The following is a 113,796-nucleotide window of genomic DNA, read 5'->3' on the forward strand; positions in this document are numbered from 1 at the left end:
GCCGGGCCTCCGCCGAGGAGGACGAGGGTGGCCAGCGGGACGAGGACGGCGGGCAGCCGGCGCACGGGAGGACCTCCGGGTTCGGGTGCGGCGACCCTACCCGCGCCGGGCGGTCTGAGCCGTCGCTCCCGCGGGTAGGGCCCAGGGCCCGAGACCGCTGGAGGACGCATGACCGAGCCCGACCGGATCCCCGCCGCCGACCTGCCGCCGGGAGCGGTCCGCCGCGTCGGCGACTGGGCCGTCGGCAACCGGGACGGCCGGTACTTCGCCGTCTCCCGACGCTGCCGCCACCAGCTCGCCGACCTCTCCGAGGGCAGCATCGACGCCGAGGGCTGCCTGGTCTGCCCGTGGCACCAGAGCCGCTACGACGTCCGGACCGGCGAGATGGTCGAGGGCCCGCACGGCTTCCTCGGCTACCACGGTCCGACGCCCGGCTACACGCAGTTCGTCCGCGCCTACGCCCGGGTCCTGCGGCTGCGGGTCCGCCGGGCGCTGCGCCGAGGGGACGACGTCGTCCTCGATTGACGGACCCCGTCCTCCCGGACCGGCCACGCCTGGCTCAGGCGTCGCGGAGCTGCTGCCAGGTCTCCCGGCGGCGGGCCTGCTCCTCGGGATCGGGAACCGGCAGCGAGGCCAGCAGCCGCTGCGTGTAGGGGTGCCGGGGCGCGCCGAGCACCTCGGCACCGGTCCCCTCCTCGACGAGCCGGCCGCGGTAGAGCACCGCGATCCGGTCGGCGAGCAGGTCGACGACGGCGAGGTCGTGGCTGATGAACAGGCAGGCGAACCCGAGCTCGCGCTGCAACTCGGCGAAGAGCTCGAGCACCCGCGCCTGCACCGACACGTCGAGGGCCGACGTCGGCTCGTCGGCGATGAGCAGCTCGGGGTCCAGCGCCAGCGACCGGGCGAGGCTGGCCCGCTGCCGCTGCCCGCCGGAGAGCTCGTGCGGGAAGCGGTCGCCGAAGCTCTTCGGCAGCTGGACGGCCTCGAGCAGTTCGTCGACCCGCCCGCGCGCGGCGCGCGGGTCGTCGGCCCGGCCGTTGACCACCAGCGGCTCGGCGACCGCCTCGGCGATGGTGAGCAGCGGGTTGAAGCTCGACGCCGGGTCCTGGAAGACGAAGCCGATCCGCCGGCGCACCGGCCGGAACGCCTTCTCCCTGACCCCGTTCATCTCGGTGCCCAGGACCTGCAGCGAACCACCGGTGACCTTCGTCAGACCGGCGATGGCGCGCCCGATCGTGGTCTTGCCGCTGCCGCTCTCCCCGACCAGCCCGAGGACCTCCCCCGGCCGGATCGCGAAGCTGACGCCGTCGACGGCGACGAAGTCCGGACGCCGCAGCCGCCCCGGGTAGACGATCCGCAGGTCGCGGGCTTCGACGACCGGCGCCGCGTCGGCCCAGCCGGCCGGCCGCCGGGCCGCCCGCTCCTCGGCGCGGGCCCGGCCCTCCCCGAGGCGCGGCACCGAGGCCAGCAACTGCCGGGTGTAGGGCTCCTGCGGCGCCGAGAACAGCGTCCGGACGTCGGCCTGCTCGACGACCCGCCCCTGGTACATGACCGCGACCCGGTCGGCCAGGTCGGCCACCACACCCATGTTGTGGGTGATCAGCACGATCGCGGCGCCGAACTCGTCGCGGCAGCGGCGCAGCAGGTCGAGGATCTCGGCCTGCACGGTGACGTCGAGGGCGGTGGTCGGCTCGTCGGCGATGATCACACCGGGGTCGAGCACGAGCGCCTGGGCGATGACGATGCGCTGCTTCTGCCCGCCGGAGAACTGGTGCGGGTAGTGGTCGACCCGCTCCTCGGGGTCGGGGATGCCCACCCGCCGCAGGACGTCGATCGCCTCGGCGCGGGCCTCCTTGCGCGAGTACCTCCCGTGCGCGCGCAGCCCCTCGGCGATCTGCCAGCCCACCGGGTACACCGGGTTCAGCGCGGTGGAGGGCTCCTGGAACACCATCGCGGCGTCCCGGCCCCGCACCTCGCCCAGTTGGCGGCGCGAGAGCGTCACGACGTCGTGCTCCTCGGCGCCGTCCCTGCTGCGCAGCAGCACGGCCCCGCGGGTGGTCGCGGTCTCGGGCAGCAGGCCGAGGATGCTGCGCGCGGTCACCGTCTTGCCGCTGCCGCTCTCCCCCACGACGGCGAGCACCTCGCCGGCGGCGACCGACAGGCTCACCCCCTGGACGGCGGCGATGCTGCCGGCGTCGGTGGCGAACGAGACCGACAGGTCGTCGATGGCGACGACGTCCTCGCGTGCGGTGGTCATCGGTGGGTCTCCTCGATCCCGTCCAGGCCGCCCGGCCCCGCGTCCAGCGCCCCGCCGGGCACGACCGGGGTCTCGGCGGCCTCCCCGGCGGTCACCGCGCGGCGGCTGCGCAGCCGCGGGTCGGCCAGGTCGTTGAGGCTCTCCCCGACCAGGGTCAGCCCGAGCACGACCAGCACGATCGCCAGGCCGGGGAAGATCGACGTCCACCAGATGCCGCTGGTGACGTCGGACAGGGCGGCGTTGAGGTCGTAGCCCCACTCCGCGGCTGCGGTCGGCTCGATGCCGAAGCCGAGGAAGCCCAGGCCGGCGAGGGTGAGGATCGCCTCGGAGGCGTTGAGCGTGAGGATCAGTGGCAGCGTGCGGGTGGCGTTGCGCAGCACGTGCCGGGTCATGATCCGCCAGTGCCCGGCCCCGACGACGCGGGCGGACTCGACGTAGGCCTCGTTCTTGATCCGCACCGTCTCGGCACGGACGACGCGGAAGTACTGCGGGATGAACACCACGGTGATCGAGATCGCCGCGGCCAGGATGCCCCCGAACAGGCTGGACTGCCCGCCGCTGATGACGATCGCCATGACGATGGCCAGCAGCAGCGACGGGAAGGCGTAGACCGCGTCGCAGACCACGACGAGCACGCGGTCCAGCCAGCCGCCGAAGTAGCCCGACACCAGGCCGAGCAGCACGCCGGCGAACAGCGAGAGCACGATCGCGACGACGATCACCAGGATCGCGGTGCGCGAGCCGTGGACCACCCGGGAGAACACGTCGTAGCCGCCGACGGTGGTGCCGAGCCAGTGCTCGGCCGACGGCGGCTGCTGGGCACCGAACGGTCCGTCGGCGTCGCGCAGCTGGGCGTGCCCGTAGGGCGCCAGCAGCGGGGCGAACAGCGCGGTCAGCAGGAACAGGGCGGTGAGCAGCAGGCCGGCGACGAGCATGCCGCGCTGCAGCCCGACGCTCTGCCGCAGCTGGTGGACGACGGGCAGCCGGCGCCACCCCCGACGCGACGGGTGGGTGCCAGGCGCGTCCTCGGGCGGAGCGGTCACGGAGGTGGCCATCAGTACCTCACCCGGGGGTCGATGAAGGCGGCGATGACGTCGACGACGAAGTTGGTGACCGCGACGATGACCGCGAGCAGCGCGACGATGCCCTGCACGGCCACGAAGTCGCGGGCCTGCAGGTACTGCGCCAGCTGGAACCCCAGCCCCTTCCACTCGAAGGTCGTCTCGGTGAGCACCGCGCCGCCCATGAGCAGCGCGACCTGCAGGCCGATCACCGTGATGATCGGGATGAGCGCGGGGCGGTAGGCGTGCTTGCGCAGCAGGCGGCGCTCGGCGACCCCGCGGGAGCGGGCGGCCTCGACGTAGCCCGTGCCGAGCGTGCCGATGACGTTGGTGCGCACCAGCCGCAGGAACACCCCGGCGGTGAGCAGGCCGAGCGCGACGGCCGGCAGCACCGCGTGCTCCAGGACGTCGCGCACGACCTCGCCGTCGCCGAGGCGCAGGGCGTCGACGAGGTAGATGCCGGTGGGGTCGTCGAGGAACTGCAGTTCGATCTCGGCGCGGGTCGAGGCCCGGCCGGCGACCGGCAGCCAGCCCAGCCCACTGGCGAAGACGAGCTTGAGCACCAGACCGGCGAAGAAGACCGGGGTGGCGTAGCAGAGGATCGCGAAGACCCGCAGGACGGCGTCGGGCCACCGGTCGCGGGCGTAGGCGGCCAGCCGGCCGAGCGGGATGCCGACGACGAAGGCCACGATCAGCGCGTAGACGGCCAGCTCGAGGGTCGCCGTCCCGAAGGTGGTGAGCACCTGGGTGACCGGGCGCCGGTCGGACAGCGTCGTCCCGAAGTCGCCGGTGAACACGTTCCCGAGGTACTCGAGGTACTGCACGAACAGCGGCCGGTCGTAACCGGCCTCGCTCACCCGCTGGGCGAGCTCCTCGGCGGTCAGCCGCCCGCCCAGCGCCGCGGTGATCGGGTCGCCGGTCGAGCGCATCAGGAAGAAGACCGTGGTCACAAGGATGAACACGGTGGGGATGATCAGCAGGAAGCGGACGAGGACGTAGCTCCCCAGTCCCCCGCTGCCGCGGCGGCTGCGGGCCGCCGGTACGTCCACCTGGGCCGGGTCGCCGGCCGCGAGCTCGGTCGCTGCTGTGGTCATGCCATCACTTCCGCGCATGGAGGCCCCGGGTGGCCCCGCCGTGGCGGCGGGGTCACCCGGGGCCGGTGTCGCTACCTTCTCAGGCCGGTCCGGTCAGCCCTGGCTCAGGGCCCCGTAGCGGAACTTGAAGGACGGGTCCAGCGTGTCCGCCGCACCCTCCACCCCGGTCCGGACGACGGCGACCTGGGCACCCTGCAGGTAGGGCAGCGTGGACAGGTCCTGCGCCTCGAGCTGCTGGATCTGCTCGATGAGGGCCTGGCGCGCGGCCGGGTCCGGCGTCGTCGCCTGCTGCAGGATCAGGTCGTTGACCTGCTGGTTGCTGTAGTGGTTGCTCAGGAAGTTCTCCGTCAGGAAGAACGGCGTCAGGTAGTTGTCGGCGTCGGAGTAGTCCGGGAACCAGCCGAGCTGGTAGGCCGGGTAGACGTCGGCGACGCGGTCCTCGGAGTACTGCACCCACTCGGTGGTCTGCAGGTCGACCGTGAACAGGCCGCTGGACTCCAGCTGGTCCTTGATCAGGGCGTACTCGTCACCGGAGGACGGCCCGTAGTGGTCGTTGGAGTACTGCAGGGACAGCTGCACCGGGGTCTGCACGCCCGCGGCCTGCAGCACCTGGGTGGCCTTGTCCGCGTCCGGGCCACCGTTGCCGTCGCCGTAGAGGTCCTGCAGCGGCGTGATCGCGCCGGTGAGGCCGTCGGGCACGTGCGAGTACAGCGGGGTGTAGGTGCCCCGGTAGACCTGGTCGGCGATCTCCTGGCGGTCGATCAGGTGCGCCATCGCCTGGCGGACCGCCTGCGCCTTGGCCGGGTCGGCCTCAGGCGTGGTGGCGCCGAAGGGCTGGGTGTTGAAGTTGAAGACGATGTAGCGGATCTCGCCGCCGGGGCCGTCCACCACCTCGACCTGGTCGTTGCCGCGCAGGTCGTCGATGTCGGTCGCCGACAGGCTGCGGAAGGCGACGTCGATGTTGCCCTCCTCGATGTCGAGCTTCAGGTTCGAGGAGTCGGCGTAGTAGCGGACGTTGACCTGCGCGGTCTTCGGCGCCCCCAGCAGCCCCTGGTACTCGGGGTTGGCCTCGTACGAGATCAGGTTGTTCTGGTCGTAGTTGGTGATCGTGTACGGCCCGGCGAAGGCGTTGCCGTCGACGATCTCCTGGTCCGGGGTCAGCTCGGTCGCCGAGAAGACCTCCTCGTCGACGATCGGGCCGGCCGGGCTGGACAGGATCTGCGGGAACGTCTGGTCGTTGCCGCTGACCAGGTTGAACACGACCGTGGTGTCGTCCGGGGCGTCGACACCGGCGAGGTTGGCCAGCAGCGCGGCGGGACCGTTCGGGTCGTTGATGGCGACCATCCGGTCGAACGTGAACTTCACGTCCGACGAGGTCAGCTCGTTGCCGTTGGCGAAGGTCAGGCCCGGCTTCAGGGTGACCGTGTACTGGGTCGGCGAGGTGAACTCGGCCGACTGGGCGATGTCCGGCTCGACGTCCGGGCTGCCGTAGTTGGTGTTCATCAGGAACGGGAACACCTGGTTCATCACGGCGAACGAGCCGTTGTCGTACGAACCCGCGGGGTCGATGGTGGTGATCTTGTCGCTGGTGCCGATCGTCAGCGCGTCCCCGCCACCGCCGCCGCCGGAACCGCCGCCCTCGTCGCCACCGCCGCCGCACGCGGCCAGGGCCAGCGCGGTCACCGCGAGGCCCGCCGTGGCGACGCGCGCGCGTCGCCCACCCGTCGAAACGGAAGTCATCCGCCTACCTTCACTTCTTCCTGAGGACCCGCCTGCACGCCGAACAGAACGGGCGTCACACCGGGCCGTGGGTGTCGATCACCCATGGGTAGCACGGGCGCTGCGCGTTCCCGAAGGGTCAGCGGCGACCGTTACCCGCTCGTGACTGCCGCACCGGAGCTCGGGGAGGGCGGCCCCCTGCAGGGCCCTGCTGTGGCCCCGTCCCGGGTCCCGCCCCTGAGCCTGCCAAGGGTGGTGAGGACGGGGTCCCTCAGGCGTCGATGCGGCGGCGACCCTCGAACGCCCGGCCCAGCGTGACCTCGTCGGCGTACTCGAGGTCGCCGCCCACGGGCAGGCCACTGGCCAGCCGGGAGACCGCCAGCCCCAGCGGGCCGACCAGGCGGGCCAGGTAGGCGGCGGTCGCCTCGCCCTCGAGGTTGGGGTCGGTGGCGATGATCAGCTCGGTCACCGTGCCGCTCATCAGCCGGGTCATGAGCTCCTTGACCCGCAGGTCGTCGGGGCCGACGCCCTCGATCGGGCTGATCGCGCCACCGAGCACGTGGTAGCGGCCGCGGAACTCGCGGGTGCGCTCGATCGCGACGACGTCCTTGGGCTCCTCGACGACGCAGATGACGTCGTCGACCCGCCGCGGGTCGCGGCAGATGCGGCACTGCTCGCCCTCGGCGACGTTGTAGCAGGTGCTGCAGAACCGGACCTCGGCCTGCACCCGCTGCAGCGCCGCGACCAGCCGGTCGACGTCGGCCGACTCGGCCGCCAGCAGGTGGAACGCGATGCGCTGGGCGCTCTTCGGCCCGACGCCGGGCAGCCGGCCGAGCTCGTCGATGAGGTCCTGGACGGCCCCCTCGTACACGGTGTCCCTCTCGTCAGGGGGGTCCGCCGCGGCTCAGAGGCCGGGCAACCCCAGGCCGCCACCGAGGCCGCCGGCGAGCGGCCCCATGCGACTGGCGGTGAGTTCGTTGACGGCGCGGGAGGCGTCGCGGAAGGCCGCGACGACGAGGTCCTGCAGGCTCTCCACGTCGTCGGGGTCGACGGCGGCGGGCGCGATCGTCACCGCGGTGACCTCGCCCTGGCCGGTCATCGTGACGCTGACCAGGCCGCCACCGGCCGTGCCGGTGACCTCCTCCTGCGCCAGCTGCTCCTGCGCGGCAGCCAGCTGCTGCTGCATCTGCTGCGCCTGCTCGAGCAGGCGTGCCATGTCGGGCTGGCCTCCGGGGAACATGACCCGAGAGTAGGCCGAGGGACCGACACGTGCGGGGACGTCGGCGTCCTCAACCGGCTGGTTGACAACGCCGCCGGACGGGTCCACGCTCGTCCTCAACCGGACGGTTGCGGAAGGGAGGACACCCGATGGCCGCCGATCCGCTCTCCCGGGTCTTCGCGGCCCTGGCCGACCCCACCCGGCGCGACATGGTCGCCCGGCTGGCGGTGGCCGACGCCACCGTCGGCGAGCTCGCCGAGCCCTACGACGTGAGCGTCCAGGCCGTCTCCAAGCACCTGCGGGTGCTCGAGGACGCCGGCCTGGTCAGCCGCAGCCGCGACGCCCAGCGGCGTCCGGTGCACCTCGAGGCCGAGGTCCTCGACCTCATGACGACGTGGATCGAGCGCTACCGGCAGCAGGCCGAGGAGCGCTACCGCCGTCTCGACGACGTCCTGGCCTCCATGCCGGACGACGTCTCCCCCGCAGATCCGACCCAGGAGAGGAACCCGTCATGACCGCCAACACCCACGAGACGCAGATCGCCGCGGACCCTGACGTCCCGCTCATCCGCATCACCCGCGAGTTCGACGCCCCGACGAGCAAGGTGTTCCGGGCCCACACCGACCCCGAGCTGGTGGTCCGTTGGATGGGGCCGCGCGGCCTGGAGATGTCGATCGACCACTACGACTGCCGCACCGGCGGCTCCTACCGCTACGTGCACCGGCAGGACGGCGAGGAGTACGGCTTCCACGGCTGTTTCCACGAGGTCCGGCCGGACGAGCTGATCGTGCAGACCTTCACCTTCGAGGGCATGCCCGACGGCGTCGCGCTGGAGAAGGTGGTGCTCGAGGACCTCGGCGACGGCCGCACCCGGCTCACCTCGACCTCGCTGTGCGACTCCTTCGCCGACCGCGACGCGATGATCGCCAGCGGCATGGAGGTCGGCGTCCGGGAGGGCTACGAGCGCCTCGACGAGGTCCTGGCCCGCGGCTGAGGCAGCGCCCTCAGCCGTCGATCGGGCGCGCGCCGAGGTGGGTGCGCAGCAGCAACAGCGCCGCCTGCTCGGGGTCGACCGCCGGTTCCGGTTCCCCGTCGCCCCCGGCACCCTCGGCGGCCCGCTCGGCCATGAGCTCGCTCGCCTCGGCCGCCTCCGCGGCCCGCGCCGCCTCGCGGGCGGCCTCCGGGGACGCGGTGCGGCCGGACGCGGGCTGGCCGGCGCCCGCGACCACCACCTGCACCTTCCAGCGCACGCCGAGCAGCTCCTGCAGCGCCTGCCGGACGATGTCCCTGTTCAGGTCGTCGCCGAGCATCTTGGCCAGCGCCGGCGACGTGGCCGCGAGGGTGAGCACCCCGTTGGTGAGGTCCTGCACCTGGGCGCTCCTGAGCAGTGCCTCGGTCGTGCGCTTCTGACCCCGCACGGTCTTCAGCAGCTCCGGCCACACCCGGCGGACGTCACCGGCGTCCAGCTCGCCGTCACCGGCCGCCTCGGGCGGGTTGGCCGTGACCACCGGCATCGGCTCGCTGCCGCGGGGCGCCGGCGAGGACTCCGCGGCGGCCCGCGGCGTCGACGTCGCGGCCGGGCGGGGCTGCCCGACCCGCGCCGCCGCGGCCGCGGCGGCGGCCGGCTGGGCCGGGTGCGGCCAGTCCTCGTCGTCGGTCGGCTCCGGCGGCAGCGGGATGTCCGGCTCCCCGCCGGCGACCCGGGGCGGCCGCTCCTCGGCCGCGGTCGGCGCGGGGGCCGGAGCGCCCGGTTGGGACGGCGCGCCCGAGCCGGGCGGGGTGGTCTGCGGCCAGCCGTCCTCGGCCGGGACGGCCGGACGCGCGGGGGCGCCCGATCCCGGCTTGGTGGTCTCCGGCCAGCCGTCGTCGGCCGGCGGGCGAGCCGCGACCGGCTCGGGCGGAGCGGGCTCGGTGCGCGCCTGCCCGGTCGGCTCCGGCTGGGCGCCGGAGAGCTCGGCGTGGGTGGGCTCCGGGCGGGCGGGCTCGGCGCGGGTGGGCTCGGGAGCGGGGCGCGGCGCCGGCTGTGCGGGCGCGCTCGGCGCCGGGGCGGCGACCTGCGATCTGCGCACGAACTCGCGGACCGGGCGGGCGGGCTGCTCGGGTGCGGTGTCGGCGGGCTCCGGCCGCGCCTCGCGGACCGGCGCGGCGGGACCGGTGGGCTCGGCCCCCGGCCGGCCGGCGTGCTCGCCGGCGATGGACATCCGCCGCTCGAGGCGCTCCAGCCGCTGCAGGGTGGCCGCACCCGAGTCGTCGGTGGCCGGCAGCAGCATCCGGGCGCACACCAGCTCGAGCAGCAGGCGCGGGGCCGTCGTCCCCCGCATCTCGGTCAGGCCGGCGTGCACGGTGTCGGCCATCCGCGACAGCGTGGCCGAGCCCAGCGCCCGGGCCTGCGAGCTCATCAGGTCCAGCCGGTCGGGCGGGCAGTCGAGCAGGCCGTTGCCCCCGGCGTCCGGGACGGCGTCGAGCACGATCAGGTCGCGCAGCCGGTCGAGCAGGTCGGTGGCGAAGCGGCGCGGGTCGTGCCCGGCCTCCACGACCCGGTCGACCGCGCGGAAGACACCCGGCGCGTCGTGCGCGGCGAGGGCGTCGATCGTCTCGTCGAGCAGCGCGTCGTCGGTGACGCCGAGCAGGCCGACGGCCTCCTTGTAGGTGACGCCGTCGGAGCCGGCACCCGCGAGCAACTGGTCGAGGATGGACAGCGAGTCGCGGACCGAGCCGCCGCCGGCGCGCACCACCAGCGGGAAGACGGTCGGCTCGACCTGCACGCCCTCGGCGGCGCAGGTCTTCTCCAGCAGGCCGCGCAGCGTCGTCGGCGGCACCAGGCGGAACGGGTAGTGGTGCGTGCGCGAGCGGATGGTGGGCAGCACCTTGTCCGGCTCGGTGGTCGCGAAGACGAAGACGAGGAACTCCGGCGGCTCCTCCACCACCTTGAGCAGGGCGTTGAAGCCCTGCGTGGTGACCATGTGCGCCTCGTCGACGATGTAGACCTTGTAGCGGCTGTTCACCGGCGCGAAGAAGGCCCGCTCGCGCAGGTCGCGGGCGTCGTCGACACCGCCGTGGCTGGCCGCGTCGATCTCGATGACGTCGATCGAGCCGGGGCCGTCGGGTGCCAGCGACACGCAGGACGTGCACACGCCGCAGGGGGTGGACGTCGGCCCCTGCTCGCAGTTCAGCGACCGGGCGAGGATGCGCGCCGAGGAGGTCTTGCCGCACCCGCGCGGGCCGCTGAACAGGTAGGCGTGGTTGATCCGCCCACCGTCGACGGCGTTGACCAGCGGGGCGGTCACGTGCTCCTGCCCGACCACCTCGGCGAAGGTCGCCGGGCGGTACTTCCGGTAGAGCGCCAGAGCCACGGCAGCAGGTTACGTGGAGGAGGCGACGGATCGGCGAACGCCGTTGTGGACCGGTCGCAGGGGCCCGGAGGGTCTCCCGACAGGGACACGGGCAGCGGCACCACCCAGGCGGGACGGCACCCGGCCGCGGTGTCGGCCGGTGGGCCGACAGAAAGAAAGGGACCCCCCGCGCACCCGCCAGAGCCCGCTTATCCTTGCTGCCTTCCGGCCCTGGGGAGGTTCACAGGGTGACGCCACACGAGGGGTCTGCACCCACTGTAGAGGAAACCGCGTGAGAGCCGGGCGCCCCCTCGCTACCCTCACTGCCATGACGCCCCGGCACGCCCTCGTGCTGCCCCCGCCGCGCTCCTGACCCGGAGCACCGCGGGCTGACCTGATCCCGGCACCAGCTGCCGGGCCTCTGCGCCGTGCTCCGGACCGCCTCTCCCCGATCCGGACCCGCCCAGGAGCGTCATGCCCACCCCCTCGACCACCTCTGCCGTGTCGCGCGGCTTCCCGCTCGTCGTCCTCGCTGCCCTCTGCTGGGGCACCTCGGGCGTCAGCGCCCGCATCGTGACCGACCGCACCGACCTCGGCCCGCTCGACATCGCCTGGCACCGCATGGCCGTCGGCGCCGCCGTCCTGCTCGCCGGGTACCTGCTCACCCGGCACCGGCGGCCGTCGTCCGCCGTCCCGCTGACCCGACCGCTCGCCGTCCGGCTCGGCCTGGTCGGCGCCGGGCTGGCCGCCTACCAGCTGGCCTTCTTCGCCGCCGTCGAGGAGGCCGGGGTGAGCGTCTCGACCCTGGTCGCACTCGGCCTGGCCCCGTTGCTCATCGCGCTCGGCGCGGCGGCGCTCGGGCACGGCCGGCCGGACCGCGCCACGCTCGTGACCCTCGCCGTCGCGCTCGTCGGCCTGGGGCTGCTGGTCGGGCTCACCGCCGGGGCCTCGGCCGGGACGGCGGTGCTGCTGGGCGCGTTGCTGGCCAGCGGCTCGGCCCTCGGGTACGCCGTCGTCACGCTGGCCGGTGGCGGCGTCCCCGCCGGCGTCCCGGTGACGCTGACCGGCTTCGTGGGTGGCGCACTGCTGCTGACGCCGGTGGCCCTGGCCGCCGGCCTGCGCCTGACCACCGAGCCGGTCGCGCTGGCGACGCTGCTCTACCTGGGTGTGGTGCCGAGCGCCGCGGCCTACGCGCTGTTCTTCCGCGGACTGCAGACGGTGCCCGGCGCGGTCGCCGGCATCGTCACGCTGCTGGAGCCGGTGACGGCGACGGCGCTGGCCACGGTCGTCCTCGGCGAGCGGCTGCCGCTCGGGGCGCTGGCCGGCGGGGTGCTGGTGCTGGCCGCAGTGGCCGGGCTCTACCTGCGGCGTCCGGCCGTGGCCGAGCACGAGGCCCTGGCAGAGCACGAGGCCCCGGCAGAGCACGAGGCCGTGGCGGAGCCGCACGGCTGAACCGCCCGGAGACGACGGAGGCCGGACCCCGAGGGCCCGGCCTCCCCGGCGGGGTGCTCACCGTTGCTCCGACCGCGGCGCAGCGGTCTCCCCAGCAGAGTCCTGACACGTCCAGGACCGGGTTCTGGCACCCCCGCGCGACGCGGGCTGGTGGCGGCCCGTGCCGCACGGACGGGCGCCTCGATCCCGCCGGGCGAAACGGCCCGTCGCCGTGCCGGCTCTCGTGGTCGCCAGACGCGGCTGCGGCAGGGCGGGGACGGGGCCGGCGCAGGGGTCGGCGGCGGATACTGTCCCCGCCGCATCCGGGATCCGGATCGCGGATCCGGGCGGCGCCGACCCGGGAGGTCGACATGACCGAGGTTCCGCAGTGGCGCCTGGTGGGCGACTGGTTCGACGTCTGCAGCTGCACCGTTCCCTGCCCCTGCACCTTCGCTCAGCCGCCCACGAACAACCACTGCCAGGGGGTGCTGGCCTGGCACATCCGCGATGGCCGCTTCGGTGACGTGCGGCTGGACGGGCTCAACGTGCTCGGCGTCGTGGAGTTCGAGGGCAACGTCTGGGTCGAGGCGGACGTGGCGATGGGCATGTTCGTCGACGACCGCGCCGACGAGGCCCAGCAGCGTGCGCTGCAGGCCGTCTTCGGTGGCGAGGCAGGCGGCTGGCCGGCGACGTTCGCGCAGCTGGTCGACGACGTCCGGGGCGTGACGCTGGCGCCGATCACCGTCGAGGTGGCCGGGGACCTGGGCACCTTCCGCGCCGAGGTGCCCGGGCGCGTGCTGGCCGCGGCCGAGGCGCTCACCGGCCCGACCACCCCACCGAGGGCGCGCGTGCAGCTGCACAACGCGCCCGGCGCCGAGGTCGGCCCCGGGCAGGTCGCCACCTGGGCGGTCGGGACGAGCGAACGGGTGGCCGTCCCCGACTTCGGGTTCACCTGGGAGTGGGGAGGCCGGTCGTCGAAGCACTTCCCGTTCGACTGGCACGGACCGGACGAGTGACCGTCCGCGCCGGGGTCATCGCCATGGCCGTCGACATGCGGCTGACGTAGACCTCCACCGCCCGGTCCGCGGCCGCAGACACCTCCGGACACGCGAGAGGCCCCGCCGACACCCTCGATGGGAGCGGCCGGGGCCTCTCGTGCTGCAGCCGGTCACCAACGGTCAGCACCGGCCGGCGGAGGATGGGAGATTCGAACTCCCGAGGGGTTGCCCCCAACCCGCTTTCCAAGCGAGCGCCATAGGCCACTAGGCGAATCCTCCAACTGCGCCCGCCAGGATACCGGTCCCCGCACGGCCGGTCGCCCGCGGCACCCGGCGTGGCGCGCCCACCGGGCGGGACCAGGGTGGTTATGCCTGCGCCAGGTGGGGCACGCTGCACCGGACGTCGAACCACCGGCGCGCGACGACAGGAGCAGCCCCCATGGACGAGACCGACCGGCTCCGGCCCGACGTCGTGGAGGCGATCGTCGCGGTCCTCAAGGGAGCCGACCCCTCCGAGCTGCCGGCCTCGGCGACCAAGGAGGAGAAGGACGCCGCCAAGGACCGGTACCTCTCGGAGTTCGTCGCCGAGCGCAGCAAACGCGACCGGCAGACGCGCGCCTGGGAGTTGCTGCTGACCCGCAGCTACGACGAGCCGCCGACCTGGCAGCGCCTCTTCGACGACCTGTCCGCCGACGTGGTCGAGGAGCTCGGCGAGCTCTACGACGTCCTGCCCGCGGGTGCCCAGGAGGAGTACGCCCGCCGGTACGGCGTCCCGACCGGCGTCTGACCGCGGCTCCGGTGCCGGCGGCGGACGAGGGGGACACACCGTGAGCAGACCCGGCCACCTGGTGGCCGGGCGATACCGCCTGCTCGAACGCATCGGCGGGGGCGGCATGGGGGCCGTCTGGCTGGCCTCCGACGAGCTGCTCGGGCGCCAGGTCGCGGTCAAGCAGGTGCTCCCGCCCCCGACCGCCGACGAGACCGCCGTCGCCCAGCAGCGCCAGCGGGCGCTGCGCGAGGGCCGGATCGCCGCACGGCTGTCCCACCCGCACGCCGTCGCCGTCTACGACGTCGCCCTCGAGGACGGCGCGCCGTGGTTGGTGATGGAGTACCTGCCCTCCCGCAGCCTGGCCGAGGTGCTGCACGAGGACGGCGTCCTGCCGGTCGACCAGGTGGCGCAGGTCGGCGCCCAGTTGGCCGACGCGCTGGCCGCCACGCACGCCGCCGGCATCGTGCACCGCGACGTGAAGCCGGCCAACGTGCTCATCGGGCGCGGACCGCGGGTCGAGGGCCTGGTCAAGATCACCGACTTCGGCATCTCGCACGCCAGCGACGACGTGACCCTCACCCAGACCGGCCAGATCACCGGCACGCCCGCCTTCCTCGCCCCCGAGGTCGCGCGCGGCGGCGAGGTGACGCCGGAGAGCGACGTCTTCTCGCTCGGTGCGACGCTCTACACCTGCCTGGAGGGCCACCCGCCGTTCGGGATGGACGACAACGCCCTGCGGCTGCTGCACCGCGTCGCCGGCGGCGAGGTGATCCCGCCGCGCCGCGCCGGCTCGATGAGCGGCACGCTCACCCGGATGCTGGCCGCCGACCCGGCCGACCGGCCGACGACGACGGAGGTCCGCGACGAGCTCGCCCGCCTCGCGGTCGGCCGGGACGGCGACCCCACCACGGTCCTGCTGGCGCGCACGAAGCTGCGGTCCTCGACCAACCGGTCGCGGACGGAGGAGCTGGGCACCGGGGCGCTGCCGGCCGCCGGTGCGGGCGCTGCCGCCGCGGCCGTCGTCGGCGACCCCGGTACCGCCGTCCAGGACGTGCCCGCGGGGCCGCCCACCCCGTCCCCGCCGGCGGCGCCAGCAGACGCGGAGCGCCCACGACAGCCGGAGCGGCGGCGCGGGCCGGTGCTGGCCGCGCTCCTGCTGCTCGCCGTCCTGCTGGCCGGCGGCGGCGCGCTCTGGCTGACCAGCCGCGGCGACACCGGGACCAGCGCCGACGCCGGGACCGTGACCGACGCCCCCGCCCCGTCGTCCGCGCCCGCCGACGACAGCAGCCCCCCGGCGGAGGAACCCTCGCCCACGCCGGAGCCCTCCGCGGCGGAACCGACGCCGTCGGCCACCGAGGAGGGCCCGACGAGCCAGCCGTCGTCCGACGACCCGGAACAGGTCGTCGAGCAGACCCTGGACCGGTACTACGGCCTGCTCCCCGACGACCCCGACGCCGCCTACGACCTGACCGGCCCGTTCCTGCGGTCCCAGGCGGGCCCCGGCTACTACCGCGACTTCTGGGAGCCCTGGGCAGAGGTGGAGCTGCGCGACGTGAGCGGGGTGCGGCAGGACGAGGCCGGCGTGATCACCGCGACCACCGAGGTCCGGTTCACCGGGGACGACGGCCGCGAGCAGACCGAGCGGCACCAGGTCCGCCTCGTGCAGGACGACGGCGACTGGCTGGTCGACCTGGACCTGCTCGCCTGATGGAGGACCCCGTCCCCCCGCCCCTCGCAGGCTCGGGGCGGCGCCCTGGACGGAGCCAGAACCACGACGGCGGCGCCCCGGAATCGGGGCGCCGCCGTCGATCTGCGGTGGCGGTGGGATTTGAACCCACGGAGGCTTGCACCTCACACGCTTTCGAGGCGTGCTCCTTCGGCCGCTCGGACACGCCACCGTCGAACAGACTACAGGCCCCGCTGACGACGGAAGAACGCGCGTAGCAGCGTGGCGGACTCCTCGGCCCGGAGCCCGCCGGTGACCTGCGGTCGGTGGTTGAGCCGGCGGTCGCGGACGACGTCCCACAGCGACCCGGCCGCGCCCGCCTTGGGGTCGTCCGCGCCGTACACGATGCGCTCGACCCGGGCCAGCACGCTGGCGCCGGCGCACATGGTGCAGGGCTCGAGGGTGACCACGAGCGTCGTCCCCGTCAGCCGCCAGCCGTCGCCGTGCACCCGCGCGGCGGCGCGCAGTGCGAGGACCTCGGCGTGGGCGGTCGGGTCGCCCCGCTTCTCCCGCTCGTTGGCAGCCTCGGCGAGCACGGTGCCGTCCGGCCCGAGGACGACGGCGCCGATCGGCGTGTCGCCCCACTCGACGGCGGCCGCTGCCAGCCCGAGCGCGCGGCCCATCGCGGCGTCGAGGTCTCCGCTCACCGGACTCTCCCTGGAGGGACGGCCACCGACGTGGTCCCGGGAGAGTCAGGCCCTGCTTCCCCCTGTAAGCAGCGCCCGACTCTCCGGGGAGGGACCTGTACCGGGGACTGGGTCACGAGGCGGTGCCGTCCCGCAGCTCGATGCCGACCAGCGCCGACAGCTCGTCGAGCGCGACGGTCGGGTCGACGACCTTGATCGTGTGCATGCCCATCGCCCGGGCGGGCTTGAGGTTGATGCCGAGATCGTCGAGGTAGGCGCAGTCCGGGGGGGCGAGGTCCCGGCCGACCGCCTCCGACAGCCGGGCCAGAGCACGGCGGTAGATCTCCGGCTCGGGCTTGCGCACGCCCTCCACCGAGGACTCCACCACCGCGTCGAACAGCTCCAGCAGCTCCCCCAGCCGGCCGGTGCGCTCCATCGGGGCCACGTTGTTCGACAGCAGCGCCAGCGGCACACCCGCCGCCCGCAGCCGCCGCACCGCCTCGACCATCTGCGGGCGCAGCTCGCCGGCCAGCGCGGCCAGCACGCGCCGGGCGTCGAGCCGGTGTCCCGCGGCCAGCGCCTCGGCCTCGAAGGCGTCGGTGAAGCCGGCGGCGTCGAGCTCGTTGCGCTCGAAGCGGGCCCAGGCGTTGGTGTCGGGGTCGGTGCTGTTGAGCCGCACGATCAGGCCCTCGGGCAGCCCGGCCTCGGCCTCGTAGGCGGTGAAGGCGGTCATCGGGCTCTCGGTGATCACCCCGCCGAGGTCGAAGACCACCGCGGTCGCCGTGGCGGTCACGGGCGCACCGCCGCGGCCAGCTCGTCGGCGAAGCCCAGCCGGCCGGCGATCGCGGCGACCATCTCGTCGGCCCACAGGTCGTCGGCGGTGACGATCGGCCGCAGCTCGTCGGCCGGCAGCCCGTCGTCGGCGAAGACGTCGAGGTCCCCGCCGGGCCAGCCGGTCTCGTCGTCGTCGAAGGCGCCCTCGGCGTCGACCCCGATGCCGTAGCGCTCCACCACCTCGGCGGCGAGCAGCCACTCCTGCATGGTGGCGTCGGAGATCAGCGCCCGCACCAGCCCGCCGGGGCCGTGCCGGAGGACGACGAAGTACAGCCGCGAGTCGACGACCACGACGAACGGCCCGGGCCAGTCCTCGGCACCCGGGTCGCCCAGCGCCCGCTCCAGCGCCGGCAGCTCGTCCGCGGCGTCCGCGGCGAGCAGCTCCACCCGCCAGCCCCCGCCGGGACGGCTCACCCGCACCGCCCAGCTGGCCGGCGTCCCCGGTGCGCTCATCGGCGCCGCAGCATCGTCAGGCCGTCGGACAGCGGCAGCAGCACGGTCTCCCACCGGGGGTCGGCGGCCAGCGCGGCGTTGAGCTCGACGAGCGCCCGGTCGTCGTCGTCCTGCGGGTCGAGCACGCGGCCGTTGCGCAGCGTGTTGTCCAGCAGCACGACGCCGTTGTCGGTCATGCGCGGGTGCAGCTGGTCGACGTAGTCGGCGTAGCCGGCCTTGTCCGCGTCGACGAAGGCCAGGCCGAAGGTCTCGGCGGCCGGTAGCGCCCGCAGCGACTCGTGCGCGTCACCCAGCCGCAGCTCGATCCGGTCGGCCAGCCCCGCGCGGGTCCAGTACCGCCGGGCCACCGCCGTCCACTCCTCGCTGGTGTCCAGGCACAGCAGCGAGCCGTCGTCGGAGAGCCCACGGGCCACGCAGAGCGCGGAGTAGCCGGTGAAGGTGCCGATCTCGATCGCCCGGCGGACGCCGAGGGCCCGGGTGAGCAGCTGCATGAAGGTGCCCTGCTCGGGCGCGATCTGGAAGGTCGGTGGCACCTCGCCGCGGTCGGCCATCGCGGCGGTCTCGGCGAGCAGGTCGGCGGCGACGTCGTCCGGCCGCTCGGAGTTGGCCCGGACGTAGTCGGCGAGTTCGGGCGTGAGGAGGAACGACCGCGGCGTCATGGCGTGGAGCCGCTGGTCGACGAGGGGGCCGTCATAGCCTCCGATCATGGCCGATCCCGCTCCGGACGACGGAGCCGACGTCGCCCCCGCGCTGTTCACCCGGCTGGCCGCCGACCCGTTGGCCGAGCTGCTGGGGATCCGGCTGGAGCAGGTGCGGCCCGGCTACGCCCGCGCGGCGATGACGGTGGGCCCGCAGCTGCTCAACGCGGTCGGCACCGCGCACGGCGGCGCCACGATGGCCCTGCTCGACGTCGTCCACGCGGCGGTCAGCAACAGCCACGGCACGGTCGCGGTGGCCCAGGACGTACACACCGAGTTCCTCGCTCCCGGCCGGCCGGGCGACCGGTTGGTCGCCGAGGGCACCGAGGTGCACCGCAGCCGCCGCACCGCCGTCTACCGCATCGAGGCCCGCGCCCAGGACGGCCGGCTGGTGGCCACCGCGCTGGCCCGGGTGTTCCGGACCGAGACCGCCTGGGAGGACCGGTGACCTCCTTCCCGGTGCCGACGATGCCCGCTCCCCCGGTCGGCGTCGTCGGGCTGGGCCAGCTGGGCGGGTCGCTGGCCGCCGCCCTCGCCACGGCCGGCCGGGAGGTGACCGGCTGGGACGTCGACCCCGCCGCCCGAGAGGCCGCCGCCGCGCGCGGGGTGCGGATCGCCCGCGAGCTGCGTGGCGTCGTCGTCCTGGCCGTCCCGCTGCGGTCGATGGCCGCGGCGCTGGACGGCCTCGACGTCGCCCTGGACGCCACCGTCACCGACCTCGGGTCGGTCAAGGCACCGGTGCTCGCCGAGCTGGGGCCGACGCTGGGCGGGCGCTACGTCGGCGGGCACCCGATGTGCGGGACCGAGCGCTCCGGGCACGAGGCGACCGACCCGGGCCTGTTCACCGGTGCCCGCTGGGCGCTGTGCCTGGAGCCGGGGACCGAGCTGCCGCGCTGGCTGCGGGTGGCCGAGGTGGCGCTGGCCGTCGGCGCCGAGGTGGTGCCGGCGACGGCGGCCGAGCACGACGACGCCGTCGCCGCGGTCAGCCACGTGCCGCACCTGCTGGCGGCGGCCCTGGCCGCCGCCGCCGGGGAGGCCGGCCCGCTGGCGCTGGCGCTGGCCGCCGGCAGCTTCCGGGACGGCACCCGGGTGATCGGCAGCGACCCGGACTTCGTCACCGCGATGGTGCAGGGCAACACCGGCCCGACGGCGGCCGCGCTGGCCCGGGTGCTGGAGCAGCTGGGGCGCCCGTGGCCGGAGCTCGTGGCCGCGGGGCACGCCGTGCGCGCGGGTGGTCCGACGGGACGGCGTCCGGTGCGGGTGCCGCTGGAGCGGGCTGCACTGCTGTCGCTGGGGCGGGCCGGCGGCGCCGTCACCCGGCGGCTGGCGGCATTCGTGGAGGGCTACGTCCCGGAACGCTGACCGTTTCGCCCGCGCGGCGGCGGGCAGGGAGCGTCCATGGACGACAGCGAGATCCGCAGCCGCATCGAGGAGCTGGTCGAGGAGGAGCGCCGACTGCGGGACAGCGGCGAGCACACCGACGAGCAGCGCGCCCGCCTCCGGCAAATCGAGGAGGACCGCGACCAGCTCTGGGACCTGCTGCGCCAGCGGGACGCCAAGCGTCAGTACGGCGAGGACCCCGACGAGGCCAAGCCCCGGTCCGAGCAGCAGGTCGAGGGCTACCTGCAGTAGCGAACCCCCTTGCCCCCACCGCTCGTAGAAGGACCCGGGACCGTGTAGGGACACCATGCGTAGCGCCTCAGATACTTAGACGCCGAAGTGTGCGGCGGTGATCTTCGGGTAGGAGCCGCCGCGGCGCGCACGATCGCGCGTCCGGTGCGGAGGGAGCAGGCATGGTGCGTGCGGCGCGGACGATCCGACGGGCGGTGGTGACCGGGGGTGCCGGTTTCCTCGGCTCCCACCTGTGCGAGCACCTGCTCGATCGCGGCGTCGAGGTCGTCTGCCTCGACAACTTCCTCACCGGCTCGCCGCAGAACGTCGTCCACCTGATGGAGCACCCGGGCTTCCGGCTGGTCCGCTGCGACGTCACCGACTTCGTGCACGTGCCCGGCGAGGTCGACCTGGTCCTGCACTTCGCCTCGCCGGCCAGCCCGCTGGACTACCTGAGGATGCCGATCGAGACGCTCAAGGTCGGCAGCCTGGGCACGCTGCACACCCTGGGCCTGGCGCACGAGAAGGGCGCCCGGTACGTGCTGGCCTCCACCTCCGAGGTCTACGGCGACCCGCTGGTGCACCCGCAGAGCGAGGAGTACTGGGGCAACGTCAACCCGGTCGGCCCGCGCGGCGTGTACGACGAGGCCAAGCGCTTCAGCGAGGCGATGACGACGGCCTACCGGACGTCGAAGGGCACCGACACCGGCATCGTCCGGATCTTCAACACCTACGGGCCGCGGATGCGCCCGGACGACGGCCGCGCCATCCCGGCCTTCGTCGGGCAGGCGCTCTCCGGCCGGCCGCTGACCGTCGCCGGCGACGGCTCGCAGACCCGGTCCATCTGCTACGTCGACGACACCGTGCGCGGCATCCTCGCGATGGCCTTCTCGCACCACACCGGCCCGGTCAACATCGGCAACCCCGACGAGCTGTCGATGCTGCGGCTGGCCGAGTGGATCGTCGAGCTGACCGGCTCGTCGTCGGAGATCTCCTTCATCGACCTCCCGGTGGACGACCCCAAGGTCCGCCGTCCCGACACCACCCGCGCCGAGCAGCTGCTGGGCTGGCGGCCGACGGTGCCCTCGGAGGAGGGGCTGCGGCGCACGATGGCCTGGTTCGCCGAGCAGCTGCAAGCCGCCGACGTCCGCGTCGGGTGATCCACAGCGGGTCAGCGATCGCATCTACTGTGTAGTGGGCGGTCGCGGGGGTCGCCGGGGACGCTGACCACCTGGACGGGGGAGCTGCACGATGGGCCGCCACGCCGCCACCTCAGCCGCGCGCCGGTCGGCGCCGCTCACGCCGCAGGTCCTGATCGCCGTGGCCGTGGCCGCGGTGGTGCTGCTCGCCGGCGGCCTCACGTGGTGGGCCGTCGGCGCCGCGAGCGGCGACTGCGAGGACCCCGCGGTGGTGCGGGTCGCGGTCGCCCCCGAGCTCGCCCCCGTCGCCGAGCAGCTGCTGGACGACGCCGAGGGACTGCGGCCCGAGGACTGCGCGTCCGCCGAGGTGACCGCCCAGCAGCCGGTGCAGACCGTCGGCGACCTCGGCGCACTGGACGCCGGGGACCTCCCGCACCTGTGGGTGCCCGACTCCTCGCTGTGGGCGGCCCGCGCAGGGGACGCCACCCTGGAGACCGTCGGGTCGGTCGCCTCCTCCCCCGTGGTGCTGGCCACCAGCCGGGCCGCGGTCGACGCGCTGGGCTGGGCCGACGGGGCGCCGGCCTGGGCCACGGCGCTGGCCAGCGAGCAGGGCATCGCCGTCCCGGACCTCGCGACCAGCGCCGAGGCCCTGGCCGCGCTGAGCGCCGTCCGGACCGCGCTGGGCGGCGGCGAGGACGCCGACAACGCCGTGGTGCAGACCGTGCTCGCCGCCGAGCGCGGCCCGTCGGTCTCGCCGGCCGACGCGCTGACCGCCGGCGCTGAGGGTGCGCCCGACGCGCCGCTGGTGCCGGTCAGCGAGCAGGAGGTGTGGGCGGCCAACGCCGACGCCGAGGACCCGCAGCTGGTCGCCGTCTACCCGGAGGAGGGCTCGCCGGGGCTGGACTACCCGCTGGTCCGGGTCGGCACCGCCTCGACTCCGGACGCTGCCGCGGTGGACGCCGTCGTGAGGGCGCTGACCTCGGACGCCGCCCGCACGGCCGCGCTGGCGGCCGGCTTCCGCGGCACGGACGGCACCCCGCCGGCCGGCGCCGGGGCAGCGGGCATCCAGGAGGCGGCCCCGCGGGCGCTGCAGCTCGACCCCGGCCAGGTGCAGGCGCTGCTCGCCCAGCTGTCGGAGCTGGCTGCGCCGTCCCGGATCCTCACCGTCTTCGACATCTCCACCTCCATGGAGGCCCCGGCCGGCGACGGCACCCGCGCCACGCTCGCCCGCGACGCCGCCAAGAGCACGCTGACGCTGGTGCCGGGCAACTTCGCGCTCGGCCTGTGGTTCTTCGCCGCCGAGCTGGAGGGGGACCGGGACTGGACCGAGGCGGTGCCGACCCGGGCGCTCGAGACGGAGGTCGAGGGCACCGTCCAGCGGGAGCTGCTAGACGAGGAGCTCGACACCATCCCCGACCGGCTGAGCCCCGGCGGCACCGGCCTGTACGACACCACCCTGGACGCGGTCCGGGCGGCGCGCTCGGACTTCGACCCCACCGCCGTGAACAGCGTGCTGGTGGTCACCGACGGGACCAACGAGGACTCCCAGGGCGTCGAGCTCGACGAGCTGCTGGACACGCTGCGCAGCGAGGCCGACCCCGTGCGGCCGATCAAGGTCATCGGTGTCGCGCTCGGCCCGGACGCCGACCTGGGCGCGCTCGAGCAGATCGCCGACGCGACCGGCGGCGCGGCCTACTCCGCGGTCGACCCGACCGACCTGCAGACCGTCCTGTTCGACGCGCTGCGGCAGCGGTGACACCGCGGTCCCCGGACCGCACCCGTCCCCGACTGCCGCTGCCCCCTGCCGTGACCCCACGACCTGCACTCGCCAACCTCTTCCCCTGCTCCGCTCTGTAAGCAGCGGGGGAGGTGCGGCAGGGACAGCTCAGGTGCGAGCGTGGGGCAGGTCAGGTGCGGGCCAGCAGGTCGTCGAGCGCCGCGGTGACCTCCTCGACGGTCACCTCCCCCAGCGCCGGGTCGAGCTCGGTGCCCCACGGGTCGCCGGTGCCGTCGCCGTGCCAGAGGACGACGTGCAGTGCCCCCTGCTTCGCGGCCCTGGCCGGTGGCCCCCACAGCGCCGGCGACACCGGCCCGAACAGCACCACCGAGGGACGGCGGTAGGCGGTCGCCAGGTGCGCCATGCCCGTGTCGCCGCTGACCACGACCCGCGCGCCGGCGACGACCGCGGCCAGCTCGAGCGTCGTCGTCCGCCCGGCGAGCACGGCGCCCTCCCCCAGCCCGGCACCCTCGGCGACCTCCCGGGCGAGGGGCACCTCGTCCGGGCCACCGGTGACCCGGACGTCGAGCCCCGCGGCGGCCAGGTGCCGGGCGACGGCGGCGAACCGGTCGGCCGGCCAGCGCCGGCCGGGGAACGCCGCGCCCGGGTGCACCAGCGCGACGCCCGCCGGCGCCGGGGAGGGCACCGGGGGGACGGCGAGGTCGAGCGCGTCGGGGTCGGCGTCCACCCCCAGGCCCTCCGCCACGAGCCGGCACCAGCGCCGCACCTCGTGCTCGTCGGGGTACCAGGTCGGCCCGGGGTAGCCGGGGCTGTCGAACGTGAGCAGCCGGTCCGGGCGCAGGTCGGCGACCACGACGTGCGAGGCCGGCCCCTTGCCGTGCAGGTCGGCGGCGAGCTCCGGCGGCGGACCGGACCAGTCCAGCGGCTCCAGCTCGCGGGCGGGCAGCACCTCGTCGACCGCGTCGATCAACGAGGCCAGCGGTTGGAGCGCCGTGGTCGTGGCCAGCACCAGCCGGTGGCCGGGCACCGCGGCGCGCACCGCCCTGATCGCGGGCACGCCGGTCAGCAGGTCCCCCAGCCCGAGCGGCCGCAACACCACCGCAGCGGGTCGCTGACCCGGACCGCTCAAGGCCCCGTTCCGGGTCCCGCGCTGAGCTCGCGAAGCGTGGGGAGAACGGGGTCCTTCTGCCGGGAGCGCTCGACCAGGGCCGTCGTGGAATGCCCGTCGAGGTAGGGCAGCACGACCGCCTGGCCGCCCCAGCGCCGCAGCACCGCGGCCTCGGGCAGGTCGGCGCCGGCGTAGTCCCCGCCCTTGGCCCAGACGTCCGGCCGCAGCCGGCCGATCACCTCGGCCGGGGTGTCCTCGTCGAACACGACGACCGCGTCGACGAACTCCAGCGCCTCCAGTACGCGTGCTCGGTCGGCGGCGGTCACCAGCGGCCGGGACGGGCCCTTGAGCCGGCGCACCGAGTCGTCGGAGTTGATGCACACCAGCAGGCAGTCGCCCAGCCCGCGGGCGGCCCGCAGCGTCGCGACGTGACCGGGGTGCAGCAGGTCGAAGCAGCCGCCGGTGGCGACCACCGTCCCGCCCGCCGCCCGGACCCGGGCGATGACGCCGTCGGCCCCGGGCTCGGCGACGACGTCCGGCTCGGCAGCCGCCTCGACGTCCCAGGCCGACGCACCGCCGCGGGCCACGAACGCCCCGGCGGAGGCGACCGCCGCCGCCACCGCCTCGCCGGTCACCGCCCCGTCGGCCAGCGCGAGCGCGGCGGCGGCGGCGAACGAGTCGCCGGCGCCGCACGGGTCGCCGCCGGTCACCGGCGTCGCGGGCACGACCATCGGCGCACCCTCGCCGTAGGAGAGCAGCGCGCCGCGGGCACCGAGGGTCACGGCCACCGCGCCGACGCCCCAGTGCCGGATCAGCGCTTCGGCCCGCGCCCCGACCGCGGCCAGCCCGTCGCCCTCGGCGGCCACCCCGGCCAACGAGGCCACGCGGGCGGCCTCGACGCCGTTGGGCGTGACCAGCCGGGTGTGCGGGACGGGGTCCGCGCCGCGCGGGTGCGGGTCCCAGACGATCGGTCCGCCGGCCTCGGCGAGTACCGCCCGGACGGCGGGGTCGGCCGTCGTCCCCCGGCCGTAGTCGGCGACCAGCACCGCGGCGGCCTGCCGCACGACCCGGACCGCCTCCGCGGGCAGCTCGCCCAGCCCGGCCACCGGGGCGCCGCTGTCGATGCGCGCCACCGAGTGGTCGCCCACCCGCACGCGGCGCTTCACCGCCGTGCCGCCGGTCGCCGGGATCTCGACGAGCCGCACCCGGCCGGCCAGCAGCGCGCGCAGCCGGTCGGCGTCCTCGTCGTCGGCCATGGGGGTGACCAGCACGACCTCCCGGTGGGTGCCCTGGGCCGCGACCACCGCGGCCAGGGCCGCACCACCCGGGCGCTCGCGGGTCTCGACGTCCTCGACGACCGGCACCGGCGCGTCGGGGGTGAGCCGCGAGGCCGTCCCGACCAGGTCGACGTCGAGCAGCGCGTCGCCGACGACGACGAGCGGCTTCACTGCGCGACCCCGAGCCGGGTCTCCGGCACGCGGGCGGGCTCGGCGAGCACCGCCGCGTCGAAGGCGGCGCACACCAGGTGCAGTGCGACCAGGTGGCACTCCTGGACGGTCGCCGTCCACGGGGAGTCGATGCAGACCGCGTCGTCGCACGCCGCGGCCAGCGGGTTGGGCGCCGGTCCGGTCATCGCCAGCACGGTGATGCCGCACTCCCGGGCCCGGCGGGCGGCGGCGACGGCGTTGGGGCTGCGGCCGGAGGTCGACAGCAGCACCAGCACGTCCCCGGCCCGCCCGTGCGCCTCGACCTGCCGGGCGAACAGCTCGTCGGCCGGGTAGTCGTTGGCGATCGCGGTGAGCGACGAGGTCTCCGCGGTCAGGCAGATCGCCGAGAACGGCGGCCGGTCGGCCCGGTAGCGGCCGACCAGCTCCGCGGTCAGGTGCTGCGCCTGCGCGGCGCTGCCGCCGTTGCCCGCCGCGAGCAGTCGGCCGCGGTGCTCGCCGCACAGCACGTCGGCGAGCAGCCGCCCCCAGCGGTCCAGGGTGTCGAGCTGGCCGTCCAGCGACCGCAGCGCGGTGGTCAGCGAGGCGACGTGGTCGGCGCCGGTCAGGTGGGTGCAGGTGTCCGGCGAGACGACCTCGCTGGCGGAGTGCGGGGCCTCGGACAGCGGGTTCATCGGGCGACCTCCACGGGGCTGTTGTCGCTGCCATCGGTGCGTACGGGGCCGTCCAGGACCTGCCGGTAGACGGTGTCGGTGTCGGCGACCACGCGGGCCCACCGGTAGCGGTTGCGGGCGCGCCGCACCCCGGCCGCGCCGTAGGCGGCACGCCGGGCGTCGTCGGCCAGCAGCGCGGCGAGCACCGCGCCGAGCCGGGCCGGGTCCCTGGCCGGGACCAGGTCGCCGGTGACCCCGTCGGCGACGGAGTCCTGCAGCCCGCCGACCGCGGTGGCGACCACCGGGCGGCCACAGGCCATGGCCTCCAGCGGGGTGATGCCGAAGGGCTCGTACCAGGGCACGGCCAGCACGACGTCGGCCGAGCGGATCCACGCCGGGACGTCGGCGCGCGCCACGGCGCCGGTGAACACCAGCCGGTCGGCGACGCCCAGCGAGGCCGCGACCGCGCGGAGCCGGCGCACCTCCGAGTCGCCGTCCAGCTCCGCGGCCGGCGGCCCGCCGACGACGACGAGCTCGGCGTCCGGGACGGCGGCGAGGGCCCGGACGGCGTCCTCCTGCCCCTTGCGCTCGACCAGGCGCCCCAGGACCAGCAGCCGCTTCCGCTCACCGCGGGCGGCGGCCGGGTCGTGGGGAGAGGAGGGCGTGCGCGGAGCAACCGGGCCGCGCGGGGTGAAGACGCTCGTGTCCACCCCGCAGGGCACGACCGAGACCCGGTCGCTGTCGAGGCCCAGCCGGCGCAGCTCGAAGACCTCGTCGGAGCAGGTGGCGACGACGTGGCTGACGTTCCGGCACAGCGAGCGCTCCAGCTCGATGCGCTGCGGCGGCGAGGTGTCGGCCGCACCCTGGTGGCGGCGCTTGACCGAGCCGAGGGCGTGGAAGGTCTGCACGACCGGCACGGCGCCCGCGGCGGCGACCGAGGCCAGCCCGCTCATCCAGAAGTGCGCGTGCACCAGGTCCGGCGGCCGCTGCGCCCACTCCCGGCGCAGCCCCGCGGCGAACTCGGGCATGTGCCGCAGCAGGTCGTCCTTGGGCAGCACCGCGGCCGGCCCGGCGGTCACGTGCGCCACGTCGTAGCCGTCGGCCGTGGTGACGCGGTCGGGCTGGTCGGGGTCCTCCCGCCGGGTGTGCACGGTCACCGCGTGCCCGCGGCGGGCCAGGCCCGCGGCGAGCGCCGCGACGTGCACGTTCTGCCCGCCGGCGTCCACGCCGCCGATCGCGGCGAGCGGGCTGGCGTGTTCGCTGACCAGGTCGATCCTCACCGGGTCACCTCCTCGAGTAGGGCATCCCAATCGGAGAGGAACCGGGGAAGGCCGTACCGCTCCAGCGCGGCGGCGCGTGCCGCCTTGCCGGCCAGTCGGGCGGCGTCCTCATCGTGCAGGTAGGTGCGGACGGCGTCCCACAGGACGTCGGGACGGGTGGAGAGCACGCCGGCCTCGGCCGGCACCGCCTCCACCACCTCGGTGGTGGCCAGGGCGACCACCGGCAGGCCCAGGTGCATCGCCTCGAGCAGCGAGAGCCCGAGGGAGGTCCACCGGACCGGGTGCACGTAGACCCGGCGGCGGGCCAGCTCGGCGTGCATCGCGGCCTGCGGCGGGTCGTCGTACAGCGCGACGCGGTCGGGGTCGAGGCCGTAGCGCTGGTGCAGGCCCGTGAGCCCCATGCCGAAGACGTCGACCGGGGCGACCGCGGCCAGCCCGGGCAGCAGGTCGGCGCCCACGGTCCGGCCGCGGCGCACCGGCTCGTTGGTGACGACGGCGGCCCGCGCCAGCTCGCCGGTCCAGCGCTCGCCGGGGTCGACGATGCCGTGCTCGATGACCGTCGTCGGCGCCCGGCCGTTGTCGTAGAAGAGCTGGTTGAAGTGCGTGACGTGCGCGATCGGGATGTCGCCGCGGTCGGCCAGCGGGTGCCTGGTGTGCGGGACCGGCCCGTCCCCCGGCTCCAGGCCCGGCGCGTTGTGCTCGAGGAAGACCGCGGGCAGGTCGCGGCCCGGCTCGCGGCCCAGCCAGTCCCGGACCAGCTCCAGGTCGCGGGTGCGCTGCAGCACGACGACGTCGACGTCCTCCTCGCGCAGCCGCTCCGGGGTCACCTCGCGGGCCGACGCCGGCCACTCCCAGGTGCGCGCCCGGCCGAGGCCGTCCGGGCCGCGGTCCGGGGTGACGGGGAGCAGGTACTCGTGGCGGCCCTGGACGAACGCCGTCGTCCACGAACCGTGCACGTGCCAGAGCAGGACCCTCACGAGCTCACCAACTTCTCCACAGCCGCGACGACGTCGTCCGCGGTCACCGACGCGAGGCAGGGGTGGCCGGGCACCGGGCACTCGCGGGCCCGGGTCAGCCGGCAGGGGGCGTCCTGGTCGCCGAGCAGCACGGTGGGGACGCCGTAGGGCGCCCAGCGCGCGGCGGGCACGACCGGGGAGAACAGCGAGACCACCGGGGTCCCGGCGGCGGCGGCCAGGTGCGCCGGGCCGGTGTTGCCGACGACGACCGCGGCGGCGCCGTCGAGCAGCGCCGCCAGCTCGGCCAGGCTCAGCGCACCGCCCAGGTCGACGCCGCGGGTACCGGCGACGGCCGCGGTGAGCGCCCGCTCGCCCGGCCCGCCGGTGACCAGCACCCGGTGGCCGGCGTCGGCGAGCGCCGCCACCGCCTCGGCGCAGCGCTGGGCCGGCCAGACGCGCGCGGGGACGCTCGCCCCGGGGTGGACGACGACGTAGCCGGGCTCGTGCGCCACCGGGGGCAGGGGCCGGCGCAGGGCGAGCCGGCCGCCGTCGCCGGCCGGCAGGTCGAAGCCCGCGGCGCGGGCCAGGGACAGGGCCCGCTCGGGCTCGGGCAGGTCGTCGTCGACCCGGTGACGGACGTCGAGCAGCGACCCGGGGTAGTCGACGCTGATCGCCGAGATCCGCGGCACGCCGGCGGTGCGCAGCACCAGCGCCAGCGGCAGGGGCGACTGGTGGAAGGACGTCGAGACCAGCGCCTCGTCCGGGGCCAGGGCCCGGACCCGGTCGGTGAGCGCACCGAGGTCGTCCGCGTCGACCGGCGGCGGGTCGCCGAGGATCCAGGGGCAGGCCCAGGTCCAGACCTCGTCGACGCCGGGCAGCAGCCGGGCCGCCTCGGCACCGGCGGGGCCGGCGAGGAACACGACGCGGTCGGCGCCGGCGGCCACGGCCCGCACCAGCGGCCCCTGGACCAGGACGTCGCCGACCGAGTCCAGCCGCGCGACCAGGACCGTGCGGGTCACGCGTCCTCCTCGCTGGCGCTCGTCGGCCGCGTTCCCCGGGGTGCTGTGCTCATGGGTGAGCTCGCCAGCTCGCTCACCACTCACCCGCCAGGACCTGCGCGACCGCCTCGGGGATCGTGGCGGCGCGACGAGGGGCCGCCTCGACCTCGGCCCGCCGCGTCACCGGCGTGGGGACGAGCATCCCGGAGGCCCCGGCGGCGGCCGCGGCCTCGACGTCGGCCCCGATGTCGCCGACGACGACGCATCGGGCCGGGTCGACGTCGAGCTCGGCGCAGGCGGCCTTGACCATCCCGGGCGCGGGCTTGCGGCAGGTGCACCCGTCGTCCGGCCCGTGCGGGCAGACCTGGACGGTGTCGAACGGGCCGAGCAGCTCGTCGAGCCGGGCCATGCAGGCGTCGACCTGCGCGCGGGTGATCAGCCCGCGGGCCACACCGGACTGGTTGCTCACCACGCCGACCCGGACCCCGCGGGCGCGCAGCGCGTCGACGGCCTCCCGCGCGCCGGGCACGGGCGTCACCAGCGCCGGGTCGCCGTTGTACGGGTAGTCGCGCACGAGGGTGCCGTCGCGGTCGAACAGCACCAGGTCGGGCAGGCCGCGCCACGGCCGCACCCGGCGGTGCTGCACGGCGCCGCGCAGGAAGTGCCAGGTGGCCAGCGGCGGGATCAGGGCGCTGGTGGCGAGCATGGTGCCGACCTCGGCGCGGTCGCGCGGGCCGGGGGCGATCCGCGCCCAGGCGAACTCACCCGTGCCGACGGCCCAGGCCGCGGCGGCGACGAGCGCGGCGCGCGGCCGGCGGGCGGCGGCCAGCCCGACGGCGGCCAGCCCGGCGGCGGTGACGGCCAGGTGCCGCGGCCGGCGGCCCAGCGGCGCGTCGGCGCGCTCGCGCCAGTCGGGGCCGTGCAGCCGCCGCATGAGGACGTCGTCGGCGTTGCCGGCCTGCACGCGGACGCTCACCCAGCGGTCGACCGGGCGCACCGGGTGGGTGATCCAGCGCCGCCCGCGGACCAGCCGGGCGCCGGTGTCCACCACTCGCAGCGCCAGGTCGGAGTCCTCGCGGAAGGCGCGCGGGAAGCGCTCGTCGAAGCCGCCGACGGCGGCCAGGGCGGCGCGGCGGTAGGCGAGGTCTGCGGTGATCCAGGAGCTGGTGGCCAGGCCGGCGGTGCCGCGCTCCCAGTCGGTGGGCCGGCGGTCCTCCGGCAGCGGCACCCGCACCCGGCCCTGGCTGCCGGCCACGTCGGCCGACAGGTCGGAGAGGTCCTCGGCGAGCCGCTGGTACCAGTCGGGGTCGGGGACGACGTCGTCGTCGAGGAAGGCCACCCACTCGGTGCGCACGCTGCGCCAGCCGAGGTTGCGGGCGCGGGCCGGGCCACCGCCCCCGGTGCGCACCACCCGCACGGGCGGCAGGCCGGGCCGCTCGGGGCGCAGCGGCTCGCCGGTGGGCCGGTCGTCGACCAGCACCAGCTCGGCCGGGCGCGGTCCCGGGGCCTGCGCGAGGGCGTCGAGGAGCACGTCCAGCGACGGCCGGCCGACGGTCGGCACGACCACGGAGCACTGCTCGATCCCCACCTGCATGATCGCGTCCTGCCCGCACTCGGCGGAACGGAAACACTACGGGCTTGAAGTGTCCCCGGACGGTGGAAGGACCCCGTCCTCCCCACCCCTCGCGAGCTCGGGGCGGTGCCCTGGACGGGGCCGGGTGGCCGTGTCCTTCAGCGGCGGGTCCGGGCCGCCGCGGAGACGCGGGCGAGGGCGTCGGTGACGACGGCGGCGTCGTCCCCCAGGAGGGTGAGCAGGTGCGCCACCAGGTCGTCGTGCGTCGGGCGGGCCTCCTCGACCTTGGCCCGCCCGGCGGAGGTGAGCCGGGCGTGCAGCAGCCGCTTGTCACCCGACGAGCGCTCCCGGACGACGAGCCCCTCGGTGACCAGGCGGGTGACGGTGCTGGTCACCCCGGCACGGGAGATGCCGAGCGCCTCGGCGAGCTCTCCCATCGAGGCCCGCTCGCCGGGGGCCTCGGCGATCCGGCGCAGCGCCTCGTACCCGGTGAGCGAGAGGTCGTGCCGGCGGTGCAGGGCGGAGTCGACGCGGCGGGTGATGCGGTCGTGCACCTGCACGATGCGCAGCCAGGTCTCGGCCGGCCGGGGTGCCGCACCCGGGACATCGGCCACGTCCCCGGGTACGTGCTCGGCGGGGAGGTCCGGAGCCAGGGCGTCCTCGGGGCGGGCCACCTGTCCATCGTCGCCGACGGAGCGCTCAGGCGCTCCCGGTGGACGACGGCGTCCGGCGCCCCGCCTCGGGCCGCCGGCTCCCGGCGACGAGGGTGACTCCGGCGCCTGCGGCGACCAGCGACCCGCCGGCGGCCAGCAGCGGCCACGGGACGCCGCCGGTGACCGCGGCCGCCTCCGCTGCTGCGACCGCGACGGCCGGTGCGCCGTCGGCGATGCCCGCGGAGGTCACGGTGCTCGGGTCGGGCAGTCCCGGGACCGGCACCGGCTTCCCGGACTGCGGGACCACCGCCGCTCCGCCGGGCGGGCTGATGGCGGCGCAGTCCTCGGCGGCCGGCCGGGTGAAGCGGTAGCCGGTCAGGTCGTCGACCCAGGCGTCGCCCGAGCCGTCGAGGGCCGTGTACTCGAGGAACGGGTCGATGGTCTCGCCCCAGTCGACCTCGCCGGTGCTGAGCACGACGACGGCGCCGGGCGCGACGTCGGCGGCGTCCTCCCCCGCGGGACGGCGTCCGGTGCCCAGCGTGACCGCGTAGCCGACGGTGCCGCCGGTGACCTCGACGACCACGCCGCCGGGGCGGCAGCTGGGACCGTGGGTGACGCGGGCGTCCGGACGGGCGACGTCGTCGACGGCGGTCGCGGGCCCGGCGAGGGCGATCCCGGCACAGAGCAGGGCGAGCGCCATCACGACGACGGACGCCGGCCCGACGACAGCCGTGGGGGCATCGCAGCGAGGCGGGCGCCGACAGGGAGTGGGCATCGCAGCGAGCGCCGGCGAGCGAGGAGCGGAGCGACCGCGGAGGCGCCCTGGACCGACGAGCGAGGAACGGCCCGGGGCGCGGAGTCGGGCCCAACGACGAGGCCGGGTGGCCACCTGCACGTGCTGTTCCCCCTGGTTCTGCGCCGGCGCACCTGCGGCGCCCCGGTGCCGACCATGATGCCGGGCGGGACCGGCCGCGGACCCCGGGTCACCGACGGGTCGCGCGTGTCGCTACGGCGTGTCCGCAGAAAGTGCGACCGGGACCGCGCGACGGGACGTGCCCGGGCTCGCGAGGTCACGCAGGGACGCAGCACGCAGCGGCACGTGGTGGACGAGCACCGGCGAGGACAGCACGTGACGTACCGCTCACTACGGTGTCCGCCGTGGACTCAGCAGCGGGCACCGGTCGCCGCCGACAGGACGAGGTCTACCGGGCGGGGGTGTACGGCCACCGGCCGCGGGTGCCCACCGCGGCCCGGGCGCTGCAGCGCCGCGCGCGCGAGCGGCTGGGCGCCCGCGCCTACTCCTACGTCGCGGGCGGCGCCGGGGACGAGGGGACGCAGCGGGCCAACCGCGCGGCGTTCGACCGGTGGGCCGTCGTCCCCCGGGTGCTGCGGGACGTGAGCGTGCGCGACACCTCGGTGGAGCTGTTCGGGCGGCGGCTGCCCGCGCCCCTGCTGCTCGGCCCGGTCGGCGCGCTCGAGCTGGTGCACCCCGCGGCCGACCTCGCCGTGGCCCGCGCCGCGGCGTCCCTCGGCGTGCCGATGGTCTTCTCCAACCAGGCCTCGGTGTCGATGGAGGAGTGCGCTGCCGTCATGGATTCCGGCCCCCACCCAGCCCCGCGGTGGTCCCAGCTGTACTGGTCGACGTCCGACGAGCTCGTCGAGAGCCTCGTCGGCCGGACCGAGGCCGCCGGCTGCGACGCGCTGGTGGTCACCCTCGACACCACGATGCTCGGCTGGCGCCCGCGCGACCTGGACCTGGGCCACCTGCCGTTCGCGCTGGGCAAGGGCATCGCGCAGTACACCTCCGACCCGGTGTTCCGCCGGCTGGTCGAGGAGCGGGCGGGCGCCGCTCCCGCTCCGGCACGGGCGGGGGCCGCCGCGAGCCGGGACCGGCAGCCGCGGCCGACGCTGTCCGCCGTCCGGGCCCTGGTCGGCATGGCGCGGGCCTGGCCCGGGCCGCTGCTGGACAACCTGCGCTCTCCGCTGCCGCGGGCCGCCGTCGAGACGTTCCTCGCCATCTACTCCCGGCCCTCGATCACCTGGGCCGACCTCGCCTGGCTGCGGGCGCGCACCCGCCTGCCGATCGTGCTCAAGGGCGTGCTGCACCCCGACGACGCCCGCCGGGCGCTCGACGAGGGCGTGGACGGCCTGGTGGTCAGCACCCACGGCGGCCGGCAGGTGGACCGCTCCATCTCCGCGCTCGACGCCCTGCCCGACGTGGTGGCCGCGGTGGCCGACCGGGCGCCGGTGCTGCTCGACAGCGGGGTGCGCAGCGGCGCCGACGTCCTCGTCGCGGTGGCGCTCGGCGCGCGGGCGGTGCTGCTCGGCCGGCCGTTCGCCTGGGGGCTGGCCCTCGCCGGCGAGGAGGGCGTGCGGCAGGTGGTGTCCGACGTGCTCGGCGAGTTCGACCTGACGCTGGGCCTGAGCGGTCACACGTCGGTCGACCAGCTCTCCCCGGAGGTGCTGCGCCGGGTCGGGTGAAGGACCCCCGTCCCCGGCCCCCCCTTCAGGGGCCCGCTGCGAGCCTGCGAGCTGTGGGGGGCAGGGGGGTCCATCTGCTGACGAGGGCCGTTCCAGTACGTCGCCAGCACCCGTCAGGGACTGAAGGCCCTTCGCGCTCCCCGCGGGTCGTGGGACGGTTCGGCAGGTCGCGCCTCGCGTCGGTCACCCGGTCAGGCCGACGGACGGCCATCGACGTCCGAGCGGGACAGGACGGTGACGTGGCGATGAGCGCTCGAGGTCCGTTGCTCACCCTGGCTTCCGTCGTGGTGCTGGCCGGCGTTCTCCTGTGGGTGAACGAGCTGGTCGGGGCGCCGACGGCGGCGACGAGCTCGTCGAGCTACAGCGCCCCGGACTACAGCGCACCGACGTCGGCCGCGCCGCCGCCGTCCCCGTCGCCGGCCGAGGCCGCACCGTCCCCGACCGCCGAGCCGGCGGCTGCGCAGGCCGTGTACGCCGGCCGGACCGGCGGGCGCGAGGCGACGGTGGCGGTCGCCGTCAACGGTGACCGGGCGGCGGCGTACCTGTGCGACGGGAGCAGCGTCGAGTCCTGGCTGCAGGGTTCGGTGACCGGCGACCAGGTCGTGCTGACCGGACGCGACACCGCCGCGCTCATCGGGACGGTCTCCGGTGCGACCCTGTCCGGCACCGTCGTGACGAGCACCGGGCAGGCGTGGCTGTTCTCCGCGGACGAGGCCCGTCCTCCGGCCGGGATCTACGAGGCCCGGACGACGATCGACGGCCTGGCGACCCGGATCGGCTGGGTGGTGCTCCCGGACGGCACGCAGGTCGGGATCCAGAACGTCGACGGGGACCGGAGCCCGGCGCCGGCACTGGACCTGGAGAACACCACCGTCACGCTCGGAGGGGCCGACCACGAGGTCACCCCCATCGACGGGGTGGACACCGTGGTCGGCCAGTGAGGTGGGCCCGGCCCCCGCAGCTGACACCCCCGTGCGCGAGGAGCAGCCGTCGTCATGACCGCCACCACCGAACTGGCCCGTGCGACCCGTGACCGGTACCGGCTGCCACTGCTCACCTTCGTCCTGGTCGGCTCGGCCGTGGCCGTGGCGCTCGGGGTGTACGGCCGGGAACACGAGCCGGCGGGGTACGCCCTCAACGTCGTCGGGTTCTCCGGGCCGCTGTACGTGAAGACGTGGCTCACCACGCTCGCGGCCGTCCTCGCCGTGGTCCAGCTGCTGACGGCCGGTCGCATGTACGACGCCGCGGCGAGCGGCCGGGCCCACGCGGTCCACCGCTGGTCGGGACGGATCGCGGTCCTGGCCACCGTGCCGGTGGCCGTCCACTGCCTCTACGCCCTGGGCTTCCAGGGGGGCTCCCCCCGGGTCCTGGTGCACTCCCTGCTGGGCTGCTTCCTCTACGGCGCCTTCGTGGTCAAGATGCTCGTCCTCAGCCGCCGCGACCGGCCTCGTTGGGTCGTGCCCGTTGCCGGGGGCGCGCTGTTCACCGGCGTGGTCGGGCTGTGGCTCACCTCCTCGCTGTGGGTGTTCACCACCACGGGACTGCACTTCTGAAGGACCCGGGTCACGCTCGGGTCGGGTGGGAAGGAACCAGATGGCCGGCTTCCCCGTCATCGAGATCAGGGAACGCGGGCAGGAGCCCCGGCGCGTGGTGCTGACCCGCGCGCTCGAGGTGGGCCGGGAGTCCGGGGGTCTGGACCTGTCCGACCAGAGCGTGTCCCGCCGCCACCTGAGGTTGGTGCCGAGCCCGGTCGCCCTGTCGCTCGTCGACCTCGACAGCCGCAACGGGACGTTCGTCAACGGGACGCGCGTCGACGGCCGCGTGGTCCTCGAGCCGGGGGACGTCGTCCGCCTGGGATCCACCGAGATCCTGGTGATCGGCGCGCGCGAGCGCGCCCCGGTCCCCGCGGCCATGGCGACCGTGCTCGCCGGCGGGGGGGACGCCGTCCCACCGCCACCCGCCGCCCCGACCGCTCCCTCGCGGCTGGCGGTGGCGTGGGACCGGGCGCTGGGCAGGACGCCGCGCACGGGCGAGGCGCTGTTCCCCGTCTACACCGAGATGCGCACGCGGGTCCCGCTCGGCGTGTGGCGCGCGGTCCGGGTCGTCAGCGTCCTCGCCTACGTCGCGGTGGTCGTCGCGCTGGTCGTCAGGCCGGCGGGTGGGCTGTTCGTCTTCTTCGGCGTGATCGTCCCGCTGCTGCCGATCCTGTTCTTCGTGGCGCCGGGGCTGTGGCGCAACATCTGCCCGCTGGCCGCTGCCAACCAGGCGCCCCGCGTCCTCGGGTTCACCCGCGGGTTCACGGTCCCGGAGTGGTGGCAACGACGGGCCTTCATCGTGGCGATGGTGCTGTTCTTCGGCATCGCCGGTGCCCGTCTGGCGGTCTTCAACGGCAGCGGGCCGGCCACCGGCGTGCTCCTCTCGGTGGTCATCTCCGCAGCCTTCCTCGGCGGCTTCCTGTTCAAGGGCAAGAGCGGCTGGTGCAGCCAGATCTGCCCGCTCCTGCCTTTGCAGCGCGTCTACGGCCAGACGCCGTACGTCCGGGTCCCCAACAGCCACTGCCGGCCCTGCGTCGCCTGCACGAAGAACTGCTACGACTTCCAGCCGATCAGCGCCTACCAGGCCGACCTGCACGAGGACGACCCGGCGTGGACCGCGCCGCGGAAGCTGTTCGTCGCGGCGCTGCCCGGGTTCGTGCTGGGCTTCTTCTCCACCCTCGCCGCGGCCGGCGACCGGCCGTGGACCGCCACCTACGGGGAACTGGCCCTCTACTTCCTCGGCAGCGTCGGGCTGTTCTACGCGGCGGAGGCGCTCCTGCCGCTCCGGACGGCGGTCACGATCGCGGTGTGGGCCGCGGCGGCCATCAACCTCTTCTACTGGTTCGCCGGCGTCGTCCTGGCGGACTCGTTCGCCACGATCACCGGCATCCAGGCCCCCTGGTTGCGCTGGCCGATCCAGGCCCTGGTGCTGGTCCTGTCCGTCCTGTGGGTCGCCCGCACCGCGGTGGTGGCGCGCCAGTACGACGAGGAGGCCGCCGCCGACCAGCGTGCCCAGCTCCCCGTCATCCCCGTCAGCCGGCCGTCGCCGGAGGCTGCTCGGGACGACGCGCACCCGGACGGCGGCGAGGTGCGGTTCGCCGAGGGCGACGGCCCGGTGAGCGCTGAGGTCGGGACGAGCCTGCTCGAGGTCGCCGAGCGTGCGGGCCTGCCGCTGGAGGCGGGCTGCCGGATGGGGGTGTGCGGCGCCGACCCGGTCGCGGTCCTCGACGGCACGTCCTGCCTGTCGGCGCCCGAGGAGGAGGAGCTCGACACGCTGCGCCGGCTCGGGTATGCGAAGAACACGCGGATGGCCTGCTCCGCGCGGATCGAGGGCGGACCGGTCACGGTCTCCCTGACCCCCCAGCCCGGGACACCCGATGACGGTGCCCTGCCACGGGAGTTCGACCGGTCGATCGTCAGCGTGGTCGTCCTCGGCAACGGCATCGCGGGAGTCACCGCCGCCGACTTCGTCCGGCGCGGACACCCCGAGTGCGAGATCCACATCGTCGGCCAGGAGCCGCACGTGCTCTACAACCGGATGGGGATCTCGCGGCTGGTCCACGGCCGGTCGGCGATGCAGGGACTCTTCCTGCTGCCCGAGCAGTGGTACGACGAGCACCAGATCACCGCGTGGCTCAACACCGTCGCCACCGAGATCGACCTCGACTCCCACCGGGTGTTCCTCGGTACGGGCGAGGTGCTCCCCTACGACCGGCTGATCCTGGCCACGGGCAGCAGCGGCGTCGAGCCCCCGGTCACCGGGTTCGGCCGCCCCGGCAGCTTCGTCCTGCGCTCGGCGTGGGACGCCCAGCAGGTCCGGGCCTACGCCCAGCAGCATGCGTGCCGGGACGCCATGGTCTCCGGCGGCGGCCTGCTGGGGCTGGAGGCCGCACACTCCCTGCTCGAACTGGGACTGCGGGTCACGGTGCTCGAACGGGGCGCGAGGTTGCTGTCCCGCCAGATCGACGCGCGCTGCAGTGAACTGGTCCTCAGGTACCTCCAGGGCATCGGGATGCAGGTCCTCCACGGCGCCGAGGCGGTCGCGCTGGCCGGCGAGGAACGGGTCACCGGGGTCACGCTCCGGGACCGGCGGTCGCTGCGGTGCGACCTGTTCCTGGCCGCGGTCGGGATCCGGCCCAACGTCGACCTGGCGGAGCGTGCGGGCATCCCGGTCGGCAAGGGCGTTCTCGTCGACGACCGGATGCAGACGGGGATCCCCGGCGTGTACGCCGCCGGCGACGTCGCCGAGCACGACGGCAGGGTGCTGGGCCTGTGGCCGATCGCGGCCAAGCAGGGCGAGGTCGCGGCGGTGAACGCCCTGGGCGGGCACGAGGTGCTCACCGCCGAGGTGCCGGCCACCGTCCTCAAGGGGGTCGGGCTGGACCTGTTCTCGATCGGCCGGGTGCAGCCGGAGCCGGAGGACGAGGTGGTCGTCGCCGAGGATGCGTCGCTCCCCTCGTACCGACGGCTGGTCGTCTCGCAGCACCGGGTCGTCGGCGGGATCGTGCTCGGGCACCACCCGGAGGACGTCGTGGCGGTGACCTCGGCGGTCAAGAGGCAGGTGCAGCTCGACGACGCCGTCCTCACCGCTCTGCGGAGCGGGGACTGGCAGGTGCTCAGGGACGTCGGCCGGCGGGGTCGGGTCTCCCAGCCCGTGCGCGCCTGAGAGGAGTCGACGTCCGGCCACGCAGGCAGCTGGGAGGGAGGACGGCGGTCCCGCTCACCCGTGACGAGCGGCTCCGGTGGGCTTGAAGACGAACACCCGCGTGCCGACCCGCAGGCTCCACTCCGGCGGGAGCCGGGTCGGTTCCGTGCCGACGCGGGTCCAGCCCTCCGCTCCGGGGGCCGCGACGTAGGTGCCACTGACCGACGGGGCGTCACGCACGAACACGGAGCCGTCGCCGACCGAGACGTACGCGTGCACCCGGGAGATGAGGTTGTCGGGGTCGCGCAGGACGACCGGAGACGCCGACGCGTCCTGCACGGACGGGTCGTTGTGCGGCTCCCGGCCCAGGACGTAGTCCCGGTCCAGCAGGATGGTGGGTCCGCCCTCGGCGGCCAACGCGCCCACGGGCGGCGCCGCCAGCACGGTCATCCCGACGTCCACCGGCTGCTCCTCGGGCGGTGCGCCGATCCTCGCGGTGTCCGGCCGCCCGGGTTCCTCGGGCTCGGCCCGGGGATCCGACGGTGCCGGGAGGGTGTCCTGGTCGGCGCTGGACGCGGAGGACGGATGGGGCGTCAGCGTCTCGGTCGTGGCGGGCCGGCCCCGCCGGTCCGCCACCGGCTCGGGTCCGGGCTCTGCCGTCGCCGCAGGGCCGACCGGTGCGGTCGGCGCCGCGGCTGCGGCAGAGCCCACCGGTTCGGCCGCTGCCGCCGGGCTCCCGCCGGAGGGGGTGAGGACGAACCCGCGCGCGGGCACCACGCCGGAGCGCAGCTCGGACCGGGGGTGCACACGCACCGGTCCCTCCCCCTCACTGCCGATCGTCACCTGCTCGAAGGGCAGCGGGACGACCTGGTCGACCCAGGTCAGCGCCTGGCGTCCGGAGAGCCGCCTCGTCGTCCCGGAGCCGACGACCTCAGCCCACACCGCGCCGCGCAGGAAGACGACGACGCCGTCCTCGACCGGGGCGACCAGCCCGAACGCGGACTCGTCCACCGGTGTGCGGCCGCCGACCCAGCCGGCCAGCCGCGCGGCGATCGCAGCCCCCGGGCGTCCGGTCTCGGACGCGGCGGCCTCGACCAGGTCCAGGAGCTGTCCGGTCGGGACGTCGTCGGCTGCCGTCTCCGGCGCGACGAGGACCACGGCCTCCCCGAACCGTCCGACCAGACCTGCCCCGGCCTCGACGCCGATCCGGGCCGTTCCGTCGCCCATCTGCGCTCCTCTGCGGCCGGTCGGGCCGGGCCACACCCCGGCCTCGCGCACCCGGATCGGAGAGGCACAGGCTACGACCCAGCGCCCCGGCCGACCAGGACCGCCCGAGACGGTGGTCGGCCCGAGCCCTGCCGGGGTGAGCCGGCACCCACTCCCCGCACGAAGGCGATCGAGGACCGGAGGGCCGGGAGTACGCTCGCCGACGCCGATCGTGAACTCGTTGGCGCTGTTGACCAGAGGGCGACAGTGAGGAGTCGACGTGGCACCTCCGCAGGCCTCGCGCGCACTGGCCCCGGACGCCGGCTCGGACCCCGCGTCCCCACCCCGACCTGACTGATGGCGATCGAGCGGCACCTCATCGCCGATGCGCTCCCGGCGTACGACATCGGGGACGTGATCGGCCAGGGTGGCTTCGGAGTGGTCGTCGCCGGCCGCCACCGCCAGCTCCACCGCCGGGTCGCGATCAAGCAGCTGCCCAGGGCGGTCGCGGCCGACGTGGCGGTACGCCGGCGCTTCACGGCCGAGGCGCGCGTCCTGGCCTCGCTCGACCACCCGCACGTCGTCCCCGTCTACGACTTCGTCGAGCGCGAGGACCTCTGTCTGCTGGTGATGGAGCTGCTGCCCGGCGGCACGTTGCGGGACCGGTTCTCGACCACCGGGTTCACCGCCCCGCACGCCGTCGCGATCGCCCTCGCGTGTGCCGCCGGGCTCAGCGCGGCACACGAGCGCGGGGTGCTGCACCGCGACGTCAAGCCGGAGAACATGCTCTTCGCCACGAGCGGTGCCATCAAGGTCACCGATTTCGGGATCGCCAAGGTGGTCGGCGGCACCGAGACGCTCCTGACCCGCGCCGGAGAGGTGATCGGCACCCCGGCCTACATGGCGCCGGAGCAGGTGCGCGGAGGGGAACTGTCGCCGGCGACCGACGTCTACGCGCTGGCCACGATGCTCTACGAGCTGCTCTCCGGCGTCCTGCCGTTCAGCTCCGACGGCAACGCCATGTCCCTGCTGTTCAAGCACGCGTACGAGAAGCCGACCCCGCTCTCGGAGGTGGCCGCCGGCGTGCCGGCTCCCGTGGCAGCGGTCGTGATGAGCGCGTTGGCCACCGACCCCGAGGAGCGCTCCGCCACCGCGGCGTCGTTCGGGGCCGCGCTCGCCGAGGCGGGCACCCGGGCGTGGGGTCCCGGCTGGCTCTCCGCCGACGGGATGCCGGTGGTGTCGGGCGCTGAGCGGATCATCGCCCCCACCAGGGGCACGAGCGCCCGGCCCGACCGGCCGGTGGCCGGGGACGCCTTCGGCGGCGGTCCTCGGCCACCGGCCGGCAGCGGTCCGGCCCCGCCACGAGGAGCCGCGGATGCACCCGACCGCGACGTGTCGGTGGACGTCGCCGCCGTGACCAGGACGTCCGCGCCGGTGTCGCCGTCCGTCCCCGGTCCCGCGGAGGGGGAGACGCCCCTGGCGGACGGGGACGTCGAGCCGGCCGGGGCCACCGAACGCCGCCGGCCGCGCAGGAGCCCGTGGGCCACTGCGGCCATCGTCCTCGTGGTGGTCCTGCTCCTCGTCGCTGCGATCCTGCTGCTCCCGACGTTGTTCAGGGCCTACGTCGTCCCGGTGGAGGGCATGGTCCTGCCCGTGTCCGGTGCACTGCTGTGGAGCAGAGCACGACGGGGCGGTCGGACGACACGCCGGAGCGGGGTTGACCCTGCCGTGTGAGCGGAGTCACAGTGGAGGCCGGGCGGGGGCAGCCGGCAACGAGTGGCCCCCCACTGCTGGGAGGACCGACCAACGCGGCCAGACCGTCAGGACCGGCCCCCCGCCCCTCATCTCGAGCGACTCCCCGTCAGCCGGTGACGTCGCGGCGCATCCGCTCCGGCGTTCCCGGCCTTCGCGTCCGGCACCGCGCCGGTGGTCGCCTCGGTCCTCGCCGTCCGGAAGCCGTGGGGGCCGACCCGCCGGCCGTGATCGCCGACACCGGCCACGACGGGCCACCTGCGTCCTGCGCGACCGCTCCCGCTGCCCCGCACCGTGGGCAGCGGGAGAGGTCCGCAACCCGGGTCGGGCCGCGGGGTGACGCCCGCCGACGACGGGGACGGCCGGCGCGGTACGCGGGAAGAGAACAGCGGCCCCGTCCCGAGGGACGGAGCCGCTGTGCTGTCTCAACCAGACGTGCACCCGAAGGGATTCGAACCCCTAACCTTCTGATCCGTAGTCAGATGCTCTATCCGTTGAGCTACGGGTGCCTGTGTTCAGTTGTACCGCGCGGAGGCTCCGGGATTTGAACCCGGGATGGGGATTAACCCAAACCGCATTAGCAGTGCGGCGCCATAGACCGGACTAGGCGAAGCCTCCCGGGGTCCGAGTCCCCTCGGAACCACCGAGGAGAGAGACTACCAGCGCCCCGGGAGGCCGTCCGCCGGGGGTCCCCGCCGCCGGCGGAGAGCCTCAGGCGGCGAGGGGCTCGGACACCCGCTCCCCGGCCGGACGACGGCCGGGCACGAGCGTCACCAGCACCGCGAGGGCGGCCCCCGCGACGGCGAGCAGCAGGCTGCCGCTGACCCCGGTCCGGCTCTCGATCAGCGCACCGCCGAGCGCGGCCCCGACCGCCGAGGCGCCGGTGGCCATCGTCGACAGCCAGGTGAAGGCCTCGGTGGTGGCGTGCGCCGGGGCGATCGCGCCCACCAGCGAGTTCTGCACCGTCAGCGTCGGGGCGATCGCCGTCCCGCCGAGGAACAGCAGCGCGCCGAGCACCCACGGGTCGGACGCCGCGGCGAGCGGGGCCAGGCCGATCGTCACGCCGAGCAGCAGCCAGCGGTACTGCCGCGGCAGCGAGACGCTGACCACCCGGGCGCCGAACCACAGCCCGCCGGCCACCGAGCCCAGGGACCACAGGGCTAGCAGGACGCCGGACAGGCCGGGCGACCCGGCGGCGTCGGCGAAGGCGGGGATCGCGACCTCCAGGGCGCCGAAGCCGAGCATCAGCGCCGCGCCGCTGACCAGGACCCGGGGCATGCCGGGCGCGAGGACCGTGGCGAACGGGCTGGCCCGGTGCGCCACCGGCACCGGGACCCAGCCGCGCATCGCACCCGAGGTCGCGATGCCGAGCGCACCGGCCACGGCCAGCGCCCCGGCCACGGCCAGCGCCCACGCCGGCGTGGCCAGCACCGCCAGCGCGGCGACGAGCGTGGGGCCGGCCACGAAGACCAGCTCGGTGGCGGTGGCGTCGAGGGCGTACGCGGTGCCGCGCACCCCTGGGTCGACCCGGGACCACAGCGCGCGCACCGCGCCGGACACCAGCGGCGTCCCGGCGCCGGCGGCGGCCGAGGCGGCGACGATCGCCGCCGTCGGGGCACCCCGGAGGACGACGGCCACGAGCAGGGTCAGCAACAGCGGGTACGTCGCGGCCTGGGCCAGGAGCACCGGGCGCGGGGTGCGGCGGTCGGCCAGCCGGCCGAGCACCGGCGCCATCCCGGCCATCGCCAGGCCGTAGGTGGCCGCCGCGAGACCGGCGACGGCGTAGGAACCGGTCTGCTGCTGCACCATGAGCAGCAGCGCGAGCGGGACCATGGCCGACGGGAGACGGCCGGCGAAACCGGCGACCAGCAGCACCGGAGCGGACGGCAGACGCCAGACGGACAGGTACGAACGCACAGCGGACTCACTTCGGATAGCACGCGGAACGGGAAGAGTAGGGGGTCAAACGCTGTTGACTCCCTACACGCTACGGACGGCGTCGTAGGCGGTCAAGTTCGTTACGCCACCTACGGCGTGTCGACGGCACCTCAGCGGTAGGGGATTCCATGGACTACGACACCTACGGGTCCACAGCGGTCGAGCTGGCCATCGACCTGGCCAACGCCGACCGGGACGCCGGGCCGGACTGGGCCACGGCGTTCCTGCGCGCCCACGACGAGTGGTTCTCGCCCGGCAGCGTCCTCGACCTCTCCCCCGACGAGACCGGCCAGGCGGCCACGACCGCCGACCTCGTCCGCGCCGTCGCCGTCGCCCGGTCGGAGGGCGAGGTGATGGACCGGCTCAACGCGCTGCTCGCGGTCGCCCACCCGAAGCCCTACGCCACCGACCACGACGGCGCGTTGCACCTGCACTACGCGCGCCCCGACGCGCCACTGCTCGAGCAGCTGACGACGACGGTGGCGATGGGCCTGTCCCAGGTCGTCGTCCAGCACGGCTGGCAGCGGATCGGCGTCTGCTCGGCCGAGGGCTGCGACGACGTCTACGTCGACACCTCGCGCAACGCCAGCCGCCGGTACTGCTCCAACACCTGCGCCAGCCGCTCGACGGTCGCCGCCTACCGGGCCCGCCGCAAGACCTGAGACCTAGTCGTCGGACGGCGCTGCCCCGGGACGGAGGCGGCCGGTGACGTCGAGGGCGACCCGCTCGGCCCGGTACCGCAGCGCGGACGCCGGGCCGGTCACGGCGCTCACCGGCAGACGCTCGAACCGGTAGCCGGCGAACTCCCTCGGCGTGGCGCCGAAACGGGTCTTGAACCGCATCAGCGACTCGACCCCGCCGGACTCCCCCATGTCGTAGTACCGGCAGCCGCCGAGGGTCGCGTACTCGATCGCGTGCCGGTGCAGCAGGTCGTTGGCGCGGACCGGTCCGGCCACGCCCCGGTCGCTCGCTGCCCGCCAGGCGAGCGCGACCTCGCCCTGCACCAGCGTGATCATGGCCGCGACCACCACGCCGTCGAGCCGGGCGAGCCACACGGTGAACGCCTTCCCCAGCGACTCGGACAGGGTGAGGAGCCGGGCCAGCGGCTCGTTCGCGCGCCCCCTGCGTCGGGCGACCGGCAGCGGGATGCCGCGCTCCCGGGCCCGGCGTTCGATCCACCCCTCGTAGAGGCGGTAGAACTCCAGGACCGCCGCCTTCCCGTGGCACGGCTCGACCGTCACACCCTCCTTCTCCGCCTTGCGGATCGCCTTGCGCGCCATCTTGGAGAAGCGCGCCCACAGGCGGTCCCAGTCCCGGTCGAGGTCGAGCACGTGGTGCACCTCGGGGAGCTCGTGGGCCCCCGCCGCACGGGCCGCGGCCGCCCACAGCGGCGCCTGCTCGAAGTCCGGACGCACGGTCGTCCGCAGCGTACGGCTGCTCCGCAGGTCGGCGACGACTAGCGCCACGTCCTCGGCGCGCACGGGGGCCACCGAGAGCAGCCCGCCGGCGCCCCAGGTGGACGGCATGGAGAACTCGCTGGTGAGGCCTCGGGGTAGCCGGGTTCGACGGACCAGCGGCAGGACGAGGGGTGCGCCCTCGCGGGTCTCGTAGAGCCGCGAGGCGTCCTCCCACGGCCCGTGCGCGCAGACCGCGTCCAGCCACGCCGGCGTCTGGCTCGGCAGGACCGACCCGCTCGCGTCGACGAGGGCTTCCCACGTCGCGCGCGGTGCCGGCGTCGCTGTGCAGAGCCCTGCCATGTGCCCGTCCCCCCTCGCCACGAGTGGCGCGTCGCGCCCTCCGGACGCCGACAGCTGTACCAAGCAACGGACGCCCGTGGACCGGTGCGCGCCACCCGCTGGAGGAAGGACCCCCTGCCCCCACCGTAGGGGGCCCCGTCCTCCCCCTCTCCGCAGAGAGCCCGCGGCGGGGCCCTGCAGGCGGCAGGGGTGTACGGCTAGCGTCGGTGCATGCGGGGCGCCCGGCACTGGGACGCGCGCCTGCACTCCCTGGTCGGCGGACTGCCGGACACCCCTGCCGACGTCTGGCTGCGCCGGCTCACCACCGCCGCCGACCACGGCCGCCTGTGGATGGCCGTCGGCACCCTGCTGGCCCTCCGCCGCGGGGCGCTGCGCCGCGGCGCGGTCCGCGGGCTGGCCTCGATGGCGGTCTCCAGCGCGGTGGTCAACTCCGCGCTCAAGCCGGTGTTCGGCCGCCGTCGTCCCGACCTCGGGGCGCACCCGGTGCACCGCCTGCTGCACGAGGCGCTGACCACGCACTCCTTCCCCAGCGGGCACTCCTCGTCGGCCGGGGCGTTCGTCACCGGCGTCGCGCTGGAGTGCCCCGCGGCCGGGGCCGTGCTCGCGCCGCTGGCGCTCGCCGTCGGCTACTCGCGGGTGCACGTCGGCGTGCACTACCCGGGGGACGTCGTCGTCGGCCTGGCCGTCGGCGCGGCGGTCGCCGTGGGCGGCCGGCACTGGTGGCCGGTGCGGCCGGCGGCCCCCGCCCGGGTGCGCACGGCACGCTCCGCCCCTGCGCTGCCCGGCGGAGAGGATCTGGTCGTCGCGGTGAACCCGCGGTCGGGCCCCGCGGACTACCACCCGGCCGGGGAGGTCCGCCGGCTGCTGCCGCGTGCCGAGGTCCGCGAGCAGACCGCGGGGACGACGATCGCCGGCCTGCTGGAGGTGGCGGCCCGCTCCGGCCGGGCACGGGCGCTCGGGGTGGCCGGCGGCGACGGCAGCGTCGCGGCGGCCGCGGCCGTGGCGGTCGCCCACGGCCTGCCGCTGGCGGTGCTGCCCGCCGGCACGCTCAACCACTTCGCCCGGGACGTCGGCGTGCGCACCCTCGAGGCCGCGGCCGATGCCGTCGTCTCCGGCCAGGCGGTCGAGGTCGACGTCGCCGAGGTCAACGGGACGCCGTTCCTCAACACCGCCAGCATCGGCAGCTACCCGGAGATGGTCCGCCGTCGCGACGCGCTGGCCGGGCGGCTGGGCCGGTGGACGGCGATGACGGTGGCCGTGGCGCAGACGCTCCGCCGGGGGACGCCGGTGTCGCTGCTGCTCGACGGGCGGCCGGTGTCGGTGTGGGTGCTCTTCGTCGGCAACGGCCGCTACACCCCGCGCGGGCTGGCCCCCGCGTGGCGGCCGCGGCTGGACGACGGGCTGCTCGACGTCCAGTACCTGCGCGCCGACGTCCCCCTCAGCCGCACCCGCGCGGTCCTCGGCTCGCTGCTGGGGGTGAGCTCGCACGTCTCCGGCTACGCCGAGACCCAGGCCCGGCGGGTGCGGGTGGTGTCCCGGTCGGGACCGCAGGTGGTCGCCTACGACGGGGAGACCGCGGCGCCGGCCACCGCGTTCGACTTCGCCAAGCACGGGACGCTGACCGTCTACTGCCACCGCACCGCTTGACCCAGCGGAGTGGCCGCGATCTCACTACGGTCCGGTCAGGGGTGTCCCGGCGACGACCGGGGCACTGAGCCGACCAGAGTCCCCGATCGGAAACGAGGTCACCCATGTTGGTCCGCCGGATCGCCCGGCCGCTGCTCGCGTCGTCGTTCGTCTACGGCGGCATCGACACCCTCCGCAACCCGCAGAGCCGGGTGCCGGGTGCCGCGCCGGTCGTCGACCAGATCGCCACGACGGCCGACCAGCAGCTGCCGGTGCAGGTGCCCCGCGACGTCGAGCAGTACGTGAAGGTCAACGCCGGCGCGCAGGTCGCGGCCGGATCCCTGCTGGCCCTCGGCCGGCTGCCCCGGCTGTCGGCGCTGGTCCTCTCGGCGAGTCTGGTGCCGACGACCCTGGCCGGGCACCGCTTCTGGGAGCACGACGACCCCAAGGAGCGCTTCGGTCAGACCGCGCACTTCCTCAAGAACCTGAGCATGCTCGGCGGTCTGCTGATCGCCGCCGTCGACACCGAGGGCAGGCCGTCGGTCGGCTACCGCGCGCGCCGGGCCGCCTCGAGGGCCGCCGACAGCACCGAGAAGAGCCTGGAGAGGGCGCAGAAGCGCGCCGCCAGGGCCCAGCGGAAGGCCGAGAAGCAGTACAAGAAGGCCTCCCGCTGAGCGACCCGCTCCCGCCCGCGGCCGCGCTCCGGAGGATCGCCTTCCTCCTGGAGCGCGCCCGCGAGCCCACGCACCGCGTCGCGGCCTTCCGCACCGCCGCGGCCGTGGTCGACACGCTCGGGCCCGAGGAGCTCGACCGCCGGATCCGCACGAGGACGCTCACCGACCTGCGCGGCATCGGGCCCAAGACCGGCGCGGCGATCGTGCAGGCGCACGCCGGCGAGGTGCCCGAGTACCTGGCCCGCCTCGAGGAGACCCACGGCGAGCTGGTGCCGCTGGCCGACGACGTCGCGGAGTTCCGCTCGCTGCTGCGTGGTGACCTGCACGTGCACTCGGACTGGTCCGACGGCGGCAGCCCGATCCGCGAGATGGCCGAGGCCGCGATCGGCCTGGGCCACGAGTACGTGGCGCTGACCGACCACTCACCGCGGCTGACCGTCGCCAACGGGCTGTCCCCCGAGCGGCTGGAGCGCCAGCTCGACGTCGTCGCCGCGCTCAACGAGGAGCTCGTCCCCTTCCGGATCCTCACCGGCATCGAGTGCGACATCGACGTCGACGGCAGCCTCGACCAGACCGACGAGCTGCTCGGGCGGCTGGACGTCGTCGTCGCCAGCGTGCACTCCGACCTGCGCGCGGACTCCGCGGTGATGACCGAGCGGATGCTGGCCGCGGTCGCGAACCCGCACACCGACGTCCTCGGGCACTGCACCGGCCGGCTGCTGGTCCCCCGCGAGCAGCGGGAGGGACGACGCCAGCGGCCGCGGCCGGAGAGCACCTTCGACGCCGAGGCGGTGTTCTCCGCCTGCGTCGAGCACGGCACCGCGGTGGAGATCAACTCCCGGCCCGAGCGGCTGGACCCGCCGCTGCGGCTGCTCACCCTCGCCGTCGACGTGGGCTGCGAGTTCGCCGTCGACACCGACGCGCACGCCCCCGGCCAGCTCGACTGGCAGGGCAACGGCTGCGAGCGGGCGGTCGAGTGCGGCGTCCCGCCCGAGCGGGTGGTGAACACCCGCACCGCCGAGGACCTGCTGGCCTGGACCCGGGGCTAGCCGGTCAGCGCCGCCTGCGCGCGCCAACCCGCCCACGCCGAGGCCACCATCTCCTCGATCCCGTGGGTCGCCGTCCAGCCCAGCTGCCGGCGGATCAGCTCGGCCGAGGCCACCACCCGCGCCGGGTCGCCGGCGCGGCGCGGGGCGACCACGGGCTCGGACCACGGCTGGTCCGCGGTGCCGGTGACCCGCCGGATGGTCTCGACCATCTCCCGCACCGAGACCCCCGTGCCGCGGCCGATGTTCGCCGTCAGCGCCTCGATGCGTCCCTCGGTCAGCGCGGCCGCGGCCGCGACGTGCGCCGAGGCGACGTCGGCGACGTGCACGAAGTCGCGGATGCAGGTGCCGTCGGGGGTGTCGTGGTCGTCGCCGAACACCTGCGGCGGCCGCCGGGCGCTCAGCTGCCGGAACACCAGCGGCACGAGGTTGGCCGCGCCGCGGTCGGCCAGCGCCGGGTCGGCGGCGCCGGCGACGTTGAAGTAGCGCAGCGCGGCGTAGCGCAGCCCGGTGGCCGGGGCGACGTCGGCCAGCATCTGCTCGCCGATCAGCTTGGTCCGCCCGTAGGGGTTCACCGGCAGGCACGCGGTGCCCTCGTCGACCAGGTCGACGTCCGGGGCGCCGTAGACGGCAGCGCTGGAGGAGAAGACGAACTGCGTCACGCCCGCGGCCGTGACCGCCTCGAGCAGGGCGCGCAGCCCCTCGACGTTCTCCCGGTAGTACCGCAGCGGCTGCCGGACCGACTCCTCGACCTGCTTCCTCGCCGCGAGGTGCACCACGCCGCGCACCCCGTGCTCGCGCACCGTCCGGGCCACGGTCGCGCCGTCGGCGACGTCGGCCGGCACGAGGGGGACGTCGCCGACGCGATCCGGGACACCCGAGGAGAGGTCGTCGAGCACGACGACGTCCTCCCCCGCGGCGCGCATGGCCGCGACGACGTGCGACCCGATGTAGCCGGCTCCGCCGGTGACCAGCCACGTCACGAGCGGCTCCGGCCGCTCGACCGGCCGTCCGCGATCCGCGGCCCGCTCACGATCACGATCACGATCCCCCGTCCGGCCCCGTGCTCCGGGACGACGACGCCGTCCCGCTCTCGGGGCGGGCCCAGCTTGGGGGGGTCCTCCCCGCAGGTCAACGGCTCGTCCCCTGATGGGTGGCCCCGCGCGCGAGAGCACCGATTCCCGGAACCGGACGTGGTAGTACAGGAAGGCACCACGGGATGCCGACAGCACACCACCGTGCGACGCACCACCGGTCTCGTCGCCGGTGCAGCGGGCGGCCTGACCGACACCACTCGACGGGAGGGCCCCACGGGAGTCATCAACGGACACCGAGCGACGGGCGCAGCGCGCCCCGAGGCCGTCGCCGTCGCCCGGGCCGACCCGCGACCTCGGACGTTCTCCGTGGTCCTGTGCGCCTACACGATGGACCGCTGGGCCGACATCGAGCGGGCGGTCGACAGCCTGCGCCAGCAGAGCCGCCGGCCCGACGAGGTCCTCCTCGTCAGTGACCACAACCCCGACCTGCTGGCCCGCGCCACCGCTGCCTTCCCGGACGTGCGCTGCGTCGCCAACGACGGCGCGCAGGGGCTCTCCGACGCCCGCAACACCGGGATCCGCTGCACCACCGGTGACGTCGTCGCCTTCCTGGACGACGACGCCGCCGCCGCGCCCGACTGGGCCGAGCGGCTGCTGGAGGCCTACACCGACGGGAACGTGATCGGCGTCGGGGGCTGGGTGCGGCCGGCCTGGCGAGCGCCGCGGCCGGCCTGGCTGCCCGAGGAGTTCCTCTGGGTCCTGGGGTGCAGCTACACCGGTCTGCCCCGCTCGCGCGCGTCGGTGCGCAACCCGATCGGCGCGAGCATGAGCTTCCGGCGCACGGTGTTCGACGCGGTGGGCGGGTTCGACACGGGCACCGGCCGGATCGGCCAGGACGCCGCCGGCTGCGAGGAGACCGAGTTCTCCATCCGGGCCACCCAGGTCACCCCGGGCGCACGGATCGTGCTCGAGCCCTCGGCCGTCTGCTGGCACGCGGTGCCGCCGGAGCGGCTGACCCGGCGCTACTTCCGCCGGCGGTGCGCCGCGGAGGGCCGCTCCAAGGCCGTCGTGAGCACGTTGACCGGCGCGGATGCGGCCCTGTCCAGCGAGCAGGCCTACGTCCGCCGGACCCTCCCGGCCGGCGTGCTCCGGGGCCTGCGCGACGCAGCCACCGGGGACCCCACCGGGATCGCCCGCGCCTGGGCCATCGTCGAGGGGACGGCGGTGACCGCGGTCAGCTACCTGCGCGCGCGCCGGCGGCTGCGTCGTCGACCCGACCGGTCCTCGCCGCCCGGCACCGTCGCGGCCCCGGCCGGGCCGGGGTCGGGGACAGGACGCTGAGGTGACCGGAGGTGCCGCGGCGGTCGGGGGCGTCCCCGTCCGCCGGGTGGCCGAGCTGACCGCCATCGCCCGGAACGCCGCCCGGTTGCTGGCCGGCGCCCGGATGACGGACGCGCCGGCCGTCGGGTCCCTGTCCCGCGAGGCGGAGGCGAGCCTGCGCGACGCCGGCTCCGCGCTCCCCTGGCACTGGACCCTCGGGGACCGGCTGACCACCGTCGCCGACGTGGCCGTGGTCGAGGTGCGCGACGGCGGCGAGCTGGCCGCGGTGCTGAAGCTCGCGCGTACGGCGGCGGGGGACGCGAGCTTGGAGGAACAACTCGGGGTCCTGGCGCGCCTGGTCACCGATCCGAGGCTCGGGTCGTGGCGCCGGCTGCTGCCCGAGGTGCTGGCCTCCGGGGTCACCGGCGGGCGCCGGTGGTCCGTCGAGCGGGCCGTCCCCGGGGCCGTGGGGACGGCGCTGCCCGACTCGGTGAGCCCGCCTGCGGCCGCCCGGAACGCCGTCCACGCCGTCGCCGAGCTGCACCGCAGCACGGGCCGGGCCGTGGTCGCGTCCGCGGAGCTGGTCGACGGCCGGCTGGACCCGGTCCTGGCCCTGGTCGACGGAGTCCCGATGCTGCTGGGCTCCGCGCGCCGGCGGGCGCTGGTCGACCGGCTCCGGGAGCGGGTGCGGTCGCGGCTGGTCGGCCGCACCGTGTGGGTCGGCCGGACCCACGGCGACTACTTCCCCGGCAACGTGTTCTTCGGCCGGTCCGCCGACGTCCTCGGGGTCATCGACTGGGGCCAGTCGCGCGAGGACGACCTCGTCCTGGTCGACCCCGGCACGCTCCTGCTGACGGCACGGGCCGCCGCGCAGGGCACCGGTCTGGGTCGCGTGGTCGGCGACCTGTGCCGCGGGGCTCCGCTCACCGACGCCGAGGCCGCCCTGCTGGAGCTGCACCGGGCCGCCTGCCCGGCCGACCCGCTCGGGGCCGACGTCCTGGCGCTGCTGACCTGGCTGCGCCACGTGGAGAACAACCTGCTCAAGTCGCCGCGCTACCGGTCGAACCCGGCGTGGGTCCACGCCACCCTGGAGACGGTGCTCCGGGCGGCCGGCTGAGCCGGCCGGCTATCCCCCGGCCGTCGTCAGCAGCCGGCGCGCCCGGCGCCGACTGCGCCGGTAGGCCACCGGGCCGCAGAGCAGACCCAGGCGCTCCAGCCGGGTGAGCACCGGCGGGAACGTGGCCGACTTGTTCTGGTTCTTCCGGGACCTCGGGCTGAGGACGTGCCGCGCACCGGCCGGCAGCCGGCGGACGACGTCGGCCGCGACCGCGCGGTCCTCGGACAGCCACTTCGCGACCGTGGCCGAGAGGCCGACGCCGTAGCGGAACATCTGCCGCCGCAACGCCTCCATCGAGCGCCGGTGGCGGTGCCACATCAGCGCGGCGGGCTCGTACACGACGGCGTGCCCGGCCGTGACCACCCGCCGGAGGACGTCGATGTCCTCACCACCGTGCGCCGGGGTGCCCGCTCCCAGGTCGACGGCGAACCCGCCCATCGCGCGCAGGACGTCGGCGCGGAAGGCCATGTTGGCCCCGGAGCCGAACTGCCCGGCGTCGTAGGGGTAGAGCGGGGTCTCCCGGCGGTGCGTGGTGAGGTCGAAGACCTGCCGCCGGAAGCCCTTGTGGAACCCCCCGTACTCCTCCAGCCACAGCTGCGCCTGGGTCTCCTGCTCCGCGGGCAGGATGGCTCCGGTCACGCAGGCGGCCTCCGGGACGGCGTCGAAGGCCTCCACCAGGCGCGCGACCCAGTGCTCGTCGACCAGCACGTCGTCGTCGGTGAAGACGACGTAGGCGCCCCGGGCCGCGGCGAGCCCGGCGTTGCGGGCGAAGGAGAGGCCCTGACGGGGCTCGTGCACCCAGCGCACCCGCGGGTCCCCTCCGAACGTCGCGGTGAACGCGGCGTCCAGCGGGCCGCCGTCGGCGTCGTTGTCCACGACGACGACCTCGAGCGGGCTCCACGAGCCGGCCAGCACCCGCCGGGTGGTGGCGATGGTGGAGTCGGTGCTGCGGAAGCTGGCGATCGTCACCGTCACCAGCGGCCGCGGCTCCGGCGGCAGCGCCGGGCGCGCGGACGCACCGGCCGTCGTCAGGTCCTCCGGCGCGGCCGGCGCCGGGAGCCCGCGGGCCTCGGCCACGGCCGCCAGCTCGGTGCGGAGCCGCTCCCACGCCTCCTCGGTCGCGGCCTTGACGACGGCACGGTCGTCGCCCTCGACGTCGACCATCCCGACCGGCTGTCCGAGCCAGCGGACGAGGACGCGGGCCGGCGGGTGCTCGGCCGGCCGGTCGGGGTCCGGGTACTCGACCCGCCCGGTGTCCAGGTCGAGCGCCAGCACGCGCCGGGGCCGGAAGACGGCGTCCTCGGGCACGCTCACCGGTAGTCCGATCCCGGAGCCCGGCGCAGCACCGCGCGTCCCCGCCGGTAGGCCCGCCAGCCCCGCGTGCGCAGGTGCTCGCGCGGCCGGGCGACCGGCACCCCGTCGCCCTCGAGCCACCGGGCGACGTCCCGAGTCGTCGTCGTCCGCGTCACGGTCAGCCGGGCGACCGCGAAGGGGTCCTCGCCCGGCGGGTGCAGCGCGTTGCGCACCGCGGCCGCGGCGCGGTACCCGGCGGCCCGTGCCGCCCGGCGCACCCGCGGGCCGTTGTAGCCGTGCGGATAGGCGAGGAGGTCCACCGGCCGGCCGAGCGCGTCCTCCAGCTGCTCCCGGGGCCGCTCCAGCTCGTCGCGCAGCGCCGCCCCCGTCAGGGTGTCCATCTGCGGGTGGCTGTGGCTGTGCGCGCCCAGCTCGACGCCGGACTCCCGCAGCTCCGCCAGCTGCGACCAGGACAGCATCGGGTCGGTCGGCCCCGGCTCGCGGCTCCTGCCGCCCGCCAGCCACCCGGTGGTCACGAACAGCGTGGAGGGCAGGGACCGCGCGGTGAGGGCCGGCAGCGCGTGCTCGGCGAAGTCGGCGTAGCCGTCGTCGAAGGTGACCACCACGGGCCGGGCCGGGGGCGTGCCCGACCGTTCACCGGCCACCAGCTCACCGAAGGTCACCGGCGTGCGCCCGGCCTCGAGCACGGCGTCCAGCTGCCGCTCGAACTCCGCCGGTGAGACGGTGAACGGGGCGATGTGCGCGCCCGGCGTGGTCGTGACGGCGTGGTACAGCAGCACGGGGACGACGGCGGTCGCCGCGTCGTCCGCGGCTACCGGCCGCTCACTGCGAACGTGCACCAGCGCCTCCCTCGGCGTCGCTCCGAGGGCGCGCCTGTCGATCCGGTCGGTGTGGGGACCCGCGGAACCGTAGCGGCGGACCGGGCGTGGCGGACCGGTTCTGCTCGCGGTCGGTCACGGGGAGGCGTCAGTCGCGGGTCCAGGCCCGCACGTGGTCGACCAGGAGCGTGCGCGGCGTCTGCACGGTCCCCGACGACGTGATGCCGACCATGAGGTACCGCTCGGCGTCCGGCACCTCCCCGTCGTACCCGCCGACCGCCACGCCGTCGTAGTAGAAGGTGACCCCGTCGGGGCGGATGTCGGCCGCGTAGGTGTGCATGCCGGTGGTCGCCCCCTCCACGGTGTGCACCCGCTCGGGTCCGTTCAGGTTGATGGGGTCCTCGCGCGTCCCGTGATGAATGTTGATCTTGTTGCCCTGGTCGGTGCCGTCGCCCTCGACGACGTCGATCTCCATGTCGTCGGGCCAGGTGTGCCCGGTCAGCCAGAAGCTCGGCCACACCTCCTCGTCGGGGTCGCCGGCGGGCAGCTGCATGCGTGCCTCGACGTAGCCGTAGGTGAAGGCGAACCCCTCCGAGGTCTGCGACCAGTCGGTGTTGATCGCCGTCCCGAGGTTGGGGTACGTCGTCCCGTCCCGGAGCGCCAGGCCGTCGGTGTTCGGGGTGAGGTCCATCCGGGCCACGCCGTCGGCGATCGACAGGTTGTCCGTGCTCATCAGGGCCGTTTCCAGGTCGTTGACCGGGAGGGTGAGCTGCCCGTCGCCGAACCAGCCGGTGTGCCAGGTGCCGGAGTCCTGCAGCGTCGCGAGGTCGCCGGAGAAGTCCTCGTCGAGCTCCAGCTGCCAGGAGACCCCCTCCGGGCCGCCCGCGGGGACGGGGTCGGGCACCCCGTCGCCGCCAGGGGTGTCCCCGCTCCGGCTGGTCAGCAGGGCCACCAGCAGCGCGAGGCAGACGAGCAGCACCCCACCGGCGAGGAGGAGGCGTGGCGTGCGGCGCCGCGCACGGGAACTCCCGGCAGCAGGCGGCGTGCTCCCGCCGGACGGTCCCCTGGACTCGGTCGAGCGGGTCGGTGCGGCCGTGAGGACCTCTTCTCTCCGTGCAGGGGGCATCGCCTCCGCGGGGACGGCGGTGGGTCTTTCCTACCACCGGCCGGGGGGACGGCGTAAGGCTCGCCGCCACGAGATGCGCATCGATTTGATCTTCCCAGGTCCGCACCCTGTCCATCCGGCGGTGACCTGTGATCTCATCCGGCCGCATGAGCGACCCCACGTCCCTCCGACCCCGGTGCGGCACCGCACCGGCCCTCCCGTGAGCACCGCGCTGCCCGCCCGGGAGGCCGTGGCAGCACCCGCGCAGCGCACCGTCGCGGTCGACGGCCCCCTCGTGCTGGGGGCCCTGGTCACCAGCGCGGCCGCGCTCGCCGTCCTCGCGGGGACGCCGTCGGCCGACACCGCGGCCGGGGACGCCGTCCGGGCGCTCGTCCTGCTCGCGTTCTGGCTGGTCGCCCCAGGTGCGGTGGTCGTGACCCGGCTGCGCCTGCCGGGCCTCACGAGGATCGCGACGACTCCGCTGGTCGGTCTGGCCCTGCTGACCCTCACGGCCACGGTGGGCACCTGGACGGGTCTGTGGGTGCCGCGGGCCAGCGCCGCGCTCGTGGCCGTCGCGACGCTGGCCGCTGCGGCCGTCTCCCTGTGGCGGGGCCACGTCCGGCTCCCGGTCGGCGCGCTGCCCCGCCCGCGGCCGGCCGCCGGGGTGCTCGTGCTGGCCTTGCTCCTGGGCGTCGGGCTGTGGGTGGCCTCCCTGCCGGCCGTCCGTGCGGCCCGGCCGTCGGTGTACGGGCTCCTGGTGGCCGGGCCGTGGACCCTCCCGGCCGCCTTCCTGGTCGTGGCCGGCGTGCTGCTCGTGGCGCTGCGTGGTCGCCACCCTCACGTCGCGGCGGCGGCCGTGCTCGGCCTCGTGCTGGTGCTGCGGACCACGGCGTCCGCGGGCTCCCCGGTGCCGATCGCGTCCTGGACGTACAAGCACCTGGGCGTGGTGCGGGCGCTGCAGGACACCCACCAGGTGACCGGCGGCACGGACATCTACATGAACTGGCCGGGGATGTTCGCGGCCGGCGCCTGGTTCAGCGACGCCAGCGGGGTCGAGGTCGTGGACCTCGCCCGGTGGACGGCGCCGGTCGTGCACCTCCTCCTCGCCCTGGGGACGGCCGCGCTGGCCCGGGCCCTGGGCGCCCGGGCCGCGGGCTGCACGGCGGCCGCCGGCCTCGTCGTCGTCGTCAACTGGGTGGGCCAGGACTACTTCGCCCCCCAGGCGCTGGCCATGTGCCTGGCGACCGGGGTCGTGGTCCTGCTCGTCGGGTCCTCGGCGAGCCGCGCGTCCGCCGTCCTGGCGCTCGCGCTGTTCCCGGCGATCGTCGTGACCCACCAGCTGACCCCCTTCTGGTTGCTCGCGCTGGCCGTCCTCCTGGTGGCCCTCCGGCGGGCTCCGTGGTGGCTGGCGGCCGGGATGGCCCTCGTGGTCGGGGCCTACCTGCTCACCCGCCTGGACCTCGCCACGGCCTACGGCCTGTTCGACGGCTTCGACCCCCTCGCCAACGCCCAGAGCGGCGCCGGCACGCTGCCCGCCCCGGGACAGCAGGTGGGCGGGGTCTTCGCCAAGGCGGGCTCGCTGCTGCTGTGGGGCTCCACCCTGGCGGTCCTGGCCCGCCGGGCCGGTCGGCTGGGGTGGAGGCGGGGATGGCGCAGCCCCGACGTCCTGGTGCCGGGCGTCGTCGCCTTCTCCCCGTTCCTGCTGCTCGCCGGCCAGAGCTACGGCGGGGAGGCCAACCTGCGGGTCACGCTGTACTCGGCCATCGGCTGCTGCGCGGTGCTCGGCCCGGCGCTCGTCGCGGCGCTGCGGCGCAGCCCGGTGTCCGCCGTGGCCGCCGCGGCGTGGACCGCCCTCGTGCTGGTGGTCACCGCCCAGGCCTCGTTCCAGATGTGGTCGCTGACCCTGATCCGCCCGGAGGACGTCGCCGCGGCGCAGGAGCTCGTGGAGGAGCACCCGGAGGCGTCGGTCGTCCCCCTGATCAACGTCTGGCCCGGACGCACCTCCGTGGACTACGAGCGCTACATCCGGCCGTTCACCAAGCTCGAGCCCGGCCTGGACGAGATCCTGCGCGACGACGGCGCGGTCGACCCCGCCGCGTCCATCCCGCTCGACCCGGCCGACGTCGCACGGGTGGCGCAGGACCTCCCGGGCGAGGCGACGTACGTGGTCGCCACCGGGAGCATGCGCGGCTACGACGCCTACTACGCGACCTACGCCCCCGGCACCTACCAGGCGACCCTCGAGCAGCTCACCCGGAGCACGGAGTGGGAGGTCGTACGGCACTCCGGCGACCTGTGGGTCCTCCGGTACCTCGGCCCCGCCGCGCCCGCCGCATGAGCCGGCACCGCGCCCGGCGTCCCCTGCCGCAGCCCGTTCCACGCCCGACGGAGGAGAAGAGTTGCTGACCACGCACCCGGTGGAGTCCGTGTCCTCCACGGACGACGGGTACCGGGCGGCGGTGCCCGCGCTGCGCTCCGAGTGGCGTGCGGCGTTCCTGGCCGACCCGCACGCCCAGGCCTTCCACTCCCCCGAGTGGGTGGACGCCGTGTGCACCACCGGGGGGTTCGAGGACGCCTCCCGGTTGTACGAGACCCGCGACGGGCGGCTGCTCGTGCTGCCCATGGTCCGCCGCAGGCACCTGGGCGGCGCGCTCTCCTCCCAGGCGTCGATGCCGCCCGACTGGGGGATCGGCGGCGTCCTCTCGTGCGATCCGGTCCGCCCGGAGGACCTCTCGGCGATCTGCGCGGACCTGTCGCGGCAGCGCGGCGTCCTGCGGACCTTCATCCGGCCGAGCGCCCGCACCGGCCCGCTGTGGGAGCAGGTGGAGGTCCCCGGTCTCAAGGCGACCCCGCGGCTCTGCCACGTCCTCGACCTCGAGGGCGGCTTCGAGACCGTCTGGGGGCAGCGGTACTCGAAGACGGCGCGCCGGTACGTGCGCAAGGCGGAGAAGGCGGGGGTCGTCGTCGAGCGGGACGACACCGGTGCCCGCCTGCCCGAGTACTTCCGGCTGGTGGAGGACTCGGTCGAGCGGTGGGCCGGCCAGCAGCACGAGCCGCTGCTGCTGTCCCGCTGGCGGGCCCGGCGCCGTCAGACCGTCGAGAAGATGCAGGCCCTCGCCGCCGCGGTCCCGGGCCGGTTCCGCCTCTACCTGGCGATCTGGGAGGGGCAGCCCGTGGCGGGCAGCGTCGTCTACCGGGCGACCGGCACCCGGGCCACGAGCGGCGCCATGATCAAGGACCTGGCCGGTCCCGTGGCGGCCAACTACCTGCTGGAGAGCACGGCCATCGAGGACGCGTGCGCCGCGGGCAGCACCCACTACGACCTCGGCGAGTCCGGCTCCTCGGGGGGACTGGCCATGTACAAGACCCGCTTCGGGGCGCGGCCCGAGCCGTACCGGTCCTTGGTGATCGAGCGGCTCCCCCTCACCGAGGCCGACCGTGCCCTGCGCACCGCCGTGAAGCGGGTGATCGGCTTCCGGGACGCCGCCCCCGATCCGTCGACCTCGGCGGACGGGTGAGGGCAGTGCGCGCCGCCGCCCGCCTCCACCCGTCCGGGGCCGGGAGCCGCGGCGCTGCGGACGGGCCGGAGCAGCTCCGTGCGCTGCTAGCTTCCGTCGCCATCCCCGCCCGACGCCGTGGCGGACCCCACGATCCGACCCCGAGAGGACGACGACGCATGGTCGCGCAGCACCCGGAGACCCCCACGGCGGACGTGGTCATCTGCACCTACACCGACGCCCGCTGGGACCTCCTGGAACGCGCGGTCGCCTCGGTGCAGGTCCAGTCGGTGACACCCCGGCAGATCCTGATCTGCGTCGACCACAACGACGCGCTGCTCGAGCGCTGCCTGGCCACCTGGGGGCCGGACGCCGCGCCGGGGAGCCCGCCGGTCCAGGTGTTCGCCAACCGGTTCGCCGGCCGCCTCGGCTCGGCCCGCAACACGGCGGTCGAACGCGTCACCGCCGACGTGGTGGCCTTCCTCGACGACGACGCGGAGGCCGACCCGACCTGGCTCGAGACGCTGCTGCAGGTCTACGTCGAGGACGGCGCGGTCGCGGTGGGCGGGGCTCCGCAGCCCAACCAGGAGGTCCCCCGTCCCGGCTGGTTCCCGCCCGAGTTCGACTGGGTGTTCGGCTGCCACTACGCCGGGCTGCCCGAGGTCCGCCGGCCCGTGCGGCACCTGATCGGCGCCAGCATGTCGGTGCGGGCCGACGCGCTCCGGGCGGTCGGGGGCTTCCACTCCGACAAGCACGACGACATGGACCTCTCCCACCGCATCGCCGCCGCCCACGGGGCCGCGGCCGTCGTCTACGAGCCCAAGGCGCGCATCTACCACTACGTCCACCCCGAGCGGCTGACCTGGGACTACTTCTGGCGGCGCTGCTACTGGATCAACCGCGGCAAGGTCCGCGCCTTCTCCGACATGGGGGACGCCGGCAACATCCGCGCCGAGCTCGAGTTCGCCGGGCGCATGGTCGGCAGCGTCGTCCGGAAGCTGCTCCGCGGGCTGCGCGGGGACCGCGACGCGGTCGCCCAGGCGGCGGCGATCGTGGCGGGGCTGGCCTGCGCCGCCGCCGGGCACCTCCGGGGCCGGTACGAGCTGCGCACGGGACGCCTCCCGCAGTCCCTCACCGTCGGGCTCGACCCCGCGTGAGCGTGGTCCAACTCAGCGCAGCGGCCACGACCGCGCGACCGACGAGCGCCGGCGGGGAGGGCGGATGAGCGGGACCCACCTCGTCGTCGGCTCGGGTGCCGCTGCCGCGATGGTGGCGCTGACCCTGGCGAGCCGCCCGGACCAGCACGTCACCGTGCTCGACCTCGGCGGCCGGCTCGAGACCGAGCGGCGCGCGGCGCTGCAGCAGCTCGCCGGCCGCGACGAGGCGTCCTGGGACCCGGTCGCCCTCGGCGCCGTCACGGCCGCCCCGGCAGCCCGCGGGACCCGCGGGGTGCCGCAGAAGCGGACCTACGGCTCGGACTACCCGTTCCGCGACCTCGGCCAGACCACGGGCGTGCGCTCCGGGCAGCCCGGCACGAACCTCGACGTGGTGTCCTCCGCCTACGGCGGCTTCACGAACGTCTGGGGCGCACAGGCGATGCCCTTCTCGCGCAGCACGTTCGACGGCTGGCCGATCGCCTGGCAGGAGATGGAGCGGCACTACCGGGCCACGCTCGACGAGGTGTCCCTGGCCGCGGAGGACGACGACCTCGCGGGCACGTTCCCGTTGCTCAACCCGCGCAGCCGGCTGCCCCCGCTGAGCCCGCGGGCCGAGGCGGTGCTGCAGCGCTACGACGCCCGTCGGGAGCGCGTCCGGGGGCTCGGGCTGACCGTCGGCCGGGCCCGGCTGGCGCTGCGCGCGGACGCCTGCACCCGGTGCGGGCTGTGCATGACCGGCTGCCCCCACGAGCTCATCTACAGCGCCGCGCAGACCATGGACCGCGTCCGCCGCCTGCCGAACGTCACCTACCGGGACCGGTTGCTCGTCGAGCGGATCGGCCAGGTCGGCGACCAGGCCGTCGCCCGGTGCCGGGACCTCGCCACCGGGCAGCGCGCCGAGTTCCGCGCCGACCGGCTCTTCGTCGGCGCCGGCGCGGTCGGCACGACGCAGCTGGTCCTGGGCTCGTCCGCGGCACCGCCGTCCCGGGTGGAGATGGCCGAGTCCCGGCAGTTCGTCGTGCCGTTCGTGTCCGCCCGGGCGGTCGAGGACCCCCGGCGGCCCGGCGCGCGGGACTTCACCCTCAACCAGTTCAACGTGCTGGTCTCCTTCGACGAGGAGGACCGCGACACCTCGCACGTGCACTGCTACCCGTACAACCCGGCCTACCTCGGCGCCCTCCCCGCGCCGCTCCGGCACCCGGCCGCCTCCCGGGCGGCGACGTCGGTGCTGCGCCGGCTCACGGTCGGCTTCGGCTACCTCCCGTCGTGGGCCTCGCCCCGGATCACGGTCACCGCGCGACGGGGACGGTCCGGCGGTCTCCCGGAGCTCGACCTGTCGGCGCCGGACACCCACCGGCCGCCCATGCTCGGCGCGACGCTCCGGCGGCTGACCCGGGCGGCACCGGCACTGGACCTGTGGCCGCTGCCCACCCACGTCCTGCTCAGCGGCGCCGGCAAGAGCTACCACTTCGGCGGCACGTTCCCCCACCGCCGGGAGGGCGCCGCCGCCGACGGGACGAGCACCGACCGGTGGGGACGGCTGCCCGAGTGGGACCGGGTCCACCTCGTCGACGGGTCGGTGCTGCCCACCATCGCCTCCACCACCTTCACGCTGACCGTGATGGCGAACGCGCACCGCATCGCGACCGAGGTGCTCGCCGGGGCCGGGACCGGTCCGGTGCGCCCCGTGGTGGAGCTGACCGCCGAGTGCTCGGGTTGAGAGGAGATCCGCAGATGGGGACGTCCCGCGCAACGGCGCTCGGGGTGACGACGCCGGCGCCACGAGGGGTGTGGCAGGACCTCGTGCCGGCCGCCGCGTCGGCAGTGCCGAGCCAGACCCCGGCGTGGCTGGACGCCGTCTGCGCGCACGGACCGTGGGAGGACGCCTCGCGGCTGTACGAGACCCGCGACGGGCGCGCCCTCGTCCTGCCGATGGTCCGCCGCAGGGGGCTGCTCCGCCCCTTGGCCGGCGAGCACTCGATGCCCCCGACCTGGGGCACCGGCGGGCTGCTCTCGGCCGCTCCCCTGCGCCCCGAGGACGTGGCCGCGGTCGTCGCCGACCTGCGCACCGGCCGGGCGCTGCGGACCACGGTCCGCCCGGACTTCGAGCAGACGCCCCTGTGGACGGCGGCGGCCCGCGACGCGGGCGCCGAGGAGCTCCCGGTCGTCCACCACGTGCTCGACCTCGACGGCGACTTCGACCGGGTCTGGGCGCGCTCCGCCAGCTCGGCGCGCCGGGCGGTGCGCAAGGCGGAGAAGGAGGGCGTCACCGTCGAGCCGCACCACGACCGGGCCGCGGTGCTGGACTTCTACCGGCTCTACGAGGGGTGGGTCGAGCACCGGGCGCGCACGCGGGGCGTCCCGCTGCCGGTCGCCCGCAGGATGGGGCGCGCCGAGGAGCCGCTGCCCCGGCTGCTGACGCTCTCCGAGTCGCTCGGGAAGGGGTTCACCGTGTGGACCGCCCGGCTCGACGGGACGGTCGTGGCCGCCATGATCACCCTGGTGCAGGGCGAGGTCGCGCTCTCGTGGCGGATCACGAGCAACCGCGAGGTGGCCGACCGGGTGCGCGCCGTGGACCTGCTGCACCGGCACGCGATCGAGTCCGCGACCCTCAGCGGCTGCCGCTACTACAACATGGGCGACTCCGGCGGGGTCGAGTCGCTCATGCGCTACAAGGCCCGCTTCGGCGCCACGCCGAGGGAGTTCGCCGGCTTCCGGTTCGAGCGGCTGCCGGTGAGCGCCGTGACCGGTCCGGCCGCGGCCCTGCGGCACCGGACGGAGGCGGCCGCGCTCGGGGTGGTGGCCCGGCTCCGTCCGGGGCGGGCCGCCTCCGACGCGTAGGGCGGATCCGACGGACCCGTGCCGGGCCGGCGGTCCGTCGGACCCGCCCCGGGGCCGGCCGTCCTCCGCGGCTGCTCAGGAGGCCGGCCGGGCGCCCTCGGAGGTCAGGGTGTGGCCGCCCCGCGGCGCTCCGCCGTCCTCCGCGGGCCCGCGGGGTGCCGGGGGCTCCGGCGCGGTGTGCGCCCGGCGTCCCCGCAGGTAGGTCAGGACCAGCCACCCGCCGCACAAGACGGCCAGCACGGTCCGGATCGCGATCCAGGTCGGCGACTGGTCGACGAAGGCGAAGACGGCCGACACGGCAGTGGTGCCCAGGAGCAGGGCCACGACGCGCGGGGGCGTCCGCGGCCAGGCCCGGTAGGGGCGGAACGCGGCGCGCAGGATGACGGCCTCGATCGTGAACGCCACCGCGGTCGCCGCTGCGGCGCCCTCGAGCCCCCAGACGGGCACCAGGAGGAGGTTGAGCCCGAGGTTGGCGCCGGCCCCCACCCCGGCGGCCACCGCGATCGGCCTGGTCCGGCGCTGGACGATGAGCGCCCTGGTACTGGCGAGCCCGGCGATGTTCGGGACGCCCGAGAGGCTCACCAGGAGGACGACGACCAGCAGGCCCTCCGGGCGGAAGCTCTCGGGCGCCAGGATCCGCAGCGCCAGCGGCGCACCGAGGTTCACCGCGAGCAGGGTCGGCGCGAGCAGCTCGTAGAGGTGGTCGCGCGACTGCCCGAGCAGCCGCCACCGCCGTGCGTCGTCCCGGACCTCCGCGAACCGCGACGCCCAGGCCTTGGCGGTGTAGGCGAAGACGGTGATCGCCTCGAATCCGATCGTGTACGCGATCTGGTACCGGCCGGTCTCCGCCGGGCCGAGCAGGCTCTGGATGACCAGGCGGTCACCGGAGTTCATGACGAACATCGACAGCGCGCCCAGCGCGATCGGGAGCCCGAGGGCGAAGCTGCTGCGGATCGTGGCCCAGTCGCCGCGGTGGAACCACGCCGGCACCACCAGGAGCAGGCACGCGGCCATCGCCAGCACCCGCCCGGCGGTCGCGCCCCACGAGAACACCGCCCCGGTCCGGTCCCCGAGCACCAGCAGGAGGGCCAGGCCGGCCACCTGGCTCCCCACGCTGAGCAGGACCGAGACCACGGCGTACGCGCGCAGCCGGTCCCGCGCCAGGAGGAGGGCGAGGGCGAGCTGCAGGAACGTCGTCGGGACGGTCCAGCAGACCGTGGCCAGGGCCAGCGACCGCGCCGACCCGAACCCGAGCAGGTCGCTCCACAGCCCGACGGTCGAGCCCACCACGACCGTGAGGGCGAGGGCGAGCACCGTGCCGGCCGTGATCAGCATGCGCGGCGCCCGGTCCCCACCGGTCTCGGCGCGGACCAGGATGAGCGCCTGGTCGACCCCGAACAGCGCCACCGCCATGAGGACCTGGTGCAGGGCGATGGCGGAGGCGAGCAGGCCGAACTGCTCCGGGCCGAGCAGGTGCGCCAGCACCGGCGAGATGACGACGGCGGTGACCAGCGGCAGCGCGGTCACCGCGACGTACAGCAGCCCGCGGCCGAAGAGCCCGGCCAGGAACGGCGCCGAGTCGTCCTCGGTCGGCGCGGGGGCCGGCTCGCCGGGCCGGACGGGAGCGGGACCCTCGCGCACTACCGGACACCCCCGGCAGTCGCGCCGACCGCGGCGGTCAGCTCCGGCGCAGCCCCAGCCGCAGCCGACGCGGCCGGCGGAAGCGCCCGCAGCCGCACAACGCGCAGTCCGAGCCCCGGCGGTAGTGCTGGTGGGCCTGCCGGGGGTGTCCGCAGGAGCAGGTCGGTCCGGCGTCCGCAGGCGGGACCGGTGCCGCGGGTACCGGCTGCCCGGTGGACGGCGGGGGCGCTGGGGTGGGTCGCCCGTCGGGGTGTGACCCCCGCTGCTGAGACTGCATGCCGACCTCCGGTGCGCCGTCGCCCCGGGAGCCGGTGTCCCTGGGCCTGCACCCCCGACGACGGACGTGCACAGTGTCCTCCGACGTGCCTGTACGCCGGACGGTTCCCGGAGCGCACGTCGCCGGCGGACCGAGGAGGGTGCCCGTGCCGAGCGACCGCCTCCCGGTCCGCGCCCTCGTCGTCCGGACGACGTCCTGGCTGGCCGACCGCCCGGTCGTCGCCGCGGTCCTGTGCGTCGCGGGGACGCTGCTGATCGGCCTGCTCGACGTGGGCCTGGCCGGGCGGGAGCCCCTGCTGGTCACCGCCGTCCTCGACGAGCCCGCTCACCTGCTGACCGCCGGGCTGCTGCTGGCCGCGGTGCTGCCCTGGCGGGCGCGCGCCGTCGCCCCCTGGGCGCTCGCCGGTGCGGTGCTGATCGACCTCGACCACCTCCCCTTCTACCTGTGGGGCGCCCTCACCTCGGAGGACGCCGGCCGTCCGGTGACCCACTCGCTGGCGGCCGCAGCAGCGCTCGCCGCCGCCGCGGCCGTGGCACCGGGCCGCCTGCGGGCCGCCCTGTCCGGGCTCGCCCTCGGCGTCGGCCTGCACCTCGTCCGCGACCTGGCCACCGGTCCCGGCGTGCCGCTGTGGTGGCCCGTCGAGGACGACGGGGTCCTCGTCCCGTACGCCTGGTACGTCCTCGTGCTGGGCGTCGCGACCGCCGTCGCCGTCGGCCGCCAGCTGTCCCGCTCCCGGGCGCGCGCCCGGCCGTCGTCGCGGTCCGCATAGGGACCGCGCTGTCCCGGCCGCGCGCCACCCGCCCCCGTGCTCCCGCACGCGCTCAGGCGGACAGCGGGCGCCCGCCCTCGCCGGGCAGGACGGCGTCCGGCACGGACGCCGACCGCGGCGAGGGGACCGGCCGCCGGCGTGCCGGCCGGCCGACGGGGGCGAACCGCTCGACGACCAGCGCGCGCAGCACCCGGGCGCCGTCCCGCCAGGTGTTGAGGTTGCTCTCCCCGTACACCCGGCGGTGCTCGAAGCTCGGGACCTCGACGATCTTCAGCCGGGCCTTGGCGACCCGCGTGTTGATGATCGTCTCGATCTCGAAGCCGTCACCCCACTGCTTGCCGTGGGTGTCCGACGGGCGCGGGTCGAGGTCCAGGTGGGTGAGGCAGTCGGCCCAGAAGGCGTTGTAGCCGTAGCACAGGTCGGTGTAGTGCGTGCCGAACAGCACGTTCACCGTCCGGTTCAGCCACCGGTTGCCCCACGAGCGCACCGCGGTGATGTCGCTGCTGCCGCCGCCGGCGGCGAACCGGGTGCCCTTGGCGAAGTCCGCGCCGGCGACCAGGGCGGCGACGAACCGCTCGATCTCCCCCGGGTCGGCCGACCCGTCGGCGTCCAGCATGACGACGACGTCGCCGGTGACCGCGGCGAACCCGCAGGCCATGGCGTTGCCCTTGCCGACCCGGTTCTGCAGGACGATCTTGACGTCCGGGCGCAGCGCCCGGGCCACCTCGATGGTGCCGTCGACGCTGCGGCCGTCGACCACGATGACCTCGTGCAGGTCGGCAGGCAGCCGGCCCATCACGTGCGGCAGGTTCCTCGCCTCGTTGTAGGTGGGGATGACCACGCTGACCCGCGGCGTGCGCGTCGTCCCGCGGCGGAACGGCACGACGGCGTCCGGGTCCCGCGAGTCCGACCCCGGCGGGGGGACCTCGAGGGCCACGTTGGGCAGCCGCAGGGGGCGCTCGTCGGCGTCCGGGGTGTCGGGGACGGCGGGGATGACGGCGGAGGACAGGGCTCTCCGCGGGAACCAGTGCGGCCGTCGGGGGCTGGGCGCAGCGGAGCCGCGCAGACCGGCCGAGGCCAGGTCCCAGGGTGCGAGCGACATGGTGGTGCCTCTCTCTCGACCTCTCGGGCTGGGAGCGTGCCGCCGGCTCGCGGTGGCACGGTCGTGCTGGGGGCGCGGGGCCCCCGGGGAGCCGGGCGGGCGTGGCGGGACCGGTCCGGTCCGCGGGCGCGCCTCCGGGGCGGGAGGGTCGGGGAACCGACCGCTCCGGACGGGGCAGGCAGGGGGTGTCGCGACGGCTCAGCCGGGGCGCGATCCCGGGTCGTCCGCGCCGCCCCGGACCTCGCCGTGCGCGCCGCTGCGGACGAGGACGCCGCTGCCGGCCGGCCAGGTGGCGACCTCACCGGTCAGCACCGCAGCGGGCAGCCCGGACGCGCCCAGTGGACCGCCCGAGGACGACGCCGCCGTGGCTCCGGAGGCCGTGGTGGCGGGACTCACAGGTGCCGGCGCCGCCGGAGGCGGCTCGGGGACCGGGTTGACCGGGACGAGCGGGGGCGTCACCGCCGGGTCTTCCGCCGGCGCTGCGGCGCCGACGGTCGCGGACCCGACGATCGGCACCGATCCGTGGGAGGCGGCGGCGACGTCGGCGAGGGTCCCCTCCGCCGTCGCGCGGAACTGCCCGGCGGGTGGCGCCCCGGACGCCTGGTTCGCGGGCGGCGGGGTGCCGCCCGGCAGATCCCCGACCGGGGCCGGGGACGTCGGCACGGGGCGCTCCGCCGGGGTCTCGCCCGGCGTCTCGGCCGGGTCGGGCTGCGGGTCGCCGGGGGTGCTGGGCGTGCCGGTACCGGGCTCGTCGGACACCGGGGTCCCGGGCTCGGCCGGCGTGCCGGTGCCGGGCTCGGCGGGCGCCGGGGTCCCGGGCTCGGCCGGCGTGCCGGTGCCGGGCTCGGCCGGCGCGGGGGTCCCGGGCTCGGCCGGGGCGGGGGTCCCGGGCTCGGCCGGGGCGGGGGTACCGGGCTCGGCCGGGGCGGGGGTACCGGGCTCGGCCGGGGCGGGGGTACCGGGCTCGGCCGGGGTCTGCGGGTCGGCGGGCTGCCCGCCCGGACCCGGGGAGCCCGGGGCCGGGCCGTCGGGCTGCGTCGTCCCGTCGTCGGCGGGCTGCTCGTCGTCCGGGGGCGTGGGCGTGCCGGACGGCGGGGTGCCCGGGGTCGCCGTCCCGCCACCGGACGAGCCGCCATGCTCGGCACCCGCGGAGCCGGAGCCGCCGTGGTGCCCCGAGTGCCCGGAGCCTGCCGACCCCGGGACCATCGGCGAGGGCGTCTGCGGCCGCGGGGATGCCGGCGCGGAGGGCTGCGGGGCCGTCGGCTCGGGCTCCGGCGTCGGGTGGTGCGGAGCCGCCGGCTCCGGCTCCGGGGTCACCGGGGTGGCCGGCTCGGGCTCGGGGGTCACCGGGGTGGCCGGCTCGGGCGGGGTCACCACCGGCTCGGCGGGGGTCGTCGTCCCGGTCGAGCCGCCGGCCGACGCGGGGTCGGAACTCCCACCGGAGACCGGGGTCGGGGCGGTCGCGACGACGGACGTGGGCGCCGCCGGGACAGCGGGTGCCGGGGTCGTCGTCCCACCCGCGGGAGCCGCCTCGGTGTCACTCTCGGTGACAGCGGGCGTGGTCGGCGCCGCCTCGGTCACTGCGGCGACCGGGTCGAGTTCCGGCGCGACCGGGGAGTCCGCGTGCGCGGGCGGGGACAGGACGGTCAGCAGGAGCCACAGGCCGGACAGCAGCAGGGCGGCCAGCAGGGCGCGGTGGGGCCAGGTGGCCGGGCGGTCCGCGTGCGGACGCACACCGGCGGCACCGGTCAGCCCCCCGCGCCCCCCGTTGACCAGCACGACCAGCCCCTCGGCCACACCCGCGCGGTCGGCGGTGTGACAGGGCACGGGCATGGGACCCGTGCACGAGGGTGCACTGTTCGACGGAACGTGTGCACAGGTCAACCGGTTGCCGAACAGCAGATGATCGACTCGGCGGGGTCTCACTCTGTGTCACAGCCCACAAGAGCACCGCAGCGAAACCCGCGCGGATCGATATACCAGGTCGGGCCCGTTGTCCAGAGGCCTTGGTCCCCCGCCGTTCCTCCGGTGCCGTTCGAGCCCGTCGGGACCACCCGAAGGGTCAGCGGCTACCGAGCGCGGGGTCCTGGGACCACGTCCGACCCGCCGAACGGGCTCGTGCACCGTGGCGACAACGCTGTCCGCCACTGCAACCGGCCACACCGGCTGGGCACGCCAGCGGGCCGCACCCGGGCGCTGTCTCGGACCGGGAGTGAGCTCAGGAGGAGGTCTCCAGCGCGGCGTCGAGGGCGGCCGGCAGGGCGGTGAGGAAGGCGTCGACCTGGGCGTCGGTGAGCACCAGGGACGGCGCCAGCCGTAGCACGCCGGGGGCGACGGCGTTGGCCAGGAACCCGGCCTGCCGCAGCGCGGTCTCCAGCGCGGCGGCGACCGGCGCGGTGAGCACCACGCCCAGCAGCGCGCCCCGCCCGCGCACCCCGGCCACGGCGGTGTGGGCCAGGCCCTCGATGCCGGCGGTGAACCGCTGCTCCAGCGCCTTGGCCCGCTCCAGCAGCCCCTCCTCGCGGATGGTGTCCAGCACGGCGAGCGCGGCGGCCGCGGCGATCGGGTTGCCGCCGAAGGTGGACCCGTGCGAGCCGGCGCCCAGCAGCTCGGCGGCGTCGCCGAAGGCGAGCGTGGCGCCGAGCGGCAGCCCGCCGCCGATCGCCTTGGCCAGGGTGATCACGTCGGGGGCCACGCCGTCGGCCTGGGAGGCGAACCAGTGGCCGGTGCGGCCGGTGCCGGTCTGCACCTCGTCGACGGCGAACAGCGCCCCGGCCGCGTGCGCGGTGTCCGCGGCGGCGGCCAGGTAGCCCGGCGGGGCCGGCAGCACGCCGCCCTCCCCCAGCATCGGCTCCAGCAGCACCATCGCCGTCGCCCCGGTCACGGTGGCGGCCAGCGCGTCGGGGTCGCCGTAGGGGACGTACCGGACGCCGCCGGGCAGCGGGGCGAAGGCGTCGGCCTTGCTCGGCTGGCCGGTCAGCGCGAGTGCGCCCATGGTGCGGCCGTGGAAGGCGCCCTCGGCGGTGACCACCTGGGTGCGCCCGGTCAGCCGGCTGATCTTGAAGGCGGCCTCGTTGGCCTCGGCGCCGGAGTTGCAGAAGAACACCCGCCCGGGCCGGCCGGCCAGCTCGATCAGCCGCTCGGCCAGGGTGACGCCCGGCTCGTGCATGGCCAGGTTGGACACGTGCCCCAGGGTGGCCGCCTGCCGGGTGATGGCCTCGACGACCCGGGGGTGGGCGTGGCCGAGGATGGTGGTGGCGATGCCGCCGAGCAGGTCGGTGTAGGCGCGGCCGTCGACGTCCCACACCGTGGCCCCGGCGCCGCGGGCCAGCGCCACCGGCGGGGTGCGGTAGTTGTGCATCATCACCGCCGACCAACGGGCGGCCAGCTCGGCGGTCCGTTCCCCGCCCGGCGCGGTCACGGCGTGGGCTCCTCGTTGCCGACCGGTGCGGGGCTGTCGGGGTCCACGGCGGGCAGGACCATCGTGCCGGTGCCCTCGGTCGTGAACATCTCCAGCAGCAGGGCGTGCGGGGTGCGCCCGTCGACGACGGTGGCCCGCTTCACCCCGCCCTCGACCGCCCGCAGGCAGGCGGCCATCTTCGGGAGCATCCCCGAGTCCAGGGTCGGCAGGATCTCGGCCAGCTCACGCGTGTCGATCTTCTGCACGAGGGACTCCCGGTCGGGCCAGTCCGCGTAGAGGCCCTCGACGTCGGTCAGGACCACGAGCTTCACCGCGCCCAGCGCCACGGCCAGCGCAGCGGCCGCCGTGTCGGCGTTGAGGTTGTGCACCTGGCCGCTGGGGTCCGGCGCGACGGTGGACACCACGGGGATGCGGCCGGCGTCGATGATCGCGCCGACGGTCGTGGGGTCCACGTCGGCCACCTCGCCGACCAGTCCGACGTCGACCTCCTCGCCGTCGACGACCGCGGTGGTGCGCTGGGCGGTGAACAGCCCGCCGTCCTCACCGGAGAGCCCGACCGCGAAGTGCCCGTGCTGGTTGATGAGGTTGACCACCTCGGGCCCCACCTGACCGGTGAGGACCATGCGGACGACCTCGACGCTCTCCTCGGTGGTCACCCGCAGTCCGCCGCGGAACTCGCTCTGGATGCCCAGCCGGCGGAGCATGCTGGTGATCTGCGGTCCGCCACCGTGGACCACCACGGGGAGGATGCCGCAGGTCCGCAGGAAGACCATGTCCTCGGCGAAGGCCCGGCGGCACTCCTCGTCGACCATCGCGTGGCCGCCGTACTTGACCACCACCACGTTGCCGTGGAACTCCTTGAGCCACGGCAGCGCCCCGGTCAGCACGGCGACCTTGAGCGCATCGCCCTCCGGGTCGTAGGTCCGCATGACCCGGCTGCTGCCGATCCGGCGCCGCGGCCGTCGGGACGGCGCCTCGTCGAGGCCGACACCGGACGTCGGTCCGTCCGGCCAGGAGCCGGACGGCGCCGGAGGCGCCGGGACCCCGGATGGCGCCTCGTCGACGCGGACGTCGGGTGGAGTGGGGTCCTGCACGGTGCTGGTGCGGGTCAGGTCCTGCGCGTGATCGATGCTCATGTGGAGTAGGCCGAGTTCTCGTGGACGTAGGCGATGGACAGGTCGTTGGTCCAGATGGTGGCCTGCTCGCCACCGGCGTTCAGGTCGACGTCGATGGCGATCGCCCGGCCGGTGAGGTCCACGCCCTCCCGCGGGTCGCCGATCGCCCCGCCCCGGCAGACGGTGACGCCGTTGATCGTCACGTCCACCCGGTCGGGCTCGAAGGCGGCATCGGTGGTGCCGATCGCGGCCAGCACCCGCCCCCAGTTGGGGTCGTTGCCGAACAGCGCGGTCTTGAGCAGGTTGTTGCGCGCACACGCCCGGCCCGCGGTCAGCGCGTCGGTGACGCTGGCCGCGCCCCGCACGGTGATCGCGATGTCCTTGGTGGAGCCCTCGGCGTCGGCCAGCAGCTGCATCGCCAGGTCGGTCGCCGCGGCGGTCAGCGCCTCGGTGACCTCCTCCGCCGACGGGGTGATGCCGCTGGCGCCGTTGGCCAGCACGATCACCGTGTCGTTGGTGGACAGGCAGCCATCGGAGTCCACCCGCTCCACGCTCACGCTGGTCGCCCGCTTCAGCGCCGTCTGCAGGACGCCGGCGTCGACCACCGCGTCGGTGGTCAGCACGACCAGCATCGTGGCCAGGCTGGGCGCCAGCATCCCGGCGCCCTTGGCCATCCCGCCGACGGTCCAGCCGTCGCGGGCCTGCACCGTGGTCTTGGGGACGCTGTCGGTGGTCATGATCGCCCGGGCGGCGTCCGGCCCGCCGTCCTCCGACAGCGCCTTGACCGCGGCGGTGACCCCGGCGGTGAGCCGGTCCATCGGCAGCCGGACGCCGATCAGCCCGGTGCTGCAGACCGCCACGTCGATCGCCCCGAGGCCCAGCTCGGCGGCGGCGTGCTCGGCGGTGGCGTGGGTGTCACCGAAACCCTCGGGCCCGGTGCAGGCGTTGGCCCCGCCGGAGTTGAGCACCACCGCGCGCGCCCGCTCGCCGGCCAGCACCTGCCGGCTCCACAGCACCGGCGCCGCCGGGAAGCGGTTGGTGGTGAACACCGCCGCGGCCGCGTCATCGGGGCCGTCGTTGACCACCAGGGCGACGTCGTTCGCTCCGGTGGACTTCAGACCGGCGGCCACCCCGGCCGCCCGGAAACCCCTCGGTGCGGTCGTGCTCACGGCGCCACCCCCACCACGGGGAGGCCGGTGGTCTCGGGCAGGCCCAGGGCCAGGTTGGCGCACTGGATCGCCGCACCCCCGGTGCCCTTGGTCAGGTTGTCCACCGCCGCCACCACCACCAGCCGCCCGGCGTCGGGGTCCACGGCCAGCTGCAGCGCCACGGTGTTCGCCCCCAGCACCTGCGCCGTGGTCGGCCACTGCCCCTCGGGCAGCAGGTGCACGAACGGCTCGTCGCCGTAGGCCTTCTCATACCCCGCCCGCACCGCCGCCTCGTCCACCCCGGCGGCCAGCGGCGCCGAGCAGGTCGCCAGGATGCCCCGGCTCATCGGCACCAGCGTCGGCGTGAAACTCACCCGCACCGGCGCGCCGGCGACCTGGGTGAGGTTCTGCACCATCTCCGGGGTGTGCCGGTGCACCCCACCCACCCCGTAGGCGCTCACCGAGCCCAGCACCTCGCTGCCCAGCAGATGCGGCTTGACCGACTTCCCCGCCCCCGACGTGCCGCTCGCGGCGACCACCACCACCTCGGGCTGCACCAGCCCGGCGGCCAGCGCCGGCGCCAGCGCCAGGGTGACCGAGGTCGGATAGCAGCCGGGCACCGCGATCCGCCGCGCGCCGGCCAGCCGCGCGCGCTGCCCGGGCAGCTCGGGCAGCCCGTAGGGCCAGGTACCGGCGTGCGCCGAGCCGTACCACCGCGCCCACGCGGCCGGGTCGTTCAGCCGGTGGTCGGCGCCGCAGTCGATGACCAGGGTGCCCTCGGGCAGCCGCGCGGCGATCGTCGCGGACTCCCCGTGCGGCAGGGCGAGGACCACCACGTCGTAGCCGGTGAGGTCCTCCGCGCCGCTGGGCCGCACCTCCAGCTCGGCGAAGGGCAGCAGGTGCGGCTGCAGCTCACCCAGACGCCGCCCGGCGCTCGAGTTGGCGTGCACCCCGGCCAGCCGCAGGGACGGGTGCCCGGCCAGCAGCCGGCACACCTCACCCCCGGCATACCCGGTGGCGCCGGTGACCCCGACCGTCCACGTCCGCCGCACACTCACGGTGAGTGACAGTACCTGGGGGTGCGGGACCCTCGCCGTCACGCGACCGGGTGATCCCCCTCACCGGCCTCCCCGGCGGAGGCGGGCGGCGCCCCCTGACCCCTCGATCATCCGCGCTGGTCAACGGCTCATCGCGTCGCATGCGTTCACCCGATCCGGCGACGTAGGACCGGACCGACGTGAGCCGACCCGACGACGCGCCCGTTACGCTGAGTGACGTCGCGCTCTCTGCCAGCCTCCGAAGTCCGGGGCGCCACCCCCTCCTCGCCACTGGCGAGGGACGCGTCCCCCAGGGGTTCCACCCGTCTCCGCCGACCACGTCGGGCCCGCGCGGTCAGGACAGGGCGCCGACCTCGCGCAGCACCTCGAGGACCTCCGGCACGTCGGAGAACGCCTCTCGGACGTCGTCCGGGGTGGCGATGGAATGGGCGTTCGCCGCCACGTAGTCGGCCAGGGCGGCGTCGAAGGCCTCCTCGCCGGCCTGCTCCCGGGCCTCGACCAGGGCGGCGCCGCCGAGGGTGTAGACGGTGTCGTAGTAGGTGCTGTTGGGCCGCCGGACCTCCGACGCCCAGTACGTCATGGAGCCACCCACCGGCGGGGAGTCCTCCGCGGCGAGGTGGGCGAAGGGCTGCTCGTCGCCGTCGGCCACCGACTGGGCGAACGTCGAGAACGACTCGTCCAGCCACGGGTGCTCGCCCTGGTCGTTGCCCACCAGGCCGTAGAACCACATGTGCGCGAGCTCGTGCGTCACCAGAGCCCGCCGGTCGTCCGGGTCCACGTCGCCGAACTGGATGGCCCCGGGGAACTCGATGCCGCTCGTCTGAGCGGACAGCACCACCACCCACAGGTCGTCGTAGGGGAAGGGCCCGAGCAGGTCGACGAGCCCGCTGTTGGACTCCTCGATCTGGTCCAGCCAGGCCTCGCCGTCGGCCTCGCTCACCCTCCGGTCCAGCCCCACGCGCACGCGGACGCCGTCGATCGTCCGCTCAGCCACGTCCAGCTCCCCCACCGCGACGGCCACGTCCCGCACTGCCGGGGCGGTGAAGCGGTGCACGGTCGTCCCGTCCTGCTGGTCCTGCGTGCCGTCCGCCGCCCCGGTGCCGAGGACCTCGTAGCCGGACGGCGCGACGACCTCCATCGAGTCCAGCAGGAAGTCCTCGCTCACGGCGGTCTCCCCGTTGACCGGGACGGCGGGACCGCGCTCCCAGCCGCGACCGCGCTCCCACGCCAGGAGGGGGAACGCCGTGGCGAACCAGGCGACCTCCGCGTCGGAGGAGGTCCCGACCCGCTCGTCGACCTCCTCGCCGAGGACCAGGTCGAACGTCAGCTCGGCGGTGACGGTCTCCCCCGCCGACACGCAGCCGGCCAGCGGGACCTCGACCAGAGTGCCGGCCGGTGCGTCCTCCGGTGCGCCGGCGGCGATGTCGACGAAGGCGGCGTCCCGGCCGTCGACCTGCACCTCCAACACCGTCAACGAGCTCCCCGCCCGCGAGGTGGCCGGCTTGTTCGGCCAGGACCGGAAGACCAGTTCGCAGGTGTCCAGGTCCGGGGTGAACTCGACGACCTCGCGCCCGGCCACCGTCGCGAGGTCGGGCGCGACCTCGAAGCGCAGGTCGACCACGGGCCGGTCGGGCCACGGCTCGGCATCCTCGCGCCCCGGGGCGGCGTCGCCCAGCCCCGCCGAGGTGCAGCCGCTGAGCACCAGGGCCGAACACGCCAGGGCAGCCGTGCACCACCGTCGACCTGCGCGCATCCCCGTCCTCGACGCCTGGGCGACCGGGCGGTCCCGGCCGGCACTCCCATTCTGACGTGCAGGCAGCCCTCTGCGTTCCGCTCGCGACGACGAGTGAGCCATCTGTCATCGGCAGGCGGACCGGTGTCCCTGAGGCGGGTGAGTCGGGTGTGACAACCGTGACTGGTTGTTATCTAGCGGATGCGCACTGCATATGTCAGCCTCAAGCGGTCACCACGCAGTCACTGTCCGTCGCCACCGGTGAGCGGATGTCCGGAGGACCACTCGTGCGCAGTTCCCTCTCTACGACCGGCCGTCGCGCCAGCGTCCTCACGGCCGCGGCTCTCGTCTCCCTGGCCACCGCCGCGTGCGGTCCCGCCGACCTCCAGGTCGGCGCTGCCGGCACGACCGGTCGGACCGACGTGAGCAGCCAGGCGGCGATCGACCAGCCGCTCTCGCTCGGCGACGCCCCCACCGCTCCCAGCAGCGCCGTCCCGACCCCGGTCCCGACCCCCGCGGCTCCGGCCCCCACGACCCCGGCCCAGCCGCAGCAGCAGGTCCCCGTCGCCGGGTCCACCGGGTCGGAGGTCGAGGACGTGGCCGGGTCCGCAGCGGCAGCCGTCCCGGCCGAGGCCGTCCCCGGAGCCCCGCAGGCGGCCGCGACCGCAGACCCGGGACGCCGGAAGCGCGACTCCTCGTCGGGCCGGTCGACGAGCGCCCCCGCCCCCACCGCCGCTCCTGCTCCCGTCGCCGCGGCTGCCGCACCCGCCGCTACCGGTGCCTCCACCAGCGGGTCAGGGGGGACGTTCACCGACCAGGCGCGCCGGTCCTTCACCGCGGGCAACGGTCAGACCGGCAACTACCTGCTCTACGCCGGCGGCATCGACCCCGCGAAGCCGGTCGGGCTGGTCGTCTACGTCGACGGCACCGGCGAGTTCGGCGTGGACAACCCGACCTCGTCCTACGCGCTCGGTGGCTCGTCGGGGCTGGTGGCCAGCAGCAGGGCGCGCAACATGATGACCCTCGCCGTGGAGAGCCCCAACCAGTCCTGCGAGTGCTGGCACACCGGTGACACGAGCGGCTACGCGGACTTCCTCGCCGGGCTCATCGAGAGCCAGCTGAGCAAGTACCCCGTCAGCGAGGTGTGGCTGAGCGGCTTCTCCTCCGGCGCGCAGGAGATCACCCGTTTCCTCGTGCCGCGGCACCCGGAGCTGATGCGCCTCGGCGGCGGCTGGGTGGTGTTCGGCGGCGGTGGCCCGCCGGCCGACGGCGGCTCCGCCGTGACCGCGACCCGCATGGCCGGGGTCCGCGGCCACTGGTTCACCGGTACCGCCGACACCTCCGTCCCGCTGACCGCCTCCTTCGGTGCGCAGGCCGGGGAGCGGTTCTACGCCGGTCGCGGCGTCGTCACGTCCAGCGAGTACCCGGCCGGCGTCGGCCACGCACTCGACGGCCGGCTGGGCCGCACGGTCGGGCAGCTGATCGACGCCTCGTGACGACCACGGTGGGCGCTCTCCCTCGGGGAGCGCCCACCGTGGCGTCCGGCTTCAGCCGAGGCGGTGCGCCGGCCGGCCGGCCGTCATGACGCGGTCGACCAGGTCCTGGGTGAGGTCGGCCCGGAGGTCGTCGGGCACCGGGAGCCCGCTGTCGGTGTACCAGTCGGGCGAGGCCTCGGGGTGCGGCCCCACGACGCCCACCGCGCCTCGGCCGAAGGGTGCGACGACCGCGGCCGGCAGCCCGTTGTCGTAGGTGGCCAGCACCTCCGCCGGTCCCCGGGCCGGGTCCAGGTCGAACCACGCGCCGTCCTGGAAGTAGACCTGGCGACGGCGTCCCGCCCAGGTGATCGTGACGAGGCTGTCGCCGTCGTGGTCCGGCCGGGCGCCGGGCGAGGAGATGAACCGGTCGGTGTCCCCGGGCAACAGGCCGAAGCCGGGGGTCTCGCCGGCGAGGTAGCCGCCCAGGCAGAACCCGAGGTATCCCCCGCCGGACCCGACGAACTCCCGGATGGCCTCGCGGGAGCGCCTCATCTTCCGGTACGCCCGCCGCAGACCACCCCCACCGGGCTGGGCGTAGAGCCGGGCGCCGGCGAGCACGCCCGGCTCCAGCGGGAGCTCCTCGCGCGGCCCGACGAAGCGGACGTCGAGGTCCCACCGGCTCCGGCGCAGCGCGGCCGCCACCGCCTCCGGGCACCCGGGGGTGGACGCCGGCCCGCGGTAGACCAGCGCCACGTCCGAGCCGCGGGAGCTCGGGCCGGGGAGGTCAGGGCGCACGGACCCGGCCGTCTGCGTCCACGACCAGCGCCTCCCGCCGCGGTTCCGTCACCGACTGCACCCTGCGGCGCACCGCACCGGTCGCCTGGGCCACGAGCTCCTCCAGCGGGCCGCGCGCGTGGTGGCGGCTCCACACCAGCGCGAACGCCACGACGAGCACGGTCTGGATGAGCAGCCCCGTTCCATCCCCGGGCATCACCGACCAGCTGAGCAGCAGCAGGTGCAGGGAGTACAGCGTCAGGGTCATGCTCCCCGCGGCGGCCAGCGGCCGCAGGAGCGCGGTGGTGGTGCGGCCGACGAGGATGCACAGACCGAGGACGACGAGACCGAGACCGATGGTGAAGGCCAGGTCCAGCGGCGTCGTGGAGTGCGGCACCAGGGTCGCCAGCCACCAGCCGGTGTCCGTCGGCGTCGTCCCCGTCCACCCGACCCCCATGACCTCGGCCAGCTCACCGGAGGTCATGGACCGGCTCGCGACCGCCTCGAGGTCGGCCCGGCCGCCGAGGACGTCGAGCAGGAACCACGAGATCGTCTGAGCGGCCACGACCAGCGCGGCCCCGGTCAGGGTGATGCGCGCGACGGTGCGCCGCGACGTCAGCAGCGCGCGCCCGACCGCCATGCCGGCGCAGAGGTACGCCATCCAGGAGAGGGCCGGGAACACGCCGGTCAGCGCGAGCTCCCGCAGCACCTGGCCCGGATCGCCGAACAGGGCGCCGAACGTCAGGTTCGGCACCGTGTCCCGCACCTCGGTACCGGACCGCAGCCAGTGGCTGAGGACCGGCATGACCACGGCGATCGTCGCGGCCAGGGCGATGAGCGCGCGGCTGGACAGGGTGAGCAGCGGGATCGCGAACACGAACAGCAGCGCGTAGTAGGGCAGGATCACCGCGGCGTCGTCGGCGGGCACCACGGCACCCAGGAGCAGCCCGACGCCGCCGATGATGAGCGCCCGGACCAGCAGCGCGGCCGCGTACCCGGGCCAGGTCCGCGCGGTCGGCCGCTGCCGGCGTCCCGTGGCGAACGCGACACCGACGCCGGCCAGCAGAGCGAACAGCGCCGCCGACTTGCCCGCGGCCAGCGTCCACGCCAGCGACACCTCCCCGTCGTCGTCGACGGCGGTGATGTTGTGGACGGCCATCATGCCGAACAGCGCGATCCCGCGGGCGGCGTCGATGCCGACCAGGCGGGCGCTCGACCGCAGAGCGAGCGCGGTGCTCGACTGGGTGCCCGAGACGTCGCCGGACGGGGCCGGCTCGCAGGCGTGGGGCAGCGACGACTGCCTGCTCGCGGTCATCGCCGGACCGCCGTCGCACCGGCGAACGCCCGGCGCCGGTCGCGCGCCGGCGTCGCCGTCGGAGCCCGGCCGACCTTCTGGGCCGGGATGCCGCACCAGGTGGTCTCCCTCGGCAGCACCTCGCCCTTCATCGCCAGCGACATCGCGGACAGGGTGGCGTCCTCCTCCACGATCGAGCCGTAGAGGACGACGGCCTTGTCACCGATCGTCGCGCGGTCCCGCAGGACGACGTGGTCCATCTTCATGACGCGGTCCTCGAACAGGTGGGTCTGCAGCGATGCGTTCGCGCCCACCGAGACGTCGTCCCCGATCGTCACGAGGTCGAACTCGGTGAGGTAGGTCGTGTCGATCAGCGTCCGCCGGCCGATCCGGGCGCCGAACAGCCGCAGCGCGGGTCCGAGCAGGGGCGTGCCGGTGAGGAAGGTGAGCAGGGCCGGCACCGCCGCCGCCTCGTAGATGCCGGTCACGAACTCCGTCCGCCGGACGAAGCCGCTCCACAGCGGTCGCACGCGCGGCCGGTAGCGGCCGACGACGACCCACTTCAGAGCGGCCACCAGGACCACGACCAGGACGCTGGAGGTGAGGGCGACCAGCGGCGCGAGCAGCACGGTGGCCACCGTGTTCCAGGAGAGCGCCAGCGCGGAGAGCCCGTACAGGGTCGCGAACGTCGCGACGGCCAGCAGGGAGCTCGGCAGCACGATCCGGAGGGCCTCGATCGCGTAGCGGGCACGGACCTGCTGCCGCGACGGGGCGTAGGTGTCGGCCTCGGTGAACTCCTCGAACACCTCGCGGCGGGGGAGGAAGAACGGCGGTGAGCCGAGCCACGAGGTGCCGGGCTCGGTCCCGGCGGTCGGCGGGACCGTGCGGACGCCGATGAGCGACCCGTCGCCGAGGTGCGAACCCGACGGGACGAAGGCGGCGTTCCCGACGAAGGCACGGGAGCCGATCTCGGTCCGCCGGAAGGCGACGTGGCCGTTGGCGTAGGTGGCGCTGCCCACGCTGGCCATGTCCGCCACGAAGCTGCCCTCACCCACCGTGAGCAGGTCGGGGTCGATGTTGGCGATGGTGGACACCTCGGCGCCCTTGCCGACCTTGGTCCCGAGCGCCCGCAGCCACATCGGCGTGTAGAGCGTCGAGTACATGGTGTTGTTGAACAGCAGGCTCTGCTCGAGCAGCTTGTCCCCCAGCCACTTCTCCAGGCCCAGCTGCGACCGCAGGTGGTGCACGCCCTCCGGGGTCTCGGCCAGGACCAGGCGACGAGCACCCAGGATGAGTCCGCACGAGGCCGCCACGAACAGCGGGCCGGACAGCGCCGTGGCCAGCAGGCCGGCCGCCGTCCCGAAGCTGAGCAGGACCCACCAGACGACCGCCACCACCGGCAGCAGGATCACGAAGGGCAGCAGCTCGAGCAGCAGGACACCACCGGCGAAGCCGGCCAGGAGGTGGCTGGACCAGGTGCGCGGCGCCTCGTCGCAGGCCGCCATGAGCTCGACGACCGGGTCCATCGAGTCGGGCGCCGGGCGGGCCGGGGACCCGGCCCAGGTCTCACCCGCGGGGACGATCCGGCGGGACGGCAGCAGCGACTGGTTGCTGAGGATGGCGTTCTCGCCGACCTCCGAGTCGCACTCCAGCACGCTCTCTGACCCGACGACCGCACCGGCACCGACGGTGACCGGGCCGATGGTCAGGATGCCCTCGGCGACGCGGTGGGCGTGCAGCTGCGTGCCGTAGCCGATCGTCGCGCCGCGGCCCACCCGCAGCATCGACGGCAGCGAGACGTTCGCCGTCCCGATGTGGGCCTCGTCGTCGATGCGCGCACCGGCCAACCGCAGGTACGTCACCGCCCACGGCGACCCGCTGAGGACGGTGAGCGGGGAGATCGACATCAGCTTCTGCACGGTCCACACCCGCAGGTGCATGCCGCCCCAGAGCGGGTGGTCACCGGCGCGCAGCCCCGGGGAGAGCAGTCGCGAGCCGACGACCGGGAGGACCCAGCGGGCCAGCAGGTAGACGGCCGGCAGCGCGATCGCCAGCTGGAGGACCAGGGCGAGCGAGGGCTGACCGTCGTTGAGCCCGTACAGGACGCCGACGGGGAACAGGAACAGCAGGATGATCGCGTAGAGGACCGAGACCTGCGCCGTCCCGAAGCCGAGGACCCGCTCCCGGGACGGCGGTTCCGGCCGGGGCTCGCGCGGCTCGAGCGTCACGGGCTCGTCCGACGGGCCGGCGGTGCCGTCCTCGAGGAACGTCGCGAGGTCCCGGACGGTGGGGTGCTTGTAGAAGTCCAGGATGGACAGCCCCGAGCCGAGCTCGCTCTCCCGCATCGCGGACACGACGTTCGCCGCGACGAGCGAGTGCCCGCCCAGCGCCTCGAAGAAGTTCGCCTCCACCGAGACCGCGCCGGCCGGCAGGTTGAGCATCTGCTCCCACAGGCCGGCGATCCAGGCCTCCGCGGGGGTCGCCGGCGGCTCGTGCTCGCGGTCGGTGCGGATCAGCCGGGGACGGGTGGGCGCGGGCAGCCGGCCGCGGTCGGCCTTGCCGCTGGGCAGCATCGGGATCGAGGTGACCGCGTCGAGGTACGACGGCACCATGTAGGGCGGCATCTGCGCCACCAGCTGCTCGTGCAGCTCGGGGATGACGGCGTCGGCCGCCCCGGCGTCCCGCAGGATGACGTAGCCCGCGAGGTCGCCGCCGGTGTCCGGCGAGGCCAGCAGGGTGACGACGGCGCCGGTCACCTGGGGGTGCTCGAGGAGGACGCTCTCGATCTCCTGCAGGTCCACCCGGTGGCCCCGGACCTTGACCTCGCTGTCCGCGCGGCCCAGGTACTCCAGCTCGCCATCGGGCAGGAAGCGGCCCAGGTCGCCGGTGCGGTAGATGCGCTCGCCCGGGATGCCGCGGGGGTCGGGGATGAAGCGGTCGGCGGTGAGGTCGGGACGGTTCACGTAGCCGCGCGCCACGCCGGGACCGCCGACGCAGATCTCGCCGACCTGCCCCGCGGGGACCGGCTTGCGGTCGTCGTCGAGCAGGGTGACCCGGTAGGTCGGCAGGGGACGGCCGATGGTGACCTGCTTGCCCGGCCGGAGCTCGGCCATCGTGCAGGTCACGGTCGTCTCGGTGGGCCCGTAGGTGTTCAGGATGCGGCGGCCGGGTCCCCATCGGTCGACCAGCTCGCGGGGGCAGGCCTCGCCGCCGACGTTGACCGTGCGGATCAGCGGCAGGATGCGGTCGAGGGTCGCGAGCACGGTGGGGACGCAGTAGATCATCGTGATCTCGTTGTCCTCGAGGAAGTCGGCCAGCCCCGACCCGACCCGGCGGCCGTCGGTGGGGCCGGCGACGAGCGTCGCCCCGACCGCCCAGGTCGGCCAGATCTCCTCGATGGAGAAGTCGAAGGCGATCGTCATGCCCTGGTAGACGCGGTCGGTGGGCTCGACCCCGTACAGGGACGGCACGATGCCGATGAAGTTGCAGATGCTCGACTGGTTGATCTCGACGCCCTTGGGGCGACCGCTCGAGCCCGACGTGTAGATGATGTAGCAGACCGGGTCGCCGACGGACTCGACGGCCGGCCGGGAGCTCGACTGGACCGCGAGCTCGGGCCCCAGCTCGTCGAGGTACAGGCCCTCGCAGGGCAGCGCGACGCAGGACGCGGCGAACGACGTGTGCGTCACCAGCAGGCTCAGCGAGGAGTCCTCGGCGATGTACTGCAGCCGGTCGGCGGGCGCCTCGGGGTCGATCGGGACGAACGTCGCCTCGGTCTTCGTGACGGCCAGCAGCGCGACGTAGGTGTCCACCGAGCGGTGCAGGAGGATCCCCACGCGGACGCCGGCGCGCGCGCCCCGGGCCATCAGCAGGTTCGCCAGCCGGTTGGCGCGCTGGTCGAGGTCCGCGTACGAGACCCGCTCGCCCTCGCACTCGAGCGCGGTGGCCGAGGGCCGCTCGTCGCAGGTGCGCTCGAAGAACCGGCTCAGCCGGGTGACCAGCGAGCGCTGACCGGAGATCTCGGCCACGAAGTTGTCGTGCAGCCGGTACGACGTGGCGGTGTTGTCCCGCATGTCGTATGCCGGAGCGGCGGTCGGGGACTCCCGCTCGACATCTCCCGCGAATGTCGAGAAGAAGTCCCAGTCATCGCTGTGCGTCGTCATATATTCACTCTCTGCAGCCCTACGGCGAACGAACTCCACGAGGCTAGGTGGAGGTTTCTGAACGGCGCAAAGCCCCGTGGCAAGAGTCGAAAGACACACCTGCTGCCCTCTTGACCTGGCTAAACGGGCGTTGCGGTCACGCAGTATGACGGGATTGTCTCGTGCTGTGACACTGGCGTGCCGAAATGGACCGATGACCTACATTGCGCTGTCGGGCATTCACGCAGCGCAGATGGACGACGTCCCACTCGGTCGTCGACACGCCCAGGCCCGGTGACGGAGGTGGATCGTCAATGGGAGAAGAGTCACCCGATCGTGGGCCGCTCGTCCTCCTCGCCCGCCCCGAGGACGTGCTGCGCGTCGGAGGCGACCACCTCCTGACCCCCCGCGAGCGACAGCGCGCCGGCGCGCTGCGCCACCGGGCCGACCGCGACGCCCACGTCGCAGCGCACCTGCTCGTCCGGCACTGCGCCGCGGCGCTGACCGGTCGGCCGGTGGCGGCGCTGGAGCTGGTGCAGGAGTGTGCGGAGTGCGGCTCGACCGAGCACGGCAGGCCCTCGATCGCCGGCCTCCCGGAGCTGCACGTCAGCCTGGCGCACACCCGCGGGGCCGTGGTGGCGGGCGCGGACCGACGGCCGATCGGCGTCGACGTCGAGGGAGCGCGGACGAGGGACCTCGACCCCGCCGTCCTGGCCCACACCCTCACCGCCGCCGAGACGGCCCGGGTCCGATCGGCGAGTGACCCGCCGTTCGCCTTCCTCCGCCACTGGGTGCGCAAGGAGTGCCTGGTGAAGCTGGGCGTGGTCACGCTCGACGAGCTGTCCCGCGTCGAGCTCGACCCCACCACCGAGCAGGCCGCCGAGGGGGGTCGCACGCGCAGCCGGTTCGGGCCCCTGCACCTGCTGGACTGGTTCGACCCGACCCTGGACGTCGCTGTCGCGGCGGCCGCCCACGGGCCCCCGGTGGTCGGCGCCGCCCGCACCTGGGCACCTCGCCCCCCGGCGTGACGGCGGCCCGGCGGACGGCCGGCACGGGCGCCGACCAGGGTGGACGAGGGTCCCGGCCGGTCTCCCCGACCCGCTCGGGTCGTCCCCCCGATGGGGCATCGGATCCCCGTGATCTGCGCATCCGTGCGTAGAGTCCGCCTCCGGCTGAGCCCGTCCCCATCCCCCGGAGGTTCCCTTGCGCAGGCCTGTGACCGTCCTCGGTGCCCTGGCACTCGTGTTGGCGGGTGCCGGGACGGCGTCCGCCGAGCCCCCGCTGGAGGTGAGCGACCGGATCACCGACGCGACCGGGCTCCTCGGCACCGGGGCGCCGGCGGCCGAGCAGGCCGTGGCGGACCTGGCGGCGGAGGACGGCCTGGACCTCTACGCCGTCCTCGTGCCCTCGTTCGACAACGCCGACCCCGGGGACTGGGCGCAGGACACCGCACAGCTGTCCGCACTGGACGACAACGACGTGCTGCTGGCCGTGGCCGCGGGGAACACGGCCTACGAGTACGGCTACTGGGTCGCCGACGACTTCCCGCTGTCCGAGGTGGACCTCGAGCGCGCGATGACCGACGAGGTCGAGCCCCGGCTCGCGGCAGGCGACCGGTCCGGCGCGGTGGTGGGCCTGGCCTCCCGGCTCCAGGACGTGGCGGCGGCCGAGGAAGAGGCGGCGGAGCAGGCGGCCCCGTGGCCTGCCTCCACGATTATCCTCATCAGCGGCGGCGTCGCGCTCGTCCTCCTCGCCGCCCACCTGCTCTCCCGTCGGAGGTCCTCGACCCGGTCCTGAGGGTCCGGGCCACGGCTGTCGGCACGTGCCGGCACCCGTGATCCGGAGCACACAGGAGCTGCACAGGTCGATCACCGCGAGACGGCAGGCGTCCCGTCCACGCTCTCCGACATGACCTCCCCGACGGTGATCCCCAGTGAGTCGACGCCCGTCACCGCAGCAGCCCCGCGGTCCTCGTTCCCCGGCGTCGGCGACCGACCCTCCGCCGTCCCCAGCCCCGCTCCCCGAGAGCCCGCGGGAGGCACTGGGGCCATGAGCCTCACCGCGCCGCACGACCCGGCGCTCTGCGCGGGGCGGGGGTGCTCCCGACACCACCCGAGCGACCACCACATGCGCACCTGGCCGAAGATCTGGCGGGAGTTCTACGGCTACTCCGACCGGATGTGCTCGCACGGCGTCGGGCACCCCGACCCGGACGACGTCGTCCACCTCCAGGCGCTCGGTGAGGTCCGCACCGAGCACGCGTGCGACGGGTGCTGCATCGCGCCCCTGTCCACCCGCGCCTGACGGCCGCCGACGTCCCCGGAGAGCGGGGTCCTCTCTCAGCCGGAGAGGCGGTCGCGCAGTGCGCCGGGGACGGCGAGGATCTCGGCGTCCTCCTCGCGACGGAGCACCCAGGAGGCGGGCAGCACCAGGCGCGGCGCCACACCGACGAGGACGGCGACCAGCACGGCGACGCCGGCCAGCGCCTCCCCGGACTCCTCCAGGTAGGTGGCGGTCACCGCCCACTGCCCGACCGCCACGGCGGAGACCGCGGAGAGACCGACCGACGCCACCGCGTAGCCGGCCAGGCAGGCGAGCACCCGGCGGCGGTCGCGGCGTTCGTCGCGGCTGACCAGGGCCAGGACGGCGAGCACGGCGGCGACGAGCGCGACGCTGCCGACGACGGCGCCGGCCTCGCCGGTGGCGGACGCGAGCGCGCTCATGGCCTCGACGTGCACGGTGCCGCGGGCCTTGACGACGGCGATGCCACCGCAGACCAGCCCGACGGCGATCCACCAGGCGCGGCGGTCGGGCACGCGGGCGGCGCCGGCGACCGCGGCCACGGCGGCGACGGCGAACAGCGCCGCGACGAAGGTGCGGGGCGCGGAGAACGGGGCGTCCATGGACAGCGCACGGGCCACGGGGCCGGTGGCGCCGGTCAGCCGGCCGACGTAGCCGACGGTCTCGAGCAGCACCGCGGTCGCGGCCAGGCCGATCCCGACCGGCGGCAGCGGGACGCGGCGACGCGGCGTGCGCAGCCGCAGGTCGGCGAACGGCTCCGGCGCGGTCAGCGGGTCGGCGGACCGGGCGTCCGCGAGCCGGATGCCACGACCGACGACGACGGCCACCGCGAACGCGAGCAGCACCCAGAGGCCCAGTCCCCCGACGACCCAGATCCACACGTCCCGGTCATCGGCAGGTCAGGAGCCGATCGGAACCCCTCGGCCGGCGGGTCACCCGAACGGGTGGGTCAGCGGCGCGCGCTGCCCACGCCGGGCCGGAACGCGGCGGGGAGGTCGGCGGTGGTGAACGGCCGCTCCGCGCGGGCCCGGGAGTCGGCCAGGCGGATGCCCCGGCCCAGGACGACGGCGACCCCGAGGGCCACCAGTGCCCACACCACCAGCACGCCGATCATCAACGCCTCCATGCGTCCGACATCGGCTGCCTCCATGCCCATGGTGACCGTGCGTCGAAACACCAGCACCAGAGGTCACTCGGATCACCCCGCGGAGCGCAGCCGGTATCAGCGGGGTACCCGCGTGCGTCCCCCCTTCAAGGACGGTGGTGGATCATGCGGGCGGAGGGCAGCGGTGGAACTGCGAGGGGCTGTCAACGGATCGCCACGGCAGCTGGGGAACGGGAACGGGGCCTGGCCGCTGCCCGACGGGGGCGACCAGGATCTCCATTGCGATCAGGGCGCCCCCTGCCTCGACGACCTCATCCAGGCCCACCCCCACTCCAGGACCAGAGGCTCCAGGGAGGACTTCGCGAGGCTGCTCGCGCAGTACCGGGGAACCAACCACGAGATCGTCGACCACTACTTCGCGAAGCACATCCAGGCCGGAGCGCTGCACATGTGCCGGAGAACTCGGTTCCGCAGGCGGAGGGACTTCGAGATCCGCATGAGGTACCCCGGCGACATCGTCGCCGCCGTGCAGCCCGAGTTCGAGGCCGCGCTCTGGCGGGCACGCGCGATGGAGCAGCAGACCGCGCTCCTGGTGGCGGGGCGCCCCCGCCGCGTGCTCCTCGAGATGCTCTTCTCGGTGATCGTGTACCTGCTCGGGGTCCTGGACTCCGTCGAGTGCCTCGCAGCCACAGGACAAGGAGCGCGGAAGACCGAGGAGTGCAGTCGTCTGCACCGCATCGAGAAGGCCCTGGAGATCGCGCAGAGCGAACTGACGCGCCTGCAGGAGTTCGCCGATCAAGCGGCGGTCAGGGCCGCCCTCAAGCACTACGTACTGGGTCTCTTCATCGGCGGGATCGCTGTCATCGCGTCAGCATGGACGGCCAGCCAGGTGCAGATGTTCGAGCAGGCACCGACGCTGGACCTGGTGCATGCGATCGCAGCCGGTGGACTGGGTGCCATCATCAGCGTGCTGATCCGGATCAGCCGTGGTCAGCGGCTCGACGTGGACACCACGCAGGAACCGTTCCTGACCTGCTTGGTGGGTAGCTCCCGCACCGTCATCGGCGGCGCGCTCGGTGTGGCGCTGTACGTACTGCTGAAGGCGGAGTTCATCCCGCTCGACATCCCAGCGCCGTCCGACGCCACGGCGCCCTACTTCTTCACGGCCATCGCGTTCCTGGCAGGCTTCAGCGAGCGTTGGGCCCAGGACACCATCGTCCGGAGCACGCCGCTGGCGACGTCAGCGAGTGGTTCTCCCATCCCGTCGACGAGCACACCGTGCTCCTCTGTGCCGACCGAGACAGCAGGTGGCGTGACGGGAACAGGCCTCATGCGGACGACGAACCTGCCGGCGATCGCGCCAACCACGCCCGACGAGGCCGACCTGACTCGGCGACCTCCCGAGTGATCGCGCGGGTACGCGGATCGGCGTGGCCGGCTGCCTCGGCACGTCCATCCGACTCAGCACACCGACCTGGGCGCGTGGAGGCGTGCAGCCAGGCGAAGCCGACCCAGCGCTGAGGAACGATCTCCCGGTCGCACGGTCCGGTCCTGCCGGGCGCGCTCACCGGATCAGCTACAGCCTGGTCCGGCGGTACAGTTCCACGCGTACGGACCCGCTACGTCCGGCAGTCCCAGCCTCTGCCCCCTGGGCGGTGCGACATGGACGAGGATCAGTACGACGTCATCGTCGTCGGCGCGCGGTGTGCCGGGTCGTCCACCGCGATGCTGCTGGCCCGGTACGGCTACCGGGTCCTGGTCGTGGACCGCGCGACCTTCCCCAGCGACACGATCTCCACGCACGTCATCCATCCCCCGGGGGTGGCGGCGCTGCAGCGCTGGGGCCTCCTCGACCGTGTCATCGCCACGGGATGTCCGCCGATCGACACGTACGCGTTCGACTTCGGGCCCTTCACCATCTCCGGGTCACCGGGGACCCCCGACTCCCCCGTCGCGTACGCCCCGCGGCGGACGGTGCTGGACCAACAGCTGGTCGAGGCGGCGGCCGAGTCGGGCGCCGTGATCCGGGAGGGCTTCACGGTCAACGAACTGGTCACCGAGGACGGCGCGGTCGTCGGGGTCCGCGGTCACGGCAAGGACGAACGCCGGACCGTCACCGAGCGCGCCCGGGTGGTCGTCGGCGCGGACGGCCTGCACTCGTTCGTGGCCCGGGTCGTGCGACCGGAGCAGTACCGCGAGCAGCCGCCGCGCCTGTGCGGCTACTACACCTACTGGAGCGGCTTGCCGGTGGACGGCCGGTGGGAGACATACCTCCGCCCGCACCGTGGGTTCGCCGCGTTGCCGACCAACGACGACCTGACGCTGGTCATCGTCGGGTGGCCGTTCGCAGAGTTCGAGGCCAACAAGAAGGATCTCGAGGGCAACTACCTGCAGACGCTCGAGCTGGCTCCCCAGCTCGCCGACCGGCTCCGCACGGCCAGCCGCGAGGCACGCCTGGTCGGCGCCGCGGTGCCCAACTTCTTCCGCAAGCCCTACGGGCCCGGCTGGGCGCTGGTCGGGGACGCCGGTTACAACAAGGACCCCATCACCGCCCAGGGCATCCAGGACGCCTTCCGGGACGCCGAGCTCTGCGCCGCGGCACTGCACGAGGTCTTCTCCGGCGTGCGGCCGTTCGAGGCCGCCATGAGCGAGTACCAGTCGAGACGGGACGAGCGGGTCGTGGCGATGTACGAGTTCACCCTCGAGCTCGCCGCACTCGAGCCCCCGCCGCCGGATCTCCAGCGCCTGCTCGCCGCCGTCCACGGCAACCAGGAGGCGATGGACGAGTTCGCGCGGCTCAACGCCGGGGTCGAGTCACCGGCTGACTTCTTCGCACCGGAGAACGTCGAACGCATCCTGGCCGCAGCGGAGCAGCCTCCGGCCCGCGAGTGACGGGAGGGGAGTCGAGCGCCGCTCGGCCGAGCGGAGCTGCTGGACCATCCCTGAGCTACCGCCCGCTCGCCCCGTCCTGAGTTGAGTCCTCGGGGGCATCCTCGATGAGCCGACGCCCGGCACAGCCGGTCGCGCTAGCGAGGGGTCAGCACGCAGAACTCGTTGCCATCGGGGTCGGCCATCACGACCCAGCCGACCTCGCCCTGGCCGATGTCGATCCGAGTCGCCCCGAGGGAGACGAGACGCTCGACCTCCGCTCGCTGGTCGCCGGAGACAGGTGGGGCGAGGTCGAGGTGCAGCCGGTTCTTCCCGGTCTTCGGCATCAGCGGCGGACCGCCCCAGGTGATCTTCGGACCGCCCTGCGGCGAGCGGATCGCGGTCTCCTGGTCCTGGTCCCAGACCAACGGCCAGCCCAGCGCGTCGCGCCAGAAGTACCCGACCTCCTGCGAGCCGTCACACGCGAGCGCCCCGACGAACCCGCAGTCGGCGAGGAAGGCGTTGCCCGGCCCGATGACGCAGAACTCGTTGCCCTCGGGGTCGGCCAGCACCACATGACCCTCCTCCGGGCGCTGACCGACGTCGATGTGCCGGGCGCCCAGTTCCAGCGACCGCGCCACCGTCTGCTGCTGGTCCTCGAGGGACGTGCTCGTCAGATCGAAGTGCATCCGGTTCTGGCCGGCCTTCGGCTCCTGCGTCGGGAGGAAGCGGATCCGGAACCCGGTGTCATCGCTCGGCAGGAGCGCGATGCCGTCGTGGGACTCGTCGGCCATCTCCCAGCCCAGGAGGCCGGCCCAGAAGCGCGCGAGACGGAGCGGGTCGTTCGCGTCGAAGCTGAGCGCGACGAGGCGGCAGGACATCCCGCTCCGCACCTCCGATCCGCTGAGTCACAGGCACAGACGGGGCACGTCCTCCCGCCCACGAGGGGAGCGACGCTAGGGCGTTCGGAGTCGGCGACGCAACGCGGTTCGGTCAGCGGACGACGGCTGTCCCGGGAGACGGCCTACTCCATGGACGGCGGGAGAGGCGCCGGAGTTGCGGGCCCGCTGGGCGGCCTCCCCGTGACCCGGCATCGGCCGTCTCCGGTGGGACGCTGACGTCGTGCCCCCGTTCTGGCGTCGCCGCAGCAGTGGGCGCTGGCCGACGTCGCCGCCGCCCACCGTGCCGCCCGACGCCCCGCCCCGGTTCCGCTGCCCTGGCTTTGGTGCACACCTCGCGGCAGAGGGACCGTGCGACGTGTGCGGCGCCGATCCTGGCGAGGTCGACAGCCGCTACGAACCCCGCGGGCGCCCGTAGTCGCTGGGCGGACGTTCCCGCGGGAACGCCGTCGAGCCGGCACCTCGATGCGTTTCCGCGGGAACGCGACACGCCCCCGTCGGTCGCCGTCAGCCGGCGCGGCGGCCCAGGGCGCGGTAGGTCCAGCCGGCGGCGGTCCAGGCCTCGCGGTCGACGGCGTTGCGCCCGTCGAGCACCCGCTTCTGCGCTACGACCTCGCCGAAGGCGACCGGGTCGAGCTCGCGGTACTGCCGCCACTCGGTGAGCACCAGGACGGCGTCGGCGCGCTCGGCCGCCTCCTCCGGCGTGGCGGCGTAGTCGAGCTGCGGCCACTGCCGACGGGAGTTCTCGATCGCGGCGGGGTCGGTGACGGTCACGACGGCGCCCTGCAGCTGCAGCTGGGCCGCGACGTTGAGGGCCGGGCTGTCGCGGATGTCGTCGCTGTCGGGCTTGAAGGCGGCCCCGAGCACGGCGATGTGCTTGCCGAGCAGCGAGCCGTCGCAGACCTCGCGGGCCAGCTCCACCATGCGGATGCGGCGGCGCATGTTGATGTTGTCGACCTCGCGCAGGAAGGTCAGTGCCTGGTCGGCTCCCAGCTCACCGGCGCGGGCCATGAACGCGCGGATGTCCTTGGGCAGGCAGCCGCCGCCGAAGCCCAGGCCGGCGTTGAGGAACTTGCGGCCGATCCGGTCGTCGTAGCCGATGGCGTCCGCGAGCTGCTTGACGTCGGCGCCGGTGGCCTCGCACAGCTCGGCCATCGCGTTGATGAAGCTGATCTTCGTAGCGAGGAACGAGTTGGCCGCGGTCTTCACCATCTCCGCCGTGGCGTAGTCGGTGACGACCTTGGGGGTCTGACGGGCGACGATGTCGGCGTAGACCTCGTCGAGCATCCGCTCGGCGATCTCGCGGTCCTGGCCGGCAGGCAGGCCGTAGACGAGCCGGTCGGGGTGCAGGGTGTCCTGGACGGCGAAACCCTCGCGCAGGAACTCCGGGTTCCACGCCAGCATCGCGCCGGGCACCTTGTCCGAGACCAGCTCGGCCAGCCGGCCCGCCGTCCCGACCGGCACGGTGGACTTGCCGGCCACCAGCTCACCCGGCGCGATCACCTGCAGCAGCGACTCCACGGCCGCCTCGACGTAGCGCATGTCGGCGGCGTACTCGCCCCGCTTCTGCGGCGTCCCCACGCAGACGAAGTGCACCTGCGACCCGGCGGCCTCGGAGATGTCGGTGCCGAAACGGAGCCGGCCGGTGGCCAGCGTGCGAGCCAGCAGCTCCTCGAAGCCGGGCTCGTAGAACGGTGCGCGCGCTTGGTTCAGCGTCGCGATCTTCGGCTCGTCGACGTCGATGCCGACGACCTCGTGACCCAGCTCCGCCATCGACGCCGCGTGCACCGCGCCGAGGTAGCCACAGCCGATGACCGAGACCTTCATCAACGCTCACCCCGTACTAGAGAACTGCTACCGCGGCCCACTGCCACCGCTGCCGGATCGAACCTACGGGGCCGCCGTGTTCCCGGGCCATCCGAGCCGGGGACCTCACCTACCGGAGTCAGGTCAGGGTGCCGGACGGACGACGCCGCAGCGGCAGGCGTAGAGGCTCGAGCCGCTGAAGGCGTCGTCGCCGGCCCAGCGGAAGCGGTGCCAGTGGCTGCGTCCACCGGAGGACGTCGTCGCCTCCCCGTCACCCGATCGAGCACGACGGACCACCGGGAGCGTGAACACGAACAGCAGTCTGCCCGATCCGCTCACCCATTGGTAGCAGGAGGTACCGGTCCGTCACGGACACCACAGCGGCCACCATCCCCGCGCTCCGGGGGTCCCACACGTCCGCCCACCTGCGCTCTACTCCGCACAGGGTTGCGCACGGACGAGGAGTCGCAGGTGGGCTGGGTGTGGACCGCCGTGGTGGTCTGGGTGCTGCTCGCCGTCCCCGCCGCCGTCCTGCTGGGGCGGGCGATCAACCGCGCCGAGCGCCGGGAGATCGGGACGCCGGGCCCCGACACGCTCGTCGCCCCCGCACTGCCGCGTTCGTCGGCCGGGGCGTGACCCCACCCCCAGGAGTAGCAGCCGCCTGACGGGCCCCGTCGCCATCCGTACATTCGGTCGGGTCGTCTGGTGGACGGGGGCCCACGTGAGCAGTGTCGAGACCGCCGCACCGGAGGCAGACACCGAGACGGCGCCGCGGCGCCGTCGGCTGCGCCGGGTGCTGATCAGCATCGCCGCGCTGGGCCTGGTGCTCGCGCTGTTGGTCGGCGGGGCCTTCTGGTTCTTCACCGACCGCTACGCCGGCAACATCGACCGCGTCTCCGACGTCTTCGCGAGCCTCGATGAGGGGGCCCGCCCCGCGCCGGCGACGCCGGCGCAGCAGGCCGGTGAGGAGCCGGTGACCTTCCTGCTGGTCGGGTCGGACACCCGCGCCACCGCCGAGGAGGGCACCGCCGCCGGCGGCCGCTCCGACGCCATCATGATCGCCCGGTTCTCGGCCGACCGGCAGCACGCGCAGCTGATCTCCGTCCCGCGCGACTCGTGGGTCGACATCCCCGGTCACGGCATGGACAAGGTCAACGCGGCCTACGCCTACGGCGGCCCCACGCTGCTCATCCAGACCGTCGAGCAGTTGACCGACGTCCGGATCGACCACTACGTCGCCATCGACTTCGAGGGGCTCATCCAGGTCACCGACGGCCTGGGCGGGGTGGACGTCGTCGTCGCGGAGACCACCAGCAACGGGCCGTACACCTTCCCCGCCGGCGTCAACCACCTCGACGGCGACCAGGCGCGCTGGTACCTCGGGCAGCGCTACGGCCTGCCCGGCGGCGACTTCGACCGGGTGCGCCGGCAGCAGCAGTACCTGCAGGCGATGTTCGGCAAGCTCTTCAGCACCGACACCTTCACCGACCCCGGCCGGCTCGACGCCGCGCTGCTGGCGGTGACCAGCGCCGTCTCGGTCGACGAGCAGCTCGGCAACACCGACATGCTCACGCTGGCCTACTCGCTGCGCGGCCTGACGCCGGACACCGTCGACTTCTTCACCGCACCGGTGCTGGGCACCGGCACCGAGGGGGCGGCGAGCGTCGTCTACCTCGACGACGTCGCCGGCGAGCGCATGTGGGGCTACCTGCAGACCGACTCGCTGTCGCCGAACGCCGAGGAGTTCAGCTCCCAGGCGCTGCCCGACGTCCCTCGCTGACGATCCGGGGCTTGCCAATGGACGCCGCTGACTCGGCGCCGGGGAGGCAAGCCGAGGCCGCGGCGCCTCGGTGACCCCGTAGCACGCGTAGGCGACGCGCTCGTGCGTGTTGGATTCAGCTGCCGCGGGCGACGCTCGACAGATCCAGCTCCACGTCCTTGCCGCCCTCGAAGTGGATGACGAGCGTGGCGTGCCCGCCGATCGCTTCGAGGTAGCTGTTCAGCGTTGAGAGCAGCATGTCCTGGTTCTGTTCGATCTGGCTGACCCGGGCCTGCGAGACCCCGAGCTTCTGCGCTATCTCGACCTGGGTTCTCTCAGCTGCCTTGCGCATGGCCGCAAGCCCCACCGCGTGAGCACGATCGGCTTCTGCCATCTCTCGCCGCGTCCGGGCAACACCTTCCGCGAGGTCAGGACGAGCTGCGAGTCGCGCGATGCGCTCGTTGCCCCGCACGAATTGGTCCTCGTCGCTCACTGCATGCCTCCTTGGTGCTGGCGGATCCACTGGTCGACGAGCGCCTCGCCACGAGCTGCCGCACTCGTGTAGAAGACGTCGCCGATCGACTTCTTGTCGAAGCCCACGAGAGCCACGACCACGGTTTCATCCGACGGGAACCAGCAGATGATCCGCACAGCAGCCTCCGGGTCGTAGGGATGCGCTACTCGCCACAGCTCGTGGCGCTTGGCTTGCCACACCCTCTTGAAGGTGGCCGATTCCTCCGGCTTCTGTTGGAGCTCCATCAACGCCTGGAGAAGCGCTGTGGCGATCTCGAGAACCCGCCCTCCCTGCGCTTCCACGTGCCCCAACCACTGGTCGAACTCAGGCGACCAGTCGACGAGCACGAGCGGAGCTTAAGCCTGACCTTGTATTAGGTCAAGCTTGTATTGGCACGTCCAGAGGGTCTTCAGCGGTCAAGCAGTGGACCACCTCCCCAGCTCGGGTGACGGGGTCTGGGGAGAAGCGACCTGGCCGGGATCGCCCCAGCGCCGAGCCGTGAGCATCCTTCTCGTCTGCACCGGCAACGTGTGCCGCTCGCCGGTCGCCGAACGGCTCGGCATGACATGAGTACGGGAGAAGCAGGCAACACAGCCCCGAGGCCGACATCATCCAAACGGGAGGGCTCGCCTGAGCGCGGCCGCAGGCCGGCCGGCACCGAGGGCGCGGCGAGCGTCGTCTACCTCGACGACGTCGCCGGCGAGCGCATGTGGGGCTACCTGCAGACCGACTCGCTGTCGCAGAACGCCGAGGAGTTCAGCTCCCAGGCGCTGCCCGACGTCCCCCGCTGAGCCGGGCGATCCTCCGGCTGCCGGGCCGGGCACGCCGTGTGCTGCACCGCCCCGGCGGGTATGCCGGGTCCTGAGACGACGGCGAGGCCGGAGGCCACCATGACGACTCAACCCAGCGCCGGAAGCGTCCCGCCCGACAACGAGACGAGCAGCAGCTCGACCGACGGCGGCATGCCGGTCGGCGCCGCCGACGCGGAAGCAGACGCCCGGCGCAGCGGAGCCGATGACGACGAGCGGCCCAGCAACGTCGGGGAGGGGTTCCAGCTGGACGTCGATCCCGGCCGGGAGACCGACGGCGGCGTCCCGGTGGGCCGAGCCGACGCGGAGGCCGACCGGAGGGGTTCGGTCGAAGGCGACGACCGCACGTAAACAGCCCGGTCGGGAGGATCCCCGTGCGCAGGGCACGACACGTGCTGTTCGTGGCGCTCGCCGGGCACGGGCACGTCACCCCCACGCTCCCGCTGGTCGAGGAGCTCGTCCAGCGAGGCCATCGGGTCGCCTACGCCACGGCCGCCGACTTCGCCGACGTCGTGACCGGCGCCGGTGCGCAGTGGGTGCAGCTGCCGCCGATGGCGCCGTTCCGCCCGCCCGCGCAGGTCGGCCCGGATCTGATCGCCTCCTGGTTCCGGCACTACTTCGCCGCGATGCGCGCGACCTATCCGGTGCTCCTCGAGTACTGCCGCACCGCTCGGCCGGACGCGGTCTGCTACGACGTGACCAACTGGCCGGCCCGGCTGGCGGCCCACCACCTAGACATCCCCGCCGTCCGGCTGATCCCCAACCTGGCGGAGAACGACGCGTACTCGCTCGACGACCGGCTCACCGAGGGGCTCGACCCGGACCACCCCCAGATGGCGGCCCTGGCCGAGGACTGCGCACGCTTCTCCACCGAGCACGGGGTCGACATCGACGTCGCCGGGACGATGAACGTCACCGAAGCGGTGAACCTGGTCTTCATCCCCCGCGAGTTCCAGCCCGCCGGCGACTCGTTCGACGACCGCTTCCACTTCCTGGGCCCGTTGCCCGGTCGCCGTGAGCAGCGGGAACCATGGTCACCGCCGGCCCCGCACGCCCCCGTGCTGTACATCTCGCTGGGCACGATCTTCACCGACAACCCCGCGTTCTACCGCACCTGCATCGAGGCCTTCGGTGACGGCGCCTGGCAGGTGGCGATGACCATCGGGGACCTGGACCGAACCGCGGTCGCGCCAGTCCCACCCCGAGTCGACGTCCGGCCGCGCTTCCCGCAACCCGCGGTGCTGCGCCACGCGCGGGCATTCATCTCGCATGCCGGGATGAACTCCACGATGGAGGCCCTCTACTACGGCGTCCCCCTCGTCTGCCTCCCGCAGATGCCCGAACAGGCCGCCAACGCCGACCGCATCGTGGAGCTGGGTCTCGGGGAACGCCTCGCCAGCGACACGCTGACCCCGGACACCCTGCGGCAAGCCGTCTCCCGGGTCACCACGGATGAGCAGGTCCGGGCCAACCTCGAGCGCATGCGGCGGGCCATCCGCGACGCCGGCGGAGCGGAGCGCGGCGCGGCGCTCATCGAAGACCACCTGGCCTGAGATCACCCCGGGCGGCCATCGGCTCCAGACAACGTCCGAACCTGACCGTGCCGACGTGGCTGGGTGTCCCTGCGGGCGGCTTCAGACACGTGTAGGTCAGGGGACTGTCAAGGTGCGAAGAACCGGACCGATACGTCCTGACCCACAGACTCCAGAAGAGGTTGCAAGTTCTCGGTGATGGTTTCGCCGGCTCCGCTGGGCAAGGCGGGATGCCGGGACGGCGCTTGGGTTTCGACCTGCCCTGCCGATTACTCCAGGTGAAGGCAGCAGCGCAGGCCGGTCTGTACCCGGCTGCGCAGTTCGGCGCCGATCGTCGGGTCGGTCGCTTCCAGGCGATCGAGGGCGCGGTGGATCGCCTTGGTCACGGCGATCCGGGCGCGTTCGGCGTCGTGGGTGAAATGCCGCACTCGTCCGGACAATCCGGCAGCGGCCTGGAGTTCGGTGATGAGCCAGTCTCGTTCCGTGCGGGCTTTCGCCGCGTGTGCCAGGTCGTTCATGGCGTCGTACTCGTCGATCTGCGCGCGTAGTTGCGCCACGCGGCGGCGGTAGTTCCGCATGGCCACCTCGTCCAGCTGCGGCTGCCTTGATGCAGCCGCTCGCGCCGGGTGCGGCGTGTCGGCCGGCGGCGCACCCTGGGCAAGATCGAGGGCGGAGATCTCCCGCCCGGCGTGGCCGATCAGCGTGTTCAGGTGTTTCATCCCCACACTGTCGCCGACGACCGCGGTCCGGTGTCCGAGCTGGACTTCCCACTTGCGACCCCGGCGCCGGCACAGAAGTGAGTCGGTGCTGGGAGCCCTCGGCGGTGTGCCGACGCGGGAACGGGCCGTTGCGACCGCGTCGACGCGCGAGAGGGCCATGCCGAGAGTGGCGGCCTCGGCGGCCGCGGCGGTCAGTTCGGCGGCCGCCAACGGGCCGTCGCCCGGCCGCGCCCGGCGACTGCGCGCCTCGCCCAGGCGGTGTCGGGACAGGACAGCGGCCGGCCAATGCCCGAGCGCCTCGTTGGCCCGGACCGCGGCCTGTAGGTGCGCGACCGCACGATCGGGCTCCCCGACGGTCATGGAGGCCACACCCAGCGCGTGATGCGTGGACCCGAAGCAGGCCACGGCGAGGCTGCCCATCATGGGCAGCTCGGCGAAGGGCAGCACCAGGGCGTACGCCTGAGCGGCTATCGGCACGTCATCCAGCAGATGGGCGGCCTCCACCACGCCGTACATGGCCACCAACCAGCTGCTCGAACGCACCAGGTTGGACAGACCGCGACCGGACAGCCGGCCCAGCGCGCACGTCGCCTGCCGCCGATCGCCGACGGTCGCGGCGGCCACCGCAAGTGCGGCGAAGACGGCGTTGTCGGCCGCACTCAGGGTCGGGGAGTGCACCAGCTCGGCGAGCGTCGGCACCAGCTCTCCACTGCGTCCCTGAAACCAGCGGATCGCGATCAGCTGAGCGCCGTACCAGCCCTGGGCGTCGGCGTCCCCCGCCGCGGCCCCCAGCCCGGCGCAGTCAGCCGCAAGGGCTTCCGCCTCGTCGAAGCGGCCGTCGCGGATGCGCAGCATCACGTGGCAGGCGGCGGCGATGAACCCAATGGCCAGGTGATCCTGCTCAGCCAGGGCGGCATCGAGCTCGGCGAGCGACCGCTCGGCCTGCGGGTCAGCGGCCAGGAACAGGTCGATGGTGCGCCAGAGCAAGCCCATGAACACGTCGCCGCGCCGACCGGTTCGGGAGCCCACGCGCAGCAGCTCATCGGCCAGGTCGAGCCGCTGCCTGGCGTGCTCGGGCCCGAGCAGGCAGTGGTGCGCGATGCTGAGCGCCTCGGCCAGGGCGAGCGGGTCATCCGCCGAGCGGGCCTCGTCCACCGCGGCCAGCACCGCGGAGTGCCCGCCACCGCGGTAGTCCGCCTCACCGGCAAGCCTGGCGCGCAGTCGCAGAGCCACCGGGGATCGCGGATGGAGCCCGCGCAGGGCATGACGTTGGCGCATCTCCACCTCGGCGGCGTCCGCCGCGGCTCGGCGTTCGTGCACCCAGAGGCCACCGAGCCCCAGCGCCGCCACGGCCATCTCCTCGGGCCGCTCCTGGACCCGCGCCGCGCGATACGCCGCGTCGAACCATCGCCGACCGGCCCGCAGGGAACCCTCAACATGGAGCGCCCGGTCACCGAGGCGCAGCAGGGCCCGGACGTCCTCGCCGGGTTGACCGGACAGCTGAGCCGCCTCCGAATGACCAACCCGCGTCTCGCCTGCGGCTGTGCTCACCCAGCGCCCTCGGTTCTCCCCGTGACGACCGTCCCTGATGGTCAGAGGACACCGCCCTGCTCGTTGATACCGCGGCGCAGGGGTGCTCGCCCGTCTCGGTGGAACGGCATGGAACGGCATGGAACGGCTCGTCACGCCGTAACGGGTGGAACCCCCGTTCCGGCCGGCCATACGTGCTCGGCGCAGTTGATCAGCGAGAAGGGAACTGTCCGATGACGAGCTCCAGAAACCGAGCCCCCACCGGCGCCGTGCGGGCACCCGCCGCTGCCGGGATGGGTCGTCTGCTTGGGCCTGCGCGCCGGCCCGAGCATGGGAAAGGGAAAGCCGTCAGCGGCAGGATCACCCGCCGCTGGGTCGGCGCCGTGGCCATCGGCGTCTTTGTTGGGTTACAGGTCGTCGCTCAAGGCTCGGCGTCGGCCTCGACCGTGCCGAACGCCACCATCGAGAGCGAGCTGTCGGTCTCCGACTCGAAGCGCGACAAGACGATCGCCGCCGAGTGCCCCACGGGCAAGAGGGTCATTGGCGGCGGCGCCCGGGTCAACGGCGCGCAGCACGTGGTGATCACCCAGCAGGAGCCGATCTCGGACAGCTCGGGTGAGCTCTTCCACGCCTCGGCCTCCGAGGACCAGGTCGGCTTCAACGGCAACTGGTCGGTGCAGGCGTTCGCCATCTGCTCCGACCCGCTGCCCGGCCTGGAGATCGTCAGCGAGGCCGGCACACCCGGCTCCGACCCCTTCCAGGGGATCAGCGCGAGGTGCCTTGCCGGCAAGCAGGCCCTCGGCGCGGGCGGTCGCATTGACGGCGGCCAAGGCCAGGTCCAGCTCGGCACGAGCGTCGAGGGCGGCCCCTTGTTCTCGAACCGCTCCACCGCGACCGGCACCGAGGACCTTGACGGTTTCGACGGGGAGTGGAACGTGACCGCATTCACGGTCTGTGTCATACCCAACGCCTTCGGAGATCTCCGACTCGCGCAGGAGCAGTTCAACTCGGGCCCCACCAACCGCATTATCGGCACGGTCTCGTGCCCCAGCGGTACGCGCGTCACCGGTGCGGCCGCCTTCACCAGCCTGCCGGGCAAGGTCGAGGTCGCCGTGCCAACCGCCTTCAGACTCGGCGTCCAGGCAATCGGACGTTCGGACACTCCCGGCGCAGGACCCTGGCACATGACGGTCTACGCCTTGTGCGCGAAGTGACGCCCTAGCCCGGGGCTTTCACCGCGCATGATCGATCAGCTTTCTCCGGCGATGTGAAAGGTGCTCCTGACCCGCAAGGATCGCGTTCATCTAGAACCTGATCTGCGAGGGCGGGAGCACCTTTCTGATGTGGGGTCGATCAGCCCACTGACAGGGGGCCGCTCAAGGCTGCGTCAGACGATGCGCGTGCGCCTCCCCAGCGCGGGTGAGGTCGCTCAGCCAATGCGCCTGTCGCGACTTCATGCGCCCTAGCGTCGAGCCGTGCGCATCCTCTTCGTCTGCACCGGCAACGTGTGTCGCTCACCGGTCGCCGAGCGGCTCGCCACGGCCTGGGCACGGGAGAAGCTGGCTCACAGCCCCGAGGCCGACATGGTCCAGATCGAGAGTGTCGGTCTCAGTGCGGTCGCGGACCGGCCGATCGACCCGCACACCGCCGCCGCGCTCGTCGAGCTGGGCGGCGATCCGGCCGGCTTCCGGTCACGCGAGTTCACCCCGGAGTTGGCAGCGGACGCCGACCTGGTGCTCACCATGACCCGCGACCAGCGCCGCACCGTGCTCGAGGCCAGTCCTCGGGGCCTGCGTCGCACGTTCACGCTGTCCGAGGCCGCGGGCCTGCTGCAGCGGGCGGACCTGACCGGTCTGTCCCTGCTCCCACTCACCGCACGTGCCCGTGAACTGGGCCGCCGGCTGGACGCCGCCCGCGCCGGCCGGCCGACCGCGGACAGCGACGACACCACCGACCCGATCGGGCAGCCCGCGGTGGTTCACCACGAGGTCGCCGGCCTGGTCGTCGCAGCGCTCCGCCCGCTGGCCGAGGTCCTGTTCACCAGCGTGCGGGTGCAGCTGCCCGCTCCCGTTGCCGTCTGAGCGGCACGGGCTCAGGCCGGGACGTCCGCCCGGCGCAGGGCGGCGATCCGCGACAGGACGGGGATGAGCGCTCCCGCCACCGCGTCGCCGACCTCCTGGTGCACCTCGGGCGGCAGGCCGACGGGGTCCCGGATGTCGTCGCCCTTGCCGCTCTGCCGGCGGGAGCGCGCGGCGGCGAGTTCCTTGACGAGGTTGCGGGCCCGGTCGGCGAGGCCGTCGCCGGGGACCTCGACGTCCTCCCCCACGATGTCCAGCAGGCCGGCCGCCTCGCGGAGGGTGAAGGTGCGGGCGAGCGCACGCGGCGCCATGCGCAGGACGTCGCGGCGGTGCTGGCGCGTCATGGTGAGCGTCAGGTCGGCGTCGATGGCCATGTCGTCGACGAGCTGACGGGCCACGAAGCCGTCCGGGCTGCCGCCGAGGCCTTGGAGCACCAGGGCGCTGTCGGGGTGCATGGCCGAGCCGACGACGGCCTGGACGCCGGCGCTCACCAGCTGGACCGCGCCGGCGTCCTCGCCCAGGACGTCCGCCAGGTACGCCCGCCCCAGGCGCTCGCCGAGCGCCGACCGGCAGATGTTGCCGGTGCAGACCAGGAGCACGGTGAACACCGGCTCGGGCGACCAGTGGCGGGGCACTCCCCCAGTGTGGCCGCTCAGTAGGCCCCGGACCCGCGGAGCACCGCACCCGCGGTCTTCCAGAGGATCATGAAGTCGAAGGTGAGCGACCAGTTCTCGACGTAGCGGACGTCGATGCGCACCGAGTCGTCCCAGGACAGGTCGGAGCGGCCGCTGACCTGCCACAGGCCCGTCAGGCCGGGCTTGACCAGGAAGCGGCGGTGCATGTCGTAGCCGTAGCGCTCGACCTCGCTCTGCAGCGGCGGCCGCGGGCCCACGAGGGACATGTCCCCGCGGACGACGTTGATGAGCTGCGGGAGCTCGTCGAGCGAGTAGCGGCGCAGGACCTTGCCGACGGTGGTGACCCGAGGGTCGACCTTCTTCTTGAAGAGGACGCCGTTCCCGTCGCTCTCGTCGGCCAGGTCGTCGACCATCCGGTCGGCGCCGACGACCATGCTGCGGAACTTCAGCATCGAGAAGGTCCGGCCGTCGCGGCCGATCCGCTCCTGCTGGAAGAACACCGGCCCGTGGCTGGTGACCTTCACGGCCAGGGCAAGGCCCAGCAACACCGGAGCGAGGAAGAGGATGCCCAGTGCCGCACTGGTGCGGTCGAACGCCTCTTTGGTCAGCCGGCGGACGCCGGTCAGCTCGGGCCGCTCCATGTGCAGCAGCGGCAGCCCGGCGACCGGTCGAATGCGCACCCGGGGGCCGGCGACCTCGGTGACCGCGGGGGCCAGCAGGAGCTCGGCGCGGGTGTCCTCGAGGTCCCAGCCGAGCCGGCGCAGCGCCGGCCCGTCGAGCTCGGGCGACGGCAGGACGGCGACCGTGTCGACCTCGAACCCCCGGACGATGTCGACGACCTCGTCGAGGTCCCCCAGCACCGGCAGGCCGTCGAACTGGGCGGCGACGTCGCGGCCACCCGGAAGGGCGCACCCGACGACGCGGTAGCCGTGGTAGACCTCGCGCTCCAACTGCTGGTGCAGCGCCTCCACGCCGGCCCGGTGGCCGACGAGCAGCGTGGTCTGCTGGAAGCGACCGTGCCGGCGCCTGCGGTGGAGCCACTGCCGGTGTGCGTAGCGCTGGGCCAGGGTCAGCAGGGTGGCGAGCGGCAGCGCGAGGACGACGAAGCCGCGGGCGACCTCCAGCTTGAAGGCCCACGAGACGGTGCCGACCGTGGCCAGCAGCAGTGCGGCCGCGAAGAACACCCGGCGGAACTCGTCGGCGCCCACCCAGAGGAACCGCTCCTCGTAGGAGCGGGCCATCAGCATTGCGGCGACCCACACCAGCGGGAGTGTCAGCGCGACCCCGAGCGACACGTATGGCCCGTCGGCCCCGGACGGGCCGAACCGGACGAGGTAGCCGAGCGCACTGGCGATCAGGGCGGAGAACGCATCGGCTGCGACGATGCGACGCACGTAGGCCCCGCGCCAGGCGCGCCGGACCAGCGTCCCCTCGCCGCGCAGCCGCGCCGTGAAGCCTGACGTCGAGCTACGAGTTGCACGCGGAGAGTGACGGACGAGTACGTCACGTTCGCCGAGCAGTGAAATCTCTACCCCCGTGGAGACGCTGAGACGTCCGTGCCTCAGCGGTGACTGCCAGTGCGCCAGGGACTCCAGCGTTCAACCGGCGGAGTGAACGTACCGCAGCGTCTCGTTAACGGAAAGTGTTGCTTGGAACACGGCGAGAGAGGTTGTCCGCTCGACCGGCGGCTCACTCAGCCGCGGTCGCACCCTTGCCCGGCTGGTCGTAGCCGTAGGAGTACCCGTACCCGTAGGCAGTGGCTAGCGCCGCCTTGGGCGGGACGATGTTGATGATGACGCCGAGCGTCTTGGCGCCGACCCGCTCGAGCGTCGCCGCCGCCTGCTGGAGCTGCTCCTTGCGGGTACTCCCGTAGCGGACGGAGAGCAGGACGCCGTCCATGTAAACGGCGAGCCCGGTGGAGTCGGCGACCGGGAGCAGCGGCGGGGCGTCGACGAGCACGAAGTCGTTCTCAGCTCGCAGCTTGTCGAGCAGCGAGAACATGTGACTGGAGGCAAGCAGCTCGCCCGGATTGGGTGGCGTGGGCCCGGCCGCGATGACCGACAGCTCCCCCGACCCGTACCGCTGAACAACCTCGTCGAGGTCTGCCGTGCCGGCGAGGATGTTGGTGAGGCCCACGCCGCCCACCATCCCGAGGTACCGGGTGACCTTGGGCTTGCGGAGGTCGGCCTCGACGATGGTCACCCGGCGGCCGGCATCAGCCAGGGCCAGCCCCAGGTTGACCACCGCCGTCGTCTTCCCCTCGGAGGGGAGGGCACTCGAGACCATGATGACCTTGGGCGGCTCGTCGACGTTGAGGAACTGCAGGTTGTTGCGGAGCTGCCGGTAGTCCTCCGCCGTGCGGTTGGTGCTGTTCCGATCGATCGTGTGCTGCTTCTCCAGCGCCTCGTCCCGGAGGACCGTGCCGATGACCGGCGCGCCCGCCAGCTCGACGACCTCGTCTGGGTCCTTGACCGACCGGTCGAGACGGCCTCGCAGTATGGCCAGCCCTGCGCCGATCAAGAAGCCGAGGAGCAGGCCGAGAACCACGTTCCGCGCCGTCTGGGGCGAAGTCGCTACAGAAGGGACTTCGGGCTGGTCGGTCACGGTCACCTTGACGGGCGAGCCGCCGCCGTCGTCAGGGGTCTCAAGCTCGGTGACGAAGACAATGAACTCGTCTCCGACCGCATCAGCGATCCGCTGAGCCTGCTCAGCGGACGGGTCCGTCACAGTCACGTCAATCAGCACGGTGTCGGGTGCGACGGTAGCGGCAAGCTGCTCACTGAGTGCTCGAGGCGTCCCGTCAAGGCCGAGCCGGTCAATCACCCGCCGTGCCAGCTCCTCGCCCGTGACCAAACGGGCGTACGAGGCAACTCGCTCCTGAGAGAACTGACTCCCCTGGAATGCCTCCGAGGTGGACGTCGTGTCACGCGCCGAAACAAAGAACTGCGTTGCAGCGGTGTAGTGCGGGGTTTGGAGCAGGCTGACCAGAAGAGCCGCCCCGCCCCCGAAAATGACCCCACCGAGCGGTAGCCACCATGCGGCCCGCAAGGCGGCCAGGATTTCCCTCAGCTCCATGTCTCTCCAGTGACTGCAGTAGATGGGGCTACGAACGGGGACGAGAACATACACAATCCCCCAAAGCCCTCCAAGGAAACACGACTATGAGTTCAGCAGACGAGCGGGATTCCCAGCCACCGACGCCCCGGATGGCACGCTTGTAAGGACGACCGACCCTGCCCCCACCCTGCAGCCTTCCCCAAGCACAATCCGACCGAGCAGGATGCTCCCGGCTCCGATGTCGCAGCCGTCCTCGATCACCGGACAATCGTACGGCCCCTTCCGGTTACCGATAGTTGTCCCATGTCTCAAGCGAACCCGCGACCCAATAACCGCGTGAGGATTCACTACCAGGCCAAACCCATGCCGAATCTGCAGCGCCCGGCCAACCCTAGTGGACACGGGCAGTTCCACACCAAGAATTTCCGAGAGCAGCTTGTAAGGCACGGTTACAAAAACCCCCGCCACGAAACCCACAACATTGTCGATGCTGCGAAGCGCCTGCGCGAGTCGGAAGAGCAATAGAAGCAGCTTCGACTTAAATTCCGGATTGTCATACCAGTCCTGAAGCAACCACGACGATGTGAGAGAAGCATCGACATCAACTTGTCGCCACACGTACGCCTCCTACTTCCGTCCGCTCCCCAGCAGGCCCCGTCCATTCCGAGACACTTCCCGCAAACAGACCTAGTGCAAGGAACACTCCCAGCCAGTTAAGAGGATCGAGAGTTACGTCCTCGACGATAAAGACAATCAGGATTGAGCAAACCCAAGCGGTCCCCCCCAAGCTGCTCCGGGCGGCGAGAGTCATCAAGGCCAGTAATACTAGAAGAACCCCGGCCAACCCTAAGGCGCCGAAGCGGAATAGCGTGCCGAGATACATGGAGTGTGACCCTAGCGGGTAGGGAACGGACGACAATTCTACCGGGTTCCCAAGTCCACCGAAGGGGAACCGGGAGTTGAAGTTTACCCAGTACGCAATCGTCGCTTCGTAGATTGCCGATCGTGCCGCGGTGCTATTAGCACCGCGGGCAACGACGGACTCCCCGACGCTACTATCGCCGGAGAGTGCCGATGTCACTAACACCGCCACGCCGAGGTAGCCCAAGGCGATAACCAGACGACCTAGTCTGCGCACTCGCCGCCCGGCAGTTATAAGCAGCAAGCCGGCAATGCCAATGACAAAGACAGTGCGAGTTATAGCCAGGAGGCCAAATAAGGAAACAATAAGAAAAGAGTACGGCCGAACCGAGGGCCTGCAGGCGGCCACAAACACTAGTGCCGCGATCGACAAGGAAGTGGCGAAGGATAAGAATGCAGCCGGCCGAGCCACCGCGACGCCCAGCAGGAGGTCTGGAGAACTGAAGTTATGAACCGTTCGTTGAGAGAGGGCAGATATCGAGAAGATTGTGTTGACGGCTAACGGTCGCCCCCAAACAAGCAAGAGGACGGCCGCGCAACCGTTGGCTAACAAAAGTACCACCGCTGATCGGCTAATCAGACGCCTCTCGCTCGGCCTAAACCCTCTCACCAATAAGTAGAGCCCCAATGGCCCCATGTAGACGGTCACATCCCGGACGATATAGAAGAGCGCTTGGTTATGGCCAGCGTAAGAGTAAACGACTCCCGCCACCAGGAGGCAACCCCCTGTCCAGGCTACGAGGGGTAGGCGAATAGATCCACCGGAAGACACCACGGACCAAATCAAGAAAAGCAGACCTGAAAAGCAATACAAAACAACTGCGAGATACTCCACACCAGCGAGCACTAGGAGCGGGTAGCCACCGATCAAACATCCGAGAGCAGCAGCGCCGATCCGCACACCCTCGGCAGGCCGTTGAATCGCGGCGACACCCACGGTGTTACAGCACCTCAGCGCGCTTGGTGGAGACGTACGCGTACGGACGAGCCTCGAAGCCCTCGCGCCGAAGGGCGAGACGCATGATCCGTCGCGCCGTGCAACCCCTCAGGACACCCACCGTGTAGCGCTTCCATAGCCTTCGCGGCTCACGCGCCACGCGAACAGCCCATCCGAGACGAAATTTATGCGCCCACTTGGGATAGTAAAGAGGATACAGCAGCTGATCCATATATCCGCCGCAGGTTAGTACTAGCTTCGCGCCCTTGGCTGCGGAGAGGTCACTTGCTATACGGTCTTGTGTTGGCGCGCCGGCACCGATGATAATGACGTCCGCATTTGCATCCGTTACGCGTGTCACAATGTCCGATTCATCGCGCATCCCTGCATAGCCGTCGATTGCCAGAACTACGCGACTACCACTCCGAAGCAGCCTCATGACAGCAGCCGATCGATCGTGTAGATCGCGCGCGTTCCCTCCAATAAGAGCAATACGGGCGTTTTGTAGGCGCGGCAACAAATTTGGAAGCACGAGATCAGCACTTGTCCGGCCGACATCTCGCCCCAGGAGCAACTCAAGGAGTGTGCCATCGATGCCGATGTGAGTGAAGGCCGACAGTGCGACCTTAGCTCGGAACAAGCTCTCTATAGCAGTATGGTGATTGAACCAAGTCACCACGGATGCGGGGCCCCGTCCCTCAGAATACTTCGCCAGCAGGACTTGACTCAGCTGGATCTCGGGTCGGGCTTTCACCCTGCCGGACCCACGCGCCCTTTGCACGCCGCTTAACTGCTCAACGAGATGACTCCAGGCCCTGACAAGTACGCGGTATCGTATCTGCCCCTGCAGTGCCAGGCGCAATCCGTTAGCGAGTCGACGCAGCAACATCAGGACCAAGACCGGATGTCCCGACCGCCGTAGGTGATAAGCCAGAAGCGCGATACTCCCCGCATAGTATTTGTCGAGCTGACCACTCTTTACTGGGTGGGCAGCTAGAACTTTGTTCACCGCGCGGATCGGTATCCCGGCAAAGCGCGCCCGCACAACAATGTCAACATCCTCCCCAGAACCGTATCGAGCGCCCACGCCGAACGACTCGTTGAAGCCCCCCAGGACGGCCAGGGACCGACCATCAACAAACATCGCGTTAGAATTTGCGCAACTGAAGATGTCGCCAAACGACAAGCTTCTCGGCGAGGCGGCCCCGTCAACTCTCACGTTCCGTGACCGTTCACCCGTAACAGGATCCCTGAATCGACCCAGGAGGAACCCGTCATTCGACCGGAAGTATCTAAGGACCTCGCCGACACCCGCCGCGTCGACAAGAGCATCATCGTCGGGGAAACCAATCACCGACGCGTCCACGTCGGCTCGGGACCGCAACTCCAGAAGACGCGTCCATCCCAGATTCCGAGCGGAAGATAGGCTCAGTCTTTCCGGCACATCAACGCCGATGACATGTCGGTTCTCCTGCAGCAGACCCTCAACGCAGCGGTGTGGCACGCCCTGAAAGACACAAACAATTTGTATGCCAGGAACAGACTTCGCGCTGCCGAACAATTGCTGTGCGCTGTGAACTGTGTCCGCGCTGCACGTCGTGAGCAGAAACATCCCGAGTCGGTCTCGGCTCATTGCGTCAACTGCCCTTCTACTTTCACAGAGGACCTTCCGTCACTAAGGAGCGACCTGACCCTCCGGAACACAAGTGGATTGGCGAGGACAAGCGCCAGGCACGCCAAACCGGCTGCAGGAGATAGAAGAGTCAGGGTACACGAGGCCGCTAATCCGCCCGCCAATGCGACGGTACCCCAGTGCAAGGGGCTCAGGTGCGCCCGCCTGCGGACCGGGATCAGGACAAGGTAGCCCACTATAGAAACCACCTCTGCTAATCCGTATGCGATGGGTCCAGCGAAAGGAAGCAGGACGGCCGTGACACCCAGTAGTATGCTGATGACAATAGCGTTCATGAGGACCATAGGCCAGTTTCGTTCGAGAGTATGAAGCGCCGAGGTCGTCAGGTAGTTCAAGATATTGGCGATGCTGCCAACGGCAAGCAGCGGGATTACAGACGCTGCTGCCCCCCACTCCTCTCCAAACGCTATGCGGACGACCGGAGTCGCTAAGGCGGATAGACCTGCACATGGAAGGCCGACCGCAATGAGGGACAGGAAGGTTCCCCCGTCGACCGCAGCTGAAAGGCGGGATGATGAGTGCCGTACACGAGCGAGCGCTGGCATAGCCAAGCGCCAAACGGCCGATCTCAGCACGTTCGCGACTTCTACAAGTCGAATAGCCAGAGCCAATTGTCCAGCAATGGCCGGCCCGGCTATGGGGGTTACGACCGTCACGAGAGCGAGCTGGCGCGCCTGCCATATCCACACGCCCAACGAATATGGCGCCCCATAGGCTAGGAGCCTCTTGAGCTCCTTGAAGGACATGCTTGGGAGAGCCCGCCAGCCAGCTGCGACGAACGTCGCCGTGGCGAGAAAGGTCTGCTGTGCGAAAAACCCGAGCGCAAGAGCGGGAAAGCCGAAACCCGCCAGTGCTAGCGCCAGCGCGCAAGCGTACAGAACCACTTGCCCACTGAGCTCGATCCATGCAACCCGTTTGAAGCGCAGTGATCGCTCGAGACGAGCCAGGGGGCAGGTCGCGACAACGTTAGCCATAGCCCCGAAGAGCATGAGGACGACGGCCCACTGGAATCTGGCATACCCGGTCGGCAGAACTAGCCAGGAGAACATGGACCCTAGCGCCCAGCCCGACAAACCGCTAATAAGGAGGAATCCGAGCGCAACTCGCTCATGGACGAGCGATATCTCCTCGGGTGCCCGACGGATTAAGTAGGCGTCGACGCCGAAGCGCGTTAAGACTTGAAGAAAGACGGCGAGCCCCAGGAGACCCGCGTACACGCCATAGTTTGCAGGGCCGACGATACGAGTCAGCACAACAATCCCGACCGCGGTGATAGCGAGATTAGCGATCATGCGGCCGCTGTAGTAGACGGCTCCTCGTCGGACCGTGGCACGCAGGCCTGCGGCCGGCGGTCGCCTAGAGTCCGTCACGGAATCGCCGCCAGTAAATCCTCGACACGTCGGCGCCAACTGTGCTCGGAGACAACCCAATCTCGGCGTTCGGACGAGCCACTGGTGAGCGTAGTCCTATCCTTAAGTTCAGTCAGGAGCTGCGCCAGGCCCTCGTCGGACGTGGAACTGAACAGGTGAATGCCGGGGACCCGCGCCGCCATTGACCTCGCCTCGGGGTGATCGCTCGCGAGGACGGGTTTGCCCATTGCCAAGTACTCATACGTCTTCAATGGCGAGTGATACATGCCTCCGGCCCGGGTGGGCAGGTGACCTGAATAGCAAACATCGAAGGATTCGATGATGCGCGGCACCTGCTCAAGGGGTAGTCGTCCCGTGACGCTGACGGATGCGCTTCCGAGCCGGTATTGACGCGCGGTCGCCTCAACGGCATTTCGACCTGGTCCGTCTCCAACAATTGTCACATGGAAACGATCGCGTAGATGGCTTGTCGCCCCGATTACGCGAAGCAATCGGGGGAGGTTTTGCCACTCCACCACACTTCCAACGAATCCAATCCGCAGTCGGTCGTCCTTTGGTGTCTGAACTCGCAGGCAATCCGCTGGCGCGAAGAGTTCGGTGTCTACACCATTTGGCAGCACCAGCGTCTTGGCGGCGCCAACCGTGAGCCGATCGATCTCCTCGGCAAGGCGATCCGAGACACAAACTACGAGGTCAGCAGAAGTGTAGGCGGACAGCTCCGAGTGTCGTGCGAGCCGCTGCAACGCGAGCGACTGTCGGTCAAGTGCGGCCTCGCGGTAGAAGATTCCGTTGCTTTCGAGAACCCAGGGAATCCGTCGCCGCGATGCCAAGGGGCGTCCGACAGCCTGGAAAGCGCCGTGCCGTTCGTATACGAGATCAAGTTCGCACGCGCGCATCCGGGCAAGCGCCAACGCCTGCATGGCCCTGTTTCCGAGGACGCGGGTACCGTCGGCAATCAGTCGCTTCGGGAGCGATCCGCGAACCAACGAGTCCGGGGCACTGGCCGCACCTCGCTGCACTAAGTCTCCAGCGATCAGGGGGGTAACCGAGTGGCCCAGGCCTCGAGCTCCGCTAATCCATCCTAATATGTGACTCCGCGGTCCTAGGGTAGCGGACCCCGCCGTGGTAGAGACCCGCAGGGCTCCGCTCAGATAGGCAATACTTAGAGGCATTCCTTATTCTCCTCCACAGCGACGCAGCTCGGGGTTCGGATGGACGCCCGGTCCACGGTGCCGTCTGCGCCATGGTTATTGTCGCGCCGCAGGCCAACTGTCCATGGGCGTAGGCTAAGACGATAGTATGCGACGGCTCCCCGAATCTCCGCGAAGGCTCGGAGGGGGCTTCGTCTCGCAACTTGGGCAGATGTAAGTATGAGCCACTTGATATGGCGCCTGTCCGTCAAAGAGTGCTTCGCATGGAAGCCGCCCCGCGCATAATCGTTCGCCAAGATAGCCCGACGGACCGACGTGGCGTCCTGTCGATCGTGCAGGTGAGCGACCTCTAATGATGGCTCAACGTTGATTGAGTAACCGAGGTCGAGCGCCCGCTGCATATAGTCGACGTCCTCGCATCGCCATCTGCTACCAGCGCCAAAGTCGGTGTCGAATAGACCGACCCGGCGTAGGACTGCAATGCGGAAGGCCATGCAAGCGCCAACGATGTCCCCGGCCAGGACGATTGATTTGGGTCCGAGGACCCGTCTAGCTCGCCGTCGGGGAACAATCTCACGGCGCTCGGGATCTACCATATCACCCGCTAATATGTCGATAGTCCCCCTGAAGAAATCAAGGAGGAGGGATCTCAAGTTCAGGGGCACGAGGCAGTCGTCGTCTGTGAAGAAGACAACTTCTCCAGAGGCTGCCGCCAAGCCGGTGTTGCGGGCAAAACTTAGGCCTGGACGGGATTCAATGAGGGTCACCACGTTGGTACCCGACAAGGCGTCAAGAGACTTGGCTATTACGTCGGGGGTCCGGTCCTGCGAGCCGTTGTCAACAATGACGAGCTCGACGTCCGAGGCAATCAGGTCCGACCGCGCGCAGTGAGCAAGGCACCGTTCTAGAGCGTCAGCGCGGTTTCGCGTGCATATGATGACTGACAGCTTGATTGGCTTCTCGGAGACTCCGGGGCGCATGCGCGTCATCGTATCGGCCGCAGCTTCCCAGTCAGGACGCCCCTCAATGCCGACCGCTTGGGCGTCCTTGGGCTGCGGGTCGGGCTCTTCATGGGAGGACCGTGGTGACCGTGCATCCCGCGCCGCAGGGGATGGGCGGACTCACTGCAGACGCAACTATAAGGTGCGGTCACTCGACATGCCAAGTAGTGTGCGCGGTCTCAGGTGATGCACGACGCCGTGCCCAGGTTCTGATCCTGCCTCTTTGTCAACTTTGGCTTATGCAGCGGCTGGGCAGCGTAGCGGCGTCCTAACGCTTGCTCAGTCGCCAGTGCGCGGTCATATCGCAGAATGGAGGTCATCACATGGCCATGCATGCACGCCCGCGATTGCGTAGCCGGGACTGCGCAGCTCCTGTAGTCGTCGTGGCAGGTCGGCAGGTGATTATGTCCGTTGGAGCTGCGGCGAGTTGGATCGAAGTGCCAGGAGTCGGAGTCATCGGAGGTCTCGGGCGCACCCGCGTCGGGTCGATGATCGACAACTCGGGTTCGGGCATAAGCGAAGGGCGGGATGCCATACCGGCGCCTCTATCGCTTTCTCATGAAGGAAGGCCAAGGGGTGCACACTGGTAGGCATAGCGATATGTATGTAAGCTGTCGGCCGCTCCGGCCCTATGGCACGGTTCGCTTCAAAGTTTGTTACGGTGTGGCGTTAAGCTGTGTCAGCAGGATGAGTTCTGTTACAACGACCGATCAGTCTGGGTGGCGCGTGCCGTTGTCCTCGGGTGTGCGTGGCCGCGCGGTCTGGCCCGATTGGCAGTAGCACAATGATCGGATTGGCCGGTGGCCATTGTATTCCATACTCATAGGGTAGTTGGCTCTGGTCATAGGTTCTCTTCGCGAGCCATGCCATTGAACATGGTGGCGGGCCAGTCCGGACAGCGCGCGTTTACTCGATCAGTTCGTGACGGACACGCCGACCACTGTGACCGTTGCGTTGTCCCGGGCACCGTGCGCATCGGCTGCGGCCGTCAGGGTATCGGCGGCTTGCTGAGGATCGTCTGCAGCTGTCAGCAACTCGGTGATGCGATCATCGCTCAACTCGCCGGTGAACCCGTCCGAGCAGGCTAGGAAGCGCTCGCTGGACACGACGGGCAGCACGACAACGTCGGCATCGGGGCGCGGCCCGACACCGAGGGCACGGGTGATGATGTGCCGTTGTGGGTGCGTGGCAGCGCTTTCGTCAGAGATGTATCCGGCGTCGATGAGCTCCTGCACGACCGAGTGGTCGGTGGTCAGCTGCTCGAGTTGGCCCTCGTACCAGCGGTACACCCGCGAGTCGCCGACGTGGAACACCGCCCACTGCGGCCCGTCGCCCTCGTCGACCAGCGCGACACCGGCGACCGTCGTCCCGGCGCCGGCCTTGTCCGGCCCCTGGAACGCGCGGATCTCGCCGTCCGCCCGCTGCAGCGCCAGCCGGATCGCCTCCACGGTCGTCGTCTCGGACCCCGTCAGCGAGCGCAGCGCCTCGACCACCGCCTCCGCGGCGGCGGCACCGCCGACGTGACCTCCCATGCCGTCGGCGACCGCGAACACCGGCGGAGCGGCCAGGTACCTGTCCTGGTTGTCGTCCCGCTGGCCCACGGCGGTCGCCGCTCCCCACGTCAGCTCGACCGGCGGCATCCACGCTCCACAACACGTATCGACGACAGGACGCCCCGTGGGGAAGACGAGGTGGGCTGAGCGTAGAAGGTCGGCGACACACCGGCAGGTCGCACGTCCCTCTACCCGCCGTCGACCGCACCCGACGGAGAATGGGTCGCGATGTGTTCTTCCCGCCTCGGGGCCGTCGTCGGCTCCCTGCTGTGTCTACTGCCCGCTGCCTGCTCGGAGCCGACCGCCGACACCGGGACGGCGCCCCGCACGTCCAGCTCCGCGCCCTCGTCCACGCCGACCCCGCAGCGGGACCCGGTCGAGGCCGCCCTCGCCGATCTGGACCGCCGTGAGCAGGTCGCCCAGCTGGTCGTCGTCGGGGTCGCGCTCACCGACCTCTCCCCCGCTGACGAGTTCGTCGCAGAGGGCATGGGCGGCGTCTTTCTCCAGGGCCGCAGCACCATCCCCGCCGACGAGCTGGCCACGGAGACCGCGCGGTGGGCGGAGGCGGCCCCGGGGCCGCGCCCGTGGATCGGCGTCGACCAGGAGGGCGGCGCCGTGCAGACGCTCTCCGGCCCGGGCTTCGCCGACCTCCCGTCGGCCGCCCGCCAGGGCCGCATGCCGGCCGAGTCGCTGGCCGCCCTCGCCGACGACATGGGCGCGTCGCTGAGCAGCGCCGGCATCAACCTCAACCTCGCGCCGGTCGTCGACGTCGTCCCCGAGGGCACCGAGGACGCCAACGCGCCCATCGGCGCCTACGACCGCCGTACGGCAGCACCGCGGAGGCCGTGACCGCCGCCGCCGGAACCGTCGCCG

The 113,796-nt window shown here is 73.5% G+C and carries 101 protein-coding genes, 4 tRNA genes and 1 other RNA gene (2 of these 106 running past the window's edge); 45 read left to right on the plus strand and 61 right to left on the minus strand.

What is annotated here, in order from left to right:
- Nucleotides 1–65: the start of a TPM domain-containing protein gene (locus ACWIX7_RS10500; RefSeq protein WP_448621482.1), read on the minus strand. The gene continues 1,999 nt to the left of window position 1, outside the view; only the first 65 of its 2,064 coding nucleotides appear in the window; the start codon lies at nt 63–65; the stop codon falls past the left edge of the window.
- Between the two features lie 103 nt (nt 66–168).
- On the opposite strand from ACWIX7_RS10500, the gene ACWIX7_RS10505 reads away from it, so the two are divergent.
- Nucleotides 169–525, plus strand: coding sequence for a Rieske (2Fe-2S) protein (locus ACWIX7_RS10505; protein WP_448621483.1), 357 nt, complete (start codon nt 169–171; stop codon nt 523–525).
- A gap of 34 nt (nt 526–559) precedes the next feature.
- On the opposite strand, the gene ACWIX7_RS10510 is transcribed toward ACWIX7_RS10505, so the two are convergent.
- The 6 genes from ACWIX7_RS10510 to ACWIX7_RS10535 all read right to left on the minus strand — a co-directional run bounded on the left by ACWIX7_RS10510 (nt 560) and on the right by ACWIX7_RS10535 (nt 7,371).
- Nucleotides 560–2,257 carry an ABC transporter ATP-binding protein gene (locus tag ACWIX7_RS10510; protein ID WP_448621484.1) on the minus strand — a complete coding sequence of 566 codons (1,698 nt, stop codon included), beginning with the start codon at nt 2,255–2,257 and terminating at the stop codon, nt 560–562.
- A complete protein-coding gene (locus ACWIX7_RS10515) occupies nt 2,254–3,312 on the minus strand; it encodes an ABC transporter permease (RefSeq protein WP_448621485.1) in 1,059 nt (352 codons plus the stop codon). Before ACWIX7_RS10515 ends, ACWIX7_RS10510 begins: the two co-directional genes overlap by 4 nt.
- Nucleotides 3,312–4,412 (minus strand): ABC transporter permease, encoded by a 1,101-nt coding sequence (locus ACWIX7_RS10520; protein ID WP_448621486.1) that lies wholly within the window; start codon nt 4,410–4,412, stop codon nt 3,312–3,314. Before ACWIX7_RS10520 ends, ACWIX7_RS10515 begins: the two co-directional genes overlap by 1 nt.
- 93 nt (nt 4,413–4,505) lie before the next feature.
- The gene (locus ACWIX7_RS10525; protein WP_448621487.1) at nt 4,506–6,152 is read right to left on the minus strand and encodes an ABC transporter substrate-binding protein; all 1,647 of its coding nucleotides are present in this window, start codon (nt 6,150–6,152) and stop codon (nt 4,506–4,508) included.
- A gap of 250 nt (nt 6,153–6,402) precedes the next feature.
- Complete coding sequence (recR, locus tag ACWIX7_RS10530) at nt 6,403–7,002, minus strand: recombination mediator RecR (RefSeq protein WP_448621488.1); 600 nt, start codon at nt 7,000–7,002, stop codon at nt 6,403–6,405.
- Between the two features lie 33 nt (nt 7,003–7,035).
- Nucleotides 7,036–7,371, minus strand: coding sequence for a YbaB/EbfC family nucleoid-associated protein (locus ACWIX7_RS10535; protein WP_091219034.1), 336 nt, complete (start codon nt 7,369–7,371; stop codon nt 7,036–7,038).
- 128 nt (nt 7,372–7,499) lie between these two features.
- Between ACWIX7_RS10535 and ACWIX7_RS10540 the strand changes: the two genes are divergently transcribed.
- Nucleotides 7,500–7,865 (plus strand): ArsR/SmtB family transcription factor, encoded by a 366-nt coding sequence (locus ACWIX7_RS10540; RefSeq protein WP_448621489.1) that lies wholly within the window; start codon nt 7,500–7,502, stop codon nt 7,863–7,865.
- Nucleotides 7,862–8,344: an SRPBCC family protein gene (locus ACWIX7_RS10545; RefSeq protein WP_448621490.1), complete on the plus strand. Its 483-nt coding sequence runs from the start codon at nt 7,862–7,864 to the stop codon at nt 8,342–8,344. The genes ACWIX7_RS10540 and ACWIX7_RS10545 overlap by 4 nt, the downstream gene beginning before the upstream one ends.
- Nucleotides 8,345–8,354: 10 nt before the next feature.
- On the opposite strand, the gene ACWIX7_RS10550 is transcribed toward ACWIX7_RS10545, so the two are convergent.
- Together ACWIX7_RS10550 and ffs are read right to left on the minus strand one after the other, a co-directional pair.
- Nucleotides 8,355–10,703, minus strand: coding sequence for a DNA polymerase III subunit gamma and tau (locus ACWIX7_RS10550; RefSeq protein ID WP_448621491.1), 2,349 nt, complete (start codon nt 10,701–10,703; stop codon nt 8,355–8,357).
- A 154-nt stretch (nt 10,704–10,857) separates the two neighbouring features.
- Nucleotides 10,858–10,953: signal recognition particle sRNA small type (ffs, locus tag ACWIX7_RS10555), an RNA gene on the minus strand.
- A gap of 203 nt (nt 10,954–11,156) precedes the next feature.
- Between ffs and ACWIX7_RS10560 the strand changes: the two genes are divergently transcribed.
- Nucleotides 11,157–12,134 carry a DMT family transporter gene (locus ACWIX7_RS10560; protein WP_448621492.1) on the plus strand — a complete coding sequence of 326 codons (978 nt, stop codon included), beginning with the start codon at nt 11,157–11,159 and terminating at the stop codon, nt 12,132–12,134.
- Nucleotides 12,135–12,484: 350 nt separating this feature from the next.
- The gene (locus ACWIX7_RS10565) at nt 12,485–13,129 is read left to right on the plus strand and encodes a DUF1326 domain-containing protein (protein WP_448621493.1); all 645 of its coding nucleotides are present in this window, start codon (nt 12,485–12,487) and stop codon (nt 13,127–13,129) included.
- A gap of 176 nt (nt 13,130–13,305) precedes the next feature.
- On the opposite strand, the gene ACWIX7_RS10570 is transcribed toward ACWIX7_RS10565, so the two are convergent.
- A tRNA-Ser gene (locus tag ACWIX7_RS10570) sits at nt 13,306–13,390 on the minus strand.
- Between the two features lie 160 nt (nt 13,391–13,550).
- Between ACWIX7_RS10570 and ACWIX7_RS10575 the strand changes: the two genes are divergently transcribed.
- Both ACWIX7_RS10575 and ACWIX7_RS10580 read left to right on the plus strand, forming a co-directional pair.
- The gene (locus tag ACWIX7_RS10575; RefSeq protein WP_448621494.1) at nt 13,551–13,898 is read left to right on the plus strand and encodes a hypothetical protein; all 348 of its coding nucleotides are present in this window, start codon (nt 13,551–13,553) and stop codon (nt 13,896–13,898) included.
- 40 nt (nt 13,899–13,938) lie between these two features.
- Nucleotides 13,939–15,588 carry a protein kinase domain-containing protein gene (locus ACWIX7_RS10580; protein WP_448621495.1) on the plus strand — a complete coding sequence of 550 codons (1,650 nt, stop codon included), beginning with the start codon at nt 13,939–13,941 and terminating at the stop codon, nt 15,586–15,588.
- A gap of 105 nt (nt 15,589–15,693) precedes the next feature.
- Here ACWIX7_RS10580 and ACWIX7_RS10585 read toward each other — a convergent pair.
- The 5 genes from ACWIX7_RS10585 to ACWIX7_RS10605 all read right to left on the minus strand — a co-directional run bounded on the left by ACWIX7_RS10585 (nt 15,694) and on the right by ACWIX7_RS10605 (nt 18,226).
- Nucleotides 15,694–15,778: transfer RNA gene (locus ACWIX7_RS10585), tRNA-Ser, on the minus strand.
- A 10-nt stretch (nt 15,779–15,788) separates the two neighbouring features.
- Complete coding sequence (locus ACWIX7_RS10590; RefSeq protein WP_448621496.1) at nt 15,789–16,253, minus strand: nucleoside deaminase; 465 nt, start codon at nt 16,251–16,253, stop codon at nt 15,789–15,791.
- Nucleotides 16,254–16,365: 112 nt separating this feature from the next.
- A complete protein-coding gene (locus ACWIX7_RS10595; RefSeq protein WP_448621497.1) occupies nt 16,366–17,025 on the minus strand; it encodes an HAD-IA family hydrolase in 660 nt (219 codons plus the stop codon).
- Nucleotides 17,022–17,519: a tRNA adenosine deaminase-associated protein gene (locus ACWIX7_RS10600; RefSeq protein WP_448621498.1), complete on the minus strand. Its 498-nt coding sequence runs from the start codon at nt 17,517–17,519 to the stop codon at nt 17,022–17,024. The genes ACWIX7_RS10595 and ACWIX7_RS10600 overlap by 4 nt, the downstream gene beginning before the upstream one ends.
- On the minus strand, nt 17,516–18,226 hold the full coding sequence (locus tag ACWIX7_RS10605; protein ID WP_448621499.1) for an O-methyltransferase: 711 nt from the start codon (nt 18,224–18,226) through the stop codon (nt 17,516–17,518). Before ACWIX7_RS10605 ends, ACWIX7_RS10600 begins: the two co-directional genes overlap by 4 nt.
- Here ACWIX7_RS10605 and ACWIX7_RS10610 point away from each other — a divergent pair.
- The 5 genes from ACWIX7_RS10610 to ACWIX7_RS10630 all read left to right on the plus strand — a co-directional run bounded on the left by ACWIX7_RS10610 (nt 18,225) and on the right by ACWIX7_RS10630 (nt 22,723).
- Nucleotides 18,225–18,665, plus strand: coding sequence for a PaaI family thioesterase (locus ACWIX7_RS10610; RefSeq protein WP_448621500.1), 441 nt, complete (start codon nt 18,225–18,227; stop codon nt 18,663–18,665). The genes ACWIX7_RS10605 and ACWIX7_RS10610 overlap by 2 nt on opposite strands.
- A complete protein-coding gene (locus tag ACWIX7_RS10615) occupies nt 18,662–19,579 on the plus strand; it encodes a prephenate dehydrogenase/arogenate dehydrogenase family protein (RefSeq protein WP_448621501.1) in 918 nt (305 codons plus the stop codon). The genes ACWIX7_RS10610 and ACWIX7_RS10615 overlap by 4 nt, the downstream gene beginning before the upstream one ends.
- Nucleotides 19,580–19,615: 36 nt before the next feature.
- Nucleotides 19,616–19,849, plus strand: a complete 234-nt coding sequence (locus tag ACWIX7_RS10620) for a DUF2630 family protein (protein WP_448621502.1) — start codon at nt 19,616–19,618, stop codon at nt 19,847–19,849.
- Between the two features lie 161 nt (nt 19,850–20,010).
- On the plus strand, nt 20,011–20,988 hold the full coding sequence (locus ACWIX7_RS10625; RefSeq protein ID WP_448621503.1) for a UDP-glucuronic acid decarboxylase family protein: 978 nt from the start codon (nt 20,011–20,013) through the stop codon (nt 20,986–20,988).
- Between the two features lie 91 nt (nt 20,989–21,079).
- Entirely contained in the window at nt 21,080–22,723 is a 1,644-nt protein-coding gene (locus ACWIX7_RS10630; RefSeq protein WP_448621504.1) for a VWA domain-containing protein, read from the plus strand.
- A 151-nt stretch (nt 22,724–22,874) separates the two neighbouring features.
- Here ACWIX7_RS10630 and ACWIX7_RS10635 read toward each other — a convergent pair whose 3' ends face one another.
- From ACWIX7_RS10635 to ACWIX7_RS10675, 9 genes are all read right to left on the minus strand, one after another.
- Entirely contained in the window at nt 22,875–23,801 is a 927-nt protein-coding gene (locus ACWIX7_RS10635; RefSeq protein ID WP_448621505.1) for a glycosyltransferase family 9 protein, read from the minus strand.
- 29 nt (nt 23,802–23,830) lie between these two features.
- A complete protein-coding gene (gene rfaE2, locus ACWIX7_RS10640) occupies nt 23,831–25,261 on the minus strand; it encodes a D-glycero-beta-D-manno-heptose 1-phosphate adenylyltransferase (protein ID WP_448621506.1) in 1,431 nt (476 codons plus the stop codon).
- Nucleotides 25,258–25,932 (minus strand): D-sedoheptulose-7-phosphate isomerase, encoded by a 675-nt coding sequence (locus tag ACWIX7_RS10645; RefSeq protein WP_448621507.1) that lies wholly within the window; start codon nt 25,930–25,932, stop codon nt 25,258–25,260. Before ACWIX7_RS10645 ends, rfaE2 begins: the two co-directional genes overlap by 4 nt.
- A complete protein-coding gene (locus tag ACWIX7_RS10650; RefSeq protein ID WP_448621508.1) occupies nt 25,929–27,191 on the minus strand; it encodes a glycosyltransferase in 1,263 nt (420 codons plus the stop codon). The genes ACWIX7_RS10645 and ACWIX7_RS10650 overlap by 4 nt, the downstream gene beginning before the upstream one ends.
- Nucleotides 27,188–28,168: a glycosyltransferase gene (locus tag ACWIX7_RS10655; protein WP_448621509.1), complete on the minus strand. Its 981-nt coding sequence runs from the start codon at nt 28,166–28,168 to the stop codon at nt 27,188–27,190. The genes ACWIX7_RS10650 and ACWIX7_RS10655 overlap by 4 nt, the downstream gene beginning before the upstream one ends.
- Nucleotides 28,165–29,166, minus strand: coding sequence for a glycosyltransferase family 9 protein (locus ACWIX7_RS10660; protein ID WP_448621510.1), 1,002 nt, complete (start codon nt 29,164–29,166; stop codon nt 28,165–28,167). The genes ACWIX7_RS10655 and ACWIX7_RS10660 overlap by 4 nt, the downstream gene beginning before the upstream one ends.
- Before the next feature lie 73 nt (nt 29,167–29,239).
- Nucleotides 29,240–30,739: an HAD-IIIA family hydrolase gene (locus tag ACWIX7_RS10665; protein WP_448621511.1), complete on the minus strand. Its 1,500-nt coding sequence runs from the start codon at nt 30,737–30,739 to the stop codon at nt 29,240–29,242.
- A gap of 137 nt (nt 30,740–30,876) precedes the next feature.
- Nucleotides 30,877–31,392, minus strand: a complete 516-nt coding sequence (locus ACWIX7_RS10670) for a MarR family winged helix-turn-helix transcriptional regulator (RefSeq protein ID WP_448621512.1) — start codon at nt 31,390–31,392, stop codon at nt 30,877–30,879.
- Nucleotides 31,393–31,417: 25 nt separating this feature from the next.
- Nucleotides 31,418–32,071, minus strand: a complete 654-nt coding sequence (locus ACWIX7_RS10675; RefSeq protein ID WP_448621513.1) for a hypothetical protein — start codon at nt 32,069–32,071, stop codon at nt 31,418–31,420.
- A gap of 458 nt (nt 32,072–32,529) precedes the next feature.
- On the opposite strand from ACWIX7_RS10675, the gene ACWIX7_RS10680 reads away from it, so the two are divergent.
- The 4 genes from ACWIX7_RS10680 to ACWIX7_RS10695 all read left to right on the plus strand — a co-directional run bounded on the left by ACWIX7_RS10680 (nt 32,530) and on the right by ACWIX7_RS10695 (nt 38,553).
- On the plus strand, nt 32,530–33,852 hold the full coding sequence (locus ACWIX7_RS10680; protein ID WP_448621514.1) for an alpha-hydroxy-acid oxidizing protein: 1,323 nt from the start codon (nt 32,530–32,532) through the stop codon (nt 33,850–33,852).
- A 245-nt stretch (nt 33,853–34,097) separates the two neighbouring features.
- A complete protein-coding gene (locus tag ACWIX7_RS10685) occupies nt 34,098–34,793 on the plus strand; it encodes a hypothetical protein (protein ID WP_448621515.1) in 696 nt (231 codons plus the stop codon).
- A 54-nt stretch (nt 34,794–34,847) separates the two neighbouring features.
- Nucleotides 34,848–35,405, plus strand: a complete 558-nt coding sequence (locus tag ACWIX7_RS10690; RefSeq protein WP_448621516.1) for a DUF6529 family protein — start codon at nt 34,848–34,850, stop codon at nt 35,403–35,405.
- Nucleotides 35,406–35,445: 40 nt separating this feature from the next.
- Nucleotides 35,446–38,553 (plus strand): FAD-dependent oxidoreductase, encoded by a 3,108-nt coding sequence (locus ACWIX7_RS10695; protein WP_448621517.1) that lies wholly within the window; start codon nt 35,446–35,448, stop codon nt 38,551–38,553.
- Between the two features lie 54 nt (nt 38,554–38,607).
- Here the strand turns inward: ACWIX7_RS10695 and ACWIX7_RS10700 are convergent, their stop codons facing one another.
- A complete protein-coding gene (locus ACWIX7_RS10700; protein WP_448621518.1) occupies nt 38,608–39,759 on the minus strand; it encodes an FHA domain-containing protein in 1,152 nt (383 codons plus the stop codon).
- A 336-nt stretch (nt 39,760–40,095) separates the two neighbouring features.
- Here ACWIX7_RS10700 and ACWIX7_RS10705 point away from each other — a divergent pair, with 336 nt between their 5' ends.
- Entirely contained in the window at nt 40,096–41,472 is a 1,377-nt protein-coding gene (locus ACWIX7_RS10705) for a serine/threonine-protein kinase (RefSeq protein ID WP_448621519.1), read from the plus strand.
- Nucleotides 41,473–41,926: 454 nt separating this feature from the next.
- Here ACWIX7_RS10705 and ACWIX7_RS10710 read toward each other — a convergent pair.
- From ACWIX7_RS10710 to ACWIX7_RS10720, 3 genes are all read right to left on the minus strand, one after another.
- A tRNA-Arg gene (locus ACWIX7_RS10710) sits at nt 41,927–41,999 on the minus strand.
- Nucleotides 42,000–42,019: 20 nt separating this feature from the next.
- A tRNA-Ser gene (locus tag ACWIX7_RS10715) sits at nt 42,020–42,108 on the minus strand.
- A gap of 93 nt (nt 42,109–42,201) precedes the next feature.
- Nucleotides 42,202–43,407 carry an MFS transporter gene (locus ACWIX7_RS10720; RefSeq protein ID WP_448621520.1) on the minus strand — a complete coding sequence of 402 codons (1,206 nt, stop codon included), beginning with the start codon at nt 43,405–43,407 and terminating at the stop codon, nt 42,202–42,204.
- A 149-nt stretch (nt 43,408–43,556) separates the two neighbouring features.
- Here ACWIX7_RS10720 and ACWIX7_RS10725 point away from each other — a divergent pair, with 149 nt between their 5' ends.
- Nucleotides 43,557–44,090 carry a CGNR zinc finger domain-containing protein gene (locus ACWIX7_RS10725; protein ID WP_448621521.1) on the plus strand — a complete coding sequence of 178 codons (534 nt, stop codon included), beginning with the start codon at nt 43,557–43,559 and terminating at the stop codon, nt 44,088–44,090.
- A 3-nt stretch (nt 44,091–44,093) separates the two neighbouring features.
- On the opposite strand, the gene ACWIX7_RS10730 is transcribed toward ACWIX7_RS10725, so the two are convergent.
- On the minus strand, nt 44,094–45,185 hold the full coding sequence (locus ACWIX7_RS10730) for a lipid II:glycine glycyltransferase FemX (protein ID WP_448621522.1): 1,092 nt from the start codon (nt 45,183–45,185) through the stop codon (nt 44,094–44,096).
- A 210-nt stretch (nt 45,186–45,395) separates the two neighbouring features.
- Between ACWIX7_RS10730 and ACWIX7_RS10735 the strand changes: the two genes are divergently transcribed.
- From ACWIX7_RS10735 to ACWIX7_RS10745, 3 genes are all read left to right on the plus strand, one after another.
- Nucleotides 45,396–46,832, plus strand: a complete 1,437-nt coding sequence (locus ACWIX7_RS10735) for a phosphatase PAP2 family protein (RefSeq protein WP_448621523.1) — start codon at nt 45,396–45,398, stop codon at nt 46,830–46,832.
- 104 nt (nt 46,833–46,936) lie between these two features.
- Nucleotides 46,937–47,485: a DoxX family protein gene (locus ACWIX7_RS10740; RefSeq protein WP_448621524.1), complete on the plus strand. Its 549-nt coding sequence runs from the start codon at nt 46,937–46,939 to the stop codon at nt 47,483–47,485.
- On the plus strand, nt 47,482–48,534 hold the full coding sequence (locus ACWIX7_RS10745) for a PHP domain-containing protein (protein WP_448622145.1): 1,053 nt from the start codon (nt 47,482–47,484) through the stop codon (nt 48,532–48,534). Before ACWIX7_RS10740 ends, ACWIX7_RS10745 begins: the two co-directional genes overlap by 4 nt.
- On the opposite strand, the gene galE is transcribed toward ACWIX7_RS10745, so the two are convergent.
- Entirely contained in the window at nt 48,531–49,514 is a 984-nt protein-coding gene (galE, locus tag ACWIX7_RS10750; protein WP_448621525.1) for a UDP-glucose 4-epimerase GalE, read from the minus strand. The genes ACWIX7_RS10745 and galE overlap by 4 nt on opposite strands.
- A gap of 255 nt (nt 49,515–49,769) precedes the next feature.
- Between galE and ACWIX7_RS10755 the strand changes: the two genes are divergently transcribed.
- Complete coding sequence (locus ACWIX7_RS10755; protein ID WP_448621526.1) at nt 49,770–50,909, plus strand: glycosyltransferase family 2 protein; 1,140 nt, start codon at nt 49,770–49,772, stop codon at nt 50,907–50,909.
- Between the two features lies 1 nt (nt 50,910).
- Nucleotides 50,911–52,005, plus strand: coding sequence for a phosphotransferase (locus ACWIX7_RS10760; RefSeq protein WP_448621527.1), 1,095 nt, complete (start codon nt 50,911–50,913; stop codon nt 52,003–52,005).
- Nucleotides 52,006–52,014: 9 nt separating this feature from the next.
- On the opposite strand, the gene ACWIX7_RS10765 is transcribed toward ACWIX7_RS10760, so the two are convergent.
- The 3 genes from ACWIX7_RS10765 to ACWIX7_RS10775 all read right to left on the minus strand — a co-directional run bounded on the left by ACWIX7_RS10765 (nt 52,015) and on the right by ACWIX7_RS10775 (nt 55,116).
- Nucleotides 52,015–53,319, minus strand: a complete 1,305-nt coding sequence (locus tag ACWIX7_RS10765; RefSeq protein WP_448621528.1) for a glycosyltransferase family 2 protein — start codon at nt 53,317–53,319, stop codon at nt 52,015–52,017.
- Complete coding sequence (locus tag ACWIX7_RS10770) at nt 53,316–54,158, minus strand: polysaccharide deacetylase family protein (protein WP_448621529.1); 843 nt, start codon at nt 54,156–54,158, stop codon at nt 53,316–53,318. Before ACWIX7_RS10770 ends, ACWIX7_RS10765 begins: the two co-directional genes overlap by 4 nt.
- A 127-nt stretch (nt 54,159–54,285) precedes the next feature.
- Nucleotides 54,286–55,116, minus strand: coding sequence for a glycoside hydrolase family 16 protein (locus ACWIX7_RS10775; protein WP_448621530.1), 831 nt, complete (start codon nt 55,114–55,116; stop codon nt 54,286–54,288).
- Between the two features lie 346 nt (nt 55,117–55,462).
- Between ACWIX7_RS10775 and ACWIX7_RS10780 the strand changes: the two genes are divergently transcribed.
- The 5 genes from ACWIX7_RS10780 (at nt 55,463) to ACWIX7_RS10800 (ending at nt 62,737) form a co-directional block, all read left to right on the plus strand.
- Entirely contained in the window at nt 55,463–57,580 is a 2,118-nt protein-coding gene (locus ACWIX7_RS10780; protein ID WP_448621531.1) for a hypothetical protein, read from the plus strand.
- 61 nt (nt 57,581–57,641) lie between these two features.
- The gene (locus ACWIX7_RS10785; RefSeq protein WP_448621532.1) at nt 57,642–58,760 is read left to right on the plus strand and encodes a GNAT family N-acetyltransferase; all 1,119 of its coding nucleotides are present in this window, start codon (nt 57,642–57,644) and stop codon (nt 58,758–58,760) included.
- 158 nt (nt 58,761–58,918) lie between these two features.
- Entirely contained in the window at nt 58,919–59,896 is a 978-nt protein-coding gene (locus ACWIX7_RS10790; protein WP_448621533.1) for a glycosyltransferase family 2 protein, read from the plus strand.
- A 64-nt stretch (nt 59,897–59,960) separates the two neighbouring features.
- Nucleotides 59,961–61,616 (plus strand): hypothetical protein, encoded by a 1,656-nt coding sequence (locus ACWIX7_RS10795; protein ID WP_448621534.1) that lies wholly within the window; start codon nt 59,961–59,963, stop codon nt 61,614–61,616.
- Nucleotides 61,617–61,630: 14 nt separating this feature from the next.
- Nucleotides 61,631–62,737 (plus strand): GNAT family N-acetyltransferase, encoded by a 1,107-nt coding sequence (locus ACWIX7_RS10800; RefSeq protein WP_448621535.1) that lies wholly within the window; start codon nt 61,631–61,633, stop codon nt 62,735–62,737.
- Between the two features lie 75 nt (nt 62,738–62,812).
- Here the strand turns inward: ACWIX7_RS10800 and ACWIX7_RS10805 are convergent, their stop codons facing one another.
- The gene (locus ACWIX7_RS10805; protein WP_448621536.1) at nt 62,813–64,378 is read right to left on the minus strand and encodes a lipopolysaccharide biosynthesis protein; all 1,566 of its coding nucleotides are present in this window, start codon (nt 64,376–64,378) and stop codon (nt 62,813–62,815) included.
- 422 nt (nt 64,379–64,800) lie between these two features.
- Between ACWIX7_RS10805 and ACWIX7_RS10810 the strand changes: the two genes are divergently transcribed.
- On the plus strand, nt 64,801–65,424 hold the full coding sequence (locus ACWIX7_RS10810) for a metal-dependent hydrolase (protein WP_448621537.1): 624 nt from the start codon (nt 64,801–64,803) through the stop codon (nt 65,422–65,424).
- Between the two features lie 52 nt (nt 65,425–65,476).
- On the opposite strand, the gene ACWIX7_RS10815 is transcribed toward ACWIX7_RS10810, so the two are convergent.
- The 7 genes from ACWIX7_RS10815 to ACWIX7_RS10845 form a co-directional block, all read right to left on the minus strand.
- On the minus strand, nt 65,477–66,526 hold the full coding sequence (locus ACWIX7_RS10815; protein WP_448621538.1) for a glycosyltransferase family 2 protein: 1,050 nt from the start codon (nt 66,524–66,526) through the stop codon (nt 65,477–65,479).
- A 198-nt stretch (nt 66,527–66,724) separates the two neighbouring features.
- Nucleotides 66,725–68,359 carry a hypothetical protein gene (locus tag ACWIX7_RS10820; RefSeq protein ID WP_448621539.1) on the minus strand — a complete coding sequence of 545 codons (1,635 nt, stop codon included), beginning with the start codon at nt 68,357–68,359 and terminating at the stop codon, nt 66,725–66,727.
- A 385-nt stretch (nt 68,360–68,744) separates the two neighbouring features.
- A complete protein-coding gene (locus ACWIX7_RS10825; protein ID WP_448621540.1) occupies nt 68,745–69,947 on the minus strand; it encodes an acetylornithine transaminase in 1,203 nt (400 codons plus the stop codon).
- Nucleotides 69,944–71,083: an acetylglutamate kinase gene (gene argB, locus ACWIX7_RS10830; RefSeq protein ID WP_448621541.1), complete on the minus strand. Its 1,140-nt coding sequence runs from the start codon at nt 71,081–71,083 to the stop codon at nt 69,944–69,946. Before argB ends, ACWIX7_RS10825 begins: the two co-directional genes overlap by 4 nt.
- Nucleotides 71,080–72,231, minus strand: coding sequence for a bifunctional glutamate N-acetyltransferase/amino-acid acetyltransferase ArgJ (gene argJ, locus ACWIX7_RS10835; RefSeq protein ID WP_448621542.1), 1,152 nt, complete (start codon nt 72,229–72,231; stop codon nt 71,080–71,082). The genes argB and argJ overlap by 4 nt, the downstream gene beginning before the upstream one ends.
- Complete coding sequence (gene argC, locus ACWIX7_RS10840; RefSeq protein WP_448621543.1) at nt 72,228–73,268, minus strand: N-acetyl-gamma-glutamyl-phosphate reductase; 1,041 nt, start codon at nt 73,266–73,268, stop codon at nt 72,228–72,230. Before argC ends, argJ begins: the two co-directional genes overlap by 4 nt.
- Before the next feature lie 334 nt (nt 73,269–73,602).
- Nucleotides 73,603–75,021, minus strand: a complete 1,419-nt coding sequence (locus ACWIX7_RS10845; protein WP_448621544.1) for a M1 family aminopeptidase — start codon at nt 75,019–75,021, stop codon at nt 73,603–73,605.
- 266 nt (nt 75,022–75,287) lie between these two features.
- Between ACWIX7_RS10845 and ACWIX7_RS10850 the strand changes: the two genes are divergently transcribed.
- The gene (locus ACWIX7_RS10850) at nt 75,288–76,496 is read left to right on the plus strand and encodes a hypothetical protein (RefSeq protein WP_448621545.1); all 1,209 of its coding nucleotides are present in this window, start codon (nt 75,288–75,290) and stop codon (nt 76,494–76,496) included.
- Nucleotides 76,497–76,547: 51 nt separating this feature from the next.
- On the opposite strand, the gene ACWIX7_RS10855 is transcribed toward ACWIX7_RS10850, so the two are convergent.
- The 3 genes from ACWIX7_RS10855 to ACWIX7_RS10865 are packed head-to-tail and all read right to left on the minus strand — an operon-like array spanning nt 76,548 to nt 82,706.
- Complete coding sequence (locus ACWIX7_RS10855; protein WP_448621546.1) at nt 76,548–77,270, minus strand: BPL-N domain-containing protein; 723 nt, start codon at nt 77,268–77,270, stop codon at nt 76,548–76,550.
- Nucleotides 77,260–78,564: a heparan-alpha-glucosaminide N-acetyltransferase domain-containing protein gene (locus ACWIX7_RS10860; RefSeq protein ID WP_448621547.1), complete on the minus strand. Its 1,305-nt coding sequence runs from the start codon at nt 78,562–78,564 to the stop codon at nt 77,260–77,262. The genes ACWIX7_RS10855 and ACWIX7_RS10860 overlap by 11 nt, the downstream gene beginning before the upstream one ends.
- A complete protein-coding gene (locus ACWIX7_RS10865) occupies nt 78,561–82,706 on the minus strand; it encodes a Pls/PosA family non-ribosomal peptide synthetase (RefSeq protein ID WP_448621548.1) in 4,146 nt (1,381 codons plus the stop codon). The genes ACWIX7_RS10860 and ACWIX7_RS10865 overlap by 4 nt, the downstream gene beginning before the upstream one ends.
- 293 nt (nt 82,707–82,999) lie before the next feature.
- On the opposite strand from ACWIX7_RS10865, the gene ACWIX7_RS10870 reads away from it, so the two are divergent.
- The 3 genes from ACWIX7_RS10870 to ACWIX7_RS10880 all read left to right on the plus strand — a co-directional run bounded on the left by ACWIX7_RS10870 (nt 83,000) and on the right by ACWIX7_RS10880 (nt 84,989).
- Nucleotides 83,000–83,713, plus strand: a complete 714-nt coding sequence (locus tag ACWIX7_RS10870; RefSeq protein ID WP_448621549.1) for a 4'-phosphopantetheinyl transferase family protein — start codon at nt 83,000–83,002, stop codon at nt 83,711–83,713.
- Between the two features lie 175 nt (nt 83,714–83,888).
- Nucleotides 83,889–84,482, plus strand: a complete 594-nt coding sequence (locus ACWIX7_RS10875) for a TPM domain-containing protein (protein ID WP_448621550.1) — start codon at nt 83,889–83,891, stop codon at nt 84,480–84,482.
- 252 nt (nt 84,483–84,734) lie between these two features.
- Complete coding sequence (locus tag ACWIX7_RS10880; RefSeq protein WP_448621551.1) at nt 84,735–84,989, plus strand: hypothetical protein; 255 nt, start codon at nt 84,735–84,737, stop codon at nt 84,987–84,989.
- 35 nt (nt 84,990–85,024) lie between these two features.
- Here ACWIX7_RS10880 and ACWIX7_RS10885 read toward each other — a convergent pair whose 3' ends face one another.
- Nucleotides 85,025–85,867 (minus strand): hypothetical protein, encoded by an 843-nt coding sequence (locus ACWIX7_RS10885; RefSeq protein WP_448621552.1) that lies wholly within the window; start codon nt 85,865–85,867, stop codon nt 85,025–85,027.
- Nucleotides 85,868–85,935: 68 nt separating this feature from the next.
- The gene (locus tag ACWIX7_RS10890) at nt 85,936–86,136 is read right to left on the minus strand and encodes a hypothetical protein (RefSeq protein ID WP_448621553.1); all 201 of its coding nucleotides are present in this window, start codon (nt 86,134–86,136) and stop codon (nt 85,936–85,938) included.
- Between the two features lie 139 nt (nt 86,137–86,275).
- Between ACWIX7_RS10890 and ACWIX7_RS10895 the strand changes: the two genes are divergently transcribed.
- Both ACWIX7_RS10895 and ACWIX7_RS10900 read left to right on the plus strand, forming a co-directional pair.
- Complete coding sequence (locus tag ACWIX7_RS10895; RefSeq protein WP_448621554.1) at nt 86,276–87,499, plus strand: hypothetical protein; 1,224 nt, start codon at nt 86,276–86,278, stop codon at nt 87,497–87,499.
- A 254-nt stretch (nt 87,500–87,753) separates the two neighbouring features.
- Nucleotides 87,754–88,983, plus strand: coding sequence for an NAD(P)/FAD-dependent oxidoreductase (locus ACWIX7_RS10900; protein WP_448621555.1), 1,230 nt, complete (start codon nt 87,754–87,756; stop codon nt 88,981–88,983).
- Nucleotides 88,984–89,117: 134 nt separating this feature from the next.
- On the opposite strand, the gene ACWIX7_RS10905 is transcribed toward ACWIX7_RS10900, so the two are convergent.
- The 3 genes from ACWIX7_RS10905 to ACWIX7_RS10915 form a co-directional block, all read right to left on the minus strand.
- The gene (locus tag ACWIX7_RS10905) at nt 89,118–89,840 is read right to left on the minus strand and encodes a VOC family protein (RefSeq protein WP_448621556.1); all 723 of its coding nucleotides are present in this window, start codon (nt 89,838–89,840) and stop codon (nt 89,118–89,120) included.
- 525 nt (nt 89,841–90,365) lie between these two features.
- Nucleotides 90,366–91,685, minus strand: coding sequence for a UDP-glucose dehydrogenase family protein (locus tag ACWIX7_RS10910; protein WP_448621557.1), 1,320 nt, complete (start codon nt 91,683–91,685; stop codon nt 90,366–90,368).
- Between the two features lie 123 nt (nt 91,686–91,808).
- Nucleotides 91,809–91,976, minus strand: a complete 168-nt coding sequence (locus ACWIX7_RS10915) for a hypothetical protein (protein ID WP_448621558.1) — start codon at nt 91,974–91,976, stop codon at nt 91,809–91,811.
- A gap of 159 nt (nt 91,977–92,135) precedes the next feature.
- Here ACWIX7_RS10915 and ACWIX7_RS10920 point away from each other — a divergent pair, with 159 nt between their 5' ends.
- Together ACWIX7_RS10920 and ACWIX7_RS10925 are read left to right on the plus strand one after the other, a co-directional pair.
- On the plus strand, nt 92,136–92,300 hold the full coding sequence (locus ACWIX7_RS10920; RefSeq protein ID WP_448621559.1) for a hypothetical protein: 165 nt from the start codon (nt 92,136–92,138) through the stop codon (nt 92,298–92,300).
- 85 nt (nt 92,301–92,385) lie between these two features.
- On the plus strand, nt 92,386–93,444 hold the full coding sequence (locus ACWIX7_RS10925; protein ID WP_448621560.1) for an LCP family protein: 1,059 nt from the start codon (nt 92,386–92,388) through the stop codon (nt 93,442–93,444).
- 115 nt (nt 93,445–93,559) lie between these two features.
- On the opposite strand, the gene ACWIX7_RS10930 is transcribed toward ACWIX7_RS10925, so the two are convergent.
- Together ACWIX7_RS10930 and ACWIX7_RS10935 are read right to left on the minus strand one after the other, a co-directional pair.
- Entirely contained in the window at nt 93,560–93,916 is a 357-nt protein-coding gene (locus tag ACWIX7_RS10930; RefSeq protein WP_448621561.1) for a helix-turn-helix domain-containing protein, read from the minus strand.
- The gene (locus ACWIX7_RS10935; RefSeq protein ID WP_448621562.1) at nt 93,913–94,284 is read right to left on the minus strand and encodes a hypothetical protein; all 372 of its coding nucleotides are present in this window, start codon (nt 94,282–94,284) and stop codon (nt 93,913–93,915) included. The genes ACWIX7_RS10930 and ACWIX7_RS10935 overlap by 4 nt, the downstream gene beginning before the upstream one ends.
- A 151-nt stretch (nt 94,285–94,435) precedes the next feature.
- Between ACWIX7_RS10935 and ACWIX7_RS10940 the strand changes: the two genes are divergently transcribed.
- From ACWIX7_RS10940 to ACWIX7_RS10955, 4 genes are all read left to right on the plus strand, one after another.
- Entirely contained in the window at nt 94,436–94,507 is a 72-nt protein-coding gene (locus ACWIX7_RS10940) for an arsenate reductase/protein-tyrosine-phosphatase family protein (RefSeq protein ID WP_448622146.1), read from the plus strand.
- A complete protein-coding gene (locus ACWIX7_RS10945; RefSeq protein WP_448621563.1) occupies nt 94,504–94,728 on the plus strand; it encodes a hypothetical protein in 225 nt (74 codons plus the stop codon). Before ACWIX7_RS10940 ends, ACWIX7_RS10945 begins: the two co-directional genes overlap by 4 nt.
- Nucleotides 94,729–94,827: 99 nt before the next feature.
- Complete coding sequence (locus ACWIX7_RS10950) at nt 94,828–95,097, plus strand: hypothetical protein (RefSeq protein ID WP_448621564.1); 270 nt, start codon at nt 94,828–94,830, stop codon at nt 95,095–95,097.
- A 23-nt stretch (nt 95,098–95,120) separates the two neighbouring features.
- The gene (locus ACWIX7_RS10955) at nt 95,121–96,299 is read left to right on the plus strand and encodes a macrolide family glycosyltransferase (protein WP_448621565.1); all 1,179 of its coding nucleotides are present in this window, start codon (nt 95,121–95,123) and stop codon (nt 96,297–96,299) included.
- Nucleotides 96,300–96,547: 248 nt separating this feature from the next.
- On the opposite strand, the gene ACWIX7_RS10960 is transcribed toward ACWIX7_RS10955, so the two are convergent.
- Nucleotides 96,548–98,548: a hypothetical protein gene (locus ACWIX7_RS10960; protein ID WP_448621566.1), complete on the minus strand. Its 2,001-nt coding sequence runs from the start codon at nt 98,546–98,548 to the stop codon at nt 96,548–96,550.
- 362 nt (nt 98,549–98,910) lie between these two features.
- Between ACWIX7_RS10960 and ACWIX7_RS10965 the strand changes: the two genes are divergently transcribed.
- Together ACWIX7_RS10965 and ACWIX7_RS10970 are read left to right on the plus strand one after the other, a co-directional pair.
- Entirely contained in the window at nt 98,911–99,741 is an 831-nt protein-coding gene (locus ACWIX7_RS10965; RefSeq protein WP_448621567.1) for a hypothetical protein, read from the plus strand.
- Nucleotides 99,742–100,002: 261 nt separating this feature from the next.
- Entirely contained in the window at nt 100,003–100,608 is a 606-nt protein-coding gene (locus ACWIX7_RS10970) for an arsenate reductase/protein-tyrosine-phosphatase family protein (RefSeq protein ID WP_448621568.1), read from the plus strand.
- Between the two features lie 11 nt (nt 100,609–100,619).
- Here ACWIX7_RS10970 and ACWIX7_RS10975 read toward each other — a convergent pair whose 3' ends face one another.
- The 9 genes from ACWIX7_RS10975 to ACWIX7_RS11015 form a co-directional block, all read right to left on the minus strand.
- Nucleotides 100,620–101,240 carry an arsenate reductase/protein-tyrosine-phosphatase family protein gene (locus tag ACWIX7_RS10975; RefSeq protein WP_448621569.1) on the minus strand — a complete coding sequence of 207 codons (621 nt, stop codon included), beginning with the start codon at nt 101,238–101,240 and terminating at the stop codon, nt 100,620–100,622.
- Nucleotides 101,241–101,257: 17 nt separating this feature from the next.
- On the minus strand, nt 101,258–102,634 hold the full coding sequence (locus ACWIX7_RS10980) for a sugar transferase (protein WP_448621570.1): 1,377 nt from the start codon (nt 102,632–102,634) through the stop codon (nt 101,258–101,260).
- Nucleotides 102,635–102,929: 295 nt separating this feature from the next.
- Nucleotides 102,930–104,315, minus strand: a complete 1,386-nt coding sequence (locus ACWIX7_RS10985; RefSeq protein ID WP_448621571.1) for a polysaccharide biosynthesis tyrosine autokinase — start codon at nt 104,313–104,315, stop codon at nt 102,930–102,932.
- An 84-nt stretch (nt 104,316–104,399) separates the two neighbouring features.
- Nucleotides 104,400–104,915 carry a serine acetyltransferase gene (locus ACWIX7_RS10990; RefSeq protein ID WP_448621572.1) on the minus strand — a complete coding sequence of 172 codons (516 nt, stop codon included), beginning with the start codon at nt 104,913–104,915 and terminating at the stop codon, nt 104,400–104,402.
- A gap of 1,244 nt (nt 104,916–106,159) precedes the next feature.
- Nucleotides 106,160–107,521 (minus strand): WecB/TagA/CpsF family glycosyltransferase, encoded by a 1,362-nt coding sequence (locus ACWIX7_RS10995; protein WP_448621573.1) that lies wholly within the window; start codon nt 107,519–107,521, stop codon nt 106,160–106,162.
- A gap of 263 nt (nt 107,522–107,784) precedes the next feature.
- Complete coding sequence (locus ACWIX7_RS11000; protein ID WP_448621574.1) at nt 107,785–109,218, minus strand: oligosaccharide flippase family protein; 1,434 nt, start codon at nt 109,216–109,218, stop codon at nt 107,785–107,787.
- Nucleotides 109,215–110,390, minus strand: a complete 1,176-nt coding sequence (locus tag ACWIX7_RS11005) for a glycosyltransferase (protein WP_448621575.1) — start codon at nt 110,388–110,390, stop codon at nt 109,215–109,217. The genes ACWIX7_RS11000 and ACWIX7_RS11005 overlap by 4 nt, the downstream gene beginning before the upstream one ends.
- A complete protein-coding gene (locus tag ACWIX7_RS11010; RefSeq protein WP_448621576.1) occupies nt 110,381–111,358 on the minus strand; it encodes a glycosyltransferase family 2 protein in 978 nt (325 codons plus the stop codon). Before ACWIX7_RS11010 ends, ACWIX7_RS11005 begins: the two co-directional genes overlap by 10 nt.
- A gap of 926 nt (nt 111,359–112,284) precedes the next feature.
- On the minus strand, nt 112,285–113,010 hold the full coding sequence (locus tag ACWIX7_RS11015) for a PP2C family protein-serine/threonine phosphatase (protein WP_448621577.1): 726 nt from the start codon (nt 113,008–113,010) through the stop codon (nt 112,285–112,287).
- Nucleotides 113,011–113,151: 141 nt separating this feature from the next.
- Here ACWIX7_RS11015 and ACWIX7_RS11020 point away from each other — a divergent pair, with 141 nt between their 5' ends.
- Together ACWIX7_RS11020 and ACWIX7_RS11025 are read left to right on the plus strand one after the other, a co-directional pair.
- Entirely contained in the window at nt 113,152–113,772 is a 621-nt protein-coding gene (locus tag ACWIX7_RS11020) for a glycoside hydrolase family 3 N-terminal domain-containing protein (protein ID WP_448621578.1), read from the plus strand.
- A protein-coding gene (locus ACWIX7_RS11025) for a glycoside hydrolase family 3 N-terminal domain-containing protein (RefSeq protein WP_448621579.1) crosses the window boundary here: on the plus strand, nt 113,769–113,796 show its 5' end (the start). The gene runs 527 nt beyond the window's last position; the window shows 28 of its 555 coding nt (coding positions 1–28); its start codon is at nt 113,769–113,771; its stop codon lies beyond the right edge, outside the window. Before ACWIX7_RS11020 ends, ACWIX7_RS11025 begins: the two co-directional genes overlap by 4 nt.

This window comes from Geodermatophilus sp. URMC 65 (assembly GCF_053502545.1).

Coding starts and splice junctions, on each gene's coding strand:
- ACWIX7_RS10945 (WP_448621563.1), top strand. CDS start 94,504: ATGAGTACGGGAGAAGCAGGCAACACAGCCCCGAGGCCGACATCATCC.
- ACWIX7_RS11015 (WP_448621577.1), bottom strand. CDS start 113,010: ATGCCGCCGGTCGAGCTGACGTGGGGAGCGGCGACCGCCGTGGGCCAG.
- ACWIX7_RS10860 (WP_448621547.1), bottom strand. CDS start 78,564: ATGACCGCGAGCAGGCAGTCGTCGCTGCCCCACGCCTGCGAGCCGGCC.
- ACWIX7_RS10510 (WP_448621484.1), bottom strand. CDS start 2,257: ATGACCACCGCACGCGAGGACGTCGTCGCCATCGACGACCTGTCGGTC.
- ACWIX7_RS10910 (WP_448621557.1), bottom strand. CDS start 91,685: ATGAAGGTCTCGGTCATCGGCTGTGGCTACCTCGGCGCGGTGCACGCG.
- ACWIX7_RS10600 (WP_448621498.1), bottom strand. CDS start 17,519: ATGAGCGCACCGGGGACGCCGGCCAGCTGGGCGGTGCGGGTGAGCCGT.
- ACWIX7_RS10890 (WP_448621553.1), bottom strand. CDS start 86,136: ATGGAGGCAGCCGATGTCGGACGCATGGAGGCGTTGATGATCGGCGTG.
- ACWIX7_RS10870 (WP_448621549.1), top strand. CDS start 83,000: ATGGGAGAAGAGTCACCCGATCGTGGGCCGCTCGTCCTCCTCGCCCGC.
- ACWIX7_RS10740 (WP_448621524.1), top strand. CDS start 46,937: ATGTTGGTCCGCCGGATCGCCCGGCCGCTGCTCGCGTCGTCGTTCGTC.
- ACWIX7_RS10610 (WP_448621500.1), top strand. CDS start 18,225: ATGGCCGATCCCGCTCCGGACGACGGAGCCGACGTCGCCCCCGCGCTG.
- ACWIX7_RS10515 (WP_448621485.1), bottom strand. CDS start 3,312: ATGGCCACCTCCGTGACCGCTCCGCCCGAGGACGCGCCTGGCACCCAC.
- ACWIX7_RS10675 (WP_448621513.1), bottom strand. CDS start 32,071: ATGGCGCTCGCCCTGCTCTGTGCCGGGATCGCCCTCGCCGGGCCCGCG.
- ACWIX7_RS10505 (WP_448621483.1), top strand. CDS start 169: ATGACCGAGCCCGACCGGATCCCCGCCGCCGACCTGCCGCCGGGAGCG.
- ACWIX7_RS10815 (WP_448621538.1), bottom strand. CDS start 66,526: ATGTCGCTCGCACCCTGGGACCTGGCCTCGGCCGGTCTGCGCGGCTCC.
- ACWIX7_RS10540 (WP_448621489.1), top strand. CDS start 7,500: ATGGCCGCCGATCCGCTCTCCCGGGTCTTCGCGGCCCTGGCCGACCCC.
- ACWIX7_RS10790 (WP_448621533.1), top strand. CDS start 58,919: ATGGTCGCGCAGCACCCGGAGACCCCCACGGCGGACGTGGTCATCTGC.
- ACWIX7_RS10665 (WP_448621511.1), bottom strand. CDS start 30,739: ATGCAGGTGGGGATCGAGCAGTGCTCCGTGGTCGTGCCGACCGTCGGC.
- ACWIX7_RS10950 (WP_448621564.1), top strand. CDS start 94,828: ATGACGACTCAACCCAGCGCCGGAAGCGTCCCGCCCGACAACGAGACG.
- ACWIX7_RS10730 (WP_448621522.1), bottom strand. CDS start 45,185: ATGGCAGGGCTCTGCACAGCGACGCCGGCACCGCGCGCGACGTGGGAA.
- ACWIX7_RS10705 (WP_448621519.1), top strand. CDS start 40,096: ATGGCGATCGAGCGGCACCTCATCGCCGATGCGCTCCCGGCGTACGAC.
- ACWIX7_RS10820 (WP_448621539.1), bottom strand. CDS start 68,359: ATGCCCGTGCCCTGTCACACCGCCGACCGCGCGGGTGTGGCCGAGGGG.
- ACWIX7_RS10645 (WP_448621507.1), bottom strand. CDS start 25,932: ATGAACCCGCTGTCCGAGGCCCCGCACTCCGCCAGCGAGGTCGTCTCG.
- ACWIX7_RS10565 (WP_448621493.1), top strand. CDS start 12,485: ATGACCGAGGTTCCGCAGTGGCGCCTGGTGGGCGACTGGTTCGACGTC.
- ACWIX7_RS10605 (WP_448621499.1), bottom strand. CDS start 18,226: ATGATCGGAGGCTATGACGGCCCCCTCGTCGACCAGCGGCTCCACGCC.
- ACWIX7_RS10575 (WP_448621494.1), top strand. CDS start 13,551: ATGGACGAGACCGACCGGCTCCGGCCCGACGTCGTGGAGGCGATCGTC.
- argB (WP_448621541.1), bottom strand. CDS start 71,083: ATGAGCATCGATCACGCGCAGGACCTGACCCGCACCAGCACCGTGCAG.
- ACWIX7_RS10900 (WP_448621555.1), top strand. CDS start 87,754: ATGGACGAGGATCAGTACGACGTCATCGTCGTCGGCGCGCGGTGTGCC.
- ACWIX7_RS10700 (WP_448621518.1), bottom strand. CDS start 39,759: ATGGGCGACGGAACGGCCCGGATCGGCGTCGAGGCCGGGGCAGGTCTG.
- ACWIX7_RS10690 (WP_448621516.1), top strand. CDS start 34,848: ATGACCGCCACCACCGAACTGGCCCGTGCGACCCGTGACCGGTACCGG.
- ACWIX7_RS10685 (WP_448621515.1), top strand. CDS start 34,098: ATGAGCGCTCGAGGTCCGTTGCTCACCCTGGCTTCCGTCGTGGTGCTG.
- ACWIX7_RS10725 (WP_448621521.1), top strand. CDS start 43,557: ATGGACTACGACACCTACGGGTCCACAGCGGTCGAGCTGGCCATCGAC.
- ACWIX7_RS10865 (WP_448621548.1), bottom strand. CDS start 82,706: ATGACGACGCACAGCGATGACTGGGACTTCTTCTCGACATTCGCGGGA.
- ACWIX7_RS10520 (WP_448621486.1), bottom strand. CDS start 4,412: ATGACCACAGCAGCGACCGAGCTCGCGGCCGGCGACCCGGCCCAGGTG.
- ACWIX7_RS11010 (WP_448621576.1), bottom strand. CDS start 111,358: ATGACGCGCATGCGCCCCGGAGTCTCCGAGAAGCCAATCAAGCTGTCA.
- ACWIX7_RS10845 (WP_448621544.1), bottom strand. CDS start 75,021: ATGCGCGCAGGTCGACGGTGGTGCACGGCTGCCCTGGCGTGTTCGGCC.
- ACWIX7_RS10735 (WP_448621523.1), top strand. CDS start 45,396: ATGCGGGGCGCCCGGCACTGGGACGCGCGCCTGCACTCCCTGGTCGGC.
- ACWIX7_RS11005 (WP_448621575.1), bottom strand. CDS start 110,390: ATGCCTCTAAGTATTGCCTATCTGAGCGGAGCCCTGCGGGTCTCTACC.
- ACWIX7_RS10625 (WP_448621503.1), top strand. CDS start 20,011: ATGGTGCGTGCGGCGCGGACGATCCGACGGGCGGTGGTGACCGGGGGT.
- ACWIX7_RS10880 (WP_448621551.1), top strand. CDS start 84,735: ATGAGCCTCACCGCGCCGCACGACCCGGCGCTCTGCGCGGGGCGGGGG.
- ACWIX7_RS10630 (WP_448621504.1), top strand. CDS start 21,080: ATGGGCCGCCACGCCGCCACCTCAGCCGCGCGCCGGTCGGCGCCGCTC.
- ACWIX7_RS10525 (WP_448621487.1), bottom strand. CDS start 6,152: ATGACTTCCGTTTCGACGGGTGGGCGACGCGCGCGCGTCGCCACGGCG.
- ACWIX7_RS11020 (WP_448621578.1), top strand. CDS start 113,152: ATGTGTTCTTCCCGCCTCGGGGCCGTCGTCGGCTCCCTGCTGTGTCTA.
- ACWIX7_RS10545 (WP_448621490.1), top strand. CDS start 7,862: ATGACCGCCAACACCCACGAGACGCAGATCGCCGCGGACCCTGACGTC.
- ACWIX7_RS10795 (WP_448621534.1), top strand. CDS start 59,961: ATGAGCGGGACCCACCTCGTCGTCGGCTCGGGTGCCGCTGCCGCGATG.
- ACWIX7_RS10620 (WP_448621502.1), top strand. CDS start 19,616: ATGGACGACAGCGAGATCCGCAGCCGCATCGAGGAGCTGGTCGAGGAG.
- ACWIX7_RS10560 (WP_448621492.1), top strand. CDS start 11,157: ATGCCCACCCCCTCGACCACCTCTGCCGTGTCGCGCGGCTTCCCGCTC.
- ACWIX7_RS10985 (WP_448621571.1), bottom strand. CDS start 104,315: ATGGAGCTGAGGGAAATCCTGGCCGCCTTGCGGGCCGCATGGTGGCTA.
- ACWIX7_RS10695 (WP_448621517.1), top strand. CDS start 35,446: ATGGCCGGCTTCCCCGTCATCGAGATCAGGGAACGCGGGCAGGAGCCC.
- ACWIX7_RS10905 (WP_448621556.1), bottom strand. CDS start 89,840: ATGTCCTGCCGCCTCGTCGCGCTCAGCTTCGACGCGAACGACCCGCTC.
- ACWIX7_RS10535 (WP_091219034.1), bottom strand. CDS start 7,371: ATGTTCCCCGGAGGCCAGCCCGACATGGCACGCCTGCTCGAGCAGGCG.
- ACWIX7_RS10800 (WP_448621535.1), top strand. CDS start 61,631: ATGGGGACGTCCCGCGCAACGGCGCTCGGGGTGACGACGCCGGCGCCA.